At 39.9% G+C, this 115,343-nt stretch carries 121 protein-coding genes and 2 pseudogenes (1 of these 123 only partly in view); 64 read left to right on the top strand and 59 right to left on the bottom strand.

The genetic code is table 11. The annotated features are described in order from the left end of the window. Together V7L95_RS15940 and V7L95_RS15935 are read right to left on the bottom strand one after the other, a co-directional pair. Window positions 1-1,383: the 5' portion of an assimilatory sulfite reductase (NADPH) flavoprotein subunit gene (locus tag V7L95_RS15940; protein WP_340967256.1), read on the bottom strand. The gene continues 429 nt to the left of window position 1, outside the view; only the first 1,383 of its 1,812 coding nucleotides appear in the window; the start codon lies at window positions 1,381-1,383; its stop codon lies off the left edge, out of view. A gap of 213 nt (window positions 1,384-1,596) precedes the next feature. Next, on the bottom strand, window positions 1,597-3,024 hold the full coding sequence (locus tag V7L95_RS15935) for an aldehyde dehydrogenase family protein (protein WP_340967254.1): 1,428 nt from the start codon (window positions 3,022-3,024) through the stop codon (window positions 1,597-1,599). 212 nt (window positions 3,025-3,236) lie between these two features. On the opposite strand from V7L95_RS15935, the gene V7L95_RS15930 reads away from it, so the two are divergent. From V7L95_RS15930 to V7L95_RS15920, 3 genes are read left to right on the top strand one after another with little or no spacing between them, the layout of a single operon-like run. Continuing rightward, window positions 3,237-3,662, top strand: a complete 426-nt coding sequence (locus V7L95_RS15930; protein ID WP_008343684.1) for a DMT family transporter — start codon at window positions 3,237-3,239, stop codon at window positions 3,660-3,662. Between the two features lie 13 nt (window positions 3,663-3,675). Further along, on the top strand, window positions 3,676-4,362 hold the full coding sequence (locus V7L95_RS15925; RefSeq protein ID WP_017359527.1) for a Crp/Fnr family transcriptional regulator: 687 nt from the start codon (window positions 3,676-3,678) through the stop codon (window positions 4,360-4,362). A 21-nt stretch (window positions 4,363-4,383) separates the two neighbouring features. Further along, window positions 4,384-4,869, top strand: a complete 486-nt coding sequence (locus tag V7L95_RS15920; protein ID WP_017359528.1) for a DMT family transporter — start codon at window positions 4,384-4,386, stop codon at window positions 4,867-4,869. A 12-nt stretch (window positions 4,870-4,881) separates the two neighbouring features. On the opposite strand, the gene V7L95_RS15915 is transcribed toward V7L95_RS15920, so the two are convergent. Continuing rightward, the gene (locus V7L95_RS15915) at window positions 4,882-6,288 is read right to left on the bottom strand and encodes a phospholipase D family protein (RefSeq protein WP_144716662.1); all 1,407 of its coding nucleotides are present in this window, start codon (window positions 6,286-6,288) and stop codon (window positions 4,882-4,884) included. 160 nt (window positions 6,289-6,448) lie between these two features. Between V7L95_RS15915 and V7L95_RS15910 the strand changes: the two genes are divergently transcribed. From V7L95_RS15910 to V7L95_RS15890, 5 genes are all read left to right on the top strand, one after another. Continuing rightward, a complete protein-coding gene (locus V7L95_RS15910) occupies window positions 6,449-7,225 on the top strand; it encodes a MurR/RpiR family transcriptional regulator (RefSeq protein ID WP_007499235.1) in 777 nt (258 codons plus the stop codon). Window positions 7,226-7,355: 130 nt separating this feature from the next. After that, window positions 7,356-8,270 (top strand): 1-phosphofructokinase, encoded by a 915-nt coding sequence (gene pfkB, locus V7L95_RS15905; RefSeq protein ID WP_025207450.1) that lies wholly within the window; start codon window positions 7,356-7,358, stop codon window positions 8,268-8,270. A 12-nt stretch (window positions 8,271-8,282) separates the two neighbouring features. After that, the gene (locus V7L95_RS15900) at window positions 8,283-9,698 is read left to right on the top strand and encodes a PTS fructose transporter subunit IIBC (protein ID WP_035704496.1); all 1,416 of its coding nucleotides are present in this window, start codon (window positions 8,283-8,285) and stop codon (window positions 9,696-9,698) included. Window positions 9,699-9,713: 15 nt separating this feature from the next. Continuing rightward, window positions 9,714-10,172, top strand: a complete 459-nt coding sequence (locus V7L95_RS15895) for a fructose PTS transporter subunit IIA (RefSeq protein WP_025207448.1) — start codon at window positions 9,714-9,716, stop codon at window positions 10,170-10,172. A gap of 2 nt (window positions 10,173-10,174) precedes the next feature. Further along, on the top strand, window positions 10,175-11,044 hold the full coding sequence (locus V7L95_RS15890) for a class II fructose-bisphosphate aldolase (RefSeq protein WP_073414085.1): 870 nt from the start codon (window positions 10,175-10,177) through the stop codon (window positions 11,042-11,044). 41 nt (window positions 11,045-11,085) lie between these two features. On the opposite strand, the gene V7L95_RS15885 is transcribed toward V7L95_RS15890, so the two are convergent. Then, complete coding sequence (locus V7L95_RS15885) at window positions 11,086-12,609, bottom strand: MDR family MFS transporter (protein ID WP_017359534.1); 1,524 nt, start codon at window positions 12,607-12,609, stop codon at window positions 11,086-11,088. A gap of 170 nt (window positions 12,610-12,779) precedes the next feature. Here V7L95_RS15885 and V7L95_RS15880 point away from each other — a divergent pair, with 170 nt between their 5' ends. The 3 genes and pseudogenes from V7L95_RS15880 to V7L95_RS15870 all read left to right on the top strand — a co-directional run bounded on the left by V7L95_RS15880 (window position 12,780) and on the right by V7L95_RS15870 (window position 13,962). Continuing rightward, the gene (locus tag V7L95_RS15880) at window positions 12,780-13,199 is read left to right on the top strand and encodes a MarR family transcriptional regulator (RefSeq protein WP_050805674.1); all 420 of its coding nucleotides are present in this window, start codon (window positions 12,780-12,782) and stop codon (window positions 13,197-13,199) included. A gap of 23 nt (window positions 13,200-13,222) precedes the next feature. Continuing rightward, window positions 13,223-13,370 (top strand): annotated as a pseudogene (locus tag V7L95_RS15875) (transposase); the annotation flags it as partial. Window positions 13,371-13,488: 118 nt separating this feature from the next. After that, entirely contained in the window at window positions 13,489-13,962 is a 474-nt protein-coding gene (locus V7L95_RS15870; RefSeq protein WP_017359536.1) for a GNAT family N-acetyltransferase, read from the top strand. A 284-nt stretch (window positions 13,963-14,246) separates the two neighbouring features. Here the strand turns inward: V7L95_RS15870 and V7L95_RS15865 are convergent, their stop codons facing one another. Beyond that, the gene (locus tag V7L95_RS15865) at window positions 14,247-15,623 is read right to left on the bottom strand and encodes a PLP-dependent aminotransferase family protein (RefSeq protein ID WP_056703187.1); all 1,377 of its coding nucleotides are present in this window, start codon (window positions 15,621-15,623) and stop codon (window positions 14,247-14,249) included. Between the two features lie 108 nt (window positions 15,624-15,731). On the opposite strand from V7L95_RS15865, the gene V7L95_RS15860 reads away from it, so the two are divergent. From V7L95_RS15860 to V7L95_RS15785, 16 genes are all read left to right on the top strand, one after another. After that, window positions 15,732-16,175: a GNAT family N-acetyltransferase gene (locus V7L95_RS15860; RefSeq protein WP_008343718.1), complete on the top strand. Its 444-nt coding sequence runs from the start codon at window positions 15,732-15,734 to the stop codon at window positions 16,173-16,175. Between the two features lie 199 nt (window positions 16,176-16,374). After that, window positions 16,375-16,815, top strand: a complete 441-nt coding sequence (locus V7L95_RS15855; protein ID WP_008343720.1) for a hypothetical protein — start codon at window positions 16,375-16,377, stop codon at window positions 16,813-16,815. A 287-nt stretch (window positions 16,816-17,102) separates the two neighbouring features. Continuing rightward, window positions 17,103-19,175 (top strand): BglG family transcription antiterminator, encoded by a 2,073-nt coding sequence (locus tag V7L95_RS15850; protein ID WP_340969068.1) that lies wholly within the window; start codon window positions 17,103-17,105, stop codon window positions 19,173-19,175. 15 nt (window positions 19,176-19,190) lie between these two features. Further along, window positions 19,191-19,457, top strand: a complete 267-nt coding sequence (locus V7L95_RS15845; protein ID WP_017359544.1) for a PTS sugar transporter subunit IIB — start codon at window positions 19,191-19,193, stop codon at window positions 19,455-19,457. 26 nt (window positions 19,458-19,483) lie between these two features. Continuing rightward, the gene (locus tag V7L95_RS15840; protein WP_144741000.1) at window positions 19,484-20,746 is read left to right on the top strand and encodes a PTS ascorbate transporter subunit IIC; all 1,263 of its coding nucleotides are present in this window, start codon (window positions 19,484-19,486) and stop codon (window positions 20,744-20,746) included. A gap of 17 nt (window positions 20,747-20,763) precedes the next feature. Then, entirely contained in the window at window positions 20,764-21,456 is a 693-nt protein-coding gene (alsE, locus tag V7L95_RS15835) for a D-allulose 6-phosphate 3-epimerase (protein WP_024719055.1), read from the top strand. Between the two features lie 182 nt (window positions 21,457-21,638). Then, window positions 21,639-22,679, top strand: coding sequence for a LacI family DNA-binding transcriptional regulator (locus V7L95_RS15830; RefSeq protein ID WP_008343725.1), 1,041 nt, complete (start codon window positions 21,639-21,641; stop codon window positions 22,677-22,679). 217 nt (window positions 22,680-22,896) lie between these two features. Further along, the gene (locus V7L95_RS15825; RefSeq protein ID WP_144740997.1) at window positions 22,897-24,153 is read left to right on the top strand and encodes an ABC transporter substrate-binding protein; all 1,257 of its coding nucleotides are present in this window, start codon (window positions 22,897-22,899) and stop codon (window positions 24,151-24,153) included. Window positions 24,154-24,183: 30 nt separating this feature from the next. Then, on the top strand, window positions 24,184-25,116 hold the full coding sequence (locus V7L95_RS15820; protein WP_025207432.1) for a sugar ABC transporter permease: 933 nt from the start codon (window positions 24,184-24,186) through the stop codon (window positions 25,114-25,116). Further along, a complete protein-coding gene (locus tag V7L95_RS15815; protein ID WP_340967218.1) occupies window positions 25,116-25,946 on the top strand; it encodes a carbohydrate ABC transporter permease in 831 nt (276 codons plus the stop codon). Before V7L95_RS15820 ends, V7L95_RS15815 begins: the two co-directional genes overlap by 1 nt. Window positions 25,947-25,977: 31 nt before the next feature. Next, window positions 25,978-27,309, top strand: coding sequence for an alpha-glucosidase/alpha-galactosidase (locus V7L95_RS15810; protein ID WP_017359551.1), 1,332 nt, complete (start codon window positions 25,978-25,980; stop codon window positions 27,307-27,309). Between the two features lie 367 nt (window positions 27,310-27,676). After that, the gene (locus V7L95_RS15805; RefSeq protein ID WP_165378884.1) at window positions 27,677-29,137 is read left to right on the top strand and encodes a CoA-acylating methylmalonate-semialdehyde dehydrogenase; all 1,461 of its coding nucleotides are present in this window, start codon (window positions 27,677-27,679) and stop codon (window positions 29,135-29,137) included. A 223-nt stretch (window positions 29,138-29,360) separates the two neighbouring features. After that, window positions 29,361-30,905 (top strand): glycoside hydrolase family 43 protein, encoded by a 1,545-nt coding sequence (locus V7L95_RS15800; protein ID WP_340967212.1) that lies wholly within the window; start codon window positions 29,361-29,363, stop codon window positions 30,903-30,905. A gap of 41 nt (window positions 30,906-30,946) precedes the next feature. Continuing rightward, window positions 30,947-32,212 (top strand): glucuronoxylanase, encoded by a 1,266-nt coding sequence (locus tag V7L95_RS15795; protein WP_340967210.1) that lies wholly within the window; start codon window positions 30,947-30,949, stop codon window positions 32,210-32,212. A 131-nt stretch (window positions 32,213-32,343) separates the two neighbouring features. After that, window positions 32,344-33,051, top strand: coding sequence for a response regulator transcription factor (locus V7L95_RS15790; RefSeq protein ID WP_113747415.1), 708 nt, complete (start codon window positions 32,344-32,346; stop codon window positions 33,049-33,051). Window positions 33,052-33,053: 2 nt separating this feature from the next. After that, window positions 33,054-34,457, top strand: a complete 1,404-nt coding sequence (locus V7L95_RS15785) for a HAMP domain-containing sensor histidine kinase (protein ID WP_340967206.1) — start codon at window positions 33,054-33,056, stop codon at window positions 34,455-34,457. Window positions 34,458-34,511: 54 nt separating this feature from the next. Here the strand turns inward: V7L95_RS15785 and V7L95_RS15780 are convergent, their stop codons facing one another. Further along, window positions 34,512-34,820, bottom strand: a complete 309-nt coding sequence (locus V7L95_RS15780; protein ID WP_007499277.1) for a DUF4870 domain-containing protein — start codon at window positions 34,818-34,820, stop codon at window positions 34,512-34,514. 374 nt (window positions 34,821-35,194) lie between these two features. Between V7L95_RS15780 and V7L95_RS15775 the strand changes: the two genes are divergently transcribed. The 6 genes from V7L95_RS15775 (at window position 35,195) to V7L95_RS15750 (ending at window position 41,740) form a co-directional block, all read left to right on the top strand. After that, on the top strand, window positions 35,195-36,037 hold the full coding sequence (locus tag V7L95_RS15775; RefSeq protein WP_144680422.1) for a PRD domain-containing protein: 843 nt from the start codon (window positions 35,195-35,197) through the stop codon (window positions 36,035-36,037). Window positions 36,038-36,155: 118 nt separating this feature from the next. After that, entirely contained in the window at window positions 36,156-38,048 is a 1,893-nt protein-coding gene (locus V7L95_RS15770; protein ID WP_340967200.1) for a beta-glucoside-specific PTS transporter subunit IIABC, read from the top strand. Window positions 38,049-38,062: 14 nt separating this feature from the next. Further along, the gene (locus V7L95_RS15765; protein ID WP_048001470.1) at window positions 38,063-39,538 is read left to right on the top strand and encodes a glycoside hydrolase family 1 protein; all 1,476 of its coding nucleotides are present in this window, start codon (window positions 38,063-38,065) and stop codon (window positions 39,536-39,538) included. A gap of 235 nt (window positions 39,539-39,773) precedes the next feature. Next, complete coding sequence (locus V7L95_RS15760; protein ID WP_017359557.1) at window positions 39,774-40,175, top strand: MerR family transcriptional regulator; 402 nt, start codon at window positions 39,774-39,776, stop codon at window positions 40,173-40,175. Window positions 40,176-40,201: 26 nt separating this feature from the next. Next, the gene (locus tag V7L95_RS15755) at window positions 40,202-41,128 is read left to right on the top strand and encodes an alpha/beta hydrolase (RefSeq protein WP_008343757.1); all 927 of its coding nucleotides are present in this window, start codon (window positions 40,202-40,204) and stop codon (window positions 41,126-41,128) included. Window positions 41,129-41,317: 189 nt separating this feature from the next. Then, window positions 41,318-41,740: a cytidine deaminase gene (locus tag V7L95_RS15750; RefSeq protein ID WP_035391898.1), complete on the top strand. Its 423-nt coding sequence runs from the start codon at window positions 41,318-41,320 to the stop codon at window positions 41,738-41,740. 43 nt (window positions 41,741-41,783) lie between these two features. On the opposite strand, the gene V7L95_RS15745 is transcribed toward V7L95_RS15750, so the two are convergent. The 3 genes from V7L95_RS15745 to V7L95_RS15735 form a co-directional block, all read right to left on the bottom strand. After that, entirely contained in the window at window positions 41,784-42,551 is a 768-nt protein-coding gene (locus V7L95_RS15745) for a pentapeptide repeat-containing protein (RefSeq protein ID WP_019744143.1), read from the bottom strand. 93 nt (window positions 42,552-42,644) lie between these two features. Next, window positions 42,645-42,812, bottom strand: coding sequence for a YdhR family protein (locus V7L95_RS15740; RefSeq protein WP_113745365.1), 168 nt, complete (start codon window positions 42,810-42,812; stop codon window positions 42,645-42,647). A 97-nt stretch (window positions 42,813-42,909) separates the two neighbouring features. After that, window positions 42,910-43,098: a hypothetical protein gene (locus V7L95_RS15735; RefSeq protein WP_048002669.1), complete on the bottom strand. Its 189-nt coding sequence runs from the start codon at window positions 43,096-43,098 to the stop codon at window positions 42,910-42,912. Window positions 43,099-43,354: 256 nt separating this feature from the next. On the opposite strand from V7L95_RS15735, the gene V7L95_RS15730 reads away from it, so the two are divergent. The 5 genes from V7L95_RS15730 to V7L95_RS15710 all read left to right on the top strand — a co-directional run bounded on the left by V7L95_RS15730 (window position 43,355) and on the right by V7L95_RS15710 (window position 47,622). Continuing rightward, window positions 43,355-44,524 (top strand): NAD(P)/FAD-dependent oxidoreductase, encoded by a 1,170-nt coding sequence (locus V7L95_RS15730; protein WP_048002670.1) that lies wholly within the window; start codon window positions 43,355-43,357, stop codon window positions 44,522-44,524. Between the two features lie 63 nt (window positions 44,525-44,587). Beyond that, on the top strand, window positions 44,588-45,247 hold the full coding sequence (locus V7L95_RS15725; RefSeq protein ID WP_144610197.1) for a TetR/AcrR family transcriptional regulator: 660 nt from the start codon (window positions 44,588-44,590) through the stop codon (window positions 45,245-45,247). Between the two features lie 162 nt (window positions 45,248-45,409). After that, window positions 45,410-46,060 carry a PAS domain-containing protein gene (locus V7L95_RS15720; RefSeq protein ID WP_144610094.1) on the top strand — a complete coding sequence of 217 codons (651 nt, stop codon included), beginning with the start codon at window positions 45,410-45,412 and terminating at the stop codon, window positions 46,058-46,060. Window positions 46,061-46,071: 11 nt separating this feature from the next. Further along, on the top strand, window positions 46,072-46,446 hold the full coding sequence (locus V7L95_RS15715; RefSeq protein WP_135227041.1) for a RidA family protein: 375 nt from the start codon (window positions 46,072-46,074) through the stop codon (window positions 46,444-46,446). A 72-nt stretch (window positions 46,447-46,518) separates the two neighbouring features. Beyond that, window positions 46,519-47,622, top strand: a complete 1,104-nt coding sequence (locus V7L95_RS15710) for a threonine synthase (protein ID WP_135227042.1) — start codon at window positions 46,519-46,521, stop codon at window positions 47,620-47,622. 332 nt (window positions 47,623-47,954) lie between these two features. Here V7L95_RS15710 and V7L95_RS15705 read toward each other — a convergent pair whose 3' ends face one another. Then, entirely contained in the window at window positions 47,955-48,299 is a 345-nt protein-coding gene (locus tag V7L95_RS15705; RefSeq protein ID WP_007499303.1) for a helix-turn-helix domain-containing protein, read from the bottom strand. A gap of 123 nt (window positions 48,300-48,422) precedes the next feature. On the opposite strand from V7L95_RS15705, the gene V7L95_RS15700 reads away from it, so the two are divergent. After that, window positions 48,423-49,004, top strand: coding sequence for an NAD(P)H-dependent oxidoreductase (locus tag V7L95_RS15700; protein WP_035391910.1), 582 nt, complete (start codon window positions 48,423-48,425; stop codon window positions 49,002-49,004). A 368-nt stretch (window positions 49,005-49,372) separates the two neighbouring features. On the opposite strand, the gene V7L95_RS15695 is transcribed toward V7L95_RS15700, so the two are convergent. After that, entirely contained in the window at window positions 49,373-49,954 is a 582-nt protein-coding gene (locus V7L95_RS15695; protein WP_017367339.1) for a TetR/AcrR family transcriptional regulator, read from the bottom strand. 231 nt (window positions 49,955-50,185) lie between these two features. Here V7L95_RS15695 and V7L95_RS15690 point away from each other — a divergent pair, with 231 nt between their 5' ends. The 7 genes from V7L95_RS15690 (at window position 50,186) to arsC (ending at window position 55,767) form a co-directional block, all read left to right on the top strand. Next, window positions 50,186-50,830 carry an NAD(P)H-binding protein gene (locus tag V7L95_RS15690; RefSeq protein ID WP_007499309.1) on the top strand — a complete coding sequence of 215 codons (645 nt, stop codon included), beginning with the start codon at window positions 50,186-50,188 and terminating at the stop codon, window positions 50,828-50,830. A 127-nt stretch (window positions 50,831-50,957) separates the two neighbouring features. Further along, window positions 50,958-51,578 (top strand): NAD(P)H-dependent oxidoreductase, encoded by a 621-nt coding sequence (locus V7L95_RS15685; RefSeq protein WP_025207412.1) that lies wholly within the window; start codon window positions 50,958-50,960, stop codon window positions 51,576-51,578. 126 nt (window positions 51,579-51,704) lie between these two features. Then, window positions 51,705-52,418, top strand: a complete 714-nt coding sequence (locus V7L95_RS15680) for a DsbA family oxidoreductase (protein ID WP_035391913.1) — start codon at window positions 51,705-51,707, stop codon at window positions 52,416-52,418. Window positions 52,419-52,524: 106 nt separating this feature from the next. Then, on the top strand, window positions 52,525-52,977 hold the full coding sequence (locus V7L95_RS15675) for a VOC family protein (RefSeq protein WP_025207410.1): 453 nt from the start codon (window positions 52,525-52,527) through the stop codon (window positions 52,975-52,977). 730 nt (window positions 52,978-53,707) lie between these two features. Next, complete coding sequence (locus V7L95_RS15670) at window positions 53,708-54,022, top strand: metalloregulator ArsR/SmtB family transcription factor (protein ID WP_034646476.1); 315 nt, start codon at window positions 53,708-53,710, stop codon at window positions 54,020-54,022. A 12-nt stretch (window positions 54,023-54,034) separates the two neighbouring features. After that, window positions 54,035-55,333, top strand: a complete 1,299-nt coding sequence (locus V7L95_RS15665; protein WP_048002674.1) for an arsenical efflux pump membrane protein ArsB — start codon at window positions 54,035-54,037, stop codon at window positions 55,331-55,333. 14 nt (window positions 55,334-55,347) lie between these two features. Continuing rightward, window positions 55,348-55,767, top strand: a complete 420-nt coding sequence (arsC, locus tag V7L95_RS15660) for an arsenate reductase (thioredoxin) (RefSeq protein ID WP_025207406.1) — start codon at window positions 55,348-55,350, stop codon at window positions 55,765-55,767. Window positions 55,768-55,977: 210 nt separating this feature from the next. On the opposite strand, the gene V7L95_RS15655 is transcribed toward arsC, so the two are convergent. Together V7L95_RS15655 and V7L95_RS15650 are read right to left on the bottom strand one after the other, a co-directional pair. Continuing rightward, window positions 55,978-56,532, bottom strand: coding sequence for a sugar O-acetyltransferase (locus tag V7L95_RS15655; RefSeq protein WP_076821636.1), 555 nt, complete (start codon window positions 56,530-56,532; stop codon window positions 55,978-55,980). A gap of 2 nt (window positions 56,533-56,534) precedes the next feature. Next, window positions 56,535-57,698, bottom strand: a complete 1,164-nt coding sequence (locus V7L95_RS15650) for an isocitrate/isopropylmalate dehydrogenase family protein (RefSeq protein WP_017367331.1) — start codon at window positions 57,696-57,698, stop codon at window positions 56,535-56,537. A 77-nt stretch (window positions 57,699-57,775) separates the two neighbouring features. Here V7L95_RS15650 and V7L95_RS15645 point away from each other — a divergent pair, with 77 nt between their 5' ends. From V7L95_RS15645 to V7L95_RS15635, 3 genes are all read left to right on the top strand, one after another. Continuing rightward, window positions 57,776-58,948, top strand: coding sequence for an MFS transporter (locus V7L95_RS15645; protein ID WP_008343785.1), 1,173 nt, complete (start codon window positions 57,776-57,778; stop codon window positions 58,946-58,948). A gap of 195 nt (window positions 58,949-59,143) precedes the next feature. Further along, the gene (locus V7L95_RS15640; protein WP_008343786.1) at window positions 59,144-59,491 is read left to right on the top strand and encodes a hypothetical protein; all 348 of its coding nucleotides are present in this window, start codon (window positions 59,144-59,146) and stop codon (window positions 59,489-59,491) included. Between the two features lie 29 nt (window positions 59,492-59,520). Beyond that, entirely contained in the window at window positions 59,521-59,646 is a 126-nt protein-coding gene (locus tag V7L95_RS15635; RefSeq protein ID WP_008343787.1) for a hypothetical protein, read from the top strand. Between the two features lie 53 nt (window positions 59,647-59,699). Here V7L95_RS15635 and parC read toward each other — a convergent pair whose 3' ends face one another. The 3 genes from parC to V7L95_RS15620 form a co-directional block, all read right to left on the bottom strand. Further along, window positions 59,700-62,141 carry a DNA topoisomerase IV subunit A gene (gene parC / locus V7L95_RS15630; protein WP_008343788.1) on the bottom strand — a complete coding sequence of 814 codons (2,442 nt, stop codon included), beginning with the start codon at window positions 62,139-62,141 and terminating at the stop codon, window positions 59,700-59,702. 2 nt (window positions 62,142-62,143) lie between these two features. Continuing rightward, entirely contained in the window at window positions 62,144-64,111 is a 1,968-nt protein-coding gene (parE, locus tag V7L95_RS15625) for a DNA topoisomerase IV subunit B (RefSeq protein WP_340967168.1), read from the bottom strand. 416 nt (window positions 64,112-64,527) lie between these two features. Further along, the gene (locus V7L95_RS15620) at window positions 64,528-64,941 is read right to left on the bottom strand and encodes a CoA-binding protein (RefSeq protein ID WP_017359577.1); all 414 of its coding nucleotides are present in this window, start codon (window positions 64,939-64,941) and stop codon (window positions 64,528-64,530) included. 154 nt (window positions 64,942-65,095) lie between these two features. On the opposite strand from V7L95_RS15620, the gene plsY reads away from it, so the two are divergent. Both plsY and V7L95_RS15610 read left to right on the top strand, forming a co-directional pair. Further along, on the top strand, window positions 65,096-65,677 hold the full coding sequence (plsY, locus tag V7L95_RS15615) for a glycerol-3-phosphate 1-O-acyltransferase PlsY (RefSeq protein ID WP_019744131.1): 582 nt from the start codon (window positions 65,096-65,098) through the stop codon (window positions 65,675-65,677). Window positions 65,678-65,773: 96 nt separating this feature from the next. Next, window positions 65,774-66,061 (top strand): HesB/YadR/YfhF family protein, encoded by a 288-nt coding sequence (locus V7L95_RS15610; RefSeq protein ID WP_008343795.1) that lies wholly within the window; start codon window positions 65,774-65,776, stop codon window positions 66,059-66,061. A gap of 41 nt (window positions 66,062-66,102) precedes the next feature. On the opposite strand, the gene V7L95_RS15605 is transcribed toward V7L95_RS15610, so the two are convergent. From V7L95_RS15605 to acnA, 7 genes are all read right to left on the bottom strand, one after another. Next, entirely contained in the window at window positions 66,103-66,411 is a 309-nt protein-coding gene (locus tag V7L95_RS15605; protein ID WP_008343798.1) for a hypothetical protein, read from the bottom strand. A 3-nt stretch (window positions 66,412-66,414) separates the two neighbouring features. Then, a complete protein-coding gene (locus V7L95_RS15600; RefSeq protein ID WP_008343800.1) occupies window positions 66,415-66,837 on the bottom strand; it encodes a thioesterase family protein in 423 nt (140 codons plus the stop codon). Between the two features lie 103 nt (window positions 66,838-66,940). After that, window positions 66,941-67,183: a small acid-soluble spore protein Tlp gene (gene tlp, locus V7L95_RS15595; protein ID WP_017359579.1), complete on the bottom strand. Its 243-nt coding sequence runs from the start codon at window positions 67,181-67,183 to the stop codon at window positions 66,941-66,943. Between the two features lie 15 nt (window positions 67,184-67,198). Then, window positions 67,199-67,342: an acid-soluble spore protein N gene (locus tag V7L95_RS15590; protein ID WP_008357830.1), complete on the bottom strand. Its 144-nt coding sequence runs from the start codon at window positions 67,340-67,342 to the stop codon at window positions 67,199-67,201. 51 nt (window positions 67,343-67,393) lie between these two features. Continuing rightward, window positions 67,394-67,519 (bottom strand): FbpB family small basic protein, encoded by a 126-nt coding sequence (locus tag V7L95_RS15585; protein ID WP_003211002.1) that lies wholly within the window; start codon window positions 67,517-67,519, stop codon window positions 67,394-67,396. A gap of 76 nt (window positions 67,520-67,595) precedes the next feature. Beyond that, entirely contained in the window at window positions 67,596-68,099 is a 504-nt protein-coding gene (locus V7L95_RS15580; protein ID WP_052320282.1) for a TlpA disulfide reductase family protein, read from the bottom strand. Between the two features lie 66 nt (window positions 68,100-68,165). Continuing rightward, window positions 68,166-70,895, bottom strand: a complete 2,730-nt coding sequence (gene acnA, locus V7L95_RS15575) for an aconitate hydratase AcnA (protein ID WP_008343808.1) — start codon at window positions 70,893-70,895, stop codon at window positions 68,166-68,168. Window positions 70,896-71,115: 220 nt separating this feature from the next. Between acnA and sspO the strand changes: the two genes are divergently transcribed. From sspO to V7L95_RS15555, 4 genes are all read left to right on the top strand, one after another. Beyond that, complete coding sequence (gene sspO, locus V7L95_RS15570) at window positions 71,116-71,262, top strand: small acid-soluble spore protein O (protein WP_017359581.1); 147 nt, start codon at window positions 71,116-71,118, stop codon at window positions 71,260-71,262. A 17-nt stretch (window positions 71,263-71,279) separates the two neighbouring features. Next, window positions 71,280-71,426, top strand: a complete 147-nt coding sequence (locus V7L95_RS15565; protein WP_003211331.1) for a small acid-soluble spore protein P — start codon at window positions 71,280-71,282, stop codon at window positions 71,424-71,426. 102 nt (window positions 71,427-71,528) lie between these two features. After that, on the top strand, window positions 71,529-71,918 hold the full coding sequence (locus tag V7L95_RS15560; RefSeq protein WP_017359582.1) for an Hsp20/alpha crystallin family protein: 390 nt from the start codon (window positions 71,529-71,531) through the stop codon (window positions 71,916-71,918). Between the two features lie 260 nt (window positions 71,919-72,178). Beyond that, the gene (locus V7L95_RS15555; RefSeq protein ID WP_007499335.1) at window positions 72,179-72,607 is read left to right on the top strand and encodes a DUF2621 domain-containing protein; all 429 of its coding nucleotides are present in this window, start codon (window positions 72,179-72,181) and stop codon (window positions 72,605-72,607) included. A 21-nt stretch (window positions 72,608-72,628) separates the two neighbouring features. On the opposite strand, the gene V7L95_RS15550 is transcribed toward V7L95_RS15555, so the two are convergent. Together V7L95_RS15550 and V7L95_RS15545 are read right to left on the bottom strand one after the other, a co-directional pair. Next, on the bottom strand, window positions 72,629-73,111 hold the full coding sequence (locus tag V7L95_RS15550; RefSeq protein WP_007499337.1) for a CcdC protein domain-containing protein: 483 nt from the start codon (window positions 73,109-73,111) through the stop codon (window positions 72,629-72,631). Between the two features lie 94 nt (window positions 73,112-73,205). After that, the gene (locus V7L95_RS15545; protein ID WP_008343813.1) at window positions 73,206-73,913 is read right to left on the bottom strand and encodes a cytochrome c biogenesis protein CcdA; all 708 of its coding nucleotides are present in this window, start codon (window positions 73,911-73,913) and stop codon (window positions 73,206-73,208) included. Window positions 73,914-74,127: 214 nt separating this feature from the next. On the opposite strand from V7L95_RS15545, the gene V7L95_RS15540 reads away from it, so the two are divergent. Then, complete coding sequence (locus V7L95_RS15540; RefSeq protein ID WP_008343814.1) at window positions 74,128-74,295, top strand: aspartyl-phosphate phosphatase Spo0E family protein; 168 nt, start codon at window positions 74,128-74,130, stop codon at window positions 74,293-74,295. 268 nt (window positions 74,296-74,563) lie between these two features. On the opposite strand, the gene V7L95_RS15535 is transcribed toward V7L95_RS15540, so the two are convergent. From V7L95_RS15535 to yneA, 6 genes are all read right to left on the bottom strand, one after another. Then, complete coding sequence (locus V7L95_RS15535; RefSeq protein ID WP_003212379.1) at window positions 74,564-74,782, bottom strand: YneF family protein; 219 nt, start codon at window positions 74,780-74,782, stop codon at window positions 74,564-74,566. A gap of 84 nt (window positions 74,783-74,866) precedes the next feature. Further along, window positions 74,867-75,313 (bottom strand): sporulation inhibitor of replication protein SirA, encoded by a 447-nt coding sequence (gene sirA / locus V7L95_RS15530; protein ID WP_007499339.1) that lies wholly within the window; start codon window positions 75,311-75,313, stop codon window positions 74,867-74,869. Between the two features lie 198 nt (window positions 75,314-75,511). Then, complete coding sequence (tkt, locus tag V7L95_RS15525) at window positions 75,512-77,515, bottom strand: transketolase (protein WP_008343815.1); 2,004 nt, start codon at window positions 77,513-77,515, stop codon at window positions 75,512-75,514. 188 nt (window positions 77,516-77,703) lie between these two features. Beyond that, on the bottom strand, window positions 77,704-77,934 hold the full coding sequence (locus V7L95_RS15520) for a DUF896 domain-containing protein (RefSeq protein WP_008343816.1): 231 nt from the start codon (window positions 77,932-77,934) through the stop codon (window positions 77,704-77,706). A 69-nt stretch (window positions 77,935-78,003) separates the two neighbouring features. Further along, window positions 78,004-78,651 (bottom strand): recombinase family protein, encoded by a 648-nt coding sequence (locus V7L95_RS15515; RefSeq protein WP_017359583.1) that lies wholly within the window; start codon window positions 78,649-78,651, stop codon window positions 78,004-78,006. 17 nt (window positions 78,652-78,668) lie between these two features. After that, window positions 78,669-78,980 (bottom strand): cell division suppressor protein YneA, encoded by a 312-nt coding sequence (yneA, locus tag V7L95_RS15510; RefSeq protein ID WP_007499348.1) that lies wholly within the window; start codon window positions 78,978-78,980, stop codon window positions 78,669-78,671. A gap of 159 nt (window positions 78,981-79,139) precedes the next feature. Between yneA and lexA the strand changes: the two genes are divergently transcribed. Then, window positions 79,140-79,760 carry a transcriptional repressor LexA gene (lexA, locus tag V7L95_RS15505; protein WP_007499350.1) on the top strand — a complete coding sequence of 207 codons (621 nt, stop codon included), beginning with the start codon at window positions 79,140-79,142 and terminating at the stop codon, window positions 79,758-79,760. Window positions 79,761-79,807: 47 nt separating this feature from the next. Here lexA and V7L95_RS15500 read toward each other — a convergent pair whose 3' ends face one another. Beyond that, window positions 79,808-80,251: a hypothetical protein gene (locus tag V7L95_RS15500; RefSeq protein WP_008343821.1), complete on the bottom strand. Its 444-nt coding sequence runs from the start codon at window positions 80,249-80,251 to the stop codon at window positions 79,808-79,810. Window positions 80,252-80,547: 296 nt separating this feature from the next. Between V7L95_RS15500 and V7L95_RS15495 the strand changes: the two genes are divergently transcribed. Continuing rightward, a complete protein-coding gene (locus tag V7L95_RS15495) occupies window positions 80,548-81,090 on the top strand; it encodes an IseA DL-endopeptidase inhibitor family protein (RefSeq protein WP_008343822.1) in 543 nt (180 codons plus the stop codon). A 34-nt stretch (window positions 81,091-81,124) separates the two neighbouring features. Here V7L95_RS15495 and V7L95_RS15490 read toward each other — a convergent pair whose 3' ends face one another. From V7L95_RS15490 to V7L95_RS15455, 8 genes are all read right to left on the bottom strand, one after another. Then, window positions 81,125-81,973: an STAS domain-containing protein gene (locus V7L95_RS15490; protein WP_008343823.1), complete on the bottom strand. Its 849-nt coding sequence runs from the start codon at window positions 81,971-81,973 to the stop codon at window positions 81,125-81,127. Window positions 81,974-82,116: 143 nt separating this feature from the next. Beyond that, entirely contained in the window at window positions 82,117-82,497 is a 381-nt protein-coding gene (locus tag V7L95_RS15485; RefSeq protein WP_234932518.1) for a NucA/NucB deoxyribonuclease domain-containing protein, read from the bottom strand. Window positions 82,498-82,724: 227 nt separating this feature from the next. Beyond that, entirely contained in the window at window positions 82,725-84,719 is a 1,995-nt protein-coding gene (locus tag V7L95_RS15480) for a glycosyltransferase family 39 protein (RefSeq protein ID WP_048002684.1), read from the bottom strand. Between the two features lie 146 nt (window positions 84,720-84,865). After that, complete coding sequence (locus tag V7L95_RS15475; RefSeq protein WP_008343827.1) at window positions 84,866-85,774, bottom strand: trypsin-like serine protease; 909 nt, start codon at window positions 85,772-85,774, stop codon at window positions 84,866-84,868. Between the two features lie 383 nt (window positions 85,775-86,157). Further along, a complete protein-coding gene (locus V7L95_RS15470) occupies window positions 86,158-89,301 on the bottom strand; it encodes a bifunctional cytochrome P450/NADPH--P450 reductase (RefSeq protein ID WP_340967146.1) in 3,144 nt (1,047 codons plus the stop codon). 21 nt (window positions 89,302-89,322) lie between these two features. Beyond that, on the bottom strand, window positions 89,323-89,904 hold the full coding sequence (locus V7L95_RS15465; protein ID WP_017359589.1) for a TetR/AcrR family transcriptional regulator: 582 nt from the start codon (window positions 89,902-89,904) through the stop codon (window positions 89,323-89,325). 228 nt (window positions 89,905-90,132) lie between these two features. Then, a complete protein-coding gene (locus V7L95_RS15460; RefSeq protein WP_017359590.1) occupies window positions 90,133-90,843 on the bottom strand; it encodes a DUF421 domain-containing protein in 711 nt (236 codons plus the stop codon). A 64-nt stretch (window positions 90,844-90,907) separates the two neighbouring features. Then, window positions 90,908-93,124 carry an RNA ligase gene (locus V7L95_RS15455; protein ID WP_210552447.1) on the bottom strand — a complete coding sequence of 739 codons (2,217 nt, stop codon included), beginning with the start codon at window positions 93,122-93,124 and terminating at the stop codon, window positions 90,908-90,910. A 112-nt stretch (window positions 93,125-93,236) separates the two neighbouring features. Between V7L95_RS15455 and V7L95_RS15450 the strand changes: the two genes are divergently transcribed. Beyond that, window positions 93,237-93,428 (top strand): hypothetical protein, encoded by a 192-nt coding sequence (locus V7L95_RS15450; RefSeq protein WP_081114950.1) that lies wholly within the window; start codon window positions 93,237-93,239, stop codon window positions 93,426-93,428. Between the two features lie 13 nt (window positions 93,429-93,441). On the opposite strand, the gene V7L95_RS15445 is transcribed toward V7L95_RS15450, so the two are convergent. From V7L95_RS15445 to V7L95_RS15410, 8 genes are all read right to left on the bottom strand, one after another. Continuing rightward, window positions 93,442-94,350 (bottom strand): DMT family transporter, encoded by a 909-nt coding sequence (locus V7L95_RS15445; protein ID WP_265786166.1) that lies wholly within the window; start codon window positions 94,348-94,350, stop codon window positions 93,442-93,444. Between the two features lie 330 nt (window positions 94,351-94,680). Then, window positions 94,681-95,403, bottom strand: a complete 723-nt coding sequence (locus V7L95_RS15440; RefSeq protein WP_340967134.1) for a lactate utilization protein C — start codon at window positions 95,401-95,403, stop codon at window positions 94,681-94,683. Continuing rightward, window positions 95,400-96,824 carry a LutB/LldF family L-lactate oxidation iron-sulfur protein gene (locus tag V7L95_RS15435; protein WP_265786167.1) on the bottom strand — a complete coding sequence of 475 codons (1,425 nt, stop codon included), beginning with the start codon at window positions 96,822-96,824 and terminating at the stop codon, window positions 95,400-95,402. Before V7L95_RS15435 ends, V7L95_RS15440 begins: the two co-directional genes overlap by 4 nt. A gap of 21 nt (window positions 96,825-96,845) precedes the next feature. Then, window positions 96,846-97,562, bottom strand: coding sequence for a (Fe-S)-binding protein (locus V7L95_RS15430; RefSeq protein ID WP_035700904.1), 717 nt, complete (start codon window positions 97,560-97,562; stop codon window positions 96,846-96,848). A gap of 247 nt (window positions 97,563-97,809) precedes the next feature. Further along, window positions 97,810-99,348, bottom strand: coding sequence for a M48 family metallopeptidase (locus tag V7L95_RS15425; RefSeq protein WP_246877077.1), 1,539 nt, complete (start codon window positions 99,346-99,348; stop codon window positions 97,810-97,812). A 282-nt stretch (window positions 99,349-99,630) separates the two neighbouring features. Then, window positions 99,631-100,482: an SDR family oxidoreductase gene (locus V7L95_RS15420; protein ID WP_008343941.1), complete on the bottom strand. Its 852-nt coding sequence runs from the start codon at window positions 100,480-100,482 to the stop codon at window positions 99,631-99,633. Window positions 100,483-100,617: 135 nt separating this feature from the next. Further along, window positions 100,618-101,031, bottom strand: a complete 414-nt coding sequence (locus V7L95_RS15415; protein WP_076821674.1) for an Rrf2 family transcriptional regulator — start codon at window positions 101,029-101,031, stop codon at window positions 100,618-100,620. Window positions 101,032-101,079: 48 nt separating this feature from the next. Beyond that, the gene (locus V7L95_RS15410; protein WP_076821676.1) at window positions 101,080-101,553 is read right to left on the bottom strand and encodes a VOC family protein; all 474 of its coding nucleotides are present in this window, start codon (window positions 101,551-101,553) and stop codon (window positions 101,080-101,082) included. Window positions 101,554-101,712: 159 nt separating this feature from the next. Between V7L95_RS15410 and V7L95_RS15405 the strand changes: the two genes are divergently transcribed. Beyond that, a complete protein-coding gene (locus V7L95_RS15405; protein WP_060832353.1) occupies window positions 101,713-102,156 on the top strand; it encodes a DUF2188 domain-containing protein in 444 nt (147 codons plus the stop codon). 28 nt (window positions 102,157-102,184) lie between these two features. Here V7L95_RS15405 and V7L95_RS15400 read toward each other — a convergent pair whose 3' ends face one another. Continuing rightward, window positions 102,185-103,033 carry a Ku protein gene (locus tag V7L95_RS15400; RefSeq protein WP_007499384.1) on the bottom strand — a complete coding sequence of 283 codons (849 nt, stop codon included), beginning with the start codon at window positions 103,031-103,033 and terminating at the stop codon, window positions 102,185-102,187. 115 nt (window positions 103,034-103,148) lie between these two features. Between V7L95_RS15400 and V7L95_RS15395 the strand changes: the two genes are divergently transcribed. Further along, on the top strand, window positions 103,149-105,014 hold the full coding sequence (locus tag V7L95_RS15395; RefSeq protein WP_340967120.1) for a DNA ligase D: 1,866 nt from the start codon (window positions 103,149-103,151) through the stop codon (window positions 105,012-105,014). Between the two features lie 34 nt (window positions 105,015-105,048). Further along, on the top strand, window positions 105,049-105,744 hold the full coding sequence (locus V7L95_RS15390) for a YoaK family protein (RefSeq protein ID WP_035700895.1): 696 nt from the start codon (window positions 105,049-105,051) through the stop codon (window positions 105,742-105,744). Between the two features lie 39 nt (window positions 105,745-105,783). Here V7L95_RS15390 and V7L95_RS15385 read toward each other — a convergent pair whose 3' ends face one another. The 5 genes from V7L95_RS15385 to V7L95_RS15365 form a co-directional block, all read right to left on the bottom strand. Beyond that, window positions 105,784-106,005, bottom strand: coding sequence for a hypothetical protein (locus V7L95_RS15385; protein WP_008343948.1), 222 nt, complete (start codon window positions 106,003-106,005; stop codon window positions 105,784-105,786). Window positions 106,006-106,467: 462 nt separating this feature from the next. Next, window positions 106,468-107,580, bottom strand: a complete 1,113-nt coding sequence (locus V7L95_RS15380; protein WP_058213749.1) for a tetratricopeptide repeat protein — start codon at window positions 107,578-107,580, stop codon at window positions 106,468-106,470. 245 nt (window positions 107,581-107,825) lie between these two features. Further along, window positions 107,826-108,908 (bottom strand): collagen-like protein, encoded by a 1,083-nt coding sequence (locus V7L95_RS15375; protein ID WP_340967117.1) that lies wholly within the window; start codon window positions 108,906-108,908, stop codon window positions 107,826-107,828. Between the two features lie 62 nt (window positions 108,909-108,970). Then, the gene (locus V7L95_RS15370) at window positions 108,971-109,315 is read right to left on the bottom strand and encodes an S-Ena type endospore appendage (RefSeq protein ID WP_008343952.1); all 345 of its coding nucleotides are present in this window, start codon (window positions 109,313-109,315) and stop codon (window positions 108,971-108,973) included. Window positions 109,316-109,389: 74 nt separating this feature from the next. Then, a complete protein-coding gene (locus V7L95_RS15365) occupies window positions 109,390-110,043 on the bottom strand; it encodes a CotZ-related putative spore coat protein (protein ID WP_035392640.1) in 654 nt (217 codons plus the stop codon). 384 nt (window positions 110,044-110,427) lie between these two features. On the opposite strand from V7L95_RS15365, the gene V7L95_RS15360 reads away from it, so the two are divergent. After that, entirely contained in the window at window positions 110,428-110,799 is a 372-nt protein-coding gene (locus V7L95_RS15360) for an iron chaperone (protein ID WP_008343954.1), read from the top strand. Between the two features lie 51 nt (window positions 110,800-110,850). On the opposite strand, the gene V7L95_RS15355 is transcribed toward V7L95_RS15360, so the two are convergent. Both V7L95_RS15355 and V7L95_RS15350 read right to left on the bottom strand, forming a co-directional pair. Continuing rightward, window positions 110,851-111,441: an undecaprenyl-diphosphatase gene (locus V7L95_RS15355; RefSeq protein ID WP_025207381.1), complete on the bottom strand. Its 591-nt coding sequence runs from the start codon at window positions 111,439-111,441 to the stop codon at window positions 110,851-110,853. Window positions 111,442-111,581: 140 nt separating this feature from the next. Continuing rightward, entirely contained in the window at window positions 111,582-112,124 is a 543-nt protein-coding gene (locus V7L95_RS15350; protein ID WP_025207380.1) for a GNAT family N-acetyltransferase, read from the bottom strand. 165 nt (window positions 112,125-112,289) lie between these two features. Here V7L95_RS15350 and V7L95_RS15345 point away from each other — a divergent pair, with 165 nt between their 5' ends. Then, window positions 112,290-112,751, top strand: coding sequence for a macro domain-containing protein (locus tag V7L95_RS15345; protein ID WP_340967106.1), 462 nt, complete (start codon window positions 112,290-112,292; stop codon window positions 112,749-112,751). A 70-nt stretch (window positions 112,752-112,821) separates the two neighbouring features. Here the strand turns inward: V7L95_RS15345 and V7L95_RS15340 are convergent, their stop codons facing one another. The 3 genes and pseudogenes from V7L95_RS15340 to V7L95_RS15330 form a co-directional block, all read right to left on the bottom strand. Then, complete coding sequence (locus V7L95_RS15340) at window positions 112,822-113,292, bottom strand: TIGR01741 family protein (RefSeq protein WP_224563472.1); 471 nt, start codon at window positions 113,290-113,292, stop codon at window positions 112,822-112,824. Between the two features lie 5 nt (window positions 113,293-113,297). Next, window positions 113,298-113,564: pseudogene (locus tag V7L95_RS15335) on the bottom strand (DNA/RNA non-specific endonuclease); the annotation flags it as partial. A 514-nt stretch (window positions 113,565-114,078) separates the two neighbouring features. Beyond that, on the bottom strand, window positions 114,079-114,414 hold the full coding sequence (locus V7L95_RS15330; RefSeq protein ID WP_041507239.1) for a hypothetical protein: 336 nt from the start codon (window positions 114,412-114,414) through the stop codon (window positions 114,079-114,081). Between the last annotated feature and the right edge of the window lie 929 nt (window positions 114,415-115,343).

The raw sequence follows: 115,343 nt of genomic DNA, 5'->3' as shown, positions 1-115,343 counted from the left end.
CATAATGATCGGTGCATCTGGATCTTGAGGAAGCTTAAAGTTTTGGTTGTGCTGAATATAAACAGGTAACGTATCACCTGGCTGCAGGCGCTCTGCACATAGAATCGAACAGACACCTTGGCGTTCTCTGCCGTGCGCATCATATCTGACAGCCCCTATCGTCAAATGAACCTCTTCGTCATTTGCTTTGAGACTGCTTGCAATGGAATAAAGGCGTGCAGGGATTTTTCTTAAAATGGACGTGAAATCTGCGGCGGTTCCTTCAAAAGGACCGAAATCACGAGCCGCATCTACTAAGTCCCGGCCTGCGATATATTCTTTCAGTTTTTCTTCGTTTCCTTCTTCTAAAAGGGCATGCAAGGCTTCGCTTTTTGTCAGTTCAGCGATCTTTTGAAGAAGTGGTTTTGTTAAAACCGTGATCTCAAAATGCGAGGTGAGTGCGTCTTTTAAAGGAAGAGTGTCTCCATTTTTATGAACGGTGACGGATTCTTCTGCATTCCACCCGCATGTTTGAATCAGTTCGTCGACAAGCGCAGGATCATTTGTCGGATAAATGCCAAGGCTGTCACCTGGCTCATACACGAGGCCTGATCCTTCAAGAGAAAGCTCTAAGTGACGTGTTTCTTTATTAGATCCACGCCCATTTAAGTTGATATTTTCAAGAACTTCAGCATAAAAAGGATTCGTTCTTGAATATTCAGAAACGGCTTGATTGTTGGCTCCCGCTGATTCTTGCGGCAGTGATACAGCTTCACCTTCACTCAAAGAAGAGGAAACGCCTTGAAGCCATTCTGAAAACGGCTCATCATAATCAAGGTCACAATCCACTCGGTCAAACAGGCGAGTACCGCCAAGTTCTTCGAAGCGTTCATCAAATTCTTTTCCTGTCTGACAGAAGAATTCGTATGAGCTGTCACCTAATGAAAGGACAGAAAAGCTTAAATGATCGAGCTTTGGCGCACGTCTGCCGTGAACATATTCATGGAACGAAAGGGCATTATCCGGCGGATCTCCTTCGCCATGTGTGCTGACAATGACCAGTAAATTGTTTATTTTTTTCAGATTATTCGGTTTAAAATCGGACATAGAAGAGAGCGTCACTTGAAAGCCTTTCTCTTCAAGATGCTGGGCTGTCTTTTTTGCTAACCCTTCGGAATTGCCTGTTTGCGACCCATAAAGCACGGTCACATCTTTGCTCACAGGCTGGACAGGTGCTGCGGCAGAAGGCGCCGAAGTGACAGCTTCTGAGCCGGCAAGCGCTGCCTGCGCTGATAAATAACCAGTAAGCCAAATTTTTTGCTGATCTGTTAAAGTCGGAAGCAGCTGATTGAGTAACTCTGCCTGCTCCTGGCTAAACGGACTGTTCAATACATGAAGTTGCAACAATATCCACCTCACAAGGAATATAAACATAGATTAATTCGATAGGAATTATATATATAGGTTTAATTTGAACTTTACCGAAAGTTTGCCATTAAGTAAAATATATAATATTGATTGTCATGATTAAGATTTCTAATGACAAAACACGGATGAATAGGGGAGAGGGCACAAAAAAAGGAAAACGGATCACCGTTTTCCTCTTTTTCGCCTGACTTACGCCGTTGGAAGTCCCATCACAGCTTTCACTTCTAAATATTCCTCGATACCGAAGTCTCCCCATTCTCTTCCGATACCTGATTGCTTAAAGCCTCCAAATGGGGCAAAGTAATCTGTTTCTGCATTGTTAATGGTGATTTGACCGGCACGAATATGTTCAGCGACATATTTTAATGTTTTTTCATCTTGACCAACAACATAGCCGGCAAGACCATACACTGTATCGTTGGCGATCTCAAGGGCATGATCGAGGTCTTGATACGTGATCACACTCATGACTGGCCCAAAGATTTCTTCTTGCGCAATGGTCATATCATTTTTCACATTGGTGAAAATGGTATGCTTGGCGAAATATCCTTTATCGATTCCGTCCGGCTTTCCAGTTCCCCCAGCAAGAAGGGTAGCACCTTCTTCGATTCCTTTTTCAATATAAGATTGCACCGTATCCCACTGCTTTTTAGAAACAAGCGGGCCAGTAGCGTGATCTTCTCTCGGATCACCAACTGTAAACTTCGGCAGAGCGTTCAGCAGCGCTTTTTCAAACTTGTCTTTCATTGATTCTGGAATTAGCACACGTGTAGCTGCAGAACACACTTGACCTGTATTCATCGCAATATGATGAATGGCTGTTTTTGCTGCTTCGTCCACATCTGCATCGTCTAAGACGATAAGAGGGGATTTTCCGCCAAGCTCAAGTGCTACTTTCTTCACATTGTCCGCTGCGTTTTCCATAATTTTAGAGCCGACGGCACCTGATCCTGTAAATGAAACGAAGTCAATATCAGGATGTGAGCTAATGCCGTCACCAATCACGTCACCCGTTCCGTTTACTAAGTTGAAGACTCCTTTCGGTACATCTGCTTCATCAATAATTTCTGCAAGAATCATCGCAGCAAAAGGGGTAATTTCCGCTGGTTTTAAGACAACTGGTGAGCCTGCCGCAATGGCACCCGCAATTTTAAGAGATGTCTGATTCGTTGGGAAGTTCCACGGTGTAATCAATCCGCTGACACCAATCGCCTCTTTTATAATCGTATGTCCACCACGATCTTCGGTAAATGTATAAGATTTCAGTGCTTCTGCTGCTTTAGAAAAATGTTCATAACCCATTTTGTAATGAACTTCTTCGGACACTTTCAGCGGTGCACCAAGCTCTTTTGTCATCACTTCTACAAGTTCATCCTTGCGTTTTTCGTACCCGCGCACAATGTTTTCCAGCATTTCTACTCGTTCATTTCGAGATGTTTTTGAGAAAGAAGGGAAGGCGGCTCGGGCTGCTTTGACTGCCTTATCTAAATCTTCTTTCGTTCCTAAACTAATGGTGCCAATGACTTCCTCTGTCGCAGGGTTAATGACCTCCGTCGTTTCGTTTCCTGTTGATGCGACCCATTCTCCATTAATAAAGTGTTTCTCTTGATTTCTCATTCTGACATGTCTCCTTTTTATATGTGATGCAATCCAATATTCTGTTTTCAGCTGATATAAAACTGTACCCACTGTGAAAAATCTAAAACGGAGAAACTGTAAAAGGGAAAGTTTCTGATATAATACGCAAAGTGGGACATATGTCCTTTTCAACATGAGGGCATCTATCATTTAATGGAACTAGACTGAAAAAAGAAGGAGCTTTTGAACGAATGAAAGGTGTTATTTTCGCATTATTAGGAGGCGCTTGTATTACACTGCAAGGCGTAGCCAACGCCAGAATTAGTCAAGATATCGGGACGTGGCAGGCAGCAACGATCACGCAGCTGACAGGGTTTATCATCTCTCTCGTCATTTTACTCATCGTACGGGATGGCCACTTTAAGGAATACAAAAAAGTGCAGCCTCTTTATTTAATTGGAGGTGCATTTGCAGCCATTATTATCTTTAATGAGGTCACTGCCATTCAAATCATTGGGGTGACACTCACCATCGCTGCTTTACTTATCGCACAGCTTGCGTTTACCTTTGCCATCGATGCAAAAGGATGGTTTGGTGTTCAGAAGAAAAAAATGAAATGGCCCCATTATGCAGGCATCTTTTTAATGATTGCAGGCGTCATCATCTTAAAACTATAAAGGAGGGCATCAGATGGAGGAGCTGCATGATGAATCTCTTTTTTCCTCTTATATGAAGATGCATCAGTTACAGAATGTCTTTCATCAAAAACTCATCTCACATGTGAGCTTGTGGCGTTATCAGCAAGGTGAGCTGATTTGTTCAAAAGGGGATGAAAGGGAGTATATGTACTTGCTGGTGAAAGGAAAATTAAAGATTTTCACCACCACAAAGGAAGGAAAAACGTTTATTCTTTGCTTTAAAAACCCTCTTGAAGCGATTGGAGATATTGAATACGTTCAGCAGACAGATATGGTCAATACAGTTGAAGCCGTTACAGAAGTACATATGCTCAGGATTTCTCATCAAGCCCTCATGCGGCATGCAAAGGACGATCCACGAGTTTTAGCCTTTTTGCTCAAGGGCATCACAAACAAATTTTATACAAAATCAAATGATTTAAGCTTCCACCTTTTATACCCTGTAGAGGTCAGGCTTGCAAGCTATTTATTGTCTGTTTTAACAGGTGATGATGACGCGCACGCACGCACGCTTCGCCTCACGGATGCAGCGAGCTTAATTGGAACAAGCTACCGCCATATTAATCGGGTCATTCAGCAGTTCCAAGAAAAAGGGCTGATTGAAAGGCGAAGAGGAAAGATTACGATTTGTGATCAAAAAGGGCTTTTAGAAATAGCAGAACACAACATTTATGAATAGAAGAAACGAAGGGACTTATATATGATCATAGGAATAATATTAGCTGTCACTGCTGGGGCACTTGTCAGCTTACAAACCATTTTTAATAGTAAAGTCAATGAGCATACAGGCTCTTGGTCAACAACGACGCTAGTTCTAGGAATGGGCTTTATCGCTTCACTTTTGATGGGTCTTTTGTTAGAAGGAACCGGCATGTTTCAATTAAGGCATATGGAAGCCTGGTACTGGATAAGCGGAGCCATCGGGGTAGGCGTTGTCATCTGTCTTGTTCAGAGCATCAAACGTCTCGGTCCCACTTATGGAATCTCGATTGTTCTCACCTCCCAGCTAGGTTGTGCGCTTCTATTTGATTCGCTTGGCTGGCTTGGGTTAGAAAAAGTAACATTTTCTTTTACAAAATTATTAGGTGTACTTGTCATTGTGGCAGGAATCCTCGTATTTAAGTTAACCAAGTTTGAACCAGTAGAAGAGGAGCAGTCAAAAGAAAAAGGGCTGCCACAAAAGTAGCTGCCCTTTTATTTAAATCAACCGCCGCCATAAAACCGTTATGGTAGATAAACCAGTTAAAAGGAGCCTTTTCATGAAAGGCTTTTTTTTCTGTCCATAGTCGCTTGCTTTATATTCTGTTCGATCTTTCGCTACGAGAACACTATAAGCGATTTTTCGTTCGATTGCTTCCGTAAGAGATAACGCAAATGGTGCACTATCAATCACCAAAATCGATTCAGTATTTAAAAAGCTGGATCTTGCATCTAGATTATATGTTCCAATAATACTTAAGTTATCATCAATGACCATTGATTTGGCGTGAATTGAATACGGACCTTGATATTCATACAAATGAACACCTGTTTTCATCAATTCCTTTTTCGTGCTTAAATATCCTGCAAATGCTAAAGGGTTTGGTGTCGCTGTAAGAGAATTCGTCACGATCGTCGTTTGAATATCACTTGGTAATGGCGTGAGCCCGTCTTTCATTGGCCGTGTCGGTATGACATAAGGCGTCTGGATCAGAACCGAACGCTTTGACCGCTGTGCGAGATCGTTTAACTTTTTCAAGACGAGCGGACGTTTATTTAAGCGTTCCACTGGATTTGTGAAAAATGCAATCTGCTTTGCACGAATGGCGTCTTTTGCCCAATCATATGTGGACGTGACAAAGGGTTCTTTTGTACGAATGGCTTCCTGATAAGATCGAAGTAGCTGTTTTCTTAGCTTTTTTCCTTTTTTCGCTTTTGCCTTGGAAAATACATCTTTTGTTCTTTTCGTAAAATCATGATTCCACAAATAAACGAAATACTGCTCCATTTCATCTAATACTTTTCCTTTTTTGGCGTTGTACAGCAGCACATCTCGGTCATACGCAAAGTCTTTCGGCGGCTGATCTGCAAAGTATTTATCACCAATATTTCTGCCGCCCATGACAGCGACCCTGCCATCTGCCAAAAGAAGCTTATCGTGAAGGCGGTTATGCCACGTCCATGGCTTGAACAAACGAAAAGGCTCATAAAAACGAATGGCCATATTCGGATGATTCGCCACAGCATAACGCAAATGCTTCAGCGGTCCACGCAGGCTATGGCAAATGCCATCTAACAACAGCTGAACTTTTACTCCTCGATCAGCCGCTTCAATTAAAGCACCAAGCACCCATTCGGCGGTTTTTCCTTTTTGAATGGAATAATAACTCAAACGAATGTTCTTTTTAGCCTCGCGAATCATTTGAACTCTCACTTGACCTGATTCAAACCCGTCATCAAGCAGCATGACTTGATTTATGCCTTGGTCGTCTCCTGAGATGGAAGAAGCTTTATAGATGCAATGTTCTTTACATGTTTTTTGAAACGGTAAATAAAACAAGACAAATGCGGTCAAAAATACATACACCACATATAAAAAGATCAGAAAAAACAAGAATTGAAGCACAGTGATCAACTCCTTTCACACAAACCGTTCTTTTTCTTAGCTTATGTTAAAAACAAAATTTCACTCATCCAGCTTTCTAATAAAAAATACAGGATAAAAGAATCATCTTGTTTTCATAGGGCATTTAATTATAGTATGAAATGAGTAAGGGGGAATCGCATTGAATGAACCATTATTTAATATACCAAGTGATGTGTATCAAACGTTAAGTGAAACAGAACGTTATTTACTGCATTATATTCACCAGCATTTAGAGGATATCTCCACCTTATCCATCGTCACATTAAGTGAAAGAGCCAACGTGTCGACGGCGACCATTGTCAGACTGATGAAGAAAATCGGATACAACGGCTATACATCCTTTAAATATCGATTGAAACAAGAAAAGAAAATGACAGATGATAGTGATCAACTAAAAAATATTGACGAAGACATCAAACTAGCCATTCGAAAAAATGAAGAAGAGGTCTTAAAGACGATTCAACTGCAAAGTATTGGGCAAATTGAGGATGCAGTTCAAAAAATCCACGATGCGGACAAAATTTATATTTTTGGCAGAGGCTTTTCAGAGATGATCGCCAAAGAGATGACCATCAAATTGCAGCTCATCGGGAAAACATGTGAAGTTCATGACGACCCGAATATCATTCGGCTCAAATCGCGTGACATTGATAAAAACGAACTTGCCATCTTTGTTTCATTAAATGGAGAAACGTCTGAACTAGTAGAAGCCTGCCAAAACCTCAGTATGAAGCAGGTCACGACCATTACGGTCACAACGAGAATTGATTCTACATTAAGTAAAATATCAGATATGACACTCGTCGGATATAAAGGGGAACAATCATTCTTCCCAGATTATGAAGTCAGGTCCCGCCTGTCGCTTCATGTCATTGCCCGCATTTTACTAGACGCCTATGTGATTCGGATGAAATAAACACTCAAAAAGCCTTCCACACTTTATGATGGGAGGCTTTTTACCGTGAAAACCTTTACACAATCTGAAAACATTTTCACTGAATCGTATGAGATACTTTCTTTAGAGAAAAGAAAGAAGGTGAAACCAATTGATTTATACCTGCACCTTAAATCCTGCTATTGACCTATATATTGCATTAAAAGAAATGCGGGCAGATACAGTCAACCGTACGGAAGATGAAGATTATCAGCCGAATGGAAAAGGTGTTAATGTCTCCATTATGCTAAAGAAATATGGCTTCACCAGCACTGCATTAGGATTTATTGCTGGGTTTTCAGGTTCATATATTGAACAATCGTTAAAAGATCTTTCCATTCAAACCGATTTTATCCCAGTGGATGGGATTACACGCATTAATGTATTTATTAACACAACGGAAGAATACAAGCTTGTGAATCAAGGACCCGCTATTGAGGCAAAAGCGCTTGATGCCTTTCGCGAAAAAATCTCGACCATTCCAAAAGGCAGCATCTTCATTATGTCAGGCAGTCTGCCTAAAGGCGTTCCTGCTAGCATTTTCTCAGAGATAGCCGCTATTTGTCATCAAAACAACGTGAAATTTATTTTAGACACAAGCTCTAAAGCGGTTTTAGAGACTCTTCAGTACAAACCATATTTACTAAAACCAAATGAAGAAGAGATTGCCGCATTTTTTGGAAAAACCCACCGTTTATCAGAAACAGAACTCGTTGAATCAGGACGAAAGCTGATCGAGATGGGTGCAGAGCAAGTACTCATTTCCCGAGGAGGAGAAGGTGCACTATTCCTTACAAATGAAGCCGTATTAAAAGGAAATGCACCAATAGGAACGGTCGTAAACACGGCTTGTTCTGGTGATGCCATGCTCGCTGCATTCCTAAGTAAACAGCTGGAAGGACAACCACATGAAGAATGCTTACGCTACGGCATTGCAACAGGGGCATCTACCGCCTTTTCAAAAGGGTTAAGTGATTTACATGACATTGATTCATTAATTGAGCAAATACACATTCAGAACATATAAGGGGGAGTTCACATGAGCCGCAAGAAAATTGTCGCTGCCACTGGCTGTCCAACAGGCATTGCGCACACATTTATGGCAGCTGAGGCATTAAAAATCGCAGCTGAGCAATTAGGGGTCGACATCAAAGTTGAAACGCATGGTCAAGTAGGAATTGAAAACGCTTTAACGGATCAAGACATTTTGGAGGCCGATGGTGTCATTGTCGCTGCTGACAAAGATGTGAATACAGATCGTTTTCACGGCAAACCACTCATTGAAGTACCTGTAGCAAAGGGTATCCGCACACCAAATGAACTGATTCAAGGCATTATCAATGGAGAAGCCCCCGTTCATCAAGTGAAAGGAAGAGCTTCTGGAACAGAAAAACCATCTGCGCCTTCATTAGCTCAACAAAAGTCAGCGAATAAGTGGATACACACCATCTATAAGCATTTAATGAACGGTGTATCACACATGCTTCCATTTGTTGTTGGGGGCGGGGTCTTAATTGCTTTATCTTTTCTATTCGGTATTTACTCAGCTGATCCTCAGCATGAAACGTATCATCCGTTTGCTGCCTACTTGAAAAACATTGGCGGACTCGGCTTTAGCTTAATGGTGCCTATTTTAGCAGCATTTATCGCTGATTCAATCGCGAAACGCCCAGGGATGGTTGTCGGATTTATCGGTGGCTTGCTTGCAAACGATGGAGGCGCTGGATTCTTAGGTGGTATTATCGCAGGTTTTGCAGCAGGGTATATCATCGTACTTCTTCAATTCCTGCTTCAAAAATTACCAGCATCACTTGACGGATTAAAATCAATTTTCATCTATCCTGTTATCGGTATTTTCTTAATTGGGGCTGTCATGACCCCGCTATTAGTTCCAATCACAGGGCTAAATCATTCATTAATGGATTTTCTCTCATCAGTTCAATCCACAAATCCATTGCTTTTAGGTTTAATTGTTGGAGCCATGTGTGGATTTGATATGGGAGGACCTTTTAACAAAGCAGCCTATGTCACAGGAACGGCTTTACTCGCAGAAGGTAACCTTTACTTCATGGCAGGGGTGTCAGCAGCATGTATCACACCACCGCTTATCATTGCGATTGCCACAACGATTTTCCGAAAACATTTTACACCACAAGAACGAAATGCTGGGATGATCAACTATATTCTCGGAGCGACTCATATTACCGAAGGAGCCATTCCATTTGCAGCAAAAAACCCAGTCGTTGTCCTGCCAATTATCATGTTTGGTTCCGCCATCTCTGCTATATTGACGTATCTCTTTGGCGTACAGGTTCCTGCTCCGCATGGTGGATTCCTTGTCCTTCCAGTCGTCACAGGCGCATTTCAGTGGGTGCTTTCCATACTCATCGGCTCACTTGTAGGTGCGATTCTATACGGACTTTACCGCAAGAAAATAGACAAACCCGCAGTTTAATAGGGAGGAAGAGAAATGATGGAACATATTTATATGAATCTACATGAAACAGCTTCTTCACAGGCTGGCGTTTTCGCAGCCATAGCTGACATTGCCGCTGAAGCAGGTATTTCTACATCTCCTGAGGCAGTCAAAAAAGGACTAGCTGAAAGAGAAGCTCTGAGTACAACCGGCTTTCAAGATGGATTTGCCATTCCGCATACACAGTCAGACGCCATCACAAAACCGGCACTCGTCATCGTCCGTACAGAAACCGGAATCGAATGGGACGCTTTTGATGGGAAGCCTTGCTTTTTCTTCTTATCCTTGCTCATTCCAAAAAGTGAAGCAGGAACCACTCACTTACAAGCACTTTCTGCTCTTTCACGCGGATTAATGGATGAAATGAAACGGCAAAAACTGCTCGAAACAAGAACAAATGAAGAAATGCTCGCTGTATTAAAAACAGATATTTTGACGAGAGAGGATGTTTGACCATGCCTTTACTTTCCACAACACCTATGCTTGAAGCAGCAAAAAAAGAAAAATACGGAATTGTCGCATTCAATGTACATTCCTTTGATAGTATTTACTGGGTACTTGAAACGGCAGCTGAATTAAAATCACCTGTCATTTTGCAAACAACGGTTGGCACGGTCCAATCGCTTGGCGCAAAAGCCATTGCAGATACAGTAAAGGCGGCAGCTGATCAATACCAAATACCAATCGGCCTTCATCTCGATCATTGCACTGATTTTGATGTGATTCTTACTTGTATACGAGCAGGATATACATCCGTGATGATCGATGCTTCCATGCATTCATATGAAGAAAATGTACGCCGCACAAAAGAAGTGGTTGACCTTGCCTTAAAAGTAGGTGTGAATGTAGAAGCCGAGTTAGGCAAGGTAGGCGGGGTAGAAGATGATATTGTCGTGGATGAAAAAGATGCTGAAAAAGCCATTCCATCAGAATGCCGTCAATTTGTAGAAGAAACTGGTGTACCTACTTTAGCACCTGCGATCGGCACGGCCCACGGCATCTATAAAGGGGTGCCGGATATCGACTTTGAGCGCATTGAACAAATTGCAGCTCTTGTCGATGTGCCGCTTGTCCTTCATGGTGGTTCAGCTGTACCAGATGAGGATGTCAAAAGATGTGTTGCACTCGGTATGGCAAAGGTCAATGTGTCCACTGAACTGAAAAATGCATACTCTGAAGCGATTCGTGATCATTTCTCAAACGAACCTGAAAGCTTAGATCCGCGTATGTATTTACAAAAAGCAAAACAAGCAGCCAAAGACATGGTCACATCTAAAATAAAGATCGTTGGCAGTGAAGGAAAAGCCCAACTTTTATATCAATAAGATGAAAAAAAGCAGAGCCGCATCGCTCTGCTTTTTTCACATTATTCGCTTTCTTTCATTTCATTTGATGTACGTACTCGTGCATTTCCCATAAATACGACCGTAATCGCCGCAAGTGCAATCGGGAATAAAGCAATCATAAATACATACGTAATACTTTGTGACATCGCATCAATCACTTTATTTAAAATATCAGGCGGAATTTGTGAGCGTGCCCCCTCTTGGAAAATGGCTTGTGGATCACCAACTTGAGAAGAAGCTCCTTTCATTCCGCTAAAAGCATCTGCTAAACGATTTGTCAGGACATTGGTTTGAATCGTTCCAAAAATCGTCACGCCTAAAGTCATCCCAAGTGATCTCATGAACGAATTGGTAGAATTAGCACTGCCGCGGTAGCGCGGAGAGAGATCATTCATTGAAGCAGATGGCAGAAGGGAGAAGCTAAATCCAACACCAAAACCTGAAATCATCATAAAGAGCGTAAGCCACAATCTTGCTGTATCAGGCGACATATTGGCAAGCAGCAGCATCCCAGCAAAAAATGAAATCACAGAGATGGTCATTAATCGTCTAAAAGGTACTTTCGTCTGCATCGTTCCACCAATCATACTGCCAATCACGGACCCAATCATCATCGGTGTTAAAATAAACCCAGCACTTGTTGCAGATTCACCGTACACTGCCTGGACGAAGATAGGAATAAAGACAGCTAGAATAATAAACGTCCCGCCATATAAAAACGCCAAAATTTGAGATGTCGCAAACAGACGATTTTTAAACATCCAAAATGAAATAATCGGTTCTTCTGCCTTCCGTTCAACAATGAAGAAGATGGTGCCGAAGACAACAAACACAGCAAATAGTGTCAAGATTTGAACAGAATCCCATGCATACGATTTACCGCCAAGCTCAAGGGCGAACATTAAACTGACAACCGCAACGACAAGTGTAATGGCACCTGACCAGTCAATTTTCTGCTTACGATGCTCGAGCGATTCTTGATAAAATTTGGCGATCAAGAACACACTGACGATACCAATTGGTACGTTAATATAAAACACCCAATGCCAGCCGATCGAATCCGTAATAATTGCTCCTAACAGCGGTCCTAATACACTGGATAGACCAAAAACTGCACCAAACATACCGGACATTTTCCCGCGCTTTTCTGGCGGGAAGATATCAAAGATAATCGTGAAAGCGATCGGAAGAAGAGCACCGCCTCCAAGTCCTTGAATCGCACGGTAAATAATAAGCTGATCCATCGTTTGTGCGATGCCGCACAGCGCAGATCCAATTAAAAAGAAAATAAGTCCAAACAGAAAAAAACGCTTTCGACCATACATATCTGAAAGCTTTCCATAAATCGGCATACCGGCCATCACTGCCACCATATAAGAAGCAGTCACCCAAGCAAATTTATCAAAACTGCCCAAATCGGCGACGATGCTTCCCATTGCTGTTGCGACAATGGTGTTGTCCATCGCTGCCATAAAAATCCCTAACAGCAAACCGATGACAACAAAGCGAGTGGATGCCTTGCCTTTATGATCCACGTTATTCATTTCATTTACCTCCTGCTTACGTTCTCTTCACTTTTTTGCTATGATCAAGTTAATTATAAAGTAAGAGAACATTTATCTTGATGATCAAGATAAATTGATTTTAAAGGGAGGAGAACAAGTTGTCAACAAAGAACGAGGCAGAAGATCGAGCGGACCAGATCATTCATACGATGAGACGCCTTGCTACACGAACAGTCCTATTTCACCAAGCAGCCGCTCAATCGCTCGGCCTTTTCCCAACAGATCTCAAATCAGCAGATTTGTTAAACGAACTTGGACCACTCACAGCAGGTGAATTAAGTGAAAAAACCGGTCTTAGCTCAGGTGCGGTAACCGCTCTCATTGACCGGTTAGAAAAAGCAGGCTACGTCAAAAGGGAGAAGGACCCAAAAGACAAGCGAAGAGTCATCATTGTTCCATTAACGGCTGGGAAATCACAAGTGAAGGAACTCTTTCAATCTTTATCGGCATCCACCAAAAAACTCACAAATGAATACAAGCCAGAAGAATTGGATTTAATCATTCAATTTATTTCAGAAGCAGCTGAAATCATGGATCAAGAGCTGCAATTGCTTAAGTCTAAATCGTAAGAAAGCACACTGATGCGTTAACTACACCGAAATAAGTAAAGCGAGAAATGAACGAAAACAACAAAGATGCTCTCATTGCATCTCTAAAAAAACAAAAAGTTGGAAGAGGAAAATAGGCAATTAAGAGAGCAACTGAAAGTAGCATATGCAGATGTCTATAAAAATTTATAAGAGAGAACAACGTTCACCCTCCTTCAACTAACGGAGCAGTATAGCGCAAGAAGAAGTTGCTGAAATAATGATAAGTATATTAGGATGCTTATCCTAAAAAGGGGAGGTATAACAGAAAGTGGAGATTATAAAGTTTAAGGAAACTGATACAAAAGAGATTATTTCATTGTTTTATGAAACAGTTCATTCCGTAAATTCAAAAGATTATTCCCAAGTACAATTGGATGCTTGGGCACCAAGAGATGAAAAAGAATCTAAAATGAATTCTTGGAAGGAATCATTGAGTCAAAATATAACATTTGTTGCTAAAGTGAATGGTAAAGTTGTTGGTTTTAGCGATTTAACGCATACCGGGTACTTAGATAGACTATTCGTTCATAAAGATTATCAAGGACAAGGTATAGCCACAGCTTTAGTTGATATGCTCGAATCTGAGGCAAAGAAACTAAAGCTTTTAGAAATTGATACCGAAGCAAGTATTACAGCTAAGCCATTTTTTGAACATCTAGGTTACAAAATTGTTTGTTCACAAACTGTGGAAAAAAAGGGGGTTAAGTTGGCTAATTTTAAAATGCTAAAAAAAATAAAATAATCATTTTTTTGTTATGCTAACAGGTGCGTTAGTTTAAAAAGAAAGGGTATAACATATTCGTCATATAAAATATGTTATACCCTTTTATTTATTTAACTTTTTTCAATAGTAGAAAAGATATAATACATTGCAGAGGTGATTCAATGAATGATAGGTCCAGTTATTTAAAGAAGTTAGAAGATTTTTTAGGTGGGACATTTCATCAAGATATTGATTCGCCAGAGGAAGCGTTAGATGAGTTTATCCATCTAAGTTACAAAAAAACCTCCAATGAACCACCAATCTTATTCCCATGCTTCTTTTAATAAACAAATACCTCTTTCGATTTGTTCAAGAGAAAGGTTTGCGAAACCGAGCAGTATGTGCGGTTGTACAGGTGGATTTTCGATAAATAAATGACTTGTTGGATACACTTTAACATGCTGTTGAAGAGCTTTTTCAATTAATTCTTTTTCGGAATAGGGAGTGTGTATACGTAACATGATATATAACCCTGCATTGTCACCAATGATCTCAATTTGTTTTCCAAATAAATGTTGAACTTGTTGTACCAATAAATTCATTTTCCTTTTATAAGTATTGCGCATACGCTTAATATGTTTTGTCCATTCACCACTTTTCATAAATTCAGTCATGGTCAGTTGGTGCAATAACGAAGCATTATGTTCGAAATGTTCAAATTTGCTCATATAGATATTGATTAATGAATCAGGTAACACCATATATGCTAATCGTATAGCTGGTAGAAATGCTTTTGAAAACGTACCAAAATAAATGACATGTGCAGCATCTAAAGAGGCTAAAGCAGGAAATGGTTTTTGTCCATATCGAAATTCTCCATCGTAATCGTCCTCTAATAAGAAACCGTTATTTGATCGTACCCATTGAATCAATTCAATTCTTTGTTGAATCGATAGTGCAGTACCAGTAGGATATTGATGTGAAGGTGTTATGTACAATAATTTCCCGCTTTTATTTACGAGTGAGTCCAATAATACACCTTGTTTTGATGCAGGAATACTTTCAATCTCAAATCCATGTAAATGACAGACCTCACGTACACCGCTATAACCAGGGTTTTCAACAATCATACTAGAAAAACGTTCTTTTAATAGAAATCCCAAATACAACAGTAGTTGCTGTGTATTACTTCCAACGATCATATTTTTGGGGTTAATGATCATACCTCTGGCTTGAAATAAATAATCAGCCAGTTCTTGTTTAAACCCCGGTTCTCCAAAAGGATCTCCGTATTGAAAGCTAATGGATTGCTGCAGCACTTTGTTGGAAATTTGCCGCCAGACTTTTAAAGGGAATTGTTCCTCATCAACAGTACTTGCTTTGAAATCAATGAAATCGATCAATTGTATTGGTTCATTTCTAGGTACTTCTGGAATAGAGGTTTGAAGAAATATCGGTTCAAATTCATTGACACTATAGCTTTTACGCTCATTGGCTTGAATATATCCTTCAGCTAATAATTGATCATATGCTTGTAGTGTAGTGTGGCGACTAACACCTAGGTCATTGGCTAGTGAACGAATGGAAGGAAGATTTTCTCCTGTTTTTAACTTTCCCTCCTCGATTAATTTTTTAAATTGCTCATAAATTTGTTTATATTTTGGTTGATTGGCACTGAAAGGGAAAATATAATGTTTCATTTCTTCATTCCTCCCTTCTGACATTTAATAAAGTATAAATCTGTACATTTTTACATGTCAGAATATCAATTATTATACTACTAATTGATATGAAAAGGGGATAGAAGAGTGGATATAGTAAGAGCTCATGAAAATGATTTAAAACAAGTTTCGGTTCTATTTGATCAATATCGCCAATTTTATAAACAGACTTCTAATATAGAAGGTGCTTATCATTTTCTAGTGGAACGATACCGTAAACAAGAGTCTATTTTGTTTGTTGCAAAGCAAGGTGAACAATATGTAGGATTTGTACAACTGTATCCCACATTTTCATCTGTTGCGATGAAAGATGCGTTCATTTTAAATGATTTGTTTGTTATAAACGATTTTCGTCAAAAGGGGGTAGGTAAGCAATTGATGAAAAAAGCATTTTCATTTGCAAACGATAAAGGAGCCAGATTTATCTGTTTAGAAACAGCGACTTCTAATATAAAAGCACAACAATTGTATGAAAAAATGGGCATGACAAGCGATTCTTCAACTCAGCACTATATTTATTATTGGGATTGAACACAGAAGAATGAAGTTTTGGTATGGCAGAAAATTCAATATAACTCGGTCAAAAAAAGATGAATATGCTTTGTCAGAGACGGATCAGCAAGCTACAATGGCATTGTACACTGAATTGTTTGCAACAAAATGACAAAACAGCGATTCCTATGGATTTTGACAAGAAAGACTTTAAAAAACACAAAGGGGGGTAATTTTATTGAATTCTTATGATGAAGATCTAATAAAGGATTTGGAATTAAAAGACCTTCTTAAATATGTCAAAGTACATAAAAATCCAAAAATTTATTTAGACTTAATAGAACAAAAATTTGATTTTGCTGGTTCAAAAATAGATTGGTTACAAACCAATAAACATTATAGTAAGAGCTCAAATCATGAATCGTTACTTTCTGATGCTCTTCTCTTTATAACTGAATTAAAAGAAAAATATTTAGATAATAACTTACAAGTAATTTACATAGGGGATAACCTTACAGAGTTTGGGTACCAGTTTGAATTAAAACATCTAGAAGAGTTACTAGTCTATTTTTTAGATATCCCACAGCACCACTACTTTATATCATTAGAAGGTGATTGGAGTATTTGTATTTCATTTGAAAACGATTTGGATTTCGGATTTAGTTTAAACAAAAAATAAGTTTAAGCGTCACATATAGGAAAAATAAAAAATGAATAAGAAGTGAAAAAACCTTGACTGGCTTTATACCATTCTAGGTTTTTTGCGTTTATTCGTCCTCAAACACGTAAAAGAAGACAAAGAGCTCTTTGTATACAAGTCTCAAAGCACACTCAAACGAGTGTGCTTTTTCTTATAACAAAGAACACCCAAAAACCTGCACAACATTTACTGAAAACATTTGGACTTCTTTGACGCATGCGAGTTGATTAGACTTATAACCAAAGGGAAGAGGGGAGGGATTCCAACTGCACTTAACCAAAAGGGGCACGACTTTATTATCGATGCTGCTTCACACGACCACTTATCTATCAATTGAAGATTTACAGAATCGACTGAATGTCTCTACTCGAACGGTCTACGCTGAAATCAAACGAATGAATAGTTGGCTGGAAACCCATCAGCTTAGTGGCGTCCAGCGAAAAGATCAACGAGGCTACTATTTACATCCACACGAGAAAGAAGTCATTATCGAAAAAGCTGACACCGTTCTTGTCGGTCATGACTATGAACCATGTGTAAAAGAAAGACGTGCCATCTTGCTCCTATCCATTGCATGCAGTGAGAAGCATCTAAAAATTGATGATTTTATGGAGATGACGAAGGTAAGCCGCAATACACTGCTTGAAGATATGAAACAACTAAAAGAAGCACTTTCAAAACAGCAGCTTACACTTCATTATCAGGCGGCCAGTGGCTATTTAATTTCAGGAGAAGAAAGAACAATTCGGTTGGCGCTGAAACCTTATATTCATTTCATTCGCACCATGATAAAAAATGAAAAAACGTTTCCATCGGTTTGGTTAAAGGGTCCTATCTCATATAAGAGAATACATGCTCTCCTTCAACAGTCCGAACAAGATCTGAAGCTTGAGTTTGCAGATGACATGCTGGATCAGCTGTCTATGGATCTCTTTTTCTGCTTCAAACGGATGAAGCTAGGACGTGCTGTACACATTTCAACAGAAGAAAAACGGACATTGCAGGAAACAGATGAATGCTTGGCTGCTATTCGTTTCATGGCGCAAATACAAAAAGAAACCAGTCTTTTGGTTCATGATGATGAAATCTATTTTCTTAGTACGCTATGGCTCAGTGCCAAAAAACAAAAACTTCCAACAAGTCAAAAACCAGAAGAACATCTCATTCGAACCATTGCGAGGCAAATGATCATTGACTTTCAGCGTTATGCGTGTATTTCCTTCCAGGAAGTAGAAGTCTTGGAACAAAACTTAACCATGCATTTAATTCCGGCCTATTATAGGCTCATCTATCACATTGATATCATCAATGAATTAACAGATTCCATTAAACATGCACAGCCAGAGGTGTTTGACATCACGCAAAAGGTTGCTTGCCATTTAGAGAAGGCGACCTGTTCAAAGATGAGCGATCATGAAATTGCCTATGTGGCGATGCATTTTGGCGGCTGGATGAGAAGAGAAGGGATTTCATCGATTGCGAAACGTTCTGTTTACATTGTCTGCGGAGAAGGAATTGGCACCAGTCACATGCTGAAAACGCAGCTTCTTGAATTAATCGGCTACATCGACATACGCGGACTGTTATCAAAACGTTCATATGAAGAATTAACATCCATTGATGCCGACTTTGTTGTGTCAACGACACCTATATCGTTTAAAGGAAAACCTGTTCATCTCGTGCACCCGATTCTCACTGCTTATGAGAAAAAAACATTGCTTCAATATGGAGAAGGCTCAGAACCTAAGCTTGATGAGCACCATGTGAATGCTTTATTCAATATCATTCAGCAGCATACCATCGTTCAAAATGAAAAAGCATTGCTTCATGACCTGAAGGAGCTGCTTCATCCGACATATGTATCACACCAGAAAGGGTGGAAACCAGTGTTAAACGATTTATTAACAGAAGAAACCATTCAGCTCCAGCAAACAGCAGACACATGGCAGGAGGCCATTACAAAAGCAGCGCAGCCTTTGCTTGATCAACAAGCGATTCAGGAAAGTTATGTGAAAGCGATGATCCAGTCTGTTCATCAAAATGGCCCTTATATTGTGATTGCGCCACAAGTGGCGATTCCGCATGCCAGACCAGAAGATGGCGTGAACAAATTAAGCATGTCACTTATGTCATGTCATCAGCCCGTTTCCTTTTCAAAGGATGGAAAAAAGCAAGTTCGGCTCATCATTGTATTAGCTGCCATTGACAGTATGACCCACCTGAAAGCACTCAAACAGCTGACGATGCTGTTAAGTGAAGAAAAACGGGTGAGACAATTGATTGAAGCAGAGGAATTAGCAGCCATTCAACAATTAATCAATCGATTTTCACAAGTATAAAGGAGGAAAAAGAGAATGAAAAAAATTCTAGTTGTATGCGGAAACGGTTTAGGAAGCAGCTTTATTGTTGAAATGAATGTCAAAAAAGCATTAGAAGAATTAGGACTTTTAGCGGAAGTGGATCACACCGATCTCAGTACAAGCAAAAATGAACAAGCAGACCTCTATATCGGCGCAACAGACATTATCGATCAGCTGGATGACGGCACAAGAAAGGTCGCTGGATTAAATAACTTGTTAGACCAGGAAGCCATTAAAGACGTCCTTCGTAAACACATATAATCGACGGAAAAAGGGGGATTCACATCATGATAGAACTGATCATGAACGATATATTGGGCACACCCGCAATTCTCATCGGTTTGTTTGCACTGGCTGGTTTACTTTTGCAGAAAAAGTCAGCTGCCGATACTGTATCAGGCACCTTAAAAACAACAATGGGTTTTTTAATATTAGGAGCGGGCGCCACAGTCGTATCTGATTCACTTGGGGTTTTCAGGAAGATGTTTGAAGCAGCCTTTCACATTCAAGGGGTTGTCCCAAATACAGATGCCATGGCAGCCATTGCCCAAAAGGAATTCGGTACACAGACAGCGCTCATTATGATTTTTGGTATGGTGGTCAATTTGCTTTTGGCAAAATTCACACCCTTTAAATACGTCTTTTTAACTGGTCATCATACGCTATATATGGCGGCTATGCTTGCAGTCGTTCTGTCAACAGCCGGCATGCAAGGAACGCTGCTGATCATCACTGGTTCAATCGTATTAGGTGCAGCGATGGTCATTGCTCCCGCAATCCTTCAGCCGTTTACAAGGAAAGTCACTGGAAGTGATGATCTGGCGCTCGGTCATTTCAGTACGTTCGGCTATTTTACAGCGGGAATGATCGGCAAATGGGTCGGGCGCCCAGAGAAATCAACGGAAACCATTCAAGTGCCTAAATCACTCGGTTTTCTAAGAGATACATCGGTGGCCATCTCCATTACGATGGCTTTGCTTTTCTTTGCGATTGCACCGTTTGCGGGAATTTCATATATAGAAAACATTAGTGGTGGTACGAACTTTGCTGTCTTCATTCTCATTCAGGCCATTACCTTTGCTGCTGGGGTGTACATTATTTTAGCAGGTGTACGGATGGCAATCGGGGAAATTGTGCCTGCTTTCAAAGGGATTGCCGATCGTTTCGTCAAAGGGGCAAAGCCGGCACTTGATGCACCAACTGTTTTCCCATTTGCTCCAAATGCGGTGATCATCGGTTTTTTATGCAGTTTTGCTGGAGGCATCGTGTCTATTTTCCTTCTTCCTTTGTTTGGTTTAACTGTCATTGTTCCTGGACTTGTGCCGCACTTTTTCTGCGGTGCGACAGCGGGCGTATATGGCAATGCAACAGGGGGAGTGAGAGGTGCAGTCGCCGGTTCCTTTGTGAATGGAATACTCCTTTCATTTTTACCAGCTTGTTTACTTCCTGTGTTAGGCACTCTTGGCTTTGAAGGGACAACATTTGGCGATACAGACTTCGGTATCATTGGAATCTTGATTGGATTGATCAAATTTTTATTTCATCTTTAAAAAGGAGGCATTTCAGGATGACAGCCATTTTCTCACCTTCACTGATGTGCATGGATTTAACGCACTTCCGTGAACAAATTCAGCTGCTGAACACAAGGGCAGACCGTTATCATGTCGACGTCATGGATGGTCACTATGTAAAAAATATGACCTTATCACCCTTTTTCATTGAACAACTTCGGAAACTGACAGACGTTCCGATTGATGTTCATCTAATGGCCGAACAGCCTCAGGAATTTTTAATTGATGCATGTATTGATGCAGGCGCAACGATGATTTGTTTACATCCAGAAGTGGTGCAAAGAGACGTTTTTCGAATCATTCGGCATATCCACGAAAGAAAGTGTGAGGTCGGCTTTGTTCTCAATCCCGCCACACCAGTTGCAGCATTAGATGCTTTTATTCATTTAATAGACCGGGTGACAATCATGACAATTGATCCAGGGTTTGCTGGTCAGCCTTTTATCAAAGAAATGCTTCCGAAAATGAAAGCGGTGAAAGAAATCAAAGAGAAGGGGGGATACTCATTTTCAATTGAGGTAGACGGCTCTTGTAATGAAAGCACGTTCCGATTGCTTGCTGAGGCAGGAAATGAAATTTACATCATCGGCACCTCAGGTTTATTTGGACTTCACGAAGAATTAGATAAAGCATGGGAAATAATGAAGCAATTGTTCGCAAAAGAAACAGCTACAATGAAATCACCTTAGTAAAAAGGAGGATGAAGCCATCCTCTTTTTTACGCAATTTTACTAAACAAACTATCTCCTTATCAAAACATACTCAAAAACTTTAAAAAAGCACAAATTTATAATTGAAAGCGCTTTATTTATGTGTTATTCTTCAAATATCTTTAGTAAACATTTAGTCAAAAATGATGAGGAGTTTGCCTATGACTACACTCAAAGATATTGCTCATGATGCAAAAGTATCTGTCTCTACTGTATCCCGTGTGTTAAATGGCGACCAAACGCTTGCCGTTTCACACGCAACAAGACAAAACATCCTCGACATAGCCAAGAAATTAAACTATACCCCAGTCAGAGCAAGAAAAGCCGATCAAGCAGAAGTAAAAAGCCCACCCGCATCCCCAGTCATCGGTGTCGTTGTCGCCCAATCCATTGACGAAGAATTAAATGATCCTTTTTTTTCATCGATTCGAAAAGGAATTGAAAAAGAATATGCCAAACGAGGTCTGTCCACTCTCCATACTTTTCGCCTAAGAAACATGGATAAAGGGGCGATACTAAAGGATATTGACGGTTTGATCGTCATTGGACGAATCAGCCCTGATACGGTTGAAAAGATGACAAACCGAATGGAACATATTGTGTTTATCAATCATTATGCGGATGAAGATTTGTATGATTGTGTACATGTGGATTTTGTCAGAGCGGCAGATCGTGCCATTCGTCATCTGCAATCTCTCGGCTATACACATCTAGGCTATATTGGCGGGAAAGAGAGGGAGCATTATTTCGAAGGAAATGCTGTGATTGAGGACGAAAGACAAACAACGTTTATCAAAAGAATGCAAGAAGCGGGAACTCTTCATATGAATGACATCCACATAGGCGAATATTCGATGCAAGAAGGCTACTCACTTATGCAAAAAGCCATTCAAAAAGGAAAGCTTCCAGAAGCCTTTTTTATCGGAAGTGATTCTATGGCAATAGGCGCTATGCGTGCGCTACATGAAGCCGGTCTTCGTGTACCTCAAGATGTCTCAATCGTGGGATTTAATGATATCGAAGCCGCTTCCTTTTCAAGCCCGCCGCTCACAACGGTTAAAGTATATACAGAACAAATGGGGGAAGTAGGTCTAAAGCTTTTGCTTGAGCGGATAGAAGGAAGAAAGCTTCCCCTAAAAGTCGTCGTGCCAACAAAGCTCATGCAAAGAGGCAGCACATGCCCAATCCATGAAAGGGGGTGAACGAGCATTTCAGCAAACAAAAAAGAGACAAAAAAGCAGGAAGGGATCTGCTGAGCATGATGGCCAGATCATGCTGAAAACAACGCAGTTCACCCAATTGCTCTCTTATCTCTTTGAAAAGAATAGAATTCCAGTATAATGGACTTCTTTTGTTTCCGCAACTGCATGAATTCTACCGATAATCGTCTGAATTTTCAGTGATCAAAAGGAGGAAACGATGAGTAAAAAAATTCTGATGCTGTGTGCAGCTCTAGTTTTGTCGATGATCTTGTCTGCTTGTGGCAATAACGGTGCGTCTGAAGCAAACGGAAAAGTGACCTTGACTCTATTCTCCACAATGAGCAACAGCGGGGAGAGAAAGGCATTTGAAGAAGTGATCCGTGACTTTGAAAAAGAACATCAAAACATCCGAATTGATGCCAACTTCCCTGGCAACAGCTATGAAGATATGATACGTGTCAAAATGGGCGCAAACGACATGCCAGACCTATTTGATACACACGGCTGGGCCAAACTGCGATATAGCGAATACGTGGCTGATCTAAAGGAGATGGACTGGGTAAAACAACTCGATCCTTCACTCGATCAAATTTTAAAAGACAAAGATGGCAAAGTCTATGCCTATCCGCTGAATCAAGCAAAAGACGGACTTAGTTTTAATGCCAATCTATTAAAAGAATATGGCATAAAAGTTCCTAAAACACTGGATGAACTGAAAAGTGCTTTACAGACTGTCAAAGAAAAAAGTAAAGGGGAAGTTGTGCCGCTCTGGATCCCAGGAGGCGATAATTCAAATATTGCCCAAGTCTTTGATGAGCTGGCAACGCCTTTACTCATTACTGATCAAAAACATCAATACGGAAAAGACCTTGAAAATGGATCATTTGATTGGTCTCACTATACACCGCTTGCACAGTTTATGAAGGAGCTGAAAGATCAAGACCTTTTAAACAAAGATGTACTCACTGCGAAACTATCCCAAGCACCTGAGCTGATGGCACAAAACAAAATTGCTTTCACCTTTGTGGGAGGATCTTTAGGACCTGAGGCGACTGAACTCAATCAATCGATCAAAGTAGGCACCATGCCCGTACCATCTATTCATGAAGGAGATGAGCAAAGCTGGATTGGCGGGGAACGCTTTACTGTTGCGGCATGGAAAGACTCAAAGCATCTAAAAGAAGCAAAACAATTCATTGACTTTTTAGCAAAGCCTGAAAACGCAAAGAAAATCGCAGAGGGCACTTCCTCTGAAACGGCTTTAAAAGAAGTCAAAGCCAAAAACTATTACTCTACATTTTACGAGCAATATGAAGATATTAAGATTGAACCCTATTTTGATCGGAAATACCTACCGAGCGGCATGTGGGCTGTCATGGCAACGACCGGTCAAGAATTATTAGCAGGCTCCATCACACCGGAACAACTATCGAAGAAAATGGAAGAGGAATATAAGCGTCTGAAAAAACAATAGCAGGCTCATGCTGAAACAGGAGTGAAGCCAATGAGTGACATCACAAAAGAAAAACAGGCGGCGACATTTACCTCTTTTCCCAAACAGAAGATGAAAAATAGCCAAAATTCTTCACTTTGGTGGATGTATCTGCCTGCTGTTCTCGTTGTCAGTGCCTTTATCATTTATCCCTTTTTTAACGGGATTCAGCTTTCTTTTACAAATTGGAACGGTTTCTCACAACAGTATGAGTGGATCGGACTTGATCAATACAAACGATTGCTGCAAGATCCAACTACATGGCTTGTTGTGAAAAATACCCTTCTTTACGGCATCGGGAGCACCATCTTACAAAATATGATTGGTCTTGGATATGCACTCTTATTAAATCAAAGTTTAAAAATGAGAGCCATCACAAGAACGGTGATCTATTTACCCGTCATGATCAGCCCAATTGCTATGGGCTATATTTGGTATTTTGTCTTTGCGTATCAAGGTGGTGCTTTAAACGACGTTGTTACCTTTTTTGGATTTGATCCAATGAACGCACTTGGTAATCCGCAGCTAAACACTTGGATCATTGTGTTTGTGAATACGTATCAATTCGTCGGGATTGCCATGATCATTTATTTAGCAGGACTCCAAAGCATACCTAAAGATTATTATGAAGCAGCACAACTCGACGGCGCTTCAGGTCTTCAGCAATTTTGGCGAATCACATTACCGCTTTTAATGCCATCTATCACCATCAATGTTGTGCTCAATGTGATCGGTGGACTTAAATTATTTGATGTCATTGTCGCCCTCACTGGCGGAGGACCCGGAGATTCCTCGCAATCGATGTCGACTTTTATGTACGATTTGTATTTCAAACGGCAGGATGCAGGCTATGCAGCGACGCAAGGTGTCTTCATGGCTGTCATCATCCTTGTCGTTAGTGTCGCAGCGCTCATTTATTTCAAACGAAAGGAGACCGAGGTGTGATGGATAACGCCTATAAACGAAAGAAAAGATGGTACTCCTTACTCGCCCTTTCGATTACATTGCTTCACCTGATTCCATTTTATATTTTAGTCACGACCTCTCTAAAGGGGATAGGAGATTTTAGCTCAAAATGGCTGTTCCCATCAACGCTCCATATTGAAAACTTTCGGATGGCATGGACAGATGCTCAGCTGGGCCAGTCCTTTTTGAATACAGTGATCATTACGTTCAGCTCGGCTGCCCTACTCATCATCTTTGGATCACTTGCCGCCTATCCGCTCGCAAGAAGAGGAACAAAGCTGAATCAAGCGGTGTATCTCTTATTCATTGCCATTATGGTCATACCGCCGCTCACAGCCCTTGTCCCTTTATACAAAATGGTTGTACAAATTGGCATGATGAATACTTATCAAATCGCTATTTTAAACAATGTTGCTGCTTTTTTGCCACTGACGATTTTTCTATATGCCGGTTTTATCCGGTCGACGATTCCAAAGGAGCTTGAAGAAGCCGCTCGTATTGATGGCGCGGGAACACTCAGAGTCTTTTTCAGCGTCGTTTTTCCGCTGCTGAAGCCGATTACCGCTTCTGTTTTAATCATTGCCTGTGTGTATATTTGGAACGACTATCAATTTGCCATCTTCTTCTTGCAAGATAAAGAGATGCATACACTTACAGTCGCCTTATCCAATTTCTTTGGCCAAAATCAACACCAACTCCAGCTCGTTGGCGCCGCTGCTCTTATTGCGATGCTGCCAATGGTCACGTTGTTTTTACTTTTGCAAAAATACTTTATCGCAGGGCTGTCTCAAGGCTCTGTTAAAGGGTAATCCAACCTTGATGTAAAAAGGAGTGTCGTCTATGTCTAAAATTACATTTATCGGTGCAGGAAGTACCGTGTTTGCTAAAAATATATTAGGAGATTGTTTGTTCGTTCCCGCACTTGCTGGCTTTGAATTTGCGTTATATGATATCGACCATAACCGGCTGAAAGAATCAGAAACGATGCTACGTCACTTAAAAGAGAACTACGGTGCACATGTGACCATTCAGTCGTATCACAACCGGAAAGAAGCCTTAAAGAATGCGAAATATGTCATCAATGCCATCCAGGTAGGAGGCTATCAGCCAAGCACTGTTATTGATTTTGAGATTCCAAAAAAATATGGATTAAGACAAACGATTGCGGATACGGTTGGCATCGGCGGTATTTTCCGCTCCCTTCGAACCATTCCCGTGATGCTGGACTTCGCAAAGGATATGGAAGAAGTATGTCCACACGCCTTATTATTAAATTACACGAATCCAATGGCCACACTGACTGGCGCTATGCTGCGTTATACTCGGGTTCAAACGGTTGGTCTTTGCCATAGCGTACAGGTGTGTACGAAAGATTTATTTCAATCACTTGAAATGGACCATGAAGGCATTGAAGAAAAAATTGCCGGCATTAACCACATGGCATGGTTATTAGAAGTGAAACGGGACGGTCAAGACTTGTATCCAGAAATCAAAGCAAGAGCAAAAGAAAAACAAAAAACGCGGCATCCTGATATGGTTCGTTTTGAACTAATGGATAAATTCGGCTACTATGTCACCGAATCCTCAGAGCACAATGCAGAATATCATCCGTATTTTATCAAATCTCGTTATCCAGAACTGATTGGACAGTTTAACATTCCGCTCGATGAATACCCACGACGCTGCGAGGAACAAATCAACAATTGGAATACGATGAAACATGACCTTGTGGGAAACACACAAATCACGCATACGCGCTCTAAAGAATATGGTTCACGTATCATTGAAGCGATTGAAACGAACGTTCCCTTTAAATTTGGTGGAAATGTACTGAACACAGGAGGACTCATTCACAACCTTCCTGAAAAAGCCTGTGTGGAAGTGCCATGTGTTGCAGACCGGAGCGGTATCATGCCATGTTATATCGGAGAGATACCTGAACAATTGGCTGGACTCAACCGGACCAATATCAGCTCACAGCTCATGACGATTGAAGCTGCAATCAGCGGCAAAAAAGAACACATTTACCAAGCGGCATTATTAGACCCGCATACAAGTGCTGAATTATCAATTGATGACACCATCAAACTATGTAATGAATTAATCGAAGCACACGGGGAGATGCTCCCGGCTTATGCAGAGCCGAGTCAATACGCAATTTCTTCTAAATAACTAAAATAAACGGTCTTAGCCTGATGCACCTGGCATCAGGCTTTTTTAGATCAACAAACTGATCATTGACTGAAAGCGTTTTTAATATTATGATTTTTCTAAAGTTAACCAACAGTTAACCAAAAACATATCATCAATTGATTAACATGATCATGACACACAGACAAAACGACCTAAAAGGGGGGACAGATCTTCGGAACCAAAAGAGCTAGAAGGTATAGACTTCACATGTATTATCAGAACGTAAAGCAAAACTGTGGTTTCATTTGACAAAGAGTGTATACAGATGAAGACCCCTTAGATGAGACAATGACGATAAATCAACACACGATTGCATCACAATCCAAACAAAGAGGAGAGAGGGAACATGACCAAAACAGATGTACAAACGTTGAAAAATTATATTGATGGACAATGGGTGGACGCCGAAACGAACCAAACGGAAGCTGTTTATAATCCAGCTACTGGCGAAGTCATCGCAGAAGTACCGCTTTCTACAAAAACGGATGTAGAACATGCAGTCCAGGCAGCACAAGAAGCGTTCACCACTTGGTCTAAAACAGCTGTTCCCCGGCGCGCACGTATTTTATTTAAATACCAACAGTTACTCGTAGAGAAATGGGATGAGTTAGCTGAACTCGTCACGCTGGAAAACGGAAAAAGTGTAACAGAAGCAAAAGGAGAGGTGCAACGAGGAATTGAATGTGTGGAATTTGCCGCTGGTGCACCAACCTTAATGATGGGGAAACAACTACCTGATATTGCGACTGGTCTAGAGTCTGGCATGTACCGCTACCCAATTGGCGTCATCGGCGGCATTACTCCGTTTAACTTTCCGATGATGGTCCCATGCTGGATGTTCCCGCTTGCCATCGCTTGCGGAAATACATTTGTTTTAAAACCTTCAGAACGGACGCCAATCCTTGCTGCACGGTTAGCAGAACTATTTGAAGAAGCAGGACTTCCAAAAGGTGTGCTCAACATTGTCAACGGCGCTCACGATGTAGTAAACGGTCTACTTGAACATGAAAAGGTAAAAGCCATTTCGTTTGTCGGCTCTCAGCCAGTCGCAGAATACGTCTATAAAAAAGGGACAGCACATGGTAAACGTGTACAAGCACTTGCCGGTGCAAAAAATCACTCCATCGTCTTGAAAGATGCTGATTTAGAATCAGCCACAAAACAAATCATTGGCGCTGCTTTTGGATCAGCAGGTGAACGCTGCATGGCAGCAGCCGTTGTCGCAGTGGAAGAAGACGTGGCGGACGACTTGATTCAACAATTGGTCGATGAATCCAACCAGCTTGTCATCGGAAACGGAATAAATAAAGATGTCTTTCTCGGACCAGTCATTCGGAAGGAGCATAAAGAACGAACTCTTCAATATATCCAATCAGGAATTGAAGAAGGCGCAAGCCTGATTCGTGATGGCAGACAAGATAACGAAACAAATGGAGAAGGGTATTTTGTCGGACCAACGATCTTTGATCATGTCACAAATCAAATGAAAATCTGGCAGGACGAGATTTTTGCCCCAGTCTTATCCATTGTCCGTGTCTCATCACTCGCAGAAGCAATCGACCTGTCCAATCAATCAAAATTCGCAAACGGTGCCTGCCTATACACAGACAGCGCTTCAAGCATAAGAGAATTTCGTGAAAACATCGAAGCCGGCATGTTAGGCATTAACATTGGTGTTCCTGCTCCAATGGCTTTCTTCCCATTTTCCGGCTGGAAAGATTCCTTCTACGGAGACTTGCACGCCAATGGAACAGACGGAGTAGAGTTTTACACGAGAAAGAAAATGGTGACCGCTCGGTATATGTAGCCTACATTTAATGAACATTGAGGAAGAATGCAGCTCCATCATGGAGACTGCATTTTTTTGTTGTCTTCTAGTTAAAAAGTAAGGGTTTTCATTGCACTCTTTACAGGGTTTCACAGGGAGAAATCATTCTTTGTATTCATTCTTCATCACGAAACATCAACATAATTTGAAATTGGGCCTAAACCCCAATATCAGGAAGATGAAAACAGGAGGAAATGACACGATGAGGACGAGGATGAAGTGCAGCGTTTGTTTATTGATTTTCACTTTGGTACTGAGTTGTTTGCCGGTATATGAAGCGAATGCGGCAAGCACTCCTATTGCCAAGCAAGTAGGAAATGCAAACCCGCTCATTGATCATCACTTAGGAGCAGACCCGTTTGCGCTTACCTATAACGGAAGAGTGTACCTTTATATGTCGAGTGATGACTATGAATATCAAAGCAACGGAACGATTAAGGACAATTCATTTGCAAATCTGAATAGAGTATTCGTCATCTCTTCGGCGGATATGGTCAACTGGACCGATCACGGAGCGATTCCAGTAGCTGGAGCAAATGGGGCAAATGGCGGCAGAGGCATTGCCAAATGGGCAGGCGCATCATGGGCCCCATCAGCAGCGGTAAAGAAGATCAATGGAAAGGATAAATTTTTCCTTTATTTCGCTAACAGCGGCGGAGGGATTGGAGTCCTTACAGCAGACAGCCCGATCGGCCCATGGACTGATCCGATTGGAAAACCACTCGTTACGCCAAGTACACCTGGCATGTCTGGAGTTGTATGGCTTTTTGATCCGGCCGTATTTGTAGATGATGACGGTACTGGTTATCTATATGCCGGCGGTGGCGTTCCAGGCGGTTCCAATCCAACGCAGGGACAATGGGCAAATCCTAAAACAGCAAGAGTCCTGAAGCTAGGTGCTGATATGACAAGTGTGGCCAGTATCGCATCCACCATTGATGCTCCTTTTATGTTTGAAGATTCAGGGATGCATAAGTATAACGGTACCTATTACTATTCCTATTGCATCAATTTTGGCGGCTCACATCCTGCTGATAAACCACCTGGTGAAATCGGCTATATGACGAGCTCAAGTCCGATGGGACCCTTCACGTATAAAGGACACTTTCTGAAAAATCCGGGTGCTTTTTTTGGTGGCGGCGGTAACAACCATCATGCGGTGTTCAATTTTAAAAATGAGTGGTATGTGGTGTATCATACGCAAACCGTTAGCTCTGCATTATACGGAAGCGGCAAAGGCTATCGCTCTCCACATATTAACAAGCTTGTGCATAATGCAGATGGCTCCCTTCGAGAAGTAGCAGCCAATTATGAAGGGGTGAAACAGCTATCTAATCTGAATCCATATCAACGTGTTGAAGCTGAAACATTCGCTTGGAATGGACGCATTTTGACAGAAGCCTCGTCAGCACCAGGAGGACCAGTGAATAACCAGCATGTCACCAATATTCAAAATGGCGATTGGGTGGCTTTAGGGAATGTAGACTTTGGTTCAAATGGCGCTAGAACATTTAAAGCCAATGTCGCATCGACAGTAGGCGGGAAAATAGAAGTACGCCTTGGCAGCGCAAACGGCAGACTGGTTGGTACACTGAATGTCCCTTCCACCGGTGGAACACAAAACTGGCGGGAAATAGAAACAGCGATTAACGGCGCATCCGGAGTGCACAACGTATTTTTTGTCTTTACCGGAACAGGCGGGGGAAATCTATTCCAATTTGATTCTTGGCAGTTTACTCAAAGGTAGCGAATAAAGGTGCTTAAATGTTTGATAGAGGAGTGGGAAATTTGATGTCATGTATAAAAAAACCAATGCTTGCTTTATTGGTGTGTTTCACCATGCTATCTGTCATGTTCATAGGCCCCGGAGTAGCTGAAGTATCAGCAGCTGACGCAAACATTAACCTTAATGCAGAAAGACAAGTGATTCGTGGTTTTGGCGGAATGAACCATCCAGCTTGGATTGGTGATTTGACAGCGCCACAAAGGGAGACTGCCTTTGGCAATGGACAAAATCAGTTAGGGTTTTCCATTCTTAGAATTTATGTAGACGAAAACAGAAACAATTGGAGCAGAGAAGTCGCGACGGCCAAACGAGCGATCGAGCATGGTGCTCTAGTCATTGCTTCCCCTTGGAATCCTCCAAGCAGTATGGTTGAAACATTTAACCGGAATGGATCACCTGCCAAGCGGCTTAAATACAATCAATACGCAGCATATGCTCAGCATCTGAATGATTTTGTCACTTACATGAAAAACAACGGAGTCAATCTTTATGCCATTTCTGTACAAAACGAGCCTGATTATGCGCATGAATGGACATGGTGGACACCTCAGGAAATCCTGCGATTCATGAGAGAAAATGCCGGCTCCATTAATGCACGTGTGATTGCACCAGAATCGTTTCAATACCTTAAGAATATCTCAGATCCTATCTTAAACGATCCGCAGGCGCTAAGGAATATGGACATTCTCGGCGCTCATCTATACGGAACCCAAATTAGCCAGCTTCCGTACCCTCTTTTCAAACAAAAAGGGGCAGGGAAAGAGCTATGGATGACAGAGGTCTACTATCCGAATAGTGATAACAATTCAGCGGACCGCTGGCCTGAGGCATTAGGGGTATCAGAGCATATTCACCAATCAATGGTGGAAGGGGACTTTCAGGCGTATGTGTGGTGGTACATCCGGAGATCATACGGTCCTATGAAAGAAGATGGAATGATTAGCAAGCGTGGATACAACATGGCGCATTTCTCCAAGTTTGTGCGTCCAGGGTACGTCAGAATTGATGCAACGAAAAGCCCTGAATCAAATGTTTTCGTCTCAGCTTATAAAGGAAACAATCAGGTCGTCATTGTGGCGATTAATAAAAACAATGCAGGGGTCAATCAACACTTCGTCGTGCAAGATGGCTCTGTTTCTCAGGCGTCTAGATGGGTGACGAGCGGCAGCAGCAACCTTCAACCTGGAACTGACTTAAACATATCAGGAAATCAATTTTGGGCTCATCTCCCTGCTCAAAGTGTGACAACATTTGTGGTCAAACGCTAGAGAAACACGAAAAGCCAATTTTCTCATTCAAAAAGAAAATTGGCTTTTTTCTGTGTAAATAGAAAGTTGATTTTTCACGACGTCAACACTTTGGGTATAATAATAACAATGACTTCAGGAGAGTGATTATCATGCCAAAGGTTCAAAGCAAAGTATTAATTATAGATGACGAAAAAGAAATATTGGAATTAATCGATACCGTATTAACAAGAGAAGGCATTGATCAGGTGTTAACAGCTTCAACTGCCCGTGATGGGCTCTCGCTATTTCATCAAGAACAACCCGATCTCGTCATACTGGATATTATGCTGCCAGACGGAGAAGGCTACGATATTTGCAAACAAATCAGAGATGTCTCGCATGTTCCGATTATCTTTTTATCAGCAAAAGGAGAGGAATCAGACAAAATTGTAGGACTTGCCATTGGCGGCGATGATTACATTACAAAACCGTTCAGTCCAAAAGAAGTCGCCTACCGGGTAAAAGCCCAGCTAAGACGGTCATCATACGTACAGCCTTCTCAAGCGGAGCCCGTGATCAAAAAAGGCCCATTTGAGTTAAACGAGCAGCAAGCCGAACTGACGAAAAACGGAGCGGCGATTGAGCTCACTCCGAAAGAACTTATGTTAATGACTTATTTCTTGCAGCATCCGAATCGCGTGATCAGTAAAGAAACGCTTTATCAAACGGTTTGGGGAGAGGATTTCTTCGGTTCTGATAATACGGTAATGGTTCATATACGAAGACTTCGGGAAAAAATAGAAAATTCCCCATCTACACCAGAATTTCTCGTGACGGTCAAAGGGCTTGGCTATAAATTTGTTGTAAAGGATGCGTAAAGATGAAATGGCGATTAACAGGCAGATACATGGTCTCTGTCATTATCGTGACCATTATCACGGTCTTTATTAACTTATTTGGATTCATGATATGGCTTGTACTACAAGCAAGCAGTCAGCAAAACGAAGAAAATACGCCGGAAACCTTTACAAGAACATTTGAACAATACATCACCTTGTCTGATCAAGATATCACTGTGAGTAAAGAAGGACAGCAAGCTTTAAAACAACAAAATGCGTGGATTCAAATATTAGACGAAAATGGACAAGACGTCTATCATGCACTAGCACCTAAAGGCTTAAAGAGCAAATACACACCTATAGAAGTCGTTAACTTACATAAATATAAAGATAAGCAATTGATGTCGACGATCTATGCTGGAGGAAAAAATGGAAAGGGTAAGGAATACAGCTATTTCATCGGATTTAAGGACCCTTCCATCGGAAAATATTTATTTTCTTTTGATACGAAAGAATTAATATCGCAATTCAATATCGGGACGATGATTTTATTATCGATTGATGCCATCATTGCCTTATTCATTGGATACTTATTCAGCCGGCAACTCATCAAACCGCTCGGCCGTGCCATTTATGGCATCCAGAGGCTCGCAAACGGAGATTATACGACGAAGCTGCCAACGAAGGGGATATATAAAGATGTGTTCTATAATGTCAATCACTTATCCGAGCAGCTCGCTTCAAGCCAAAAAGAAAAAGACAAATTAGAGCAAATGCGAGAAGAGTGGATCAGTCATATTTCTCATGATATTAAAACACCATTATCCTCTATTCAAGGCTATGCAGAAATCATGAAAGATCCAAATTATCCTCTTTCAAATCAAGACATTAGACATTATGCCAGCATCATAGAGAATAAATCATTGTACATCAAAGATGTGATGGAGGATCTCAATTTAACAACAAGGCTGAAAAATAACGACGTGATGTTGCATAAAGAACTGGTGAACATTGTGCCATTGCTGCGTGAAACGTTAATTGATATCCTCAACGATTCGAGATATGCAGATCAGACCATTGAGCTGCAAACGAATGTAGACAAGCTTATGCTAAATATTGATACGATCCTCATACGAAGAGCGGTCACCAATCTCATTTTAAATGCCCTTGTTCACAATGATGCTGATGTGAAAATCATTGTACAGCTTGAACAAAAAGAACATACCCACATCACCATTCAAGACAACGGCAAAGGAATTGAAGAGGCAGAGCTAGAAAAAGTGTTTGACCGCTACTATAGAGGGACGAATACTGGAGGGACACATGCAGGCTCAGGCCTTGGAATGGCGATTGCAAAAGATATCATCCAAAAACACGGGGGAGATATTACAATACAAAGTATGATAGGAGAAGGAACAACGATTGATATCCAATTACCCGCTTGAACGGACATACAAAAAAACGGTTCTGCTCAATCACAGAACCGTTTTTTCTAACTCTTATTCTGAAAACACTTTAATGCCTTTCACAATGTTCCAAATGAAGAAGTAGATCGCCACAAGGAATGTCACAGCATACGTTGCAATTAAGAACGGACCAGCATGACTGATATCGTTCATGCCAAGTAAACCTGAACCGGCAATACCAAGACCGAAAATCAAATAAGGAATAATATGTGTCCATAGTGATTTTTTCGCATGGTATTTCACTTCGTCTTTTCCTAAGAAATAAACGATAATCGGAAATAGAAACGGTGCAAAAAAGATACTGAAGTAACATAATGAAGACAAAATTTTATTTTCTCTCAAAGCTTTTCACCTCTATGATTGATTTAGAAGAGGGGACCATTTGACTCATCCCTCAATTCCTTACAAACCCATTGTACAACCTCAACCTTAACTTGTATTAATCCGAACCTTACAGCAACCTTAAATATGTTAAACTGTAAAAAGACAAGGAAAGATAAAATGATTCTGGGTATTTAAATCTATTTTTTCAGAAAAAAATAGTTGACTTTGGTCATCCCTCTATTTAAAATAAAGTCGTAACCGATGCAGGAGTGTTACTGATATGATCAGGCACCACCAAGTCAGGTAAACAGATTGTACATTTGTACGTTGTTTGCTGAGATTTTGGTGTTTTTTTATGCTTTTTTTAGCATTTTAGGTAAGGTGGGATGAGGATGTTCACCGTCGTTAAAGTTTTAAATAATAATATCGTATTAGCTCTAACAGAGGCTCAAAATGAAGTCGTTGTGTTTGGAACAGGAATAGGTTTTAAAAAGAAGAAAGGTGATACACTTGATGAGAGCGCTGTCAGTAAGACATTTTATTCTGATCAGACGTCTCCATTAGAATCTCAACTTGCCGCTATCCCAACTGATATCCTTTTATTAACTGAAAAAATCATTCGCGTAGGCGAAGAGATGTTGAATAAGAAGTTAGGTTCCAGCGTGCTCTTTTCGCTATCCGATCATCTCACCTTCGCTATTCAAAGGCACGAAGAAAAAATGGCGTATGAAAACCCCATTGTGTGGGAAATTCCACATCTCTATTTTCAAGAATATCAAGTCGGGAAAAAAGCACTGACAATTATTCAAAAGATGATGGGCATTTCTTTTGAAGATACTGAAGCTTCACTCATTGCCCTGCATTTTGTAAACGCTCAAATAGATGGTCAGTCTATGGGAGACACCATTAAGATGACTCACCTGACGAAAGAAATCGTCAAAATCATTCAAAATATTTTCGAGATGATATTGGATAAATCATCCATTAATTATTCGAGGTTTATTACCCACTTGAGATATTTTATTGTCAGGCAGGAAACCAATCAACCACCGCAGCAGATGGATGACTCGTTAAAAGAATTAATACAGGATCGTTATATGAAGAGTTATGCCTGCGGATTGATCATCAAAGAAATGTTAAAACGAGAATTCAATTGGAATGTGACAGAAGACGAACTTGTTTTTTTAGTCATCCATATTGAGAGAATCACAAAGGAACACCAAAAAAATAAATGATTTCTTTTAGGCGTGTTATGAAAAAGCATTAACCTAAACAAATCTCCATGAGAAAGAATGATCTTTTCTATGGTGGATTTTGTTTAGGTTTTTTTTGTGAAAATGAAGGGGTGAAAGCATGGAAAACAAAGAATTGGCTGGAAAAATTGTGAAATTAATTGGTGGAACCGAAAATATATCTCAAAGTTGGCATTGTATCACACGGCTAAGGTTTAATCTCAACGATGAAAATCAGGTAAAAGTAGATGAGCTGAAAACATTAGATGGTGTTTTAGGTGCTCAATTCCAAAGTGGACAGTTCCAAGTCATTATTGGAGCAAAGGTAGCAGAGGTTTATGAGGAAATCGATCATCTAGCCGGTCATAGTAGCAATAATTCTGCTCCTGTTAAAAACACGTCAAAGATGAACCCAATTGAAGTCGTATTCGATGTGATCAGCGGGATTTTCACACCTATTTTGCCAGCGATTGTTGGTAGTGGATTGATCAAAGGAATCATGGCACTGTTCGTTAGCTTAGGCTGGCTGACGGAGACAAGTTCTACCTATCAAGTACTTCAAATTTTTTCAAATGCTGTCTTTTACTTTTTACCTTTCCTCATTGCTTATTCGGCAGCGAAGAAATTTAAAACGCGAGAATCTCTTGCGCTCGCATTAGCAGGGATTTTACTATATCCAACGATGATCGAAGGTGCAGCAAAAGGAGCAGATCCGTTAAATTTATTAGGGTTAAGTATTCCACTAAATAATTACACATCTTCTGTATTACCAATTATTTTAGGTGTGCTATTACTAAGTTTTGTCGATAAGTGGATAACAAAAGCGATCCCAAAATCCTTAAGTATCGTATTTACACCGGTACTGAGCCTGATGATCACGGCTCCTCTTACACTGGCTTTTATCGCTCCTATTGGGAACGTTTCTGGGCAATATTTAGAAATCTTTTTCACTTCTTTGTTCAATTTCGCTGGTCCGATTGCCGGTTTATTAATGGGGGGCCTTATGCCACTCATTGTGTTAACTGGAATGCATTACGCATTCTTCCCAAGCACGTTAGCCAGCTTTGAAAAAGTGGGTTACGATATCATGCTGCTTCCGATGAATTTCATTGCGAATATGGCACAAGCAGGCGCTGTGTTAGGTGTCATCATCCGCACCAAGCGGGTAGAAACAAGGTCTTTAGCACTTTCAACATTGCTTCCTAGTTTCTTCGGGATCACAGAACCAGCCATTTATGGAGTCACACTTAGACTAAAAAAACCTTTTTATGCTTCATTAATTGGCGGCGCAGTCGGTGGATGTTTTTACGGTTTATTTTCAGTTAAAACGACAGCCTTTTCGATCCCAGGCATTACTTCACTGCCAACTTACATTATGAAAGGGACAAATAATTTTCAGCTGGCTCTGATTGGAATCGCCCTTAGCTTCATCGTGTCACTTCTCATCACCATTCTCCTTGGATTTCAGGAGTCTGTCACGGCAGCTAACGAGCAAGCAGCAGAAAAGCGAAATCACACTGAGAGTACAGAGAATCAACAAATGTCTAAGCAAACAAACCCTTATGAAGTTCAAGCACCTATGAGTGGAAAGGTCATTCCTTTATCTGAAGTGAATGATTCCGTGTTCTCAAGTGAAATGATGGGGAAGGGAGTCGCAATTTTGCCTGATAAGGGGGTGGTACAAGCACCGTTCTCAGGAAAAGTAGTGACTGTTACACCTACTAAACATGCCATCGGACTCGTTTCAGATGATGGGATTGAATTATTGATCCACGTGGGGATTGATACGGTCAGCCTAAACGGCCAATTCCTTGATGTACTGGTAAAAGAGGGCGATAAGATAAAGACGGGGGATCATTTATTATCGTTTGATATAGAAGGAATTCAATCAAACCATTTAGATGTAGTGACACCTATTATCGTCACAAATTCAACGCAATATCTTGATGTGATTCATACAGGTGACGCTCATGTCACCGCAGGTCAAAATAAGCTCTTAATGCTTATTCACTAATATAAAGAGAAGGGATGATTGAAATGAAAGAATTAAAAAAAGGATTTTCAGATGATTTTTTATGGGGTGGCGCAACTGCTGCCAATCAAATAGAGGGCGCATACTTAGAAGGTGGCAAGGGCCTGTCGACGTCAGACTTTGCTGCATATAAAGATCCTTATGAAAAAGGAAAAGTGAACAACTTTACTTTCGATGTGAGTTCAGCTGAATTAACAAGATACAAGGAACAACCCGATGAATTTGATTTTCCGAAAAGACGCGGAATCGATTTTTACCATCGATATGAAGAGGATATTGCACTATTTGCAGAGATGGGCTTTAAAGTGTTTCGCTTGTCTATTTCATGGGCAAGAATCTTTCCAACTGGTTTAGAAGACAAGCCGAACGAAGAAGGATTGGCTTTTTACGATAACGTATTTGATGAGTGTGCGAAATATGGAATTGAACCGCTAGTCACGATGTCTCATTACGAAATGCCGATTACTTTAACAGAGAAATATAATGGCTGGATGAGTAGAGAGCTTGTCCCGTTGTTTGAAAAATATGCCCGTGCCATTTTAGAAAGATATAAAAATAAAGTGAAGTATTGGATTACATTCAATGAAATGAATATGAACCTCAACAGCCTTTACACCGGTGCTGGAATTTTAGAGGACCTAGTAGACCATAAATTACAGGCTGCGTATCAAGCATCACATCACCAATTTATCGCCAGCGCTCTCACAGTGAAGGCTGCAAAAGAAATCATTCCAAATGTCCAAATTGGCTGTATGATAAACCAAATTGAAGCCTATGCAAAAACAACGAAACCAGAGGACCAGCTGCAAGCGGTAAAATCGAACCAATTGAATATGTTCTATCCGGATGTTCAAGCTAGAGGTGAATATCCAACATACATGGTGAAATATTTTGCTGACAACGACATCAAACTTGATATCGAAGAGCAGGATGAGCAAATTTTGAAAGAGGGCATCGTTGATTTTGTGGCGATCAGCTACTATATGTCCCACGTAGCAGAAGCCCGAGAAGATGCAGCCGAGCTAGCGGGTACATTTGATAGTCCAATTAAAAATGAGCATTTGGAGTTATCACAATGGGATTGGCCAATTGATCCAATGGGTCTGCGCATTTCATTAATTAAACTGTATGACAGATACCAAAAACCTTTATTTGTTTGTGAAAACGGACTTGGCGCAAGAGATACATTGACACCAGACAAAGAAATTCACGACGATTATCGAATTGATTATTTAAAACAACATATTGAACAGATGAAAGAAGCAGTCAAAGAAGGTGTCGACTTAATGGGGTATACACCATGGGGTTGTATTGACTTAATTAGCTGCGGAACATCTCAAATGAGTAAGCGCTATGGTTTGATCTATGTAGATCAAGACGACAGAGGGAATGGTTCATTAAATCGTTACAAAAAAGATTCCTTCTACTGGTACAAAAAAGTGATTGCAACAAATGGGGAAGATTTATCATAATCCAGATGGAATGATGATGACACCATTGCATCCGCCTTAATTGGCCGGGTACGATGGTGTTTTTTTGTTTACCGAAAAGTAACCTCAATTATGTCATAGCAAGCACTAGAGATCTCTTTGCTACAATCATTTGATAACAAAAGTTGGCCGAAAAATGTTTCACCTTGACCTTGAAGTATAGTTCAACCTTTATAATGTACATATAGTAAAACAAAATAATAAAAAAGGAGTAACGATGGAGTTGATGACTAGAGGAGAACTTGCCAAAAAAACAGGAGTAAGTCCTGCCGCAATTCGTTACTATGAAGAACACAACATATTACCTGCTCCAAGACGACGTTCAAACGGTTACAGACTCTATACAGACGACTATGTTGTGAAAATTCAATTGATCAAAGATGCGAAAACGCTCGGTTATTCATTAAAGGAAATAGCAGAAATTATGGACATGCTAAGTCAAGACATAGACCTTGATACCCTAAGACAAATTGTCCATCTTAAACATGAAGAAATTGAAAAGAAAATTAAAAGCCTTCGTCTCATTCAAGACCTTTTATCTAACTTATTAAAAACCCCTGAAAAAAAAGTACAACTCTACCTGGAATCATTTCGTGTTCCAAAGCAGGATGATCAATAAACCTATTGGGTGAAGGAGAGAAAAAAATGAGTGTAGAAATGTATCATGGTGAACGTTCTAAAGAAAGTATTCAATTTGAAACATTATTCGCTTCGCAAAGTAATAAAGAGAGTTTTTCCAGTATCGAACAGACAAAAAAATTCCTCGAGCAAAAAGGAATTGAAAATACGCAGCCTTATGCCATTGGGGATGATGTGAAGTTAATCAGTGAGGTACAAGAGCAGACTTTCGAAGGCATGCAAGTTTTCACATTGAATGAACAATCATCACAAAATCAAAAAGTCATTCTCTATCTACATGGTGGCGCGTGGACAAATCAGCCTTTGAATGTCCATTGGTGGTTCATGGATAAAATGGCGCAATCACTAGGTGCGAAAGTAGTCGCTCCTATTTACCCAAAAGTACCTCATTATAGCAACCAGGATACATATCCGAAAATGCTTAACCTATATAAAGACCTTCTGAAAACTGCCGGAAGTGCCAATCAATTGACGATCATGGGAGATTCAGCTGGCGGAAACATCTCACTTGGTCTTGCGCATCTTTTAAAGAAGGAAGATCTGCCGCAGCCAAAGGATATCGTGTTACTATCTGCGTGTGTTGATATGAGTATGAGCAACCCTCTCATTTTTGAATATGCAAAAAAGGACCCGATTCTAGGTCATGAAGGAATGGAAGTCATCACAAAATTGTGGGCAGCTGATCAAAGTCTCACAGATCCATTGATCAGTCCCATATACGGCGACTTCAAAGGACTAGCGAAGATCACTCATTTCATTGGAACACATGATATGTTATATCCAGATGCCATCAAGCTTGATGAAAAATTAACAGCACAAGGAATAGACATCAAAACCTTTGTTTATCCTGAAATGCTGCATGTGTTTGTTGTCATGCCAATTCCAGAAGCGGCAGATGCTCTGAAGAAAATCATTCAAGTGATCAATCGTTAGGCATTCAGTTCACACGTAGAAAGGGTACATGTTCTGATGTAAATAAGGGAAAAGGTTGCTTACTTGAAAGCAGCTTTTTTCAATAGATTAAACGGTCTTTTGGCTGGTTAGTAAAGGAGAGTGAAGTTCAGTTCATCACCTCATGTTTGGTATAATACATACGAGCAGTGAGGCGAAAGGGGAAACGCGATGAAAACGTTTGATCTATCACAAGATGATATCGAATTAATAGACGAAGCAAAAAAGAGGATTATCAGTCTTTATGAAGATGACAAGCATCATGTAGGGGCAGCGATCCGCATGAAAACAGGAGAAATCATATCAGCTGTCCATATAGAAGCCTATATCGGACGGGTAACTGTTTGTGCAGAAGCCATTGCGATTGGCAGCGCTTTATCGAATGGATACAAAGATTTTGATACAATTGTTGCAGTGAGACACCCTTATTCAGATGAAGAAGATAGAAGAATTAGGGTAGTCAGCCCTTGTGGCATCTGCCGAGAGCTCATTTCAGACTTTGGACCAACATGTTTTGTCATCCTTGATATGGATGGGGAGCTGGTCAAGGTGAAAATCGAAGAACTCATTCCGCTCAAATATACTCGAAACTGATGTACCACATAAAGATAAAATAGGAAAAGAGATGTAGCAAACGTTACATGTGATCCTTGCTACATCCAAGATGACTGAAAAAGCGTTCAACAAAAGCGGCCCCATGTATGTTCTCCATATATTTCGTGTTAAAAATATACTGTTCCATTTGTTCAAGCTTCCGCAGACTCCGCACTAGTATTTTCCGATCATGATCAGACAGAGTAGGATCATCATCTATCTTCTCTAAGGCCTTTTTCACACGTGCAGATACATGTTCAACATATAAATGGTTTTTGGATGCTGGCGGAATACATGCCGCTAGGTCACAGCCTATAAAACGAACACCATCAAGGGTGCAGTTTTCAAAATTGGCGATCAGCTTTTGTTTGCCATTTCCCTCAAACGTTATATCTATTAGCTTACCAGCAAAGGTACAATTGACGATGTTCGCTGCCTGTAAAACACGGTCATTGAATCTACAATTAGAGAAAGTACAATCGATAAACGTAGCATTCTCCAATGTCATTCCCCTCATATCGCAGGAAGAAAATTCGCAATTGGTGAAGACAGCTTCGTTTTTGCCAATGCCCACAGAGCGCAAGTCTGAATGACTAAAAGTACGATGATCAATCGTACTACCGGCAAAAAATCTCGCATTCGTCAGATCACACGTATCAAATACAAGATGATCCAAGTGACAGCTCCAAAAAATAGGAGAACGAACATTTGAGTTGATGATTGTCGTTCTGCTAATTTTTTCGTTTTCATATCTGGCAACATCAGAAAATGTTTCGTTGTCTACTGATATACCAGACTCAAGTCTTCTCATCGCTATCACCCTATCATTTCTTCAGAATTTTTCACAGTCATGATGTCCATTCAGCCAGTTCATTTTCTCTTAGCGCTTGTCTTTGACTCAAGATTATATCACAAAACGATATGCGTTTAATGGACCTTTTGTGATATGAGGAAGGTCAGAATTCATATCAAAGATTTTCGCATTGATATCTATTATGCCAAAGCTAGTGATTCGTTTAGAGTGCATATCGTGATATGTTTCAGCAGTCTCTTTTGTTTTGAATAAATAGATTCCCTATCGGGGTCAGCTTGTATACATTCTTTGACTGAAATCACAAAAACCTAAACACATCTCCACTGTTCATGACGGTGGATTTTGTTTAGGTTTTTTAGCGATTGAATCGTTTTTGAAGAACTAGGCATGAGACAGCGAATACTGCGAAAGCGCCCGCCGATCCAGCAGCAAACACCAGCTCAGTTTGCTCTGGTTTGACTTTGAATAACAAAGGGATAGAAAGAATAAGTGCGTCACTACTAAAGCCTAATCCTAATATCAACATGGCAAATAATTTATTCATAGAAACACCTCTTACACTTAGAGTGATAACAATGGAGACCTACTGATCTAAGTATCATTGTTATGATTCGACAACCTTTAACCTTCCTAGATGGAGTGTATCATATGAGGGTGGGCGTTGGGTTTCTTTTCATGAAAACAAAATCGTACAACAAACGATTTTGAACGAACACTGTTCTTTACGAACGATGTTCGTTATAATATAAATGAAATGTAATATAAAACGATTTCCGCAAAGGGATGAGGAGATGCAGAAGATGACGTCATTATCTAAGAATCAAAAGCAAATCGCTATCATCGGAGGAGGACCTGGGGGACTAACACTTGCCTTAATTTTGCAAAATTACGGTATACAAACAACCATTTATGAACGAGAGATGCATGACAAGAGCCTTGAACGAGGGGGCTCACTGGATATTCACGAAGAAACAGGTCAAAAAGCCTTAAAAGAAGCAGGAGTTTATGAGAAATTTCAAAAGAACGCCCGCTATGAAGGGGAAGATTTCCGATTACTTGATAAATCAGGAAGAATTTATTTAGATGAAGAAACGGAATCAGATCAAACAGGTACTCGCCCGGAAATTGATCGTGGTGTGTTATGTGAACTACTGTTAGAACAAATTGATGCTGAAACCATCAAATATGGGTATAAACTAGAAAGATGCGTTTCATTAGAAAGTGGTATGACAGAGCTTCATTTTGAAAACGGAGTTGTCGAAACAGTTGACCTTTTGATTGGGGCTGATGGTGTTTTTTCTCGTGTGCGTCCTCTGTTAACAGATATTGAGATTGAATACTCTGGGCTCACGATGCTAGAACTGAATGTCTTAAGCGTAGAGGAGAACCACCCTGATTTAGCTGAATTTAATAAACGAGGTAAGATGTTTGCTTTGGCAGACCACAAAGGACTGATTGGGCAGTTAAACGGAGATGGCCGAATCAAAGTGTATGCAAGCCTTATGGTAGAACGCAACTGGATCGAGACTTGTGGTATACCGTTTCATCAAGCGAAAGAAGCAAAAGAACAATTATTAGCGTTATTTAGTGATTGGGATGATCAGCTGAAAAATTATATTCGTTATGCAGAAGATGCCATCATTCCAAGACGGATTTATACGCTTCCTGTCGGTTTCAAATGGAATCGTCATAAAGGAGTAACGCTTATCGGTGATGCAGCTCACGTCATGTCGCCATTCGCAGGCGAGGGTGTGAACATGGCGATGTTTGATGCAAGGGAGTTAGCACTTGCTATTGTCCGACATCCTCATCATTTTGAAAAGGCGATTGAAGAATACGAAGACATGATGTACGAATATTCATCGAAAAAAGCTAATGAATCGGAGAATAGTTTAAAACTGTGTTTTTCAAAAGACGCTGCGGTCAAGCTTGCAGATATGATGAATTCTTTTCAAAAGGATGATGATTGATGCTCAATTTACTATTTTACTTTGACATGTTATAAAGAGAGTATGAACAATTCAAATCGTCGTATGATCAGTCGCCGGTCTCGGCCGGCTAAAGAACCCTTAAGCCGTGAGCTTATTGTGAAAACGGCCTATGAGCTTCTTAAGGAGCATGGGATAGAGGGCATGAGTATGCGTAAGGTGGCTAAAGCACTCGATACGGGACCTGCATCCTTGTATGTCTACGTGAACAATGTTCAAGAACTCAGTGCTTACGTATTGGATTATGGTCTCGGACAAATGGTTTATCCAGATTCAAAGGATAGCACCTGGAAAGAACAGTTATTCGACATATTGCATACTTATTTCCTCCTGCTGTTCGAAAAACCTGGTCTCGCTGAAATTTCTCTTTCCACCATTCCACAAGGAACGAACTTTCTTCACTTGACCGAACATCTTCTCGCTGCATTGCATGAAGGCGGGATCAAATCTACATCCGCAGCATGGGGAGTAGACCTATTGCTGTTATACGTATCTTCTGTAGCATACGAAAAGGTCTCTTGGAAGAAACAAGGCTCTTCACAAATTACAGACACAAAAAAAGCATTTCTTCAAGCAGACAAAACGCAGTTTCCTTTCATTCATCGTGTAAAAGAAGAAATGTTTGCAGGTGATACCGTATCAATGAAACGGTTCCGATGGGGAATTGACGTCATTTTGTATGGCATCCAGCAGGAAGACAATTAGAAAGGAGCAAAAGCAAAAAGCAGTCAATGGCTGCTTTTTTTATATGGTGATTTTCATATTTGTGATCTTGTGAGCATTACGATATATAAATAAATCTATATATTGTTTTTATATATAAAAAATTATATAATCTAGTGGAATAAAAAAATGAGGTGCTTAGGCGTGGAACATATTAAAAAGTTATTAGAGAGTTATATTCCTTTAGCAAAATCTACTGCAAAAATGTTTGGACCAAATTGTGAAGTCGTGATTCATGATTTAACGAATCCTCAAGCATCTGTCATGTTTACAGTAAATAACCATGTGACAGGAAGAGAAATCGGCCAATCATTTGATCATCTTGTAAAGACTGTATTACAATCAGAAGATTTTAAAGAAGATTATTTGGCTGGTTATACATTTGTAACAGAAGATAAGCGTACGATTCGTTCTTCGACTTCATTAATACGTGATTCAAAGCAAAAAGTGATCGGAGCTTTCTGTATCAATTTTGATGTTGAAGCACTGAATCAAATGCAGCAATTTATGGATACTTTTCTTTCTACACAAGTGGAAGCTCAAGAAAAAGAAACAACATCAAATGATGATCTTGAAAATGTAGAAGAAATAGTAGATCAATTGATTCAACAAATCATTCAAAACAGTGTTCATCCAGTTATGAAACGTCGTGAAAAAATTGAACTAATCAAATTCATGGATGAAAAGGGCATTTTTTTAATGAAAGGATCTGTTGAGAAGGTCGCATCTATGTTAGGCATTTCCAAAGTAACGGTCTATAGCTATTTGGATGAAATCAAAAATAAATCGAGGTAAGGAGTGTCAAAATGGAAAGCATACTCGAGGTAGGAAATCTAAAATCAAACGGACACTATGCATTCGCAACCATTCATCAAAACACGGTCTATGTGTCGGGACAATTTGCTATCAATCCTGAAACGACAGAAAAAGAGTTCGGCCCCATTGAAAAAGAGACATTACAAGCGCTTAAGAGTGTAGAGATGATTGTAGAGGCTGCTGGAAGTCAAAAAGAAAAGATTTTGCGCATGACATTATACATTTCAGATATTGAATTATGGGACAAAGTAGATGCGGTTTATACCGAATTTTTCGGTGAACATAAACCAGCTCGTACGATTGTACCAACGAATGAATTACATTTTGGTTTCAAAATTGAAATGGATGCCATTGCATATATTTAGAATATTTTTTTGACCACCCTATATAAAAAATTATATTTTGTATAAAAAAATATTCAAAGGGGCAGATGAAGAATGAATCAATTAAGTTGTAACCATTGCGGGGAAAAATATGAGATGACACCAACTCTATGGAAATGTGATTGTGGTGGAGTATTCAATCTAGTGAAAGATACCCCGAAAATAGACGTCACAGCTTGGGAGCACTATCCAAATTCATTATGGCGTTATGTTGAAACCATGCCATTTCCAAAAGGTTCTAAGACGTGGGAAACTGTGACAATGGGCGAGGGCCAATCTCCTTTAATCGTTCTAGATCCTAATGAGCCAAACACATATGTAAAAGTTGATTATATGATGCCTACACTATCATTTAAAGACCGTGGAGCAGCTGTGTTAATGACAAAAGCTAAGGAATTAGGGGTAACAAAAGTCATTGCTGATAGCAGCGGGAATGCAGGAACGGCAATTGCTGCGTATGCGGCGCGTTGTGGTATTGCCTGTGACATCTATCTAAGTGATCAAACATCACCTAAAAAAGTCGCTCAAATAAAAGCCCACGGGGCAACGATTAAAGAAATTCATGGTACACGAGAGGACATTGCAGCTGCGGCCCAAAAGGCAGTAGACGAAGAAAACGTTTTTTATGCAAGCCATGTCTATAACCCTTATTTTTTCGAAGGTACAAAAACATACGCCTATGAAATCTATGAGCAACTAAAAGGAGCACCGGATGCTTTAATCATTCCGGTTGGAAACGGCACTCTGCTGCTCGGTGCGTATTATGGCTTTAGAGAGTTATTCGAAAATGGTCTCATTCATAAAATACCGAAAATTATTGCCATACAAGCAAAGAACTGCGCACCACTTGTGAAAGCTTTTCAACATGCGGAGGAATCAGCATCACCTGTCACAAATAAAGGGACTGTAGCAGAAGGGATCGCTATTGCTGCCCCAGCGCGTTCTAAACAAATTTTAGAAGCTGTATACAAGACGAATGGTACGTTTATTGATATTGAAGAAGAAGAAATTATACATGCACGCTCTAAACTGAGTCAGAAAGGATTTTATGTCGAAGTGACATCTGCCATCAATTTTGCTGGCTACATGAAATATCAAAAGGAATCAGAAGAAACCATTATCATCCCTCTTTGTGGGGCAGGGATTAAATCAAAATAACCTTAGGACTCCGTTGCGTGCCTCGTTGTCCTATTATAGGATCAATCAGGAGTAATATTTGCGAATGTTGAATACATTGACCATCACAATTTGAAAACGGAGGAATGATTCGTGGGAATGGATTTTACTCATTTCGAAGCACATTGGTCTTACACCGACTTCCATGATTTTAGATGCAAGTTAGCAGCATGTATCGGGAAGAACGCTCTCTATCTGGCAGAAGAAATGGAGTTAGCGCATCAACAAAATGAGCCAATCGGATTGATATAAGATGAGAAGAAAGCTACTTTAAAAAGTATGTTTAAACCGTAGTAGCTTTCTTTCCACTCTACCTAATTATTTTTCATTTGTTTCTCTCCCCAATAACATATCTCATCTAATACAGGCATCAGTGATAAGCCCTTTTCAGATAAACTATATTCTACTTTTGGAGGCACTTGGGGATATTCTTTACGATGAATTAAGTGATCCGCCTCAAGCTCTTTTAGTGTATTGGTTAATGTTTTAAAAGAAATCGTTCCGAGCTTACGTTTCAGCTGATTATAGCGAACAGGACCATCGTTTGAATATAAAGCATACAGAACTGGCATTTTATATTTCCCACCAATTAATGACAAAGTATACCCAAAACCAGTATCTTTTAGCTCAGCTTTCGTCTGGAAGGACTCCTCATTCATTTTATACTCTCCTTTGGGTTAGTATCGCACTTTGATTACCGTACTTGTAGTATGTTATAGCATACAATAAAATCAATGTACATCAAAAAATGATGCAAAACTCAGAAAAAGGGTGAATGAATAATGAAAACGATTGTCTATGCACATCCTTGGGATGGAAGCTATAATCATGCCATTTTGACTTCCATAACAGAAAAATTAGAAACAAAGAGAGAACCGTTTCAAGTAATCGATTTATATAAAGATGGATTTAATCCTGTTTTTACAGCTGAAGAATTAAAGCATTTTCATAAAGGAGAAACGCCTTATTCATTAGTGAAGGATTATCAAGAAAAATTAAAACAGTCAACAGAATTGATATTTATATTCCCAGTCTGGTGGTGGGATCTACCTGCTATTTTAAAAGGATTTATTGATAAAGTGATGTTAAGCGGTTTCGCATTCATTGAAGATCAAAATACTGGTACTTTAAAAGGTTTATTAACAAATATAAAAAAAACAACCGTGATCTCAACATCAACTACAGATAAAGAGTATATAGAATCTGAAGCTGGAAATGCCATTCAAAGCGTTTTTATTAACAGAACGCTAGCAGATTTGGGATTGAAAAATGAATCCACGAAATGGATTCATTTTTCTAGAGTGAATTTAACAACAGATGAAAAGAGAAAGCAATTCTTAAAAGAAATATCCCAGAATATTTGATTTACAGTACAACAAATAAGGGCCAACTTCTACGACCGATTTAATTTATTGAGAAGGTCGTAGAAGTTTTGAAAAACAAACAAAAGGATAGGCTTGAACAAGATGGTAAATGCAGATCCATTGTATGACCTGATAAACAATAGCCGTATAAGAATCCCACTATTTAAAGTAAAGCTTTATAACTTTAGTGCTACACGTTTCAGCAGACTCTTTATCACCAGTCATTTAAGCAACAACAAATCGTGCCTGCCTAATTGACCTCTTGCACTCCTCCAAATACACCATTATTTAAATCCATACCATTTCTGTGTTTTTTTAATATTTTTTATAGCACTGCCGGCTCAAGCAGATTGTTAACATCATTTTCATTAAAGATAATACTGACTCATGCCATTTTTAAAGATAGGCAGGGTCTTAGTCACTAGCTCTTCTGATGAAATAAGTCTTCCATCCTTATTCCATGTGTATGCAGCTCCGTATATCCCCCAACTTAGCATAGTAGATAGGGTTGCTACCATTTGTTTATCCTCTAATTCGATGATGTTTTTAGTTCCTTTTAGCATAAGATCAGCTATTAGTTTCTGTAACTCCTCTTTAATTTTACTTTCGATAATAGTTCCTAAAGAATGATAACCTTTGGGACATAGGTCGCTTATCTCTTTATGGTGATCACACATGGCTAGAAAAATATTTGCAATGACTTTTTCATTGAATCCATCGTGATCATTGAGTCTTTTTTTCAATTTGTCTGTAAATGTATTGGTGATTGTAGAATGTAATAAATCAAATTTATCGTCAAAGTGCGCATAAAATGTAGCCCGGTTAATAGTAGCCTTTTCTGTGATATCACGTACCGTTATATGGTTGAAATCTTTTTCACTAGCTAACGAAAGAAAAGAGTCTACAATCAATTGTCTTGTACGAAGTATTCTCGGATCTTTTTTTGGCATAATTATTTTTTCTTCTCCTTTTAGGGTTCATCATCTTGTCTAAAAACGACAATACATTAGAAGTGTTGCGTAAACTACATATTGGCTATTTTGGTTATTGTTTATTATTCTTTTTCATCTTATCATCAATTATACAACGCGCGTTGCTTAAATAACACATGTTATTACGAAAGATTTTTGATCAAGGAAATCATTGTGATCATTCTGAATAACAAAAGGAGATAGACGACCATGAACATCACTATTTTTGGTGCAACTGGTGCAATCGGTCAACTTTTAACACAGTTTGCATTAGAAAACGGAGATATCGTTACGGTATATGTTAGAAACCCTGAGAAAATCAAGCAAAAGCATTCGAATTTACGCATTGTAACGGGTGAACTAACGAACACTTCAGCTATTGAAACGGCAGTTTCAGAAGCTGATGTCGTGATAAGCACCTTAGGTCCCGGCATTGATTTGTCTCGAAAACAAAAAGGTACACCGATCGCCGATGGACATAACCGAATTGTCAAAGCGATGAAGAAGTTCACCAAAAAAAGGTTGATTACACTCGCGACGCCAGCCTTGCAATCTGAAGACGATAAGAAAAGCTTATCGACGATATTGCCAAGAATATTGCCTAAACTTCTCATGCCAAATGGTTATGCCGAAATGAAGAAGATAGGAGAACTGATTAAAGAATCGAACCTGGATTGGACAGTCGTTCGAATCATTAATCCTAATATCAAATACAACGGGCAATCTTACGGTTATTCATTCGGCGATCAGCCAGCTAAAATGTCCGTATCTAGGGAAAATGTCGCTAAACTCATGTATGACGCTGCTAGGCAACACCAATTAATCGGAAAAATGCCCATTGTCTATAATCATTAAATCAGCTTTTTGTATGAGGTTGTTGATTCAGCAGAAATTATAGGAATCATTTAGGGTCATACCAAAATATTGCGTGTGCATTCTTTTTATAAGTATTCAAAATCAAAATCATAAAGGGGACATGATCATGTCAAAAGTATTATTTGTTAAAGGAACACCTCAAAGTGAGGAACAATCAAGAAGTACGCAAGTTGCTAGAGCATTTATCACTGAATATAAGAAAGTAAATCCAACGGATGAAATAATAGAAGTAGATGTCTATTATGCAAATGTGCCATTAATCGATGCTGATTTTTTAACTGGACAAAAGAAGTTAAGAAGTGGGGAAGTGCTAACAGATGTTGAATCACAAAAAATAGAAGCAGTGAATGCATTCACAAAGCAATTTATGGAAGCAGATAAATATATCATTCAGTCTTCAATGTGGAATTTAGGAATCCAACCTTTATTAAAAGCCTATTTTGATACAATCATGAGTGCTGGAAAAACGTTTAAATATACATCAGAAGGTCCAGAAGGATTGATGAAAGGGAAAAAAGCAATCCATATTCATGGTATGGGAGGATTTTATTCGCAGGCAATTGGAATGGAACATTCCGATTCTTACGTAAGAGGTGCGCTGAAGTTTGTTGGAATTGAAGTGGAACCAACGATTTTTGTTGAAGGTATTGACTATGATCCAACTAAAGAAGAAGAAATTGTTACTTCAACAATTGAAAAAGCAAAAACGGTAGCACGAACGTTTTAAAAAAGAGCATTGGTGGGATTAGTTAAAAAGATTTTAATTAACATCATCCCACCTCGCACGTTCAAAAGCGTAATAAAGAAGAATAGACAAAATACATTCATTAAAATCATAAAGGGGGAACATAGGATGAAAGTAGAAATTTGGTCTGATTTTGTTTGCCCGTTTTGTTATATTGGCAAACGTCAATTTGAAATAGGGTTAGAACAGTTTGAACATAAAGAAGAGGTCGAAGTCTTATTTCGACATTTTCAATTAGATCCATATGCGAAAAAAAATACAGGAATGGATATCCATCAAGTATTATCCTCTAAGCATGGTGTCCCATATGAAAAAGCAAAAGTACTGAACAATCAATTGAAACAGAAAGCAAAAGAGGTTGGGTTAGATTATCAATTTGATACAATGATTCCTACGAATTCATATGATGCACTTCGTCTTTCTTATTATGCAAAAGAGAAAGGGAAGATTCGGGAGTTTATGGAACGTATTTTGAAAGCTCATTTCACAGATTCACTAGATATCGGTGATCACGCAACACTTGCTCAACTTTCAAGTGAAATAGGTCTTGATGGCAACGAAGCTTTGGATGTTTTATCAAATGATCAATATAGCGAGAATATCGCAGCTGATAGAGCCGAGGGATCTAAAATTGGGATTCAGGGCGTGCCCTTTTACGTTGTGAATGATAAATATGTCATCTCAGGAGCACAACCTAGCGAAGTGTTTTTAGAAACATTACAACAGGTATGGAAAGAAGAGTACGGGAATCGTAAGGTTGAAGAGCATAAATTAGAGTCGTCGCTCGATGAATATTGTTCAGATGGAACATGTAAATTTTAATGGATATTCAAAAAAGATATAGAAATCACAAAAGATTGATATAGCTACTTTAAATACCACTTTATAATGAAACATTTACTTCCAAAAATCAAAGGGGTTTAGCGATATGAAAAATACAATTTTTCAAGGTACAATCGAGCATTCAGGATTTGTAGTACCCGATATCGAAGTAGCAGTTGAATTCTTCACTCATATTTTGGGTTTTGAAGTCTTGTTCCGGCCAAAACGGATGCAGTTTGAGGACGATAGTTTAAAAAGGTACTTTGGGGTTCACGAACATTCAGTTGTAGAAGGGGCGGCATTTTTGCAATATGGCGGTAGAAAGATCGAACTGGTTCAATGGTCGACGCCAGATCAACAGAATGTTCACCTAAAACCCAGTGATATCGGTGTAGCCCATCTAGCTATTACAGTTACCGATATAGAAGAGGCTTTAAAATATTTTGCAGAACAGTCTGATGTTAAAGTCAGAGAGCTGAGCTCTCTTGGATTTTTCTATATCACAACTTCATGGGGGATGGAGATTCAAATAATGGAATTACCCCAAAAACCTTTATGACCTATCTAATTTGTACCAAGACAAGAACAAGGGTCCTTTAATTAGTTGAAACAATAACTGTATCTTAATTTGTGGACCCTCTTTCACCTTCTGATCATAGGACACCAAGAAGGGTCCTTTCCATCTAATTGACCTCTTGCAGGCAATTGATCATTGTTTTCTCCTCTTAATACCTCACTAATATCCTGCTTTCTTAAAATCCATATCATTTCTGTGCTTTTTGATGTCTCTTTTAGCTTTGGCAGCTCTAGCAAAGTGTTAACAGCAGAATGCCCAATGCAATTCTGATACCGAGTCAGATCGCGATTTAAAATATCAGGAATGCCATTCGATTAGCAACTCTTTTTTCATTTTCTGTCATAATCCCTTCAGCATTTATTGGGTTAGGGTTTTTCCACGTACCAGTGGCATGTATAACCGTCTTTGCCTCGTAAGTTTTTTCTTCTTGATTATTTAATTTCACTCGAATGATAAAAGGCACAAGACCTCTGTCTTTTGTTTTTATCAACACCTTTTTTGCCAATATAGAGAACTGGGCTATTTAAATAACTATGTGGTTTCATTTGAAGAAGAGAAGTCGGTATTTAAATCAATCATTTTCACACGAATCAATTTTTGTTTGAATTCATATAATCAATTGATTATATAAGTTTTCAGTTATATACTATTGAAGGAGTTGAAAAGAGGGGGAATCATTGTGACTACAGATGTTTCAATTGGTGTGACACATATGTCGAATTGTTTAAAAACACTCAGTGATCAAACAAGACTGATCATGATGAAATTGTTTTTGGAGAAAGAATATTGTGTTTGTGAACTGGTAGATATGTTCGAAATGAGTCAACCAGCGATTAGTCAGCATCTACGAAAATTAAAAAAAGCTGGATTTGTTCATGAGAACAGAAAAGGGCAGTGGCGTTATTATTCAATCAATACACTGTCTCCAGAATTTGAGACGATTCGGATCATCTTAAATCAAATTGATAAAGAAGATGACCTTTTAAAAAGTATACAACATAAAGCAACAAACATTTCTTGTTCGTAAGGAGGGATGGGTTTGAGTTTTGCCGTTTTATCATTAATCATATTTTTGTTCACTTTGGTACTGGTTATTTGGCAGCCAAAAAATTTATCCATAGGGTGGTCCGCTTGTGGAGGAGCTATTTTAGCATTAATCGTAGGTGTTGTGAATGTAGACGATGTGATCACCGTGACAGGCATTGTTTGGAATGCGACTTTAGCTTTTGTCGCCATTATCGTCATTTCACTCATCCTTGATCGAATCGGCTTTTTTGAATGGGCAGCATTGCATATGGCAAAGGCTGCAAAAGGCAGTGGGCTACGTATGTTTGTGTATGTGACCATCCTTGGTGCAATCGTCGCTGCTCTATTTGCAAACGATGGTGCAGCACTTATTTTGACACCCATTGTTTTAGCCATGGTCAGAGCATTACACTTCAATGAAAAAATAGTATTCCCTTTTATTATCGCGAGTGGGTTTATTGCAGATACAACATCGCTTCCACTTGTCGTAAGTAATTTGGTGAACATTGTAACAGCCGACTATTTCAACATTACATTTATTGAATATGCATCCAGAATGGTTGTTCCAAACCTTTTTTCGTTGCTTGCGAGTATCACTGTACTGTACCTTTTCTTTAGAAAGAGTATACCTAAACACTATGATATGAATGAGTTAAAACACCCAAGTGAAGCAATAAAAGATCCAAAGATGTTTAGATTATCTTGGTATATATTAGCTTTTTTGTTGATTGGTTATTTTGCAAGCGAATTTTTATCTATACCTGTATCGGTCATAGCTGGAGTGATTGCTATTTTATTCTTGGTCATTGCACAAAAAAGCCCTTCTGTTCAAACAAAAAGCGTTCTAAAAGAAGCTCCCTGGGCGATCGTTTTCTTTTCCATAGGTATGTACGTTGTTGTCTATGGCATGCGAAATGCAGGGCTTACTGATGCTCTTTCTAGCGTGATTCAAGCTGTAGCAAATCAAGGTTTATTGGCAGGTACTCTTGGTATGGGATTTATCGCAGCGATTCTTTCATCTGTCATGAATAATATGCCGACGGTCATGATCGATGCATTAGCCATTTCCGGCACCGATACACAAGGAATGATGAGAGAAGCGTTAATATACGCAAATGTCATTGGTTCTGATTTAGGACCAAAAATTACGCCCATTGGCTCCTTAGCAACACTACTATGGCTCCACGTCCTTTCTCAAAAAGGTGTGAAGATTTCCTGGGGGACATATTTCAAAATAGGGGTCATTTTAACTGTACCAACGCTATTCATCACACTTTTAGCATTGTATTTCTGGCTAATGATTATACATTAAAGGAGACGATCAACATGTCAAAGAAAACAATATACTTTTTATGTACCGGTAATTCTTGCCGCAGTCAAATGGCTGAAGGTTGGGCTAAAAAACATCTTGGAGATGAGTGGAAGGTCTATAGTGCTGGTATCGAAGCTCATGGATTAAATCCGAATGCTGTAAAAGCAATGAAAGAAATAGGGATTGATATTTCTAATCAAACGTCTGACCTGATTGATCAGAAAATATTGCATCACGCTGACTTAGTCGTCACACTATGCGGGGACGCAGCTGATAAATGCCCGATGACTCCACCTCATGTCAAACGTGTCCATTGGGACTTTGATGATCCAGCAAAAGCAGAAGGAACAGAAGAAGAGAAGTGGTCATTTTTCCAAAGGGTAAGAGATGAAATTGGAGATCGATTGAAACAGTTTGCTGAGACTGGAAAGTAGTGCTGCGTTTGAGTCGATTGAATATAAAATCTAATAATAAAGAGGATCAAGTCAAAGATTCTCTTTTTGCATTAATTAATATCTAGTTTACATAATATATATTCTAGGAAGTTAAGAAACAATTGAATTTTCTTTGTCTCATTATTAAGTATACTTATCTTATTGAGATAAAATAAAAAATGAAAATCCAACGGTTGATTCGTCAGATTTTCATTCCTCTAAATGTTTTAAGATTTTTGCAGGATTCCCGCCAACAATCACATTTGACGGAACATCTTTTGTTACAACGGATCCTGATGCAATGACAGCTTGATCTCCGATTGTCACACCTGGATTGATAATGGCACCACCGCCAATCCATACATGATGTCCAATTGTGACTGGTTTGCCGAATTCAATACCTGTTTGACGTTCTTCTGGATTTAACGGATGTCCAGCTGTATATATATGTACATTCGGACCTAACAAACAATGATCTCCAATTGTAATCTTGCAAACATCTAATAACACAGCATCAAAATTCGCAAAAAAATGCTCACCAACCTCGATATTGTATCCATAATCACATTGTATTCTGCCTTCAAACACCACATCTTCTCCGCAAGCGCCTAAAAGCTCCTTTAAAATGGCCTTTCTCTGTGATGGCTCATTTGTTTGCTGATAGGCAAATGTCAATTGTCGCGCTTTTGCTCGATCTGCCATCAATGTGTGGTCATTTGGATGATAGTATTCTCCCTTGATCATCTTTTCTTTTTCTGTTTTCATGTTCATCTCCCTTTTATTGAAACTTCATTCATCGTTTGAATGAATGCCTCGGTGAATTGTGTCGTCGTCTCATTTCCTCCTAAATCCTTCGTTTTCAAGTTCTTTTTTAAGGTCTCACCAAGAGTATGTTCGATCAGACTGGCTGTCTGTTTTAATCTTTCATCTTGATATTTCACATGTAGCCAGTTACAAAGCATCACTGTAGAAAGAATCATGCCCATTGGATTGGCGATATTTTGACCAGCAATATCCGGTGCTGAACCATGTGCCGCCTGTGCCATCGCTTGATTTTCGTTACAATTTAATGAGGGTGCCATTCCTAAACTGCCGACTAGTTCCCCTGCAAGATCAGATAATATGTCGCCAAACATATTTTCTGTCACAATCACATCAAAATCACCTGCACGTCTCACTAAATGAGCAGCCATCGCATCAATATGAATATCCTCAACCTCCACTTGCGGATATGCTTTCGCTACCTCTTGACATGTTCGTAAAAACAAGCCAGATCCTAATTTGATCACGTTCGCTTTATGAACAATGGTGACTTTCCCCCTCCTCTCCACTGCACGTTGAAAGGCCGCGTGGGCAATACGGGTAATTGCTTTTTTTGTAAACACACCTGTAGATATGGCGACATCTGGTGTAATCATCCACTCTCCTGTCCCCTGATACATATTCCGGTCTGGATAAAAGCCTTCTGTATTTTCTCGAAAAATGACAAGGTCGACGCCACTGGCAACGCTTTTCACACCTGGTAGCGATTGCGATGGACGAATATTTGCAAATAAATCAAATGTATGACGCAGTTCTCCACTTGGATTTCTTCTTTCTTTCAATTGATCAGGATATGAAGCTGAATCATGAGGTCCTAATATCCAGCCATGGCATTTTTTCAAGGCGGCTATCGTAGAAGCTGGCACTGGATCTTGATGAGAATGAATGGCTTCAGCACCGATAGGACACTCTACAAATTCCACAAATGGTTCATTGAACTGTGACAGCGCTGTCTTAAAAATACGCATACTAGAATTAACAATTTCCGGTCCAATCCCGTCTCCCTTTAAAACACCTATTCGATATGACATATGTATCGCCCCTTTTGTCTTTATTCTATCAAAGAATGATGAAGTTGGAATATTTTCTTCATGATGATCCTCCCTCATGTTATTTACGAATCAAGAAGTCTCCTTTATAATCGAGTAGATTTGTTCTGTATGACTACATAGATATGAGGGATTAGATGAAATTAAAGTGGTATAAAGCGATCATTGTTATTTTTACGATGTCTGGGATCTCCATCTCCACTTGGTTTTCAAGAACACCAGAAGTGAGAGATTTGTTGCAAGCAGATACAGGCACAATGGGACTCATTTTACTCGGCCTATCTGTAGGTTCCATCGTCGGGCTGATTCTGTCCAATGTATTCGTTCGCAAAAAAGGCGGCCGAGTGGCGATTGTGGTCAGCGCTTTTTTGATGTTTATTGGATTCTCAACCCTTGCAATCGGCGCCGCCCTCTCTTCTACGCTAATTGTCACTGCTGGCCTTTTTCTTTTTGGTTCAGGCTCAGGCATGTGCAATGTAGCCATGAACTTAGAAGGAACGGAGATTGAGTATCAGATCAAGAGAACGATCCTGCCGATTTTGCATGCTTCTTTCAGTATTGGAACGTTAATTGGTGCAGGTGCCGGAATTCTCTTTATTTATTTAGGTGTGTCTGTCCTCATTCACCTTCACACCATTGCACTCCTTTTCTTTCTCAGTATCCTGATTTGTACACGGTTTATTCCGCACGGGACAGGAAAAGATCAGGATGAGACGCAGACAGAATCAGTTGAGGCTTCTCAAACATCATGGCTGAACAAACGAACGATCTCATTAGCGATGATTGCCTTATGTCTCGCATTTGTAGAAGGTTCTGCAAATGATTGGATTCCACTAGCAATGGTTGATGGCTATCAGGTTTCTCATTCAATGAGTACGGTCATCTATGCATTATTTTTGTGCGGGATGATTAGTGGCAGACTACTGAGCGGACGTTTCATTGATCGCTTTGGCAGGGTGCTATTGCTAAGAATCGCGATTTTATCTGCTGCCGCCGGACTATTCTTGGTGATTTTAAAGATTTCACTCGTCGTGTGTATGATATCTATCTTTTTATGGGGACTTGGCGCGTCCTTAGGCTTCCCGCTGACCATTTCAGCAGCTGGTGATGATAGCCGCTATGCTGTCAAGCGTGTCAGTATCGTCACTTTATCTGGGTATACAGCCTCTCTATCAGGGCCCCCTGTTTTAGGACTGCTCGCCAATCAAGTCGGACTGCTTCATGCGTTTATTTTTGTTCTGTTTGCCACTTGTATTGCGGGAATCTTCACAAAAGCTGTTGCAAAACCGACATCAATACATTCTTTTTGACAAGTGCCAGATCTTTGATCTCGGTACTTTTTTTAAATTTAAAAAATAAAATTGAAACCTTTCATGAAGTGAAACAGTCCTATAGATGTCTTGATGTTTAGCGCTTTTTTAAAGAGGGAAAGTAAAAAAATAAGACTTTTCAAATAACTGAAAACGTGGTAAGATCATGAAAATAAACAGGAAGGGGTGAGAAAAATGAAAAAAAATATGCTGTTAAAATTAGCAGTCTTATTCATAGCACTTGCAAGTTTTCATTTGTTCTCAATGCCTCATTCCGTTCAGGTATACCATCATGCAAAGGTGGTTGCTGATCAAGAATCACATGAAATGAAAATCGTTCAGACAGCAGGCGATGAAAAGAAACAAAAACATGTGAACGCAGTATTTGCGGCATTTACAGCACTGCTAGTCATTGGCAGTATGGCAGCTGGATTTGCACGCATCACTTATACTGATCGATTTGACCGGAAAAAGAAGCATTTACTTGCAGTGTTCTACCAGTCTTCGAATTTCCGAGTAGCTCGTGTTAACCCAACCATTTAAATCAAACAAAAATTGGGAGGTTTTACACGATGTTATTTTTCTTAAGAGTATTCATTCTAGGTCTGTTCTCTGTCACTTCACTTTCTCTTTTCGTTTACCAAGGAATTGAAGTAGTGCATGCCATCACAAGCATGTTTGGCAATCACGAGAGTTAAATTGACCTCATCATAAAAAACCCCCTGCCTTACGCAGGGGGTTTTCATTTTGCTTATTTATTGTCATCTTGGTCAGATGCAGCAGGTGATAAAAGAACTTGAGTTACTTCTCCCTGCTCTTCCTCATCTAAAATAAACGATCCATTGCTATAACGATCATTTGCCCTTAGTGTGGAAATATCGAGCGGGATCGTGGCACCCTTTTCCGTATCAATCTCAAGTGTATCGTGTAGTGAAGCAGCAATCACAGCAACAATTCTGTGAGGGTTTTTCTTTAATTCTCTTAGCATGATCACTCCACGTTTTGCTCTTGATGTCTTATCAAATTCAGAGAGGTTCATCCGCTTCACAGCACCTCTTTGTGTCGTGAGAACAAGCACATTGTTCTTCGGATCAATCATTTGTCCAGAGACCACCTCGTCTCCGTCCTTCAAATTGATGCCTTTCACACCAGCCGCTCTCGGACCGACCACACTCACTTCTTCTTCATCAAACCATAATCCATAGCCATTTTTCGTTGCAATAAACAATTCTTGCTGACCTGTTGTGACATGAACATCTACAAGTTCATCATCACCTTTTAAATTCAAGGCGACAAGCGGTTTTGAATAACGCTGCGCTTTATATTGGAGAAGCTCTGTTTTCTTCACCATACCGCCTTTTGTGAAGAACAGGAGATACGATGATTCATCGAATTCTTTAATTGGGATCGCTTTTTGAATGGATTCATCGCGATCAATCGAAATAATATTCGTAATATGCTGCCCCATGTCTTTCCAGCGTATATCTGGCAGCTGATGAACTGGACAGTAAATATAGCTCCCTTTATTCGTAAAGAGCAGAAGAACATCTGTTGTATTCATTTCAAACTGGTGAATCAGTCGGTCTGTATCCTTCATACCGAAGTCCTTACCGTTTGATGCAGCATAGGAACGCTGGCTTGTCCGTTTGATGTATCCATCCTTTGTGACTGTGACGTACACGTCTTCTGATGCGATCATCACTTCAAGGTTAATCTTAATTTCTTCAATTTTTTCCTCAATGACAGATCGTCTTTCATCAGCATACGTCTTTTTCAACTTCTTCAAGTTGTTCGTAATGACTTTAAACAGCTTTTTCTCATTCGCTAAAATGTCTTCAAGTTCTGCAATTCGCACGTCAAGCTCTCTTGCTTCGTCTCTTAGTTGGGTGATATCTGTATTTGTTAAACGATATAACTGGAGAGAAACGATCGCTTCTGATTGTGCTTCTGTAAAATCATATTTCTCCATCAAATTGTTTTTCGCATCACGCTTATCATTAGACGAACGGATCGTCGCAATGACTTCATCTAAAATGGAAAGAGCTTTAATTAACCCATCTACAATATGATGACGTTCTTTTGCTTTTCGAAGCTCGTATGCTGAGCGGTTCGTCACCACTTCTTTTTGATGAGCAATGTAAGCGTCTAGTACAGTTGTAAGCGTCATTAAAGTCGGTCTTCTGTTATGTATCGCGACCATATTAAAGTTATATGGGATTTGCAGATCAGAATTTTTATATAAGAAATTCAAGACACCATTCGCATCTGCTTCTTTTTTCAGCTCTACAACAATCCGAAGGCCGGTACGATCCGTCTCATCCCGAACTTCTGAAATTCCTTCTACTTTTCTTTCAATGCGGAACTCGTCCATCTTTTTGACAAGATTGGCCTTATTCACTTCATAAGGAATTTCTGTGATCACGATTTGCTGGCGTCCACCACGAATGGTTTCAATCTCCGCTTTTCCGCGAATCATAATCTTTCCTTTTCCTGTTTCATATGCCTTCTTAATACCATCCACACCTTGAATGATCCCGCCTGTTGGGAAATCTGGCCCTTTGATGACTGTCATTAAATCCTCAACCGTACAATGCGGCTGTTCGATTCGCTTAATCACGCCATCAATCACTTCTCCTAGATGGTGCGGCGGAATATCAGTCGCATAACCGGCTGAAATCCCTGTTGAACCGTTCACAAGAAGGTTGGGAAACATCGCTGGTAAGACAACAGGCTCTTTGCTTGTATCATCAAAGTTCGCGACAAATTCGACTGTCTCCTTGTCGAGGTCCTTTAAAAGCTCTGATGCAATGGCAGAAAGCCTTGCTTCAGTATAACGCATGGCAGCAGGAGGATCTCCGTCGATACTCCCGTTATTTCCATGCATCTCAATCAGCACATTTCGCACTTTCCAATCCTGGCTCATTCTCACCATTGCTTCATAAACAGATGAATCACCATGCGGATGATAGTTACCAATGACGTTACCGACTGTTTTGGCAGCTTTACGGAAGTTTTTATCTTGTGTATTTCCTTCTGCATACATCGCATATAAAATTCTTCGTTGTACAGGCTTTAATCCATCACGTGCATCTGGAAGTGCACGATCTTGGATAATATATTTACTATAGCGACCAAAACGGTCCCCAATCACTTCTTCTAACGGTAAATCATGAAATCGTTCTTGTTGTGCCATGTTTAAACCTCCTCAGCTAGCGACAAGTTTTCATTTTCAAGAATGTTGCTTTCCTCATCAAGTCCAAAGGCGACATTCTTTTCAATCCATTTACGGCGTGGTTCTACTTTGTCACCCATCAGTGTCGTGACGCGGCGTTCCACCCGTGCAGCATCATCGATCTTCACCCTGACAAGCGTTCTCGACTCTGGATTCATTGTCGTTTCCCATAGCTGGTCGGCATTCATTTCACCTAAACCTTTATAGCGCTGAATCGTATATCCTTTTCCAACTTTCTTTAGTACGTCATCCATTTCTTCATCAGACCAAGCATATTCAATGACTTCTTTCTTCCCTGAGCCTTTGCTAACTTTATATAAAGGCGGAAGGGCAATGAATACTTTGCCATGCTCAATCAGCGGCTTCATATAGCGGTAGAAGAATGTAAGCAATAGAACCTGAATATGCGCGCCATCTGTATCAGCATCTGTCATAATGACAATTTTGTCATAATTGATGTCTTCTACATTAAAATCGACACCAACCCCGCCGCCAACAGCATGGATAATGGTGTTGATTTCTTCGTTTTTGAAAATGTCCGCAAGCTTTGCTTTCTCTGTATTAATGACCTTCCCTCGAAGCGGCAGCACCGCTTGGAATTTCCGATCACGTCCTTGCTTAGCTGATCCACCTGCTGAGTCACCCTCTACTAGATACAGTTCGTTTCTTGCCGGGTTTCTAGATTGAGCAGGTGTTAATTTTCCGCTGAGTGTTGCTTCAGATTTTTTCCGTTTCTTGCCGCTCCTTGCTTCTTCTCTTGCTTTTCTAGCCGCTTCTCTTGCCTGCTGCGCTTTAATCGCTTTTTTCACAAGCAGTGTCGCCGTTTCGCGGTTTTCTTCAAGAAAATAAGCCAATTTTTCAGAAATCACGGCATCAACAGCTGACCTTGCCTCACTCGTTCCAAGCTTTCCTTTTGTTTGCCCTTCAAATTGAAGAAGTTCTTCAGGAATTCTCACAGAAATAACAGCTGACAGGCCTTCACGAATATCCGTACCTTCTAAATTTTTGTCTTTTTCTTTTAAAAGGGTCACTTTGCGTGCATATTCATTAAAGGCTCTCGTCATGGCCGTTTTTGCACCAGACTCATGCGTACCGCCATCTTTGGTTCTTACGTTATTGACGAACGACAAAATATTTTCTGAATATCCGTCGTTAAATTGAAAGGCAAAATCGACTTCAATGGACTGATGTTCGCCTTCAAACGAAACGACTTCACTAAGTACATCCTTTTCCTCGTTTAAATAAGCAACGAACGCTTCAATACCTGTCTCATAATAAAAGGTTTCCTGCACATCATGGCGCTCATCAATCAGCTCTATTTTTAGCCCTTTTAATAAAAAGGCTGATTCTCTTAAACGCTCTGATAATATATCAAAATTATAGGTGGTGACACTGAACATCGTTGGATCTGGCTTAAAATGAATCAGTGTACCGGTCTTTTTCGTTTTCCCGATTTTTTCAAGTGATGTGACTGGCTTTCCGCCATGTTCAAAGCGCTGGTGATAAATAAATCCATCGCGTTCTATCGTCACGGTGAGCCACTCTGAAAGTGCGTTCACAACGGACGCCCCAACCCCGTGAAGTCCACCACTTGTTTTATAACCACCTTGACCAAATTTTCCGCCTGCGTGCAGGACAGTTAAAATGATCTCAGGTGTCGGTTTTCCAAGCTTATGCATACCAGTAGGCATTCCGCGCCCTTTATCTTGGACGGAAATGCTGTTATCTTTATGTATTTTGACAATGATATGATCTCCATGGCCAGCGAGCACTTCATCGACAGAGTTGTCTACAATCTCATAGACAAGGTGATGAAGACCGCGGGAATCCGTCGATCCAATATACATCCCTGGACGTTTACGGACCGCTTCAAGCCCCTCTAGCACCTGAATAGAATCATCGTTATAATCTACTTGCTGCTTTTTAACCAAATGCTTAATCCCCTTTCACTAACAAACATAACCGGCTAATCATCAATGATCTCTCTAGATTTTAATGATGATCATGCTGCTCATTACTGTCCACTTTAATAAGCTGCATCATCACCATGCATGTGTGATTCAGCGATACATGCTCTTTTGCACGGTTATGAATCATGTTCTACATTTTGCAATCAGAACTAGAAGTCCATTATAAACAAGACTGTTTCATAAGCCAAATGCAATCATATGATGGTTTTAGCAAAACAGAACAAATGTTCTATATTTATCTTATCGCTCTTTTTCTCGATATGCAAGGTCACCGATAGGTCCCTGTCGCCTTATTTTATCGCTTTCTTCTAGAATCGCAAATATATTTCTGCAACAAAAAAGCAAAAATCCTTGAAAAACCAAGGATTTTTGACGATTTAATGAGTTTTTGTCATCGCATGAGCCACTTTGATACATAAATCCATGATGGCGACCTTGCCATTTTCCTCAATCAGCCTTTTTGCCTCTTCATGATATACGCCTTGCTGCGCCCAAAAAACAGGTGCGTCTATTTCAAGAAATTCTTTCGCCACCTCAGGCAAAAACTCAGAACGTCTAAAGACATTGACGATATCAACAGGCCCTTCTATGTCTTTTAAAGAGTCGACCGCTTTTACCCCAAGTGCTTCATCAATCGTTGGATTGACAGGAATGATGTCATAACCGGCATCTTGCATGGCTTTTGAAACCATATAGGACGTTCGGTGCGGCTGATCTGACAAACCAACAACCGCAATTCGCTTACTGCTTTTTAATATACGCCCAATTTCTTGTTTTGAAGGATGATTCATCCAGACACTCCTTTTCTTCTATTTTAGCGAATTTCTTGTTAAAAACAAAGCTGAATTCATCGGCCATCGTTTTTTTCAAAAAAAGATCGCCATGTTTTTCATAAGATCATGTTAAAATGTAAGACAAGAGGGAGAATATAAAGGAGTTATGCAGATGTTAATTGCTTTGATGTTTATTTTGGCTTATCTTCTCGGCAGTATTCCATCAGGTCTCATTGTCGGGAAAGCTGCAAAGGGAATCGATATCCGTGAACATGGCAGCGGGAACCTAGGTGCGACGAATGCATTCCGTACGCTAGGTGTGAAAGCAGGGTCCATCGTTATCACTGCTGATATTTTAAAAGGGACTCTTGCTTCGGCTTTACCGTTTTTCATGCAACTGGACATTCATCCCTTATTAGCAGGAGTTGCTGCTGTTATCGGTCACAGCTTTCCTGTCTTTGCAAAATTTAAAGGGGGAAAAGCGGTCGCTACATCAGGCGGCGTGCTGTTATTTTATGCCCCGTTCTTATTTATCACGATGATCGCTGCTTTTTTCTTATTTTTATACATTAGTAAATATGTTTCATTATCATCTATGCTGACTGGGATCTACACATTCATTTACAGCATATTCACCCAAGACGTATTTTTAATTATTGTTGTTGCTGTTCTTGCTGGCTTTGTGATCTTCAGACACATCGCCAACCTCAAACGAATTCTCAACAAAACTGAACCGAAAATCAAATGGCTTTAGCCGTTTCATCAATTTAAATATGTGGTAAAAGTAAAGAAAAGCTGTTTTTGCATCCTGCATTTAAAAACAGCATGACTTCAAAAAGGGGCGATCACATTGAAATTAACGATAAAAGATGATGCACTCAATTGGTACAAGAATGAACTGGATTTAGAAAAAGGTGATCATGTTCGCTTTTTTGTCAGATATGGCGGGTGCAGTAATGTACAAAAAGGCTTTTCTCTCGGCGTCGCAAAAGATGAACCTCAAAATGCCGGCGCAACCGCTGAAGTAGAAGGCATTACTTTCTTCGTGGAAGAAAGTGATATTTGGTATTTTGACAACCATGATCTGCATATTGATTATAACGAGTCCGTGAAAGAACCAGAATTTCATTATGAATAAACAAAAAAGATACCTCATCCCTCGGGTATCTTTTTTGTTTATCACTCAATATAAAGTCCATACTCCTGAATGTTTCCTAACGACCGCTCTTTTTGTAAAATCCGTTTTTGCGAATCACCGATGAGATCAAAATGAGGAAAACCTTCGCGAACATGGATCCATTCTTTCTTTAATCCATGCTTTTGTCCCCAAGCGATTAATTGCTCCATATCCTGACAGGCTGCCTTTGTGACTGTATTCGCATGCGGAAAACGGTCATCAAGCCAATAGTGTGTCAAAAAAGCCACATTCCCTTGCCGAACAGCTGATTTCCAAGCATGTAGATCCTTTCTTTTAATTCCAAATGCCATGGATCAAACCTGCTTCTTGGACTGTTCGTAAACGCTGTGCCATGCAGGGAAAGCTTTTCTAAATTGAATCGGTCTAAAGGTTTCTTTGTCCACACAAATATGTGAGGTGGTCCCTGTAATAGCCGTTTGTCCATCAGGTTTTTGTATTTCATAGCCATACACTGTTTTCACGCCGTTATATTCTTCTATCCATGTGTGAACTGTAGCCGTTTCACCGTACAGTAGTGGTTTCTTATATTGAACCTGAAGATCGACAACAGGTGCAAGGACACCGTCTGCCTCTAACTGGGCATAGGAAAAGCCTAATTCTTTAATTAACGCTGTTCTGCCGACTTCCATCCAGATTAAATAGTTGGCATGATACACAATACCCATTTGATCTGTTTCTGCATAACGGACTTCTATTTCTTTTTTAGATACATACACGTTTTCATCGCTCTCCTATCAAAACCTAACGTCTCTGACATTTTACCACATTCCAAATGGTTCTTCTAAAAAGAGGCAATAAAATAAACCAGGAATCCCTGGTTTATTCAGTGTAACCGCTCTTTCTTGCTGCTTCCTCGTCCTTTATTTCAGAACGCATTGCGTCAATACTTGTTCTACGGTTTTCATTTTTTTGCTTGATCATCTGCTTTTCTTCCTCTGTTGAAAGACCCATTGCTGCTTCAGATTCATCAATATTTTCAAGTGTGTTTTCGATCATATCCTGCAGCTTCTCAACATTGTCAGAACGATCATCTGGATTGGATTGATATGACTTGTCATTCATCATGCTTCCCTCCTATTATTCGCCCTTCGTCTGTATCACATCAGGCTGTTCATTCGATTTATTATGCATCTTTTTGCCTTTATTTCGTTTGTATGCTACAGGTTTTGTCCCTAAATGGTCTGGTGTAAACTGCGCTTGTTTATCATGCTCTCTACCCATCATTCATCCCTCCCTCTTCTTTAGGATGAACGAAAAAGGTCAAAACATAACTTATTTCTGTCTAAATCGCTCTTCCAACTTTTCTTCAAGCTGGTTTAAAAATTCCTCATTGCTTAATAATTCTTTTTTATTTTCAAGCACAAGTTCTTCAAATGTACGGCGCTTTCTTCTTCTCATGTCTATCACCACCTCCACTCTGTTCATACCATTTTCGCCAAAACATTTAGAAAATAAGCAAAAAAGAGCTGAATCATTATAGATCCAGCTCTTTTTCAATTTCTTTTTTTGTGAGCATTTGATGCTTTACAGTCAGGATACGCCCTTTTTCATCTAGTATGTATGTCGTCGGATAGGAAAGTACCTGATATCTCGCTTGAATACCTTTTTGATCTAATAAAACAGGAAAACTGACCTTAAGTTCATCAATAAAAGAGGCGACGTGATCCACACTCTTTTCAGTGTTCGTCAAATTCACCGCTAGTACCTCAACTTGCTCATTTTCACTTCTAATTGCGTCTAGATCTGGCATTTCTGTTCGGCAAGGCTTACACCATGTCGCCCAAAAATTGAGGAGTACTTTTTTCCCTCGATAATCAGATAACGATGCCGTTTTGCCATCAAGGGTTTTGAGCTCAAAATCAGGGGCTTTGTCCCCTATTTCAAGGCCGATGGCAGGTTCTTTTGGTCCGAATACATTCCATGCAAGTAAACCAATCAACACAAGTAAAACAGCGCTTGCCATTCCTTTTTTCCACATGATTGATCCTCCACTATGTTAAAAAAGAAGAGAAAGCTGTCTAAGCGCCTTCTCTTCTTTGCTTTATTAGTTGCTTGCCAATTTTTCACGCAATACCATTTGAAGGATACCACCATGACGGTAGTAGTCAATTTCGACTTCACTGTCAAAGCGAACAATTACTTCAAATGTTTTCTCGTTGCCATCTGTATCAATTGCTTTTACAGTGACAAGATCACGCGGACGAACTGTTTCATCAACATCTACTTCGAATGTTTCTGTTCCTGTTAGTCCATAAGTTTCTGCACTTTCTCCATCTTTAAACTGTAAAGGAAGTACACCCATGAAGACAAGGTTACTTCTGTGGATACGCTCAAAGCTTTCCGCTAGAACGAATTTAATTCCAAGAAGATTTGTTCCTTTTGCAGCCCAGTCACGAGAAGAACCCATTCCGTAATCTTTACCTGCTAAGATCGCAAGACCAGTTCCATCTTCTTTATAACGCATGCATGCATCATAAATCGATGTCACTTCACCAGTTGGCCAGTACGTTGTATACCCGCCTTCTGTTCCTGGTGCGATTTGGTTCTTAATGCGGATGTTTGCAAAAGTACCTCTCATCATAACATGGTGGTTACCACGGCGAGATCCGTATGAGTTAAAGTCTCTAGGCGATACGCCTCTTTCTTGCAAGTATTTACCTGCAGGTGTGTCTTTACCAATCGCTCCAGCAGGAGAAATATGGTCTGTTGTGACAGAATCACCGAACTTCGCCACTACGCGCAATCCTTTAAGTGGTTCAACTTTACCAGGTTCAACTGATAAGTTTTCAAAAAATGGCGGGTTATCAATGTATGTGGAATTTTCATCCCATTTATACAATGCATCATCCGTCGTTTTAATTTCATTCCAGCGGTCATTGTTGTCAAAAACAGTTTCATACTCTGAACGGAATAGCTCAGGTGTGACAGTGCTTTTCACGACGCTGTTGATTTCATCCATTGATGGCCAAATGTCATTGAAATAAACGTTCTCGCCATTTTTATCGACACCGATCGGATCTTTTGTTAAATCAATATTCACCGTACCAGCAAGTGCATAAGCCACAACTAATGGTGGAGATGCAAGGTAGTTTCCTTTTACAAGCGGGTGGATACGACCTTCGAAGTTACGGTTACCTGATAAAACAGAAGTGATCAGCAGATCATTTTCAGAGACAGCATCTTCAATTTCTTTTTCAAGCGGTCCGGAGTTTCCGATACATGTTGTACAGCCATACCCAACAATGTTAAATCCGAGGTCTCTTAAATATGGAAGAAGTCCCGAATTCACAAGGTACCCTGTTACAACTTTAGAACCCGGTGCTAGTGACGTTTTCACGTAATTTGGCACCTTCATACCGAGCTCACTTGCTTTTTTCGCAACAAGACCTGCTCCGATTAAGACGTATGGGTTCGATGTATTCGTACAGCTCGTAATCGCTGCAATCGCAATCGCACCTGTCTTCATCACAGCCTTTTCACCATTTGCTAGATCAAATTCGATTTGTTTATCCAGCTCTGATTTTTCTAAGCCAAAACCTTGGTTACCAGCTGGGCTTTCGATGTGTTTATGGAACGTCTCTTTCATTTGAGAAAGTGGAATCAAATCTTGTGGACGTTTAGGACCAGATAAGTTTGATTCAATTTGAGAAAGATCAATTTCCACAACATCAGTAAAGATTGGCTCCTCTGCATCTGGCGTATAGAATAAGCCATTTGCGCGAGAATATTCTTCAACGATATTAATTTGCTCTTCATCACGTCCAGTAAGGCGAAGGTAAGCTAGCGCTTCTTCATCTACTGGGAAGAATCCGCAAGTTGCACCGTATTCTGGCGCCATGTTCGCAATTGTTGCACGATCTGCTAACGGCAATTGTGCAACACCAGGTCCGAAGAACTCGACGAACTTGTTCACTACGCCTTTTTCACGAAGAACTTGTGTCACTTTTAAGGCAAGGTCAGTTGCAGTCGTTCCGTTTGGAAGCTCTCCAACTAATTTAGCACCAATGACTTCTGGTACTGGGAAGTATGAAGGCTGACCGAGCATTCCAGCTTCTGCTTCGATACCGCCAACGCCCCATCCAAGTACACCGATACCGTTAATCATTGTTGTATGTGAGTCAGTACCAACTAATGTATCTGGGTAAGTGATGATCTCGCCATCTTCTTCGATTGCATGAACAACACTTGCAAGATACTCTAAGTTCACTTGGTGAACGATCCCTGTTGCAGGCGGAACAGCTTGATAATTGTTAAACGCTTTCTTTGCCCAGCTAAGGAAATTATAACGCTCTGCGTTACGTTCGAATTCTAAATCCATGTTAATGTTTAATGCATCTTCAGTTCCAGCTTTATCGACTTGTACAGAGTGGTCAATGACTAGGTCAACTGGAATTTCAGGGTTGATTTTATCTGGGTCTCCGCCCACATCTGCCATTGCTTTTCTTAAAGAAGCAAGGTCAACGACAGCTGGCACACCCGTGAAGTCTTGTAAAATAACACGAGAAGGTTTAAATGGAACATCAATTTCTTTTACCTCGGCAGTTCCCCATTTTGCCAAGTTTTCAACGTGTTCCTTCTTGATCACTCTACCGTCTACTTGGCGAAGCACTGATTCTAACAGTACCTTAATGGAATAAGGCAATTTAGAAACATTTCCGATTCCTTGTTTCTCGAGTGCTTCTAACGAATAATAGTGATACGTTTTCCCATTTGTCGAAAACGTTTTTCTAGATTGAAAAGCGTCTTGTTTAGCGACTTGCTGCTGTTTCGACATGTCCAAAATCCCCCTTTTGATGATCAAGATCAATTTCAATTCTCAGAAAAATCGTCGTATTTCACCACAATTTTCTCACAATTTCATCTTAAAACAAATTCATACATAAGTAAATAACAATGCTTTTATTAAATTCAATAAGTTTAGCTTATCACAAGGAAATGATTACTCCTCATAAACTGAGCAGCACGGGTTCATACTAATGCTGAGGTGATAGAACATGACAAAAAGAAAAGCAAATCATGTCATTGACGGCATGAACGCAGCCAAAAGCCAAGGAAATGGTGCAGGCTATATAGAAAATGATCAGCTCGTTTTAACAGAAGAACAAAAGCAAAACAATAAAAAGCGTAAAAAAAACCAATAAGAAAGGAGTGAGAAATGATGACGAACAAGAACACTGGGAAAGACATACGTCAAAACTCTCCTAAAGAGCATCAAGGCGGGCAGCCTGAGCCACTATCAGGCAGTAAAAAAGTGAAAAACCGCAACCATACAAGACAAAAGCACAATTCACATCATGATATGTAAACATTTTCTCTTAAGCCCGTGACCAAACGGGATGTTTTAGGTCTTTCACACATTTCAGCTTTCATCATATGATTTATTATGAGATGTGATGGAGGAGTGTTTATGGAGAATGAAAAGCAAGTGAATTCCTCTGATTTTCTTGAAATAGATGATTGGCTGAGTGTATTAATGGATGATCCTTTTGCATGGTATGACGAACAACTCCCAATAGATCTTTACGAAACAAGCCGTGATTATATTATTGAGATCGACCTCTCCACCCTATCGATCACTGATTTAAAACTGACCTTTTCCGGATGTGAGCTCATCCTCGCTTATTTGATTGATGAAAGAGAACAGCCGATTGAAAAAAGTGTCATGCTCCCTTTTTATTTGAATGACAAAGACATTGATACAGATTACGAAAACAGAATCATATCAATAAAAATCAAAAAGGAAGCCCATCGTCAAGACGGAGCATTTTCCTTTCAAATGCCGCACTTCAAACATTAAGAGCCCACCTGTATACAGGTGGGCTCTCTTCCGTTCGTTTCAAGTCAATACCTTGTGCGAACCACCATGGCCAAATAGTAGAGTCGCTATACAATAATGTATTCCTTTTCTACTAAATGGTTTGGGTCATTCTAGTAAATGGGCGTCTCTTTATCAAAAAAGGCATTTATAGAGAAAAAAACACATAGATTTTTGTTATTTTCTTCTACCTTCTCTTCATGTAAAATAGAATAGAGAGAAGGGATATAGGGAGTGAGAACATGTTAAGCGGCTGGTTTTTGTGGTTCATTTTATTTTGGGGTACAGTGATGATTGGATTACTAGCAATCGGTGGCTTTTTTATGTTTCGCAAGTTTTTAAAACGATTGCCGAAAGAAGACGGGAAATCAGAGCTTGATTGGCAGGATGAATATATTCAAAAGAGCCTGCACCTATGGCGCGATGAAGACAAACAGCTATTAAATGAGCTAGTATTACCGGTTCCAGAGTTGTTTAGAGATGTCGCCAAAGAAAAAATCGCCGGTAAAATTGGCGAACTGGCACTAAAAGAACAAGCGGCCAGCATTAATTTAGACTTAATCATTCGCGGCTATATTATCGCTACACCGAAGCGGGATCATAAATTTCTACTAAAGCGCCTTCAAGAAAAAAAGATCGACCATTCACCATATGAATCTTTATTAAAATAACCTCCTTTTTAAAAAGGAGGTTTAATTTATTTGGGCCTGCTGCAGATCTAATTGTTTAGACATCTTTCTAAACGACAAATACATCGCAACCCGCCATGGGACAATCATGCCAAAGGCTAGAATCCAAAACATCCCGCTGAGCGCACCATAATCAATGGAAGAGCTTAAAATCGTCTTCATTCCGATACGAAGGACAAGAAGGCCAATGAGAATAAACACAAATGCTTTTGAACGTTTCAAATAGATTTCATTGCCTCTAATTTCAAATTTCGATGTTTTAATTAAAAAGATAGAGAAAAACATCCCTACAGTAATCGCCTCTAAAAATTCAGCTCCAGTTACTTGAAACATTGGCACAAAAAACATCAGTGCACCAGTGCTCATAAAGATAGGAGGTAATATAATTTTTTTCGCGGTTGCAGGTTTTGCAGATGATTTAATGCGAATAAACATGACGGCTACCGCCATACATACCGCCACTATAGAAGAAATTATGATCATCATATCAAATCATTCCTTTATTCTTTAAGGTCAGTCTATGTATAATATACTCCAATTGACGAAAAAAAACCATTCGCCGCGACTGTAGAAAACGATTTCAAAAACCCGTAAATCCTCCAAATAATGATGAGAACATAATAATGATCCATGTCAGAAGATCAAAGAACAGCAAGATCCCTACTACGATCATAATAATCCCGCCAGTTTTCATGATGAGCTGCTGACGCTTTCTGATCCAAGCCATTTTTGTGATGAAAAAGGAAAGAACAAAAAACGGGATAGCAAAACCTAATACATACGCAATCATGTAGGTCACAGCGGACTCTGGCTTGTTGCTGGCAAGTGTGATGACAGCTGATAAAATCGGGCCGGTACATGGTGTCCAACCAGCAGCAAAACCCATTCCGATGAGAATCGATCCAAAAAAACCGGCTGGACGATTTTTAAACTGCAACCTCTTTTCTCCCATTAAAAAAGAAGGCTGAAATACACCAAGAATCATAAAGCCAAAGAAAATAATGAGAATAGCACCAATTTGACGAATCGCATCTTGATATTCAATGAAAAACTTCCCAACAAACGATGTCCCAAATCCAATGGCAATAAAAATGAGAGAGAACCCAATTAAAAAGAATAATGTATGAAGAAGACTTCTTCTTCTCAGCATCACCTTCTCAGATTTCACTTCATCTATACTAACGCCCGTAATATAGGATAAAAAGGCTGGATAAAGTGGCAGACAGCACGGTGAGATAAAAGATAGAAACCCTGCTCCAAAAGCTAAAAAGTAATTCAAATCTGACAAAAGAACACCCCCTTCTTACAATATACAATAAGAGATGACAAATTCATTTCATTTTTTTTACATCATCTCAATAAAGATGGTCTAATCTCTTAAAACCTTATATAATTTAATTTGACATCAAGATACCAAACCCTTTAAATTTGAAAATAAACCTTAAAATGGATATAATAGAATCGATTCTTTTTATCAAGATTTGCATGAAAGGAACATGACTTTGGTAAAAACATCATTATTAACTCAAATTGAAGAAAAAAGAGAAGAGCTGATGAAAGTTGTCTTGCATAATGGGATGACATCAACAGTGACCATCGAACATAGCCAGCAGCTAGATCATCTCCTCTTACAATATCAACGACACTTACACTCAAACTCAGCCAACTAATGATATCTCAAGATAGAAACAAATGCCGCACGATTTTAGAAAAGTTGATATGTGTGACAATAAAAGAAACGAAAACCTCTGCTCACAGGGGTTTTTTGTTTTGTCTTTAACGGACGGTTCACGGCAAAATAAAAACCACTTTCCCTGCTTTATTCATGCAAGTACAGTGGTTTTATGCGTCTGATGAAGGTGACTTCAATAAAGAAAGGACAACGCTTGTCCAATCTTTAGGGACCATGTTCCATCTATGATCATAATAACGTACGTATTATTTCGCTTGGTTGTTCATGGCTTTCATCATTTGATTGATTTTCTTTTGGGACGGTTTCATGCCCATTTGCATCATCATCATTCGAAGCATTTGTTCATTAATTGGTGGATTCTTTTTCAAGTAGCTCATCATATACTTACGAGCAATAAAGAATCCGAGTGCAACTCCTGCAAGCAGTGCAACAACGCCTACAAGGATGACAACCCATAAATCCATAATTCTTCCTCCTTCATGTTGTCTCGTATAAAGTGTACTAAACAAAAGGCTATTATACAACATTTCACGTTCAATTTTATTTTTTTAAACAAAATTCCTCACTTTTACCGGATTGAGCCACCCGTGCTTCTTTGATCCAAAGTCCATAGCCAGGAAACAAGGACTAATTTTTCTGAGTACTTCAAAAAACACCGCTTCTGCCTCATAACTGCCTGTGGCAGACATTTGAATGTAACGGTCTTTTATAATGAATGCGGCTGTGCCTTTTCCATCTGGCAGCGATGCACTGTATATTGAGCCTATTTGTGTATAGTGAATGTTGGTTAAATTGTTCATTAAACGCTGGTGCATATGAAAAGCAGGGATTCGTTTCGTTACATAATCCACTTGCTTAACAAGCATGACTAATTCGTCATCACTGCGGTTCGTCCAGTGTAACGATTCAAACAAATGAAACAAAATAGATTCTCTACCAAAATAATGATGAGCAAACTCATCCTCAATCCAATAAATATAATAATGGCGTTCCATGTCTATCCCTTCCTTTCACATTTCGTCAATCTCGCTTATTGCTTGTATTATACAAAAATGTGAAAGAAAGAATTGTCTATATATGAAGCAAGAAGAAACTAGTTTTGTCAAAAAAACAAGAAAAAAGAAAAAAGTTTGCAGAGCATAGTGAAAAGCTCTGCAAACCGACTGCAAAAAAGCATGATGCTTGGAGACTGATTATTTATTCAGCTTTGCTTTTACGCGGCTCACCACGTTGCTGACAGTGAAACCGTATTTTTCAATAATGGTTTCGCCTGGTGCAGAAGCGCCAAATTTATCAATCGCAATCACATCGCCATCAAGGCCAGTGTAACGTTCCCAGCCAAGTGAAGCACCCATTTCGATTGCAACACGTGCTCTCACTGCTTTAGGAAGAACGGACTCTTTGTATTCGTCTGACTGCTCATCAAAGCGATCCCATGCAGGTAAGCTCACGACAGAAACGCGAATGCCTTCTTTTTCAAGTGCTTTTTGTGCTTCAATGGCTAAACCTACTTCAGATCCTGAAGCAAGTAGAAGAGCTTCTGGCTGTGCATCAGCTGCTTCAACGACGACATATCCACCTTTTTCTACGCCTTCATACGCCTTCTCTGGTGCTTGATCAATCGTTGGAAGGTTTTGACGAGTAAGAACAAGCGCTGTCGGTTTATTCGTTGAAGATACAGCAATTTTCCATGCTGCAGCTGTTTCATTTCCATCAGCTGGACGAATAACAGAAAGGTTAGGCATCGCACGTAATGAAGCGAGCTGTTCAACTGGCTCATGCGTTGGTCCATCTTCCCCAACCGCAATGCTGTCATGCGTAAATACATAAGTGACAGGAAGTCCCATTAATGCAGCAAGACGAATGGCAGGTCTTAAGTAGTCTGAGAAAACAAAGAATGTTCCACCGAATACACGAAGTCCGCCGTGAAGTGCCATACCGTTTAATGCTGCACCCATTGCGAATTCTCTCACACCAAACCAAATGTTTCTGCCAGCATAATTCTCTCTACCAAAGTCATTTGTATCTTTGATTGTTGTTTTATTTGATCCAGCAAGGTCAGCAGACCCACCAATAAAGAATGGTACTTGCTTTGCAATGCCATTTAATACTTCTCCAGAAGAAGCACGAGAGGCAAGGCTTGAACCTGCTTCATAAACAGGAACTTCTTGATCCCAATTCTCAGGAAGTTTTCCTTCAATCGCGAGCTTCAGCTGAGCTGCCAGTTCTGGATATTCTTTTTCATATTGCTCAAACAGTTCATTCCACGCTGATTCTTTTTTCTGTCCAGCGTCTTTAACAGCTGTTTTGAAATGATCGTACACTTCAGAAGGTACATGGAAATCTTCTTCAAACGTCCAAGAATAAGCTTCCTTCGTTAGCTTCGCTTCCTCACTGCCAAGCGGTGCACCGTGCACCCCAGACGTTCCCGCACGGTTTGGAGAACCGAAACCGATTGTCGTCTTCACTTCAATAAGTGTAGGTTTGTCTGTACTTTGTTTGGCTTTTTCAATGGCAGCCGTCACTTCTTCAATGTTATTGCCGTCTTTTACATAAAGAACTTCCCAATTCATCGCTTCAAAACGATTCTTCACATTTTCAGAGAAAGAACGATCAAGGTCGCCATCTAAAGAAATGTCGTTTGAATCATAAAGAACAATTAAACGGCCTAAGCCTAAATGACCAGCAAGTGAAGCAGCTTCAGAGGAAATGCCCTCCATTAAGTCTCCATCTCCGCAAATGCTGTATGTATAGTGATCCACAACATTAAAATTGTCTTTGTTATACGTTTCTGCAAGATGTCTTTCTGCAAGTGCCATTCCAACAGCCATTGCAATCCCTTGTCCTAAAGGACCTGTTGTCGCATCTACGCCCTCTGTATGTCCAAACTCAGGATGTCCAGGTGTTTTGCTTCCCCATTGGCGGAATTGTTTTAAATCTTCGATGCTCAGATTGTATCCGCTTAAATGAAGCATGCTATATAAAAGCATAGAGCCATGTCCCGCAGATAACACAAAACGGTCTCTGTTAAACCAATTTGGATTTTGCGGACTTACGTTTAAGTGATTCGTCCATAAAGCGTATGCCATTGGTGCAGCGCCCATCGGCATTCCAGGGTGACCGGAATTCGCTTTTTCAATTGCGTCTATGGAGAGAGTACGTATTGTTGCAATAGATTTCAATTCAATCGTTTCCATATAAATCCCCTTCCGTATCTTGTGTACACCATTATCATAAATCTACTGTCCTTTTTTCACAACTATTTCACGCCGAAAAAGAAGGATTTTGTCACATTTAGTTTATCGATCACCTAAAAACTTATGCAAATATGAAAAAAGATGAGAATATTCCTCCCATCTTTTCAAAAATAAAGAAATGATGACCTTTAATGAAGATTCTGGTCTCTTTCTCTTTTTAATTTTTCTGGTGTGACATCGTTTCCTTCTGGATCGACGATTTTCACGGTTTTGAGTGTATTTTTCATAGAAGAACGAAAAGCCTTTAAATATTCCTCTCTTAATTGCTTCTGTTCTGTTTTCTCAGCGTCCGACAAACCGGCCTCTTTCGACTTTTTTGAAAGCTCATTGATTCTTGCAAGCTGTTCTTTAGAAATCATGACAAACTCCTTTAAAACATTTTCTCTACATACTACTAAATATCAGTCATTTTTACAACAAATCACGCTTTAAGTCGCAAGCCCTTTTTCATATTCTTGGTACCTTCTATGGACGGTTGCTTTTGAAATGTCAAAACCAAGTGCCTGCAATGTCACTGCAATTTCAGCAAATGTCATGTTGTTTTTTCTTAATCGAACAATTTCAGAAATTGGTACTTCAATACGTTCGCGGCCAGGCGCCTGTTCTTGGTGTTTTAAATTCAGTTCGGGTTGATACCCTCGCTCAACAGCTTTTTTCATCCCACGCTTAATTTTCAAATTATGAATTTTCCGCTGATACTCTTCTACAACGCCTACAATTTCAATGACCATCTCGTCTGCTTCTGAAAGCTCAAGCTCTCCTCTATGAAATACGCTGTACACCTTGACTTTTTCTTTAAACAGACAATGGAGAAGAGCGATTTTCGCCTGCCCTCTTCCAAGGCGTGTCTCATCTTGAATGAGAACAGCATCGATTTCTTCCTCTTTCAGCGCAGCCAGCATGTCAAAAACACCGTCACGATCAAGATCGTATCCACTCGCTTTTTCTTTAATCACTTTGACTACATTCATCTTGTGCGCTGCGGCTAAAGCAAGCAGTTCTTCTTCTTGTCTTTTAAGCGAGGTTTCTTGCTCTTCTTTGGCAGTACTTACTCTCGCATAAATGATTGCATTCATGTCTTCAATCGACCTTTCTACTGTACTGTTGCAAGTTGATATACGACTGGATGCTCTTTTTTAACTGGAATGACAAGGATATCTCCAGGCTGGATGTCAGTTGAAGCGAGATCATTGTGTTCAGTTACCCAGTCAATAAAAGCATTTTTATCGATTGATTTACTGTCGTTTACTTGGTCAGCTAATCCCCAAAGAGTATCACCTGATTGAACCTCTATTTTAACATATTGATTTGGATCATTATGGCTAGTGACTGCAATAAGTGAGAGAAATATGCCAACGATGAATGAGAATAGCCCAATAAAAATAATAGATTCCTTTAACCTCATAATGTCATCTCTCCTAATAGAATGTGTGTTCGTTCTTTCTGTCACTCATTATAAATACGAACAAACGTTTCTGTCAAACGTTTTTTTCGAACCTATGTTTGTACTGTTAGGAAAAACATGCTATAATTTCTTTAAAATTGACGTTTTGAGGTGCAAAAGATGACGAAGCTATCAAAAAGACAACTCGATATCCTGAAATTCATAAAAGAAGAAGTAAAAAGCAAGGGTTATCCCCCATCCGTTCGTGAAATTGGCGAAGCTGTCGGTCTAGCATCAAGTTCAACTGTCCATGGACATTTAGCTAGACTAGAAACGAAAGGTTTAATTAGAAGAGACCCAACAAAACCTAGAGCGATCGAAGTACTAGATGAAGAGGAAATGAATATTCCAAAGAGCGCTGTAATGAATGTTCCAGTCATCGGAAAAGTCACAGCAGGCTTGCCTATCACGGCTGTTGAGAATGTAGAAGAATATTTCCCACTTCCAGAAACTTTTGCAGCGCCAGATGAACAAGTATTTATGCTTGAAATTATGGGAGAAAGTATGATTGATGCAGGTATTTTGGACAAAGACTACGTCATTGTGCGTCAGCAAAGCACTGCCAACAATGGAGATATCGTGGTGGCTATGACAGAAGAAGATGAAGCAACAGTGAAACGTTTTTATAAGGAAGATACACACTTTAGATTACAGCCCGAGAATCCATCAATGGAACCGATTATTTTACAGAATGTGAGTATACTAGGTAAAGTGATTGGCGTATTTAGAAATATTCATTAAAAAAAGCCGGTATTTCATCAACTGCTGATGAGAGCCGGCTTTGTCTTTTATGAACAAGAATATGCAAGAATACTGGAGCTTGGGAACGAGCCGAATGTAAAGTTCGGCCATATGAAACCTGTTGTACGGCCAAAAGGCTGCGACGAAAGAACATACATGAGAAATACTTGACCGTTTCTAAGGAACACAATGGTCCACCTTCTATTACATCCAGCTGCAAATTGAACCGTTTGCTGGCTTCCGCCTACACTCTGCCCTGCAATGAGCGGCTGCATACTTTGAGGCTGAGAGACTGCTTGTTGATATTGCGAGATGATATGCTGCGGCGGGGCTGGCGGGACCGATTGTCCTCCTGCACCTTGCCCTTGCCCAGTCCCTCCGAATGGCAAGCCGGGAAATCCTCCAACTTGAGAAATAGGAAACGCCGGCATGCTTTGTACCTGCCGATCGTACAAGTACCCATTCCACGTACCTTCATATGGATTATACATACTAAACACCACTTTCTTAGACATTCATCACGACAGTATATGTCATACATAAAAAAAGAGTGTTGAGGAGACAAATAGAAATCTTTCCAAAAGACGTTTTATTCTTCTTTAGAACGGTTAAATACTAATGAGGAAGAAAAAAATAAAAAAATGAAAACTTTTTGTCTCCCTCAAACGTTATATAGATAGAAAGAAAAGAAATAAAAAACATTTAGATTTAATACTTGTAATACCTCTGTAACTATTGTAACATTTGTAACATAAGAAGTTTTCATTGAGAAAAGGAGGCAATCGCCTTGAAAAAATTATTTGTTTTATTAACCGCTATTATGCTTATGATCTCATTACAAACAACAACACTGGCCGCTTCCAAAAAATCAGCCGCTTTGACAAATAAAGAAGCGTTACATATTGCCCTTGATGCAAGAGAACACTTTTGGAGTGCTATGTCAGGCTACAACATTAAAGAGCATTCAGATTACAAATTAAAATCATTTACTTATAAAGACATGACTTACAACTACCTGTCTAACACATTTGATACAAAGAAAAAACTAAACAGCTATCTATCTCAAGTGTTCACAAAAGATGCCATTACTCACGGTTTAAAAGACTATCAGTTCATCGTTCATAAAGGAAAAATGGCTGTGCCAGTTGGTGACGGAGACAATATGCTTAATTGGGATAAGGCAACACCTAAACTCGTCTCTAAGAAAAATACAATCCGCACATACGAATTCACAGTCCCAACACTTGATGGACGCAAAGTAAAACGTACTGTCACTTTCGAGAAAGTACAAAAGGATTGGAAAGTAACAAAAATTGACGCTGTGATCTAAATAAAAAACCAGGCCTAGTAAACGGCCTGGTTTTTTATATTGGTGAAAATTCAGTCATACGATCTAAAGCGTGAGCAAGTGATGAAGCCGTTTGAAATTCATTAAAAGGAAGTCCAAGCTGTACAGCCGTTTGAGCAATTTCTGGTCTAATACCTGAAATGGTCGTATCAACCCCGATTAACCGAAGTGACGTGACAAGATCAAAGATTTGATGTGCTACCATCGTATCAATGATGACGACACCCGATAAATCAATACATAAATGTTGAACACCTTTTTGCGAACACTGTTTTAATGTATTTTCTAAGATAATCTTTGCTCGCGCAGTGTCAATATCTCCAACTAAAGGCAATAAGGCAACATGACTTTTTAACACAATGACTGGGGAACTCAACTCATAAATCATGTCTCTTTGTGCAACGAGTTTTTTGGTGGTATTTTTCACATATTGCTGAATAAAGACATGAATTGAAATGTTAAATGCCTCAGATATCAAATCATACCAATAAAATATTCGGTCAATGTCAATATCACCTTGATGCTGTTTTATAAACTCTTTTAAGTAATGAAGAACTACTCTTTGATTGGACATATATTCTCTCACGACGTAATCTAATGGCGTGTTCAAGTGCTTCGGATCACTTGCTAAGTCTTCAGACCATTTTTTAAATTTCGTATGTAAATACGTCTTGTCTTCAATAAGTGCGCGTATAAAATGCTGATAATAATCTTGATTTTGCCGTTTTAGCTCTGCTATGATGCTGGAATCTGTTGAACGATAAATGGATTCTGGATCATCATCCTCAATTGATTCATACCATGTTTCAGTCAGTTTCTCTGCATGTTGCATGAAAAAATCGTATAATGCACGGTTCTTTTCCATAAGCATATGTCCCTTCACATTTTCTACTTGTCAGTCTTTGTACCTGATGGATTGATTGTACCACTGAATCTTTTGTACCTGCTAGCTCGAATACGCTCCTGTTGAACAAAAAGAGCCCCTCTCAAGGAGCCTCTTGTCTATGTTTATTTGACAATAAATAAAATTCGTTTCCCGTCAGGATACCCACTGATTTGATGCCCGCCCCATGAACCAGCGCCTCTATTATCTGATGGACTGACATATTGAACGCTCGCCCCCTTTCCTCCTTCAAGACACACCGCCATCGGCCATTCATCCCGGTCAAAACCAGGTTTTGTGGGAATTCCTTTTAATGATTCTTGCCTGCGGGCATCTGCCCCATTTCGGTCAATGGTACACACGTCTGAGTGTCCTTTTCGAATAGCTTCTTGAATATGACTGCCTGTTTCAGGATACCGTTCCTTAGGAAATTGAATCACATGATCATAACGATCTGCCCCTTTTGCGAAACGATCCTCTCCAAAACCACCTAATAACGCACCCATCCAAATGACAAAACAAAGAACGACAGCAGCGATCCAGCCTTTTCTCATCTTCAAAAGCTCGTGACCTCCTCATACTTTTGATGAAATGATGTTGACTTGAAGGGAATGAGTCATTTTTAATGTATGAGTGGCTGAGTGATGACATGTGAAAAACATGAGCTGAATCTTCCTAGATACTGATCCATAAGAAAAAACGAATGATCTCTTCATCATTCGCCTTGTTCTACTTAAGATATTTCATCTACTCTATATAATGTTTCGTTTTGTGAAGACATCTCGGACGGCATCCCCTCTTCAGCTGATGAGGATCGTTTATATTCTTCAGATAAGATGACTGTACCATGTGATTTAATCCAGCTAACCAATTTGCTGTTAGCTGATGACTGATTGTCTGGTAATAAAAAGTATTTCACCTTTCCTTGTTGAATAAGTGCTTTTAATTTGTTGACAGTCAAAATAGGATCTGTCCCATTAAAACCACCTAATGCCATGACATTCTCATCTTCATCAATGATATATGGCGCTGCGGTAACAGTCGTAAGCATTGCAAATAAATACGTTTCACCTGTTTGATGAGCCTTTAAATAAGTGAGTAAGCCTTGATCGACACTAGATGTAAACATGTTCCCTCCTCGTGAACTAGCCAGCTGTACACCTGCCTCTGGAAGAACAGCATTTCCACCATATATGATTGGGGTGGCGGACCAAAAACCTGGAAACAGTAACAGCGTTGTCAAAGCAGTGATGAGCAGTCGTTTCATTATCAATTGTTTTTCTCTATACATCAGCAATAGGATAGCGATACTTGTTCCCGCAATCGCAATGGCATACATCCAAATACTACTGATTTGAGTCGTATAGTTACTCAAAATATACCCTTGGAAGATGGCTGTAACAGCGATTGCTGCTGGAAGCAAATACGCAGATACTCCTTTGTTTGCCTTAAATAACTCTTTCATCTTCTTAGCTCCTATGCCGCTTAGTGCTGCGATAGGCGGGGCAAGCATAATGAGATAGTAATGGTGAAAGAAACCCGCAATACTAAAGAATCCGGCAGCAGGAATCAGCCATGCTGTCCAAAACATCGTTTGTTTCCATTCATTTAATTGAGCTTTTCTCTCCTTCCACCAACTGATGATCATCCCTAAAAGCCCAAACAAAGCAAACGGCAGCATCCAGCTGATTTGACCTGACAATGCAGATTGAAATAAACGAAATACGCCGGGATTCCCAGTGCCATACATATTCATACTTTGTTGACCTACAGCACTTCCAGGCGGAGAACCACCACCTGGACCATGTTGAGGTGGCATCATTTGATTTTGGGATGGAGGCGGCTGATTTCTGTTTGACTGATCCTCTGACGAATCGCCTAATCCAGAATGATCTGGCATCACCATACCTGCTTGCTGGTTCATGTCTCCAAAGGATTTCCCTGTCGTCTGACCAAGCAGCCGTTCCGTGCCGTTATAACCAAAGGCAAGTTCTAACACTGAATTTGTTTGGCTGCTTCCCACATAAGGGCGCTCACTTTCAGCTGTCATATCTACAGCAACTGCCCACGATAGAGATAAGCAGACTAATACGACCATAGAGCATAAGAGAGAGAAAATTTTCTTTTTTAACGGTACGCGAGCAGCAATGAAATAGTAGAAAATAAATGCTGGAACGACCATAAACGCTTGCAGCATCTTCATATTAAATCCTACCGCTACCAAAGCGAAGGCAATAAGAAGCCAGCGCAACTTCCCTCTTTTTACAGCACGCATCAAGAAATACGTACCCGCAAGTAATGTGAAGACGAGCATACTGTCGATATTGTTCGTTCTGCTCACAGCTGCGGCAATTGGTGTGAGAGCCATAACGGCCGCTGACACCCTTGCAGCACCTTGACCGAAAGCCGGTTTTATCATGAGATAAAGAAGAAGAACAGACCCCACTCCAGCAAGCGCCTGCGGCAATATCACACTCCATGTATGAAAGCCAAAAATAAGTGCACTGATGGTTTGAATCCATAAAACGAAGGGTGGTTTATCAATTGATACGAATCCAGTTGCATCAAACGAGGCATAAAAAAAGTGATGGAAGCTTTTGGACATACTTTTGACTGCAGCTAAATAATATTGATTGGCACTGTCATTCTGCCAAATTTGATAAGTGTAGAGAAAAGCTGCGATCAGTAAAATCAACAACAATATCATATCTATTTTTTTATTTTTCACTCATATCTCTTCTTTCTTTTTCATTTATTTCATTCAGCATAGCTTTTAAATATGAAATAGTGATGAACAAAAAAAGAAACTTTTCTGCATTTGACGATAAAAAAAGCCTGTCCCCTGTAAAGGAAACAAGCTGAATGCCCTATTTTTTATTGCGCCTTCGCATAGTTGATAAATTCAACAAAAGCAGCAGTCGCTTTTGGTCCGCCGTTGATCGTTCCGTTTGAATAACCCGCATTATGGACCCCAACGATTTGTTGGTTCTGATCTAGCATCGCAGAGCCAGAGTTTCCGCTAAATGTATCGATCGTATAGTATGCGAGATTCGTATCTTCTCTCGTGACTGGACCTGACATTTCCCATTGTGACACTTTGCCAGTCGATCTCATTTTATCACCTGGATATCCAGAAATTTTAATCGTTGTACCTGTTAGATTTGTCACTTGACGAATAGAGCGGTAGCCGACCGTATTTCCAATGTTCGTATCTGTTTTAATGACGGCAAAATCATATTGACTCGCCCCCGTGTTGATATATCCGCTTGGTACATAGAATTCGGTCATGTTTGCTGAGCCGTTCACGGCCGTGCTGTCATTCATGCCTGGGTAGACAGACCCTTTTGCACTATAGCTTCTTGTGGCTGTATTGTAGACACAGTGTCCGTTTGTCAATATTTTGTTTGGAGCAATGAGTGTTCCGGTGCAGCTAGATCCGCCAAATGTAATATAAGCAATAGAATTATAGGGGGCTACTCTTGTATTCGTCACTTTTGTTCTACCATCGTCTCCAATGACTACTTTTGTTTGAAAGTCTTTTAAATATTTTGTGAGTGGTTTTACTTTTTCGCCAATAGTAGAAGAGAGATCATCCACTTTGTCAAAGGATGAGGGGGTTTTCATATCGTTGTGGAAGTCAGCTGAAGAAATCACCTTTCCGTCAGAAGTCACCATGTCATAGTCAGACGTAAGTACTGAATCAGATGCTGCATGGGCAAAACTAGGCACACTTAAAGCACCAAAAACGAGTAGAGAAGGGATTAATTTTTTCACCTTTTTCATCATATTCCTCCTTTATGTCCTATATCAAAAATGATACGATTGTTTCATATTGGAGTAAATGAGAGAATATTCTTATTTTTTACAAAATATTTCATTTGTAAATTAGGTGTTTTGTATCTTCCAAATATTTATTCTAGCGATCTCTCTTTGAAAACAGAAAAAACCGCCAATTTGGCGGTTTCAAGATTGTTGACAAAGGGCTAAAATGTGATTTATTTTAGCCCTTTGTCTTCTTTTCAGTGTGATAGAAAACCTTTGCAGCCCTAGGAAGGACGAGTACTGGAGCGAATTTGACATTCGTGAGCACCAGCACGCAGGACTGACAAAGAATGTGAGGGTTTGTCTACATGCTGAAAACCGCCAATTTGGCGGTTTCAACATGATCAGCTCCATACATCTTTTACATATCTGTTGTCATTGGCTAAAGATGTCAGCCATTGTTCAGCTGTTTCTTTCGCACACTGTTTCTCAGTCTGATACAGTTCAATAAGTGTTGCCTCGACATCTGGTGCCATGACCTTTCCATCCCCGCAAATATACAGGTAGGCGCCTTTGTCGAGCAATTCAATGAGCTTGGCTCCATCATTTTTAATGAAGTGCTGGACATACACTTTTTGCTCCTCGTAGCGAGAGTAAGCACGGTGGATGGTGACGGCTCCTTTTTCTTGTGCAAGCTGCATTTCGTCATAATACAGATCATCTTCATGCGGGTGGCGGCAGCCAAAATAAAGATGGGCTTCACCTAACGACTTCCCTTCATTTTGCCAAGCTTCCCTTGCCTGAATGAACCCTCTAAACGGGGCGATACCTGTTCCTGGTCCAATCATGATCATTGGTATTTCAGGAGAAGGCGGCATTTCGAATCCTGCTTGAGCTTCATGAAGGAAGCAGGCCACTTCATCTCCTTCTTGCAGTCCGCATAAATAGTTTGATGCGACGCCTGCATATTCACCGCGTCCGCTCCATGATTTTCCTTTCACAACAGCTACTGTGATACTAAGCCTCTTTTCATCTACCTTTGGCGAACTGGAGATCGAGTAATAACGAGGCTTCAATCCTGGTAAAAGGGCTAAAAAATGAGCAAATGGCAGTTCACATGCTTCGTACTGTTCTAGTAAATCAAGCATGGTCACACGCTTCTTTAATACAGCTTCTTGATAAATTTCTCCCGCCATTTGTTCAAGTTCAATACGATGAGGTGGGCATACCGTATATTTTGCAAGTTCTCTTAGCTGAGTACGTGTCACAGGCTCTTGCAGCTCTACATGTGACGCCAGCAATTCTCCGACTTGAATTGGCTGATTTAATGGTAAATGACTTGCTTCTTTTTCCGAAGAGAGTATCATGTGCTGATCTGGATCGAGCTTAAAACGATCGGTCACTCGCTGAACGAGTGTTGCACTATTTTTTGGCACGATTCCGATATGATCTCCTTCTTTATAGTGCTTGCCTTCAGGTAATTGAAGTTCGATATGCCTTGTTTGGCGGGTACTTTTTTCAGATTGTAATTCTTGATTTTTCAATACAACAGCTGAAAAGGCACCGTATGTTTTAGCAACAGGACGTTCCACTAGCTCATTCGTATATGCAATGGATAGGTTTGGCTTTTCTTGGCGTTTCTCCTGCAAGGTTAAATTGAATTCTTTTGCAAGCTCATCGAAGACTGTCTTCTGGAATGTTTCTTTATCTTCATCCATATCACCGCCCGCATCGCCTTCACCAATATCCGTTACACGCTTCGCCCTTTTTCTTTCAAGTGCTTCATCAATCAGACGAGGAATACGCTGATACGTGCTCGCCCAATTTCGATCCCCACACCCAAAAACTGCAAATGTCACATTTGATAGATCCTGCTCATCATCCTGCGTCACCCAATCCACAAACTGTTTCGCATGATCAGGCGGATGACCGTTGTATGAAGCCGTTACAATTAAAACTGCGCCTGACTCTGGTAACTTTCGAGTATAATCATCAAGCGGTGCCGTTGTCACGTCAAACCCTTTTGCTTTCCCGTCTTCAGCAAATTCGTTTGCCATCTGCTTTGCTGTGCCCAGATTTGATCCGTACAAGACCAATAGCGGTGTTCCATGACTCGCTATTTTTGCTTCAGCAGATGCCGTGCTTTTTGTTGGTTCTTCTTTCGGAGGCGCCATAAAGAATTGCTGCTTTCTTGGCCGCACTTTGATTTTAAAATCATTCGGCTTAATGGTCAGAGATTCTTTTAAATCCAGTTCATACGACGTATGGTCAATCAGTTCAAGGTTGTGCAGAACCATCGCCAGAACCATCGTGGCTTCATGAAGGGCAAATTGCATCCCAATACATGCACGCTGGCCATTTCCGAACGGTTTATAGGCATGCTGTGGAATCTTTTCAGGATGCATAAAACGTTCAGGCTTGAATTCTTCTGCATCCTCCCCCCAAACCGCTTGATCCCGATGTAATTTAGGAAGCAGCACATTGACACTTTGGTTTTTTTGGATCGGATATTTTCCTCCAATGACTGTATCCTCTTTCGCATAAAGAGAGAACGTAGGCGCCGTCGGCCAGAGGCGAAGTGCTTCATTTAAGACCATACGCGTATAACTTAGTTTTTGAACCTGCTTAAATGTCGGCAGTCCGCCTTGTAGCACGTTGTCTGCTTCTTGTACGGCTTTTTTTAATTTGTCTGGATTCTTTAGTAAAAAATAAATCGCAAATGACAACAATCCACTTGTTGTTTCATGACCTGCTATTAAGAAGGTAATGATTTGATAACGGATATTTTCATCCGACAGGCGTTCACCTGTTTCAGGATCCTTTGCATGTAGCATGAGAGATAGTAAATCATTGCCCGTTTTATCTTGTTTTTTCCGTTCTTGAATAATGTCATCTACTAATTGCTTCATAAAATCAACATCTTGTTCAAATTCTTTTCTTCTTTTGATCATTAATTTATCTGCGACCGGCAATCTGCTTGCTTGATCCATCGCTTCATTTAAACCATTCAGCATGCTTTCAATAAATGGATGTTGATTTTCTTTATAAAAGCTGTTAAATCGAAAATCAAAACCGCATAGCCCGATCGTATCTAAAGTGAGCTTTGTCATATCCTCTGCTACTTCAATTTCTTCATCACGGCCCGTTCTTTGCCATTTTTGTACAAGCTGTGTGGCAATATCGAGCATCATCTCATGATAGCCCTTCATGGCCTGCTGGCTAAACGCCGGCATCAAGATGTGATGAGCCTTTCTCCAATTCGGCTCTTCTGTCCAACTTGTAAATAACCCATCCCCTGAAAATGTTCTCACTTTATTGAGACTGCTTCCAATGAATTTATCAAAACGCCTCTCATCAAATACTTCTTTGGCAAGTTCATGGCTGGAAACAAAAATACTTGTTGCTTTTGAAAATTCAAACTGAAAGATCGGCCCTAATTGATCTGCCAGCCGCCAAAAAGTTTGAGAAAGCTCTCCTTTTTTGATATGAGGAATATTTTTTAAAGGTCCGTATGTTTTTGGTTTTGGAATGATTGATGTTTGTTGCATGTGCCCACTCCCTTTATTTCTTTATGATGCAACGCTAATGGCACGCCATAAGCATTGCTCAATATCTTCTAAAAATTCAATCGTTGGTTCAATTTCCTCTGCTAGAATCTGTTTATGAAGCTGAACGAACGCTCCAAATACAATGGATAAAATTGTTCTCCCTGAAAGATTTGGATGAATTCCATCCTTTTTGCCTTCTTCAAAAATATGAAATAGCTCATTTAATAGCTGCTGCATCTTCTCTTTACTTTTCTCATCTAAATAGTGTGAGCGTTTGTCAATTTCTAAGAAGTACAGACCACTTGGATTCTCTTTTGTAAAGAGCACTAAGCAATAAAAGACATGTTTGAAATAAGCCCTAATGCTTGCTTTAGGGTCTGGACTGTTTGTATTCACCTTGTCGATAAATGCAGTCAGACTTCGCTGGTATAAAATGTTCACAAGAGCTTCTTTACTATCAAAATAACGATAAATGGTTCCTGCTCCAACATTGGCTCTTTTCGAAATCATCGGCATCGTTGTACCGTCAAAACCCCGTTCAATAAATAAGTCCAGAGAAGCCTTCATAATCTGCTCCTGTTTATCAGTAGTTGCTGCGGGCATTTCATCCTCTCCTTTCGTTTTATCAGGAATGAATGTTCATTCCGCTTGATGTATATTATATTAATATTTTAAATTCTTCTATTTATACTTAAACATACTTATTTTTCTCCGTCACTACATTTTTTGAAAATAATAATAATTGAGAAATGATACCTAGATAGATGACATCCAAACGACTTATAAATATTGGCAGTTCTGTGACGCGCGGGTGTCGACTGAACTATATGTTCATTCTTGGTCAATTGGAGAATGGATGTGATCGTCATATGTATCAATATATAAACTGCCATTACTTGAACGAACCGCATAAACAATGTCTTTTAAAGACAGCTGCCTTTTTTGAATTTCTTCATATATCCACTGCTCCGTTAATTGGTTTTCATGAAGGTTTTTCAAAATGAGCTTTCCGTCCATAATGACTTCAATGGGCATGTAACGCTCTGCCTGCATCCATAGGTTAAGATCTTTTCGCGTGACATAATCAAATGAAGGGTATTTTTTCACCGACATATGCCCATCTGTTTCAATCATTGCAAATTCAACTTCACTAATGTCAAACACATTCTTTTCTCTGAGCTGTTGATTTAAATAATCAAGTGTATACCTCATTCCTTTCATATTCTCTTCAAGGATTTTGCCATTTTGAATCACAAGCGTTGGTTTACCGGCCATAAAACCTCTCACCTTCCGGCTTCTTAAAGCAAGTAAAGAAATCACATAAATAATGATCACAAGTGTCACAAAAGAAATGGTTGTGTGATGAAGCGGAAGCGTAGTATTAAACGCCAAGTTCGCCGCAATTGAACCTAGACTGATCGCCGCAATGAAATCAAAAATATTCATTTGTGCAATGGTTTGCTTTCCAAGAAGACGGGCACCGCCGAATAAAATAGCAAAAGCGAATATGGTTCGAAGAATGACTTCAATATGATCTGGCATTTCAGCTTCCACCTTTCGATTTCATGAAAAAAAGCCTTTTCTTTAGAAAAGACTCTTTGTTAGACTATGCATTTATTCCGTCATTATTCAAATGGGCCGCTTCTGTTTGCTCAAATTGTGAACGCAGCTCAATGATTGAGCTGTTTCTCACGTTTACTGGATCTTGCTGGAGTAGCCATGTATAAAATCTTGCTTGCTCTGCTGTTTGCAAAGCCTGCATATATTTTTGGGTGGAGCGCTTATCTGCAACACGCTGTTTAATGGATCGCATTTGCTTCCAAAATTGATAATAAGAAAGCTTTAACTTGGTCATAAAGCCACTATTATCCTCAATGACATAACCTTCTTCTTTGATTGTGTCATCATGTGATACAGATTGATACCATTTATAGAAAGAGGTCCAATCATGAAACACTGCCACTTGCTGTTTGCACCGCATGCCAAGCTGTTCACTGAGCCTTTTCACTTCAGCAAATGGTTCTTTTTCATAGCTCAGCTGACGCTTCACGATATCAAGTAAAATGAGTTGATCATGATCATATGTGATAATATGCGGGTCTTTCTCTGGCAAAATGACTTCAAATACAAGGGATACATGGTTGTCACGTACGTATGATTTGATGTAATCGACCTGCACATCGTCAAAGGTCGCATAAAATAGCTCTTCGACCCAAGCAGCATGCTGATTTTGCTTCACATGTGACGTATACGATTTGGACGTAAACACCAGCTCATCTTTTATTTCGTTAAACCCAACCGTGCCTAAGTATCCATTTGCTTTATCATAGACCGTCACAGGAAATTGAAGATGATTCACTAAATGCTGCATTCTTGTTTCAGGACGTTCATCAATATTAAAGAACTTATTATAACTTCTAGACACAATCTGCTTTGAAGTCATATTGATAAACAACCCTCTTGCTTTGACATTTATTTCATCCCATTGTCTTTCACTAAATGCTTTTTTGGTGAAATTAAAAGATGAAATATCGTGTGGCAGCTTTAATTCCTGTACATATTCATGCTGATCTAAATGGGCTAAAAAATCATCCAGCGTCAAATTGGGCTGAACAAAGACCGGTTGCTTGTTTTCAGAAGCTCTGTAGACAGGATTGTCAATTTCATGTGTCTCAATCCCGCCTGCTGTGATTTTTAACACACGCAGCTGTCCGCCAAATTCAACCTGACCTTCGAGATTATAAGATCTTTCCGCCGCTTGGATAGGCAGTCTATATAAATTGCGATGACCGTGAATTTGAATGATATCTAATCCAGCAGTATTTTGCACAAATAAGTGGTCAATGTCATCTGAATATTCACCTACTCCGTGAATAAGCTGCTGCGTTGAGACATGCAGAAGCTCTTCTGGCAAATGGGCAAGCCCACCATGGGTGACAAGAAATGTCTGACCATGATACGTAAAATAGGTGAGCTGATGAAATGTTCTGACAAACTTCCTTAATTCTTTTAGGTCAAAACCTGCTTCCGCAATTTCAGGCGCAGTATGACGGTTAAACATATTACTTCTCACTTTTTCTTCATGTGCATATTTGTAAAGATGCTGATCATGATTTCCTTCAATGACGATCACATTGCGGCATTCTCTATGTGCCAGCATCCATTCTAAAACTTCCTTGTTTTCTATTCCTCTATCAAGCAAATCACCTGCAAAGATATAAAGCTCGTTTTCTTTCAAGTCTCCTTGCAAATAAGTATTTAGAGCTGTGTAACAGCCGTGAATATCACCGAAGACGTGAATGGCCTCATACTGATCAAAAGACCTGGGCTGATACGTCATAATGGCTGGATATTCCTCAGGCGTCAAAACGGTTACCCATGAAGGCACCTTCTCTGTCTTTAACCGTTCATTCATTTGATATAAAACAGATTCCTTCACTACTTTGTGCGGCTCTCGACAGCGATTTTGCAGCAAGGCTGTTTCAAGAGGCACTTGCGTAAAATCGACGACATACACTCTATAGCGGTATGAAGTAGCTAATGATTTATACTGCGAAATGGACTTACTTGTGACATGTGTTGCATCAATGACAGTAAAGTCTCCTCGTTCCATTCGGGCTGTGAGGAGTTCAAATAATAAAGACCAGACTTTATGATCATGTTTGCTTGAAATTTCTGGTTTCCCATTGACTGATAACTGCGGAGGCTGGGTTAACAGACGGATCTGATCCGCTGATAATGTATATGGTTCTAAGCCTTGTTCTTTGATCCAAGTTGATTTACCTGCACCTGGGAGACCTCGTAAAAGGACTAAAGTTCTCATAATGGTTCTCCTTTAATGAGTGATATTTTACCTATTATAGATAAATTATGGATAAATCTCAATCTTTTATTGAATATGGTAATATATAGATATCGAAAGGGAGGGGTTACATATGTCTAATGAAGAGAGGGCTGCATTCAATATTGGGGATATTGTATTTCAAGTATTTTCTCTTCTATTCATCGCATTGATCGTGACCATCGTTGTCATCGCGATTCGAATGATAAGAAGAAAACAAGTGGAATTGAAGAAAGTCGAGGCTAGATTAAACAAAGTAATTGAAAAAAATCATTTAAAAGAGTAAAAAAATCCGGGAGTTAACCGGATTTTTTTGTTTTCATCACGATCCCTTGTCGCTGCTGCATCAAAAAGAAAAAGACACCTAAAAGAACAAGAAGACCACCGAACATTTGTAGCAGCGTGACTTTCTCTCCAAGCAGTAAAACAGCGAGTATCGTTGCCCCAACAGGTTCGCCTAGAATACTCATTGAAATAGTTGTCGCATTCACATAGGTTAACAGCCAGTTATTAATCACATGGGACATGGTAGGGATAATGGCGAGCAGTAAGAAAATCCCCCATTCTTTACCCGAATAGCCTACAAAAGGCGTTTGCTGTATAAGGTTAAATAAAATTAAAAAAAGGCCGGCAAAACCAAATACACAAAAACTATAAATCCAATGAGATATCTTTCTCACAGCTTGTTGACCGATTAATAAATAACAAACAACAGCGATTACACTGAAAAAGGATAAAATGTCTCCTATAATGGCGTCTTGGTTATGTCCGATATCCCCCCATCCAATCATGAGCGCACCAACAATCGCCGCACACATTGTGAAAATGGCTGACTTCGTTGTTCGTTCACGAAAAATGAGAAATCCGCCTAATAATGACACCATCGGCTGAAGTGCAATGATGATTGTAGAGCTCGCCACTGTGGTGAGCTTCAATGAGCCGAACCACAAAACAAAATGGAGCCCTAAAAAGAAACCTGACATACATAAGAAAAACCAGTCTCTCCGCTTTAACGAGACAAGCTCTTTTTGACGCGGCAGAATAAAGGGAAGCATCAAAACCGCCGCAAATATCATTCGATACATACTTAAAATAGCAGCAGGCGCACTTGACCACTTCACAATAATGGCCGAAAACGAAATCGCAATGATGGAGATCACAAGCGGCACCGCAATCGACTTCTTTGGAGAATTTGTCTTCATTTCCATTAGCAGCTTCCTTTACATCAGCAGTAGATGAGCTTCTCATCTTATATGACGTCATCTTACTATGACTATTCGCCTAGAGGCAAGATGAATTTTAAGAATGTTTACATAAAAAAAGCTTTCTTCACGAAAGCCCCAGATTGTTGACAAAGGGCTAAAATGAACTTTATTTTAGCCCTTTGTCTTCTTTTCAGCGTGATAGAAAACCCTTGCAGTCCTAGGAAGGACGAGCATCGGCGCGGAGCGAATTTAACATTCGTGAGCACCGAAGCGCAGGAATGACACCGAATGCGAGGGTTTGCCTACACGCTGGAGCTTTCTTCACGAAAGCCCTCATTCATCATCTATTAATACATACACAGCCCGCACCGGCCCATGAACACCAACGACTAAATTCATTTCAATATCGGCAGAATTACTTGGACCTGATATAAAATGAATGGCGCCTTTCGTCTGCTCTCCTTCTTCTACTAGGCGATGAAGAGCTGAAACAGCATGAATCATCCGCGGGACAATTGTGCTTTTTTCAATACATACGATATACATCATCGGTAAAAAATGAAGTGCTCTCCCTTGACCTTGATGGGAGGAAAGAACAACGGTTCCGGATTCTGCAAGTGTGTAATCGCTGAATACCACTGCATATTTCGCTTGTTCTGCCCGCCTTATATTTTCTTCTCTTAATGTATCTGCATTCCAGCTAGTGACTGAGATTCCTTCTTTCCGCAAGGCTTGAAACATAGGATGACATTCATATTGTGCAAAACGTCTATCGCTCGAAGTCATCACAGGACCTTCTCCATACTCTTTCATCAATAATCGTAACGTTGAGGGTGCTTCTTTTGGCGTTGTTTCTACCACTTTCGTATAAATTTGCTGACATTGCACCTTCAATTGCTCTACCAATTCTTCTTTCGACAGACCTTCATTTGTTTCCCAATTGACTCGATGCTTCCAAACCGGACGCCGAATAGATGCAGGCTTGGAGGAGCTTTTGCCTAATTGTTGCTGGATATGTGCTAAAAATGGATCTCGATGAGAAATGGTTCCTTTCATTGCCGCTCCTCCTTTTGTTTCTTTTTAAACCAATCCCGAAACCTTTCTTTGCTTGGCGCTGGGAGGTCACGAATTTCTGTCCAATTCTTTAAAGGACCCTCACCTTTTGAAATCTGTCCGTTTGAAGCCATACGTTTCAAGAGCACAGGGGCTGCTTTTGTGCCAAATCGATACATTCTAGGAGTGGATACGCCCATTCCGAACATTTTCATTGCCATCATTTCCGCTTTAGGCGCTCTCCCCTCTTTTTCAACGATGACTTGTCGATGTTTGATTAATAATTCGTGAAGTGGAATTTTCACTGGACAAGCATCTGTACAGGCTGCGCACAAACTTGAGGCGAAAGGAAGCTCTTGGTAGTCGTCATATCCTCCAAGTAGCGGCGAAAGAACAGCACCAATCGGACCCGGGTAAATTGATCCGTACGAATGACCGCCAACATGCCGATAAACGGGGCACACATTGATACAGGCTGCACACCGAATACATTGCAAAACTGGCTGAAATTCTGTCCCTAATATGTTTGACCGTCCGTTATCCACAATGACCAAATGGAACTCTTCTGGCCCATCAACTTCTTCTTCTCCTTTTGGCCCCACGACAGAGATATAGCTTGTTAACTTTTGACCGACTGCGCTTCTGCACAATAGACCGACAAGGACATCGAGCTCCTCCATCGTTGGTACAAGCCGCTCCATCCCCATGACTGCGATATGTGTCTTTGGAATGGACGTGACAAGATCCGCATTCCCTTCATTCGTCACAAGACAAATCGATCCTGTGTCAGCCACAGCAAAGTTACAGCCCGTCACACCAATGTCTGCTTCAAGAAATTTTTCTCGTAACAAAGCTCTTACAAATTTGGTCATTTCTTCAGGAGTCTCTGACATATCATATCCAAGCTTTTCGTGAAAAACTTCCCGTATTTGTTCTTTCGTCATATGAAGGGCTGGTGCCACGATATGTGAAGGTGGTTCATGGTCATCAACTTGAAGAATATATTCTCCAAGATCGCTTTCAACTACCTCGCAGCCAATCTCTTCTAGCGCTTGATTCATTTCAATTTCTTCTGTGACCATTGATTTTGATTTCACGATCTTTTTTGCTGCTTTTTTTTGTGCGACATCTTGGATGTACGCCGATGCCTCTTCCTTTGTTTTTGCAAAAAACACATGACCTCCACGTCTACTCACGCTCTCACTTAATTGATATAAGTAGTCATCAAGGTGGGCAAGTGTATGCTGCCTGATGTCCTCTCCAAGTTCACGCCACTTTTCCCAGTTTCCAAGCACTTCACTTGCAGTCATCCGTCTTTTATACAGACGCTCCTGTGCAGAGGAAACAGCTCCTCTCATCACAGCGTCTTCTAATCCTTCGCCGATCCGCTCTTTAAAAGCCTTCTCTCCAATTTTCATACTCATGTGCCGTTCCCCCTCTTAGCTTCAGCGGCTATTCAACACTTCTGCGATATGCATCACTTTAACTGGCTTATGAAGACGATTCAGCCTTCCCCCGATATTCAGCAGACATCCACAGTCAGCACCGATGATATATTCAGCGCCTGTCTCCTCTATGCTTTGTACTTTTTCATCGACCATCTGCTCAGAAATGGGTGTCATTTTGATTGAAAAAGTTCCTCCAAATCCGCAGCAATTTTCAGCGCGAGGCAATGGTTCCATCACCAAATCTTTGACATTTGACAACAGTGTGAAAGGCGCTTCCTTAATTCTAAGCAGTCTCGTCATATGGCAGGAGGTATGATAGGTGGCTTTTCCTTTCAAACTCGCTCCTACATCTGTTACATGTAATATATCAACAATAAATTCCGTTAATTCATATGTTTTCGCAGCAAGTGCCTGAGCACGGGCGAACCACGCTCGGTCTTCTTTAAAAAGGTGCGGATATTCTAAAAACATGGCCTTACAAGAACCTGATGGTGTGACGACATATTCAGCTGATTCAAAGGCTTTCATCATATTTTTGGCCGCTTTGATTGTTTCTTTTGTATAGCCGCTGTTAAAGGCGGGCTGCCCGCAGCACACTTGTTCTTCAGGGAATTCCACTTCAACACCAAGCCGCTCTAATACCTCAACAGTCGCCTTTCCTACATGTGGCTGCATCGTGTCAATGATACAGGTGACAAATAAACTGACTCTCATCGGCGAACTTCCTTTCTTTTGCTGCACTTTGATTTGTATCTGGTCATCTGATGACTAAATAATGGCCCTTAATTTCATTTTAATTCCAAATTTCTGAAATTTCAACGAACGGATTTGTCTAAAATTTGGACATCATGCTTGTGAAGGTACATGAAAAAAACGCCCTTTTTATAGGGCGTTTGAGAACATTCATGTTTTTATTTCTTCATACTACCGAAGGAAGTGTCGTCTTTCACACAAACCGCCTTCACTTCATGATTTTCTTTATGTGATGAATTCGTTTTTCAAAAGAAGGATGACTTTCACGCCATTCAGATTTTCTTCCATCATCTCCATCTTCTTCAATCAAATGACTTAATTTTATCAAAGTATTGAGATATAGAGTTTGATTCTCAAGATGGTGAACAGCAAAGCGATCCGCCTGAATCTCAAATAACCGACTCATTTTCTTTGGCAACCACTCCGTCATAAATATCATGATCAATACCCCTGCTGGGAACAACAGCATATATTGCCACCAACCATTGGCAAGCATCACCTGTCTGGCATAATACATACTGATTCCCATAAGTAAGGTGACAATCACAGTGAGGTAAATGGTGAAATGCGCATGTTTTAATTTTACATGTCCCATTTCATGGAATAAGATCGCACGAATTTCCTCTGTATCAAACTTATTTAATAACCCTTCCGTCACATATAGATTGACTTTTCTTCTAAACGGAAGTTGAAATGAATATATCCAGGCATTCACATCATGTTGTGAGTCTTTTTTTACCCATATATTTACCTTTTGGTTCGTTTGATGCTCAATATCTTTGCAAATATTTATGAATTCGTCCGTCCGTAAGACTTCATACTTATTTATCATTTTTTGAATGAATGAGTAACCCATAATAAATAAGATGACTAGGGCGAAATACCAAGCACAAAATAGAAAAAGGTGATCCATAACCTTCGCTTGAAACGCCAAAGGCATGACTAAATAAGAGCCGAAATATATCAAGGATAATGTGATAGCACCAAATAAAACGGCTTGCTCCCTAACGTTCAGGAAGAATGAATTTCCTAAAGTGTCTTCATTTTCTCCTAATACATCAGAAGAATCTTTTGTCACATACTCAAATGAATAAGCTGTCAATAAGACTGACAGGAAACTAGGCACAAGTATAGAGAGAATCATACTCAACACATAAGATCCTGTAACTGATAGCACGTATCCCATTAAAAAATAATAATTTAATCCCAAGGGAAGAAAAATGGCTAGAACAAAGGGAATGAATAATGTGAATAGGTTTTTCATCGATTCATGAAGGTTAAATAGGAAAAATAACAAAGCGGGCAAAAGAATTCCCATTAAAGTCATGAATGTAACAAATGCGATGCTATACTTAAAGTTTGTGTTGATCTTAGTTGTTTCTGTTAGATTCGTTAGATTGTATGTAGAAAAGAAGGGATTTTGCGTTACCTGTTCCATCATGATCGTATCATCATGGATAGGTACAAAGCCTTTTCTTAGAAAAACCAATGCCTTATCATTCATTATTTTGTCTGTTTCAATCTTACTGATTCCATTCGCAGATGGGATCTGTGTGAGATTTATGTACTTTCCACTTAATTGAAGGGATGCTTCTGATGGGCCATTGAAAGAACCGTCTTGATAGGTTAATAAAACGTCACCCTGATATAGCGAATGAGCGACGAATACTTTTGGATTGCTTTCTTTGTTCGAATCAAGTAAAACAAATGGTGAAACAACGGCTGAACGAAAACCGAGTTCAATCATAATGACGATGATTGTGATCATACTGGCAGTCAAATAAGAGAGGAAGGCTTTGCGTAACATGTCATCACATCCTGCTGTTTAATAGGATTAAAACAAAATGAATATCTTGAATAATGTATTTCATAATAAAGTAAGCGTCATTCATTTGCTGGAATCATCTCATAAAATTCTAACATCTACATACAAGAATATGTACGACAAAATGGACATTACACCTATATTTTAAATAACGGATCAACAAGGATAGAAAAAACGCCCTTTTTACAGGGCGTTGTTAATTGTTTAGTTTGACATCATTTCTCGTATTCTATCTTCAATAGGTGTTAAAGAGCGGCCTAATAGTTTTTCGAAATCATGGCTTTCGACTGCTAATGCCCCATCGCGAATTCCGCTTTGCATCGCTTTGACAAATGGAACAGCTTCTTTCGGTACACCATTTGACGCTAAAAATTCTCCAAATGTATCTACATCCATGTGCTCTACTTTGATTTCTTTCCCGCTCACTTTGCTGACCATTTGTGCAAGTTCAGTGTGTGTGCGAAGCGGTCCTGACAATTCATAGATTTCCTGATCATGTGCCGGCAGTGTTAACGCATTTGCTGCTGCTTCTGCATAGTCATTTCTTGTTGCCCAGCCGACTTTACCTTCACCAATTGGGCTGATAAACGGCGCTCCGTTGACTGATGCCAGAATCGTATCTTTTTCATTTTCCACATACCAATTGTTTCTTAGAAAAACATGAGGGATGCCAGAGGCCAAAATCGCTTCTTCTGTTTTTGCATGGTCATGTGCTAGGTTAAGCTGACTTTCTCTTGCATTGACAACACTTGTATAAGCAATAAATGACACATTCGCTGCTTTCGCTGCTTGGATGGCATTGATATGCTGCTTCACGCGGTCTCCATCCCCAGACGAAATGATCAAAAGGCGATCAATCCCTTGAAACGCTGATTGAAGTGTATCCGGCTGTGTGAAGTCTCCCTTGCGCACATCCACCCCAGCTTCCTTTAGATGGACTGCTTTTTGCGGATCTCGAACACTGACCGCCAATTGTTCAGCTGGTACTTTTGCGAGCAAATGTTTGACGACGAGCGATCCAAGTTGTCCTGTTGCACCTGTCACTAATAATGTCATTGATTTGACCTCCTCATTTTTCGTTCAACGGTGATGTTTCATGTATGAAGCAGCTGGTTTCTTGCATCAGATCATTCGTTATAATCAAAATGGTTACAACAAAGGGGTAAAAAAAGCTCTATGTATGAGCTTTTTCTACTCCGCCTCGATTAATAATTGCTTAATTGTCACTTGTTTAAGATGATGCTCAAGTGCGGACTGTGCTTCTTTAAGTTCTTGCCGCAGTCTCGTATCCATGGCTTGACCAATTGGACATGCAATGACTGGTTGATGAAAGTTAAATAACTCTTCATTTGCGCTTACATCCACAGCCCGGTACACATCTAGTAGAGTAATGTCCTCTGCCGGCCTTTTTAAGGAAGCACCGCCAACTCCTCGGCGAATCTCAATGAGATCCGCCTTTTTGAGCATAGCCATCATTTTTCTGATAATGACTGGATTCGAATTGACACTTTCTGCAATAAAATCCCCTGTGCACTCTTTTGAAACACCCGCAATAAAAGACAAGATATGAACAGCAATGGTATACCTGCTGCTAATTTGTTTCACATTCCTTCACCACCGTTGTAATCAATATAGTTACAATGAGCGGTTTTGTCAATCAATAAACGGATGTTTCTTTCTTTCCCAATCTTCAAATGTCATCATCTCATGATTTTCTCCTGCATCAATTTCAAGCGGTGCTATGCATTCAAGCAAATTGCCATCTGGGTCAAGAAAGTAAATGGCAGCATGAAATTGTGGTGGATTATCAAGAACTAAAGGCTGCTGCTCTTCCGAAAAACCAAACATCGGATGAATGCTGATCCCTTTTTCTATCAGCCATTCTTTGATCTGCTCAATGCTGGATGTTTCTATTTGGAACGCAACATGTCGAGTGGCTGGATGATATGGAATAGTGGATATATCAGCCTTCCATAAGCCAAGCCAGCTCTTTCCTTTCTCAATCCATAGAAAAGCCACTCGTTCATTTTCATGAGCAAGTGTTAATTCCAATTTTTCATAAAAAGAAATGGATGCCTTCAAATCACTCACAGGTAAATGTGCTTCATACAAGCCTTTCATCATCATTTCAATCACTCCTTTACTATCTTCTATTGTGCAGGAATTGAAAACATTCTTCCTCAGCAAAACGATGTATTTCAACCAAGCCATTGGATTGAGATGGTTAAATGTTTGATCCATTGCATATGGGGGAAGGTGTTCAAATAAAAGAAAGGAGCGTTCAATATGCCTTGGACAATGGAAGATTATCCAGCTTCATTCCAATCACTAGACAAAGTCATTCGAAAAAAAGCACTTGAGATTTCCAACAAAATGGTGCAGGAAGGCTATGAAGAAGGTAGAGCGATTCCAATTGCGATCAATCAAGCGAAAGAGTGGAAAAAGAATGCGACGGAAAAAGAAATGGAGGACTTTCACTCTCATGGTTCTGTGACTCCTTCTAAGAAAAGCAGCTCTGCACGACCTGAGCTCATGGATCATGCGCAGCATGTCGTGAAACATGATGAAGGCTGGGCGGTTCAAACTGAAAAAGCGAAGCGTGCAAGTGAGGTAAAAGAAACGAAACAGGAAGCCATCGACCGCGCGAAAGAGATTTCATCTAAAAAAGGAACAGCAGTTGTCATCCACCGAACAGACGGGACGATTCAGGATGTGGTGAAGCCAAAATAAGACCGCCCTTTGGGGAGCGGTCTTTTCTTTATGCATTCTTTTCTTTTTTAGCGGGTGCTTTTCTTTTCTTAGGTGCTGCTTTTTTCGTTTTTTCTGGTTTTGATCGATCGATAGAAGCCTGCAAAGCGGCCATCAAATCAGTGACATTGGATGAAGCCTCTTTTTTACCTGTCGTTGCTGGTTGAACGGTATGTTCTCCAGAAATTTTGTCTCCAATGACATTCATCAGCTGCTCTCTGTATTCATCGCGATAAGCGGCTGGATCGAATGTGGTGGTCAGCTGCTCAATTAAAAGGAGTGCTGTATCTAACTCTTTCTTCACGATGTTTTCCTCTTGCGGGATATTGGGGACGTCTGATACTTGCCTAATTTCGTCAGGGAAATGAATGGTTTCCATTAGTAAAATATGTTCGTAGCACCTAACAATCGCTAATTGCTCCTTTGAGCGAATCATGATCTTGGCTACACCGATTTTCCCTGATTCTTGCAACGCTTTTCTTAATAATGAATAAGCCTTTGCTCCGCCGGTATCTGGAGATAGAAAATAACTTCTTTCATAATAGATGGGGTCGATTTCTTCTATCTTCACAAAATCAATAATTTCGACGGCTTTTTCTTCATTTTCTTTTCTCAGCCTTTCGAGTTCTTCCTCATCCAATTCAATGAATTTATTTTTGGCATACTCGTACGCTTTTACAATTTGCTCTGGCGCTACCTCCTCGCCGCAGTTAGCACAAACCTTTTTGTAGTTAATTGGCGTATGGCATTCTTTATGAAGCTGTCTTAATTTAATATCTTTGTTTTCTGTAGCGGTAAACAGCTTGACTGGAATATTCACCAGTCCGAAGCTAATGCCGCCCTTCCATACTGTATGCATCGTAACGCCTCCGTTCTTTTCTCCTTACTATGTAATGTTTTCATCAGAGTTATGTATGTTTATGAAAATTTCATCCCACCATAAGAACACATGATGTAAGGAAGTGAAAAACATAATGAAACCGATGCGTTTAACGTCTGCACATGATATTCCTGCTGGAGCAGACTGGCTGTATGAATTAAAATATGACGGCTTTAGGGCCATTCTTATTTGGGAAATAGACACCATCCATTTAGAGAGCAGAGCCGGAAAGCGATTAAATGAACAATTTCCTGAAGTCATTGATCAGTGCCAGCAACTAACAAAGCAGCTTGCACCTTTTTTACCGCTGACCCTAGATGGAGAATTGGTCTTTTTACTGAGTGAACAAGAAAGCGACTTTACAAAGGTTCAGCAAAGAGGCCGCCTGAAAAACACAGAAACCATTCAACGCCAGGCTAAGCGGTTTCCATGCCATTTGATTGCATTTGATCTATTGAGATGCAAAGGGAAATCCCTTGTTGATTTACCGCTGATTGAAAGAAAAGCTGAGCTGCATGAGGTGTTCCAAGCAGCAAATCTTCCTCCCTCCGTTCAGCTGAATCACCCCTCTCTTCTTCAAATCATCCAAACCGATAGCAGCCCTGATGACATGAAAAAAATCATGCTGACATATTTAGCGGAAGGATTAGTTGCTAAAAAGAAGATGAGTAAATGGCAGGAGCATACCCGCTCGAAAGAATGGCTCAAAATCAAAAATTGGCGGTATGTATCTGTCATCGTGACTCGTTTTGATAAAGACAATGGCTATTTTCAAGGATGTCTTTATCAAGAAACGAATCTCATAGAGGTTGTCCAATTTAAGCATGGTTTTTCTAAAGAAGAAGAACAAACCCTGCGTACCTTATTTCTAACCAAAGGTCAAATGACTGAAACATCACATTATGAAATCCCACCATCCATTGTCGCAAAGATTGCCTGTATCTCTTTTGATGGATCAGCCTTACGAGAGCCCCGGTTTTCTTCGTTTTTATTCGATGCAGATCCAGCAACGTGTACCTTTCAACACATGCTCAAACAGCTTTATCCACTCCCAGCTATGATTGATATCACCCACCCAGAGAAACCGGTTGTACCTGCCCTTCATATCACAAAGGCAGATTACTTACTTTATTTGAGGCAAACCGCTTCCTATTTATTACCCTTTTTACGTGAAAGACGTCTTACGTTAATACGCTTTCCTCACGGCACTGGTGGAGAATCTTTTTATCAAAAGGCAACGCCCGATTATGCGCCTGATTTTGTTGAGACAGATCAAGCGCACGATATTTCTTACACAATCTGTAATGATCCTAACACGTTGCTTTGGCTAGGTAACCAGCTGGCGATGGAATTTCATATTCCTTTTGAAACGAGAGATACAGATCGGCCTGTAGAAATTGTATTTGATTTAGATCCGCCTTCTGTTAAAGAGTTTCACCTAGCAATAGAAGCAGCCAAACGAATCAAGGTCATTTTAGATGGACTCTTTCTCACCGCATTTATTAAAACAAGTGGTGGGAAAGGGCTGCAAGTTTATATCCCATTGAAGAAAAATGCCTTCACATATGAACAAACTAGACAATTCACTGCGTTCATCTGCCAATTTTTATGCGAACAAGCACCCGAGCTGTTTACGCTAGAGCGTCTAAAGAAAAACCGTGGCAACCGTTTATATTTAGACTACCTTCAACATGATGCTGGAAAAACAATCATCGCCCCGTATTCCCCGAGAGGAAACGAGCTTGGACTTGTTGCAACACCGATTGAATGGGAAGAATTAAATAGCGAAGAATGTCACCCTTCTTTATATACGATGCCGGCTGTTATGAAACGTCTAAAGGAAAAAGGCGATCCATTCCGTCAAATGAGGCACCATGTGAATGATGATTCTTTTCGACAAGTTTTATATCAGCTGCAGGACATGTTACCAGCTCATAAAATGGACATACGCGGTCATTAAGCGTTACACTTATTCATTAGAGAGGAAGAAAGGGATGACCATTTTGACCGCACACTCAATACGAAACATTGCACTGATGTTCTTATGTCTTACCGCAGGAATAGTGGATGTTATTGGCTATTTAAGCCTAGGGCATGTGTTTACAGCAAATATGACGGGAAATATTGTACTGCTTGGCATTGCAGCAGGCAGTTCATTGCAGTTAACCGCTCTTCATTCCATCACGGCACTTAGCGGATTTGTTCTAGGTGTTTTACTAGCTGTTGTCATAGGTGGAAAACAAGAAAAAACATTTTGGCCAAAAGCCGTTACACGCATCTTTATCATAGAAGTCATCATCTTGCTTCTATTTGCTCTTATGACCATTTTCCCTTATACGCAAGGTGCTTATTTTATGCTGATTATCCTTTTAAGTATGGCGATGGGCATGCAAACGGCGGCCGCACGCAAATTAAATGTCGCTGGCATTTCTACAACAGTTTTAACGAGTACACTTGCTAACTTATTTGAAGATTTGGCGCAGCGCTTATCAAATCGGGAAAAAAGAAAAGCCCCTATTCAGCATGTGAGCTTTCTGCGAATTGGATCTATTGTCTTTTACTGCCTAGGTGCTGCTTTAGCAGCATACACAGATGCGTACGATCCGTTTATCATCATTTGGCTGCCTATTTGCATCCTAGGGGTTATTGTAATCACAGCTACATTTAAGCACTTTCACCAATTGAAATAGCCAATCTTAGATGGCTATTTCAACCACTTTGATGAAACATTAATAACTTCTTACATAAAAACCAGGAGGACGCCCCATAATGAATGTGGAGCCATATGGAGAATATCCAGAAAACGTCCCGAACCCTCCATATCCAGGGTAACCTCCTAAGCCCGAGAACACGCCAGGGCTCACATAATACCCGCCAAAGCCAATATGAGGTCCCACTGCTCCACCGCTAAAACCGCCGCCATGAAAGCCTCCATACACCCGTGGATCCATACAATCACCTGCCTTCAACTTACACTTCATCTCATCATATGCGTGACAAATGGAGCGGTGTTCCCTCTTTTGTAACAATTTCTATGTACAATAGACCAATTTCATAAAATTTGAATGAAAAGTCCTGCAAAAAATTAAATTAAGCAAAGAAAGGTGACCTTTTTAACTTGTTGCTCTGCCCTATGTTTATTTAGAATAATGGAGCAGGTAACAAATTTGCACACCCCCTTTGTTGCGAATTCTTCTTATTAAACGTTCTTGCAGCGTTTAATAAGAAGAGCCTATTTTCACCCATATAAAAAACCCTTGCTGATGATCATCAACAAGGGCGAGATATGATTGGGTGATTAACCACCAATGATTTTTTCTGCTACTTCGAAAGAACCCGCTACATTTTCAGTTAAAACAGCCGCAGCGACCGCTAAACCCACAACGAATAATACTTTTAATCCTGTTTTCATCTTATATCAACCCCATTCTTTTCATATGTAAATCCGCTTCTAAACTTTTATTCAAGTAAAAAACAGACTGCTCATAAAGTGCTTGCTTTTCACAATACTTTGCAGCAAAGTGAGAAAGCTCTTTCACTTCATGATATTCATTCTTTTCTTCTAACTTTCTTAATTTCTCATTAATTTGCTGAAATCTTTGTGGCACATTCGTTAAGTAAAGATCATGTACGATGCCTATTTTGAGCTGAAACACTTCATGAGAAGCATCTTTTATTCGTGCATATGCAGCCTCTATATACTGGCTTGCGCGCTGCTTTTCACCAATCACACAGAGTTCCCGGCTGATCAGATACGTAGAATGGAAAAAGAAATCAGAATCATAATACTCTTGATGAGACAATGCTTTTTCAAGATGTCGTATGGATTCTTTCGGTTTATTCCAAAATGAATATAAAATGGCCACATTATGATGGTGCTGAGCCAGCATAAAATCATCCTGTTCGCTCGTCAACACCTCTTCCGCCAAACGATAATTCTCAAGCGCTTCTTCGTACCTGCCAATCTCTGTAAGGTTGGCTGCAATAAGAGAATATGAAAGTGCAGTTCTTCTTTCATATTGCTTGTGACGTTTATAGACGTGTAGAGCCCTGCGAATATAACTTAATGAAAGCATAATATGACTCAGGCGATAGTAAAGCCACGCGACCTTAAAATCGAAATCAGCGCGTTCAATTTCACTCGGAATTTTATCTAAGAGCTTTTCCGCACTTTGATACATCTGTAATGCAACCTCATAATTCCCCTGATGCTGTTCATACACACCCTCATAAAAATCAAAATAATAAGCAAGGCGATTAGACAAATCATCATCTTTTTTCCCATAATGGCCTTCTATACTTTTCGTTGAAACATTGCCTTTTTGCCCTCTTAAATTGTACATCAGAATATGATGCCTTTTCTCTAGAAGAGAATAATACATGAGGATGTCAGCATCATCAATTTCCTCTACTGCCTGTTTCGCTTTAGCAAATAGCCGTTCTGCCTCATCTGCATGATCTTTTTTGATTTCCATGTTCCAGTCATTTAATAGTGATGCCAATTCCGCCACAGGAACTTTGCTCATTCTACACCCCCAATCACCTTCAGCTACACCACATGATTTCACTAAATATGGAACTTCTATTAGCAATTGCTAATTAGTCCATTTGACATCATTTTAATATGAATCACTTGAATCTTCAATAACCGATTCCTTCGTTATTGCGTTTCTTTCTCCTAGTCAATGATGCATACACTAAAAATTCCGTCTTTTTTCTATTAAAGGACACGGTTGAATTGAAAAAAAAGCCCTTATTGGGCTTTTTGGATTTATTCCAATCTGATAATGGTTAATGCCGCTCCAACAGATCCCCCGCCAAGTAATACTACGGTTGCGACTAAACCGAATATTTGAAGAGAAATTTGATTCCCTGCTGCAAGTGTTGTAATGAGAGATACGTTGTAGGTAGATGTAGATAAAGCGGGTGATAAAATAGACCCTGCTATGGGTGTTCCGTTGTTAATTACCCTTGCTCCTGCAAGCAGTGAAGCGTTTGTGTTTATTTGATACGTGATGAAATACCTCCCTGAAACAGGTACAGTAAACACCGTATTCCCACCACTTACAGTAAATCCATCTAAACTTTGGTTATTAGGCAGCGTCACTGCCGTTCCGCCTAAAACAACCAGCACCGTACTTCCCGACGTATTGGATGCGTACATCGAGTTAGTTGTTAAACTAGTACCGGTTGGACCTGTGTCACCTGTGGCTCCGGTTGAACCAGTTACTCCCGTTGGACCTGTGGCACCAGTTGTGCCCGTTGCACCGGTTGAACCCGTGGCTCCAGTCGGGCCGGTTATTCCTGTTGAACCCGTGGCTCCCGTTGGACCCGTGACTCCGGTTGAACCCGTGGCTCCCGTTGGGCCAGTTACTCCCGTTGGACCCGTGGCTCCCGTTGGGCCAGTTACTCCGGTTGAACCCGTTGCACCGGTTGAGCCGGTTACCCCCGTTGGACCCGTGGCTCCTGTTGGACCAGTTACTCCCGTTGGACCCGTGGCTCCCGTTGGACCAGTTATTCCTGTTGAACCTGTGGCCCCGGTTGGACCGGTTACTCCGGTTGAACCCGTAGCTCCGGTTGGACCAGTTATTCCGGTTGAACCCGTGGCTCCCGTTGGACCAGTTATTCCTGTTGAACCCGTGGCTCCCGTTGGGCCAGTTACTCCGGTTGAACCCGTGGCTCCGGTTGGACCAGTTATTCCTGTTGAACCCGTGGCTCCCGTTGGACCGGTTACTCCTGTTGAACCTGTGGCTCCCGTTGGGCCAGTTACTCCGGTTGAACCCGTGGCTCCCGTTGGACCAGTTACTCCTGTTGAACCCGTGGCTCCAGTCGGACCAGTTATTCCTCCACACATATTAAGTTGGGCGCACATGTCTCACACTACTTTCAAACTGTGGAATTTTCAAGACATACACACTAATACTGATAATTGAGAGAAAACGAAACGACAATACTTCCAGTCGAGGTTCCACCAGTAGCTAAAATCCCAATCGAGTTCAGATCACTGAGCGTAATGGATCGACTCTCTCCCGGCGGTACCGTGAAATCAGGAACAGCTGTACCGTTTACCTCTAAAGCCACGGTAGGTGCTACAGCCACAATCCCATTGTTTTCCACCATGATGGTTCCGTTTATGACATAAGGTGTTCCATCTGTCCAGACGACAACTGCATCAGCTGCTGCTGCTAAATCAAGTGTGAAGCATACTGCATCATTTACAAAGCCCGCTTGTTCATTACTACATCCGCCTAAAATAGCCATTTTAACCCTCCTTCAACCTAGTCTTGATAGACTATGATCCATTTACCTTTGAAGATTGTGCGATTATCACAGCTTCAAAGCTTTATTTTTCTTCTTTGCACCATGTTGATTTGCATGTCTAATCGTGCTTGCACACTTTCAGTTGATGGAGATTTCAAGATAAATTTCACATCTTTCACAGTAATCGCACGACTTTCTCCTTTTTGGACAAGAAGATCATAACAAAATGTACCAGTTTGAATCCTAATTGCGACTGGTACATCCTGATGATCTTGATGATGCAACACAACAGTTGCCGTATTGAGAAATTTTGTTCCATTCCGCCATACTTCCACCGAACTGGGCGTTGTGGAAAAACAAAGAAAGATGTGGTGAGATTCTATATTCTTTAAAATAAGCGCATCATATACAGGAAGCTCTACTTCAATCATTCCACATAAAAAAGAAAGATCTACAAGAATTTTCGAACTGGATCGATACAAAACTTTTTGACAGCATGTTGATCTATTGCAGCACGGTACAAGAAGTTCCAACAGCACACAATTCTGCTTTTCATTGATAGAGCTCAAAGAAAAATAGCAAGTCTTAAACACACTTCTTTCAAAAAACACCCATGAGTAAAAAGGTTCCCCATCTTCCATGGTGAGCAAAAAGGGAGAACTCATCGAACGTTTGTGAGTAAAGCCTTCTAATTTTGTTTGATTGTTTATCTCTTTTAGTTTACTCATCAACAGGTTTGTCACTTTCAATCAGCCCAATTCCATGCTGTATACATAACTATATGGTCTTTTATCATATGTGCCTTTGACTATTTTGTGCGATTGGATTAGATGATGAGCATAGCTTTTCATTTTTCAAGTTTCTCTATATAATATGAACAAGAACTTCCGTGCCTCAGTAGCTCTAGAAGGGAAGAGCGCCGTAAAACAATTGTAGCTAGCGGGTCGCAAGGCAAGGGTTTCAGAAGCACCGAAAAGCAAATGAGCTGAGACAGGTGAAACTCCTGTCGGTGAAATTCCGTAGGGAAGCGTGTTGCCCCCTAGCCTATGCTTACGAAAGGAGTGCGGGTTCGAATCCCGTCTGAGGCTTGATGAATATGGAGGATGAAAACAATGCAGGTTTTTGAAGAATATGTAAGCAATATCGGTCATCCAGAGCTGAAACAGCGCATGCAAGACATCTTACAATGGATTTCAGACACATTCCCTCAATTAGAGCCAAGAATTGCTTGGAATCAGCCCATGTTCACAGATCATGGCACATTTATTATCGGATTTAGCGTCGCCAAACACCACATTTCTGTCGCACCAGAAGGAAAAGGAATTGATCACTTTTCAGCAGATATTGTACAAGCTGGTTATGACCATGGAAAAAAGATGTTTCGGATGAAAGAAAGCTTACCGATTGACTATCCTCTGCTAAAAAAAATCATCGAATTTAACATTGAAGACAAAGCAGATTGTTCCACATTTTGGCGAAAATAATAAACACCCCGATCTGATTTCATAACAGATTGGGGTGTTTTTTCGTGAGACTTACATTTTATTTGGTTCTCTCTCTCCTGTCCATTTCTGCTCCACCCATTCATAGCACGACAGAAGCAGGCTAACGCCCTTTTGGAATAGCGGCAAATAAACAACGGTTACCGCCGTTAAACAAGCGATCACAGCACCTGCCAGCACATCAAATGGATAATGAACACCTACCCAAATCCTTGAAAATCCTACAGCGCAGGCAATGAAAAGCCAATAAATACGACGCTTGTGAAAAAGCCAAAAGACTATACAAATGGAAAAAATAAAAATGGTGTGATCACTCGGAAAAGAGTTGTTCACTTCCTTTTCGATTAAAAGATTAACATGATTCAATTCTGCAAAGGGCTGCTGATTGGAATAAAAGAGCCCAGCGACTTTCCCTAACATCTCTGCCAAGATAAAGGTCAACCCAGCAGATATCATCATCCATCTGTTTTTTCTGCTTCGGTTTTGAAACCACATGATCAAAAACATGATTGCAATGAACATCACTGAATATTCAGCCAATCCAATAAGAACTGGATTTAAGACATCGTGATTCATACTAAGCTGATTAATCGACCGAAAAACCCGTTCATTAAACTCCTGCATCTCATTTCATTCCTTTTGCTTCGTTTAGGAAAAGGATAAATGAAAAAAGAAGACCGTGACATCGATCGAGCGAACAAAACAAAGGGATCATCTCACATTTTTTTCACTTCGTTGTCATCCCAATACCAAGAAACCATGCACTATTTAGAATGATACTGCTCCCATTCTTTTTTCAGCAAAGCATATTGATAGGTATTTTCATATTTAGGTGTGCCATCTTCATTTGTAGTAAATGAAACAAACTCAAGAAAGAGGCCTTCCTTCCTCATGCCTAAACGCTCACATAATGTTTGAGATCGATCATTGTCATCCTCTACATATGCATATAAGCGTCTTGCTCCTTTATTGACAAATAGATATGACAAGAGCGCTTCAGCACTTTCACGGGCATATCCCTTTCCTTCATATGACGCATGAAAATTCCAGCCAATCGAATACGTATCCGGCTCATCTTTTAAATGAAACAGTTCACCGATAATCAACTGACTTTCTTTTAAACAAACCGCCATATAAGAGTGATCTGCTTTTCTTTTTTGCACCTTAGCGACCGCTTCTTCTAATGTAGAGATTTGATCATCCAGAAAACAATTTACTCTTGGTTGAGACAAGTATGCAAGCATTCCGGGTGCATCTTCATCACGAAATGGTCTAAGAATTAAACGATTTGTTTCTATTTTATCCATAAGACTCTCCTTACTACTTTTTCTTTATCTTTCACTATTTTAGATGTCATGGACTTTTTTTGCCAATTTGGTCGTATGAACGTATCCATTTTTTTAAACATAATGTCATCAAAACTGATATAATAGAACATAAGTTTGCATTTTATTGAAAAGGGATGACTTAAAATGATTAAAACGGTAGAAGGCAATATCTTAGACGCAGAAGAAGACATCATCTGTCACCAAGTGAATTGTAAGGGTGTCATGGGAGCAGGATTAGCAAAGCAAATCAAAAGCAAATACCCAAATTTGTATAAAGACTATAAACGGTTATGTGCAGAACAAGGAGATGATTTATTAAGCTCCGTCCAGTTCATCACAACGAGCGACGGAAAAACCATTGCCAACTTATTCGCCCAAGTTGGATACGGAAGAAAAACAAAACAAACAGATGACGACGCATTACGCAGCTGCTTTGAACATCTAAAACAGACAGTGACAAATCCAAATGAAAAGAACCCCCTTCATTCTATCGCCATTCCTTATGGGATCGGCTGCGGCTTGGCAGGCGGCGATTGGACGATTGTTCGAGAGATGATGGAAGAGGTCCTTGGTGAGTGTGAAGTGACGGTTTATCGGTTTAAATAGATGAAATGAGAAATTCCGATGAAAACAAATATTACAAAAACCCTCCTTCATTTATTTGGAGGGTCATTTGCTATTTGCTATTTTTCAAATAATTTAGCACAGCTTCTTTATCTTCCTCATCTTCAGGTAGAAATCCGAACGTTTCGTATTCCCAAACGGCTATTCTTTGTACATTGTCAATACCTAAAGAATAAACATCTTCGTATCCAAAATCAGTTGAGAATTTACCCGATTTCTCCAACTCGAGAGTAGCTGTTGTCCAAGCACCTAGACCATTTTCTATATATTCCTTCTTCAACTCTTCAAGAATTTCACTGAGCTCGACAAATAAATGTTTATATGTAGAGTTACTTACACTATATCGTTTTGGAATATCGTGCCCATAGACTCGTTCTTCATTATTAGGTTCAGTAAAATAAAAGGTAATTCCTGCTGAATCATCCAATATTTCTGCATACATCCAAACTTTATCCCAATCACATGGAATCATTTCATTAATTGCTTCTGCTATTTTTTTATAATTCAATTCTAATCCTTCCATTATCTTTAGCCTCCAGGTTGATTCTTAATTTTTTCAAGATAGGATCGTTTTCCAATGTTATATTCGATGACGAAACTATCTGGTCTTAAGGAATCATCTTTATAGATAGGTTCAATGCTAACTTCTACATGTTTAGGTGGATCAGCCCTCAATGCCTTCAACCATCTTTGCTCCATCTCATACCATTTCCCGCCACTTCGATTAATTTGTGAACTCATTGGTACAAGATTATCAATATCTCCAGACCCTTTAAAAATAGAGGCAATTAAATGGTTTTTATTATTATAAGAAAATACAAAGATTAGAATTAACCAAAAAGACAATACTTCAAACAGTCCACTGTTGTATATTTTTGAAAAAGGTAAAATCAAAGTAAAATATGTTAAAATGATGGCTCCTAACAACATGTATAATGTGCTTTTCATATACATCCCCCCAACAATTTTTTCTCAACGATATCATATTTTTTAAGACCTTTCAAAAATGATTTAGCAAAGTTGCTCTTATAGTCTACACTTCGGTAGACAGTACTCAAATAGATTACTTTCACGTTCAAACTCCATCACAACTTCATCAAATTATGATAGCAATCATTAAGACACTTATTAATATTTTGCATCTCAAATCACTTGGGGTTGTAATGCCACCCTGTAATATTCTGTTTACCATTCATTTATTTTCACACCTACATGTGAAGAAAGAACTTTCTCCACACCTTACTCCAAGTAGACACAAAGCTAAGAAAGGTGAAACTATACTCCACTAAATAATAAAAGAAAAACCCTATTATAAGGGTTTTTCTTTTTTGGAATCGTACTCTTTAATAATATCAATTGGATCAATCGCATCATCATCTTGTGTATATTCCTCTACATAAGGAGTAATTAATTTCTCAAACTGCTTTTCATCATCCACTAGAGCAATACAAGTTTCATACCCTTCAAAATCAGATGGGTATAGATTTGCAACAGCACTACCGTTTTTCAAAGCCTGATCTATCGCATTCTTTAATTCCAATAGACCCTTCCTGTTTCCTAAAATCAATGCTTCTCTGTGATGAGTTTCTTGAGCATATATATTACACATCTCTAGAACATCATCATCATCCACTTGAATAGACATATAAAAGCACCTCCGAAGTTAAATTTAGTTCATTTTATAATTCTTAATGTCAACATGCCAAAGAGCCATGACCTCAAACGTCTGATCCCAATAGTGATTGCGGACACCGCAAACAAAAATAGCTCAAACTACTTAACTGTACTTTGCTCCTTTTTATATTTCATTACTTTTATAATTCTATAAACTATTACAGCAACATAGCACACAACTAAGGTAATCAGATATTCAAAAGGAAAATCTCTTTGTACACCTTGATAAAGAAAAATTGCTAAAAGGACTGTAAACAAAATTATTTGAAAAACTTCTTTTTTTATCATCCAAATCCTCCGATATACTTTCACTTACGTTTTATACTTTTAATTACAATCCAGAGAAAGTTATGTTACCGTGAAATTATAAAACAATCAGTTTCAACATTCTACAGTCAGTTCCATATTTAGGATTTAAGTAACAAAATTGAAAGTATGTACTATATTTGTTTTTACCTCAAATTGTTTTCTTCTCTTTCTTCATAAAAACATCTTGAAATTCTTCATACATTTTTTCAGCTTTTCAGAATCCCATACTTTATACAGCTCTCACATAAATATATACAGTGAAATTGGGTAATACCCATATTTTCTCTAACTGACATTAAAAGTTTCCTCTTCAAAAAGCTTAATAAATTCATTTGTTTTTTAGTATCTCTATACGCTGCCATCAAAGTAAATGGAGCATCTAATATAAAAAAGACTCCATTATGGCATATTCTTTTATACCATAAGGAGCCTGACACTTTAATCCACTTTATCATTTTTTAAACAATTATACTTCGCAGTGATGAATTAAAACCCTATCCCTTTTATGATCCTGCACCTCTTGAGGAAAGTAACACTATCTCATCTTTAACATCTGACTGAGTTTGTTGTACAACAGGCATTCCAAGAATT

Source organism: Bacillus sp. PPSBB_11 (assembly GCF_038023285.1).
Taxonomy (GTDB): Bacteria; Bacillota; Bacilli; order Bacillales; family Bacillaceae; genus Bacillus; species Bacillus altitudinis.
The sequence above is the reverse complement of the archived record's forward strand: the minus strand, read 5'-3'. Positions and strand labels throughout refer to the sequence as shown.

Bases quoted from the DNA above. Each gene is read 5' to 3' on its own strand.
- V7L95_RS15935 (WP_340967254.1), bottom strand. From the start codon at position 3,024: ATGAGAAATCAAGAGAAACACTTTATTAATGGAGAATGGGTCGCATCA.
- V7L95_RS15930 (WP_008343684.1), top strand. From the start codon at position 3,237: ATGAAAGGTGTTATTTTCGCATTATTAGGAGGCGCTTGTATTACACTG.
- V7L95_RS15925 (WP_017359527.1), top strand. From the start codon at position 3,676: ATGGAGGAGCTGCATGATGAATCTCTTTTTTCCTCTTATATGAAGATG.
- V7L95_RS15920 (WP_017359528.1), top strand. From the start codon at position 4,384: ATGATCATAGGAATAATATTAGCTGTCACTGCTGGGGCACTTGTCAGC.
- V7L95_RS15900 (WP_035704496.1), top strand. From the start codon at position 8,283: ATGAGCCGCAAGAAAATTGTCGCTGCCACTGGCTGTCCAACAGGCATT.
- V7L95_RS15895 (WP_025207448.1), top strand. From the start codon at position 9,714: ATGATGGAACATATTTATATGAATCTACATGAAACAGCTTCTTCACAG.
- V7L95_RS15890 (WP_073414085.1), top strand. From the start codon at position 10,175: ATGCCTTTACTTTCCACAACACCTATGCTTGAAGCAGCAAAAAAAGAA.
- V7L95_RS15885 (WP_017359534.1), bottom strand. From the start codon at position 12,609: ATGAATAACGTGGATCATAAAGGCAAGGCATCCACTCGCTTTGTTGTC.
- V7L95_RS15880 (WP_050805674.1), top strand. From the start codon at position 12,780: ATGAGACGCCTTGCTACACGAACAGTCCTATTTCACCAAGCAGCCGCT.
- V7L95_RS15865 (WP_056703187.1), bottom strand. From the start codon at position 15,623: ATGAAACATTATATTTTCCCTTTCAGTGCCAATCAACCAAAATATAAA.
- V7L95_RS15845 (WP_017359544.1), top strand. From the start codon at position 19,191: ATGAAAAAAATTCTAGTTGTATGCGGAAACGGTTTAGGAAGCAGCTTT.
- V7L95_RS15840 (WP_144741000.1), top strand. From the start codon at position 19,484: ATGATAGAACTGATCATGAACGATATATTGGGCACACCCGCAATTCTC.
- alsE (WP_024719055.1), top strand. From the start codon at position 20,764: ATGACAGCCATTTTCTCACCTTCACTGATGTGCATGGATTTAACGCAC.
- V7L95_RS15830 (WP_008343725.1), top strand. From the start codon at position 21,639: ATGACTACACTCAAAGATATTGCTCATGATGCAAAAGTATCTGTCTCT.
- V7L95_RS15825 (WP_144740997.1), top strand. From the start codon at position 22,897: ATGAGTAAAAAAATTCTGATGCTGTGTGCAGCTCTAGTTTTGTCGATG.
- V7L95_RS15820 (WP_025207432.1), top strand. From the start codon at position 24,184: ATGAGTGACATCACAAAAGAAAAACAGGCGGCGACATTTACCTCTTTT.
- V7L95_RS15815 (WP_340967218.1), top strand. From the start codon at position 25,116: ATGGATAACGCCTATAAACGAAAGAAAAGATGGTACTCCTTACTCGCC.
- V7L95_RS15810 (WP_017359551.1), top strand. From the start codon at position 25,978: ATGTCTAAAATTACATTTATCGGTGCAGGAAGTACCGTGTTTGCTAAA.
- V7L95_RS15805 (WP_165378884.1), top strand. From the start codon at position 27,677: ATGACCAAAACAGATGTACAAACGTTGAAAAATTATATTGATGGACAA.
- V7L95_RS15800 (WP_340967212.1), top strand. From the start codon at position 29,361: ATGAGGACGAGGATGAAGTGCAGCGTTTGTTTATTGATTTTCACTTTG.
- V7L95_RS15790 (WP_113747415.1), top strand. From the start codon at position 32,344: ATGCCAAAGGTTCAAAGCAAAGTATTAATTATAGATGACGAAAAAGAA.
- V7L95_RS15785 (WP_340967206.1), top strand. From the start codon at position 33,054: ATGAAATGGCGATTAACAGGCAGATACATGGTCTCTGTCATTATCGTG.
- V7L95_RS15775 (WP_144680422.1), top strand. From the start codon at position 35,195: ATGTTCACCGTCGTTAAAGTTTTAAATAATAATATCGTATTAGCTCTA.
- V7L95_RS15770 (WP_340967200.1), top strand. From the start codon at position 36,156: ATGGAAAACAAAGAATTGGCTGGAAAAATTGTGAAATTAATTGGTGGA.
- V7L95_RS15765 (WP_048001470.1), top strand. From the start codon at position 38,063: ATGATTGAAATGAAAGAATTAAAAAAAGGATTTTCAGATGATTTTTTA.
- V7L95_RS15760 (WP_017359557.1), top strand. From the start codon at position 39,774: ATGGAGTTGATGACTAGAGGAGAACTTGCCAAAAAAACAGGAGTAAGT.
- V7L95_RS15755 (WP_008343757.1), top strand. From the start codon at position 40,202: ATGAGTGTAGAAATGTATCATGGTGAACGTTCTAAAGAAAGTATTCAA.
- V7L95_RS15750 (WP_035391898.1), top strand. From the start codon at position 41,318: ATGAAAACGTTTGATCTATCACAAGATGATATCGAATTAATAGACGAA.
- V7L95_RS15745 (WP_019744143.1), bottom strand. From the start codon at position 42,551: ATGAGAAGACTTGAGTCTGGTATATCAGTAGACAACGAAACATTTTCT.
- V7L95_RS15735 (WP_048002669.1), bottom strand. From the start codon at position 43,098: ATGAATAAATTATTTGCCATGTTGATATTAGGATTAGGCTTTAGTAGT.
- V7L95_RS15730 (WP_048002670.1), top strand. From the start codon at position 43,355: ATGACGTCATTATCTAAGAATCAAAAGCAAATCGCTATCATCGGAGGA.
- V7L95_RS15725 (WP_144610197.1), top strand. From the start codon at position 44,588: ATGATCAGTCGCCGGTCTCGGCCGGCTAAAGAACCCTTAAGCCGTGAG.
- V7L95_RS15715 (WP_135227041.1), top strand. From the start codon at position 46,072: ATGGAAAGCATACTCGAGGTAGGAAATCTAAAATCAAACGGACACTAT.
- V7L95_RS15710 (WP_135227042.1), top strand. From the start codon at position 46,519: ATGAATCAATTAAGTTGTAACCATTGCGGGGAAAAATATGAGATGACA.
- V7L95_RS15705 (WP_007499303.1), bottom strand. From the start codon at position 48,299: ATGAATGAGGAGTCCTTCCAGACGAAAGCTGAGCTAAAAGATACTGGT.
- V7L95_RS15700 (WP_035391910.1), top strand. From the start codon at position 48,423: ATGAAAACGATTGTCTATGCACATCCTTGGGATGGAAGCTATAATCAT.
- V7L95_RS15695 (WP_017367339.1), bottom strand. From the start codon at position 49,954: ATGCCAAAAAAAGATCCGAGAATACTTCGTACAAGACAATTGATTGTA.
- V7L95_RS15690 (WP_007499309.1), top strand. From the start codon at position 50,186: ATGAACATCACTATTTTTGGTGCAACTGGTGCAATCGGTCAACTTTTA.
- V7L95_RS15685 (WP_025207412.1), top strand. From the start codon at position 50,958: ATGTCAAAAGTATTATTTGTTAAAGGAACACCTCAAAGTGAGGAACAA.
- V7L95_RS15680 (WP_035391913.1), top strand. From the start codon at position 51,705: ATGAAAGTAGAAATTTGGTCTGATTTTGTTTGCCCGTTTTGTTATATT.
- V7L95_RS15675 (WP_025207410.1), top strand. From the start codon at position 52,525: ATGAAAAATACAATTTTTCAAGGTACAATCGAGCATTCAGGATTTGTA.
- V7L95_RS15670 (WP_034646476.1), top strand. From the start codon at position 53,708: ATGTCGAATTGTTTAAAAACACTCAGTGATCAAACAAGACTGATCATG.
- arsC (WP_025207406.1), top strand. From the start codon at position 55,348: ATGTCAAAGAAAACAATATACTTTTTATGTACCGGTAATTCTTGCCGC.
- V7L95_RS15655 (WP_076821636.1), bottom strand. From the start codon at position 56,532: ATGAAAACAGAAAAAGAAAAGATGATCAAGGGAGAATACTATCATCCA.
- V7L95_RS15650 (WP_017367331.1), bottom strand. From the start codon at position 57,698: ATGAGGGAGGATCATCATGAAGAAAATATTCCAACTTCATCATTCTTT.
- V7L95_RS15645 (WP_008343785.1), top strand. From the start codon at position 57,776: ATGAAATTAAAGTGGTATAAAGCGATCATTGTTATTTTTACGATGTCT.
- V7L95_RS15640 (WP_008343786.1), top strand. From the start codon at position 59,144: ATGAAAAAAAATATGCTGTTAAAATTAGCAGTCTTATTCATAGCACTT.
- V7L95_RS15635 (WP_008343787.1), top strand. From the start codon at position 59,521: ATGTTATTTTTCTTAAGAGTATTCATTCTAGGTCTGTTCTCTGTCACT.
- parC (WP_008343788.1), bottom strand. From the start codon at position 62,141: ATGGCACAACAAGAACGATTTCATGATTTACCGTTAGAAGAAGTGATT.
- V7L95_RS15620 (WP_017359577.1), bottom strand. From the start codon at position 64,941: ATGAATCATCCTTCAAAACAAGAAATTGGGCGTATATTAAAAAGCAGT.
- plsY (WP_019744131.1), top strand. From the start codon at position 65,096: ATGTTAATTGCTTTGATGTTTATTTTGGCTTATCTTCTCGGCAGTATT.
- V7L95_RS15605 (WP_008343798.1), bottom strand. From the start codon at position 66,411: ATGGCATTTGGAATTAAAAGAAAGGATCTACATGCTTGGAAATCAGCT.
- tlp (WP_017359579.1), bottom strand. From the start codon at position 67,183: ATGAATGACAAGTCATATCAATCCAATCCAGATGATCGTTCTGACAAT.
- V7L95_RS15590 (WP_008357830.1), bottom strand. From the start codon at position 67,342: ATGGGTAGAGAGCATGATAAACAAGCGCAGTTTACACCAGACCATTTA.
- V7L95_RS15585 (WP_003211002.1), bottom strand. From the start codon at position 67,519: ATGAGAAGAAGAAAGCGCCGTACATTTGAAGAACTTGTGCTTGAAAAT.
- V7L95_RS15580 (WP_052320282.1), bottom strand. From the start codon at position 68,099: ATGTGGAAAAAAGGAATGGCAAGCGCTGTTTTACTTGTGTTGATTGGT.
- acnA (WP_008343808.1), bottom strand. From the start codon at position 70,895: ATGTCGAAACAGCAGCAAGTCGCTAAACAAGACGCTTTTCAATCTAGA.
- sspO (WP_017359581.1), top strand. From the start codon at position 71,116: ATGACAAAAAGAAAAGCAAATCATGTCATTGACGGCATGAACGCAGCC.
- V7L95_RS15565 (WP_003211331.1), top strand. From the start codon at position 71,280: ATGACGAACAAGAACACTGGGAAAGACATACGTCAAAACTCTCCTAAA.
- V7L95_RS15560 (WP_017359582.1), top strand. From the start codon at position 71,529: ATGGAGAATGAAAAGCAAGTGAATTCCTCTGATTTTCTTGAAATAGAT.
- V7L95_RS15555 (WP_007499335.1), top strand. From the start codon at position 72,179: ATGTTAAGCGGCTGGTTTTTGTGGTTCATTTTATTTTGGGGTACAGTG.
- V7L95_RS15550 (WP_007499337.1), bottom strand. From the start codon at position 73,111: ATGATGATCATAATTTCTTCTATAGTGGCGGTATGTATGGCGGTAGCC.
- V7L95_RS15535 (WP_003212379.1), bottom strand. From the start codon at position 74,782: ATGGATTTATGGGTTGTCATCCTTGTAGGCGTTGTTGCACTGCTTGCA.
- sirA (WP_007499339.1), bottom strand. From the start codon at position 75,313: ATGGAACGCCATTATTATATTTATTGGATTGAGGATGAGTTTGCTCAT.
- tkt (WP_008343815.1), bottom strand. From the start codon at position 77,515: ATGGAAACGATTGAATTGAAATCTATTGCAACAATACGTACTCTCTCC.
- V7L95_RS15520 (WP_008343816.1), bottom strand. From the start codon at position 77,934: ATGATTTCTAAAGAACAGCTTGCAAGAATCAATGAGCTTTCAAAAAAG.
- V7L95_RS15515 (WP_017359583.1), bottom strand. From the start codon at position 78,651: ATGAATGCAATCATTTATGCGAGAGTAAGTACTGCCAAAGAAGAGCAA.
- yneA (WP_007499348.1), bottom strand. From the start codon at position 78,980: ATGAGGTTAAAGGAATCTATTATTTTTATTGGGCTATTCTCATTCATC.
- lexA (WP_007499350.1), top strand. From the start codon at position 79,140: ATGACGAAGCTATCAAAAAGACAACTCGATATCCTGAAATTCATAAAA.
- V7L95_RS15500 (WP_008343821.1), bottom strand. From the start codon at position 80,251: ATGTATAATCCATATGAAGGTACGTGGAATGGGTACTTGTACGATCGG.
- V7L95_RS15490 (WP_008343823.1), bottom strand. From the start codon at position 81,973: ATGGAAAAGAACCGTGCATTATACGATTTTTTCATGCAACATGCAGAG.
- V7L95_RS15485 (WP_234932518.1), bottom strand. From the start codon at position 82,497: ATGGGTGCGTTATTAGGTGGTTTTGGAGAGGATCGTTTCGCAAAAGGG.
- V7L95_RS15475 (WP_008343827.1), bottom strand. From the start codon at position 85,774: ATGAAAAAGGTGAAAAAATTAATCCCTTCTCTACTCGTTTTTGGTGCT.
- V7L95_RS15470 (WP_340967146.1), bottom strand. From the start codon at position 89,301: ATGCAACAAACATCAATCATTCCAAAACCAAAAACATACGGACCTTTA.
- V7L95_RS15465 (WP_017359589.1), bottom strand. From the start codon at position 89,904: ATGCCCGCAGCAACTACTGATAAACAGGAGCAGATTATGAAGGCTTCT.
- V7L95_RS15460 (WP_017359590.1), bottom strand. From the start codon at position 90,843: ATGCCAGATCATATTGAAGTCATTCTTCGAACCATATTCGCTTTTGCT.
- V7L95_RS15455 (WP_210552447.1), bottom strand. From the start codon at position 93,124: ATGAGAACTTTAGTCCTTTTACGAGGTCTCCCAGGTGCAGGTAAATCA.
- V7L95_RS15450 (WP_081114950.1), top strand. From the start codon at position 93,237: ATGTCTAATGAAGAGAGGGCTGCATTCAATATTGGGGATATTGTATTT.
- V7L95_RS15445 (WP_265786166.1), bottom strand. From the start codon at position 94,350: ATGGAAATGAAGACAAATTCTCCAAAGAAGTCGATTGCGGTGCCGCTT.
- V7L95_RS15440 (WP_340967134.1), bottom strand. From the start codon at position 95,403: ATGAAAGGAACCATTTCTCATCGAGATCCATTTTTAGCACATATCCAG.
- V7L95_RS15435 (WP_265786167.1), bottom strand. From the start codon at position 96,824: ATGAGTATGAAAATTGGAGAGAAGGCTTTTAAAGAGCGGATCGGCGAA.
- V7L95_RS15430 (WP_035700904.1), bottom strand. From the start codon at position 97,562: ATGAGAGTCAGTTTATTTGTCACCTGTATCATTGACACGATGCAGCCA.
- V7L95_RS15425 (WP_246877077.1), bottom strand. From the start codon at position 99,348: ATGATTGAACTCGGTTTTCGTTCAGCCGTTGTTTCACCATTTGTTTTA.
- V7L95_RS15420 (WP_008343941.1), bottom strand. From the start codon at position 100,482: ATGACATTATTAGTGACAGGTGCAACAGGACAACTTGGATCGCTCGTC.
- V7L95_RS15410 (WP_076821676.1), bottom strand. From the start codon at position 101,553: ATGATGATGAAAGGCTTGTATGAAGCACATTTACCTGTGAGTGATTTG.
- V7L95_RS15405 (WP_060832353.1), top strand. From the start codon at position 101,713: ATGCCTTGGACAATGGAAGATTATCCAGCTTCATTCCAATCACTAGAC.
- V7L95_RS15400 (WP_007499384.1), bottom strand. From the start codon at position 103,033: ATGCATACAGTATGGAAGGGCGGCATTAGCTTCGGACTGGTGAATATT.
- V7L95_RS15395 (WP_340967120.1), top strand. From the start codon at position 103,149: ATGAAACCGATGCGTTTAACGTCTGCACATGATATTCCTGCTGGAGCA.
- V7L95_RS15390 (WP_035700895.1), top strand. From the start codon at position 105,049: ATGACCATTTTGACCGCACACTCAATACGAAACATTGCACTGATGTTC.
- V7L95_RS15385 (WP_008343948.1), bottom strand. From the start codon at position 106,005: ATGGATCCACGGGTGTATGGAGGCTTTCATGGCGGCGGTTTTAGCGGT.
- V7L95_RS15380 (WP_058213749.1), bottom strand. From the start codon at position 107,580: ATGAGCAAAGTTCCTGTGGCGGAATTGGCATCACTATTAAATGACTGG.
- V7L95_RS15375 (WP_340967117.1), bottom strand. From the start codon at position 108,908: ATGTGTGGAGGAATAACTGGTCCGACTGGAGCCACGGGTTCAACAGGA.
- V7L95_RS15370 (WP_008343952.1), bottom strand. From the start codon at position 109,315: ATGGCTATTTTAGGCGGATGTAGTAATGAACAAGCGGGCTTTGTAAAT.
- V7L95_RS15365 (WP_035392640.1), bottom strand. From the start codon at position 110,043: ATGAGTAAACTAAAAGAGATAAACAATCAAACAAAATTAGAAGGCTTT.
- V7L95_RS15360 (WP_008343954.1), top strand. From the start codon at position 110,428: ATGCAGGTTTTTGAAGAATATGTAAGCAATATCGGTCATCCAGAGCTG.
- V7L95_RS15355 (WP_025207381.1), bottom strand. From the start codon at position 111,441: ATGCAGGAGTTTAATGAACGGGTTTTTCGGTCGATTAATCAGCTTAGT.
- V7L95_RS15350 (WP_025207380.1), bottom strand. From the start codon at position 112,124: ATGGATAAAATAGAAACAAATCGTTTAATTCTTAGACCATTTCGTGAT.
- V7L95_RS15345 (WP_340967106.1), top strand. From the start codon at position 112,290: ATGATTAAAACGGTAGAAGGCAATATCTTAGACGCAGAAGAAGACATC.
- V7L95_RS15340 (WP_224563472.1), bottom strand. From the start codon at position 113,292: ATGGAAGGATTAGAATTGAATTATAAAAAAATAGCAGAAGCAATTAAT.
- V7L95_RS15330 (WP_041507239.1), bottom strand. From the start codon at position 114,414: ATGTCTATTCAAGTGGATGATGATGATGTTCTAGAGATGTGTAATATA.